The sequence below is a fragment of the Granulicella mallensis MP5ACTX8 genome (assembly GCF_000178955.2).
GTDB lineage: Bacteria > Acidobacteriota > Terriglobia > Terriglobales > Acidobacteriaceae > Granulicella > Granulicella mallensis.
On record NC_016631.1, the window covers coordinates 1,380,712 to 1,492,071 of the forward strand.

Genomic DNA, 111,360 nt, shown 5'->3' on the forward strand with positions numbered 1-111,360 from the left:
TTGGCTTCGGCCAGCACCAGGCGGTTCTCGTAGCCCTCATCGATCGCCGCGCGGATGGCCTTGATTGCGGCGTGTGTCTCGGGCAGATTTTCGCAGTTGGTGCCATCGCGTTCCACCAGGTAGGGAATCGCATCCATGCGCATGGCGTCGACTCCCATGTCGAGCCAGAAGCGCATGGCTTTCAGCACCTCTTCCATCACGGCTGGATTGTCGAAGTTCAGGTCGGGCTGATGCGAGAAGAAGCGATGCCAGTAGTACTGCTGGGCCTCTTCGTCCCAGGTCCAGTTCGACTTCTCGGTGTCGGTGAAGATGATGCGGGCGTCCTTGTAGATCTGGTCGCTATCGCTCCACACGTAATAGTCGCGTTCGGGGCTGCCCTTGGGGGCGTGGCGTGCGCGCTGGAACCAGGGATGCTGGTCGCTGGTGTGGTTGATGACCAGCTCGATCATTACCTGCATGTTGCGCGCGTGCGCCGCGTCGAGAAACTGCTGAAAGTCCGCTATCGTCCCGTAAGAGGGATTGACGCTGGTGTAGTCGGCGATGTCGTAGCCGTCGTCACGCAGCGGCGAGGGGAAGAACGGCAGAATCCACAGGCAGGTGACGCCAAGGTCCTGCAGGTAATCGAGCTTGGAGATCAAGCCCTGGAAGTCGCCGATGCCGTCGTCGTTGGAGTCCGCGAAGGCGCGTACGTGCAACTCATAGATGATCGCGTCTTTGTACCAAAGTGGGTCGGTGGCGCTACAGGATTTCTTCACTCGTGAAATGCCTCTCTCGTGCGGGGCTTCTGAGGTGGTTGGATGCAGATTTGATGGTTCGCGGTGGTTATCGTAGTTGCCTGTTTTTCGTCGTCATCCGTAGAGGAAGGATGACGACGAAAAACAGACAACTATAAAGACTGCTGCGAGGCTTAGGGCTTCTACGGTCTCACAATCCGGAACACATGCGCCGGCATCACGCTGGGATTGAGCGCGACGTAGTTCCATTGGTCGTGCCATTGATAACGCGCGCCGGTAAGCAGGTCTTCGACCTCAAAGTTGCCCTGCCAGGGTAGGCCGAGCTTGTCGAGCGCGAGGTCGATGATCCCGGCCTGCTCATTGAGCGGATCGAGATTGACCGCTACGAGGATCGTGTCCGAAAAATCCGGGGTCGACTTCGAGTAGCAGAGCAGATTTGGATTGGGGCACGAGTGGAAGTGCAGGCTCTCGTTGCGCTGCAGCGCAGGGCTCGCGTCCCGAATCTTGTTGAGTTGCGTGATGAGTGGGGCAATGGACAGCGGCGATGAGCGATCCCACTCGCGAATCTGGTACTTTTCGCTGTCGAGATACTCTTCCGATCCGGTCTTTCCGGGTGACGGCTTCGCGGGACGGCCCTCGCACAGCTCATAGGCCGGGCCGTAGATGCCGTAGTTGGCAGACAGTGTGGCTGCCAGGATCACGCGCTGCATGAACATGGGCCGTCCGCCGGTCTGGAGCTGTTCGTGCAGAATGTCGGGCGTATTCGGCCAGACGTTGGGGCGGAAGAAGTCCGAGACGGGTGGCTTCGTCAGCTCTTCAAAGTAGCTTTGCAGCCCAGGTTTATCGGTGCGCCAGGTGAAATAGGTGTAGCTCTGGGTAAAGCCGCTCTTAGCCAGCGAGTACATGACGTGCGGACGCGTAAAGGCTTCGGCGAGGAAGAGGGCGTCGGGCGCGACGGCCTGGACCTCCGCGATGCACCACTCCCAGAAGGGCAGAGCCTTGGTGTGGGGGTTATCGACGCGGAAGACGCGCACGCCGCGATCGACCCAGAACTTGAAGACGCCAAAGAGAGCGTCCCAGAGGCCGCGCCAGTCGCTCGACTCGAAGTTCAGCGGGTAGATGTCCTGATATTTCTTCGGGGGATTTTCGGCGTATTGAATCGTGCCGTCCGGACGGTGAACGAACCAGGCAGGATGTTGTTTCACCCAGGGGTGATCGGGCGAGCACTGGAAGGCGATGTCCAGCGCCAGTTCCATGCTCTGCGCTTGCGCCGCCTTTACCAGGTCGTCGAAGTCGGCCAGTGTGCCCAGCTTCGGATGAATCTCGGTGTGGCCACCCTCTGCCGCGCCGATCGCCCAGGGACTGCCCTCCTCGCCGGGCTCGGCAGTTACGGAGTTGTTCTTCCCCTTGCGGTACGCGACACCGATGGGGTGGATCGGAGGCATGTAGACCACGTCGAAACCCATCGCGGCGATCTCCGGAAGCCGGGCCTCGACGTCTTTCAAGGTGCCGTGCCGGCCTGCAACCGGCGAGGCGGAGCGCGGAAACAACTCATACCAGCTCGAAAAGCGAGCGCGTTCGCGATCCACCCACAGAGGCAACTCCACTGGGTACTTCGTGGCGAATGAGAGGTCGGGATACTTCGCCGCAAGCGCTTCCAGCTCGGCAGTGATGGGCGACTCGTAGAACGGCAGGTTCGCCTCGGCGAGCGCGCGCAGTTGTCCCGCAGCAAGCTTTAGTGCCTTTGCGTCGGCTCCCTTGGCCCGCGAAGAGGCTGCATCCAGATGGTTGGCTCCGATGCGGAGCGCCAGTGGAATGTCCTGCGGAGCCGTTTGCTGCGTTGGCTCTTTAGGGTCTGGTTGAGCTGCCAGCCGTTTGCCGAGATCATGTACCCATGTGTCGAAGTGGTCGACCCAGGCTTCGACAGTGAAGTTCCAGGGGCCGAGCTTGTCGACGGAAAAGGTTGCCGTCCACAGATCGTTTGAAAGCTCGCTGAAGGGAACGGAACTCCATTTGCGCTGCGAGGAGTGCCGATACAGCAGGCGGGCTGCAACATGATCGTGGCCATCGCCAAAGATCGCTGCCGTGACCTCGACGAGGTCTCCGACGACGCGTTTTGCGGGATAGCGGCCTGCATCGACCTGGGGTTGAATCTCTTCGATGACAATGCGGCGGCGGCCTTCACTTGGTTTCATGCTGTACGTCTCTCCTGCGTCAATCTTTATGTAAATTCAATCGTTTGCAGACAACGCGAAACGCTTGTCCGGCTACGACGCATCCAACGGTGGAAGATGTCTTTCCAGCGTCTCCACCTTACACCGTTCTTTCTCTAGGGTAAGGGATGCGCCGGGGTAAGAGCTGGTTGTGCCGTGGATAGTGATAGGGCGGAGCCAGCACGGAGGAACTTGTGTCGAAGTGGTTCGGGAAAGAAGAAAAGCAAGCTCCGCTTCATGCGGCCCGCATTGAAGACTACGCTCTCATCGGAGATTGTGAGACGGCGGCACTGGTCAGCCGTGAGGGCTCGATCGACTGGTTGTGCTGGCCGTCCTTTTCGTCCGGAGCTTGTTTTGCGGCTCTGCTGGGAACGGCTGATAACGGCTATTGGAGAGTGCGGCCTGAAGCTGAAATTCAGTCGACTAGCCGGCGCTATCTTCCCGGCACGATGATCGTCGAGACGACTTTTGCCACGAAAGAGGGTGAGGTTACTCTTACCGACTTCATGCCGCCGCGCGGCAAGCACTCCGACGTGATCCGCATCGTGACTGGTGTTCGCGGCAAAGTGAAGATGCGTATGGAACTCGCGATACGTTTCGACTATGGTCTTACTGTTCCCTGGGTCACGAAAAAAGATCAGGACCTGCGCGCCGTCGCCGGGCCGCACATGGTGGTACTGCGCAGCATATGCACGCGTGGCGTGGCTATCGAGTTAGAGGGCGAAGGCCTGAAGACCGTCAGCGAGTTCACGCTCCGGGAAGGGGATCGTGCTTGCTTCGTGCTGACGTACGCGAACTCGACGGAAGAGGCGCCAACGCCGGTAACTCCAGAAGACGCTCTTGCCGACACGCAAGACTATTGGTGTGAGTGGACGGCGCGCTCGAAGTACGAGGGCGAGTATGGCGATGCTGTGGCGCGAAGCCTGATGACGCTGAAGGCGATGACCTATCGTCCGACGGGAGGTATCGTTGCCGCGGTGACCTCGGGGTTGCCGGAGAAGATCGGCGGTGAGCGCAATTGGGACTATCGCTACTGCTGGTTACGAGACACGTCTTTTACTTTGTTGGTGCTGATGAGCGCTGGTTATACGGAAGAGGCGGTGCAGTGGCGGTTATGGCTGCTGCGTGCCATCGCCGGAGCCCCGGGCCAGGTGCAGAGTCTCTATGGCATCGGCGGCGAACGGCTCCTGGTCGAATGGAATGCGACCTGGCTGCGCGGCTATGAGGATTCCTCGCCGGTACGTTTTGGTAACGCCGCGGCCGGACAGTTCCAGTTGGATGTCTTTGGAGAGGTCGTGACGGCGTTGTACCGTGTGCCCGACGCCGATGAAGATATTCGGGTTCCGGCCTCCGCGCTGCAGGCTTCCCTCGTCGATCACTTATGCCACGTCTGGGAGGAGCCGGACGAGGGTATCTGGGAGACACGTGGAGGACGCAAACACTTCGTTCACAGCAAGGTCATGGCGTGGGTAGCGCTCGATCGCGCGCTTAAGAACCATGAGCGCTTCGATGGGCGGGGTGACGTCAAACGCTGGCGCAAGAACCGCGACATGCTGCACAAGGAGATCTGCGAGAAAGGCTTCGATAAGAAACAAAATGCCTTTACGCAGAGCTATGGGTCGAAAGAGCTGGATGCTTCGTGCCTGCGCTTAGGTCTTGTCGGATTTCTGCCGATGGATGATCCACGCATTATCGGCACTGTAGATGCGATCCAGAAGTCTCTGATGAAAGACGGTTTGGTGCTGCGTTATATTCCTGCGGAGGCTCCCGATGGATTGAAGGGAGATGAGGGTACTTTTCTGGCGTGTAGCTTTTGGCTGGTAAGTTGCCTGCACCTTATGGGCCGTAAGGATGAAGCCAAGGAGATATTTCAGCGGCTGCTGGCACTGCGTAACGACGTAGGTTTATTGAGCGAGGAGTACGATCCGGTCAATAAACGGATGCTGGGCAACTTTCCCCAGGCGCTCTCGCATATTGCGCTGGTGCATACCGCCTTTACGCTGTCAGATCACTGGAAACCCACTCCTTATACCCCTTGAGGTCACTCAGAAGTAGTTGATTATCGCCCCAATGCAACCTCATACCTCGTGAAGTGACTCTATCGATACTATAGGTGGCTCACGAGTGTGGGGCATTCCTGCGGGCTCAAGCGGTTTCATCCTATGTGCAGAGCAAAAGTGTAGGAGACTCATGGGTTTCCTCATGGGAAATCACATGGCGCAAGGTTGCGGGATGACCGCAATCGTGAAACCGCCCTAACGTACATAACCACAGATGGGACAAAACCTAACCTATGGCGAAGACTCCGGGGTCGACATATCGGCTGCAGCTGCATAAAAACTTTACGTTCGACGATGCTGCGTCGATCGCCGATTATCTGAAGACTCTTGGCGTTACTCACGTCTACACGTCGCCCTATCTGCAGGCCGCACCGGGAAGTATGCACGGTTACGATGTGGTCGACCATCGCAAGGTGAATGAGGAACTCGGCGGCGCGGCGGCACACGAGCGTTTCTGTGCGCGATTGAGGGAACTGGGGCTGGGGCAGGTGCTGGACATTGTGCCGAACCACATGAGCCTCGGCGAACAGAATCGCTACTGGTGGGATGTGCTGGAGAACGGCACCAGCAGCCGCTATGCCAGCTTCTTCGACATCGACTGGAACTCGGCGGAAGAGCGTCTGCGCGACAAGGTTCTGGTGCCGATTCTTGCGGACCAGTATGGCCATGTCGTCACAGAGGGCGGCATCAAAGTTGTGCGGAGAGGAAGCGCCTTCACGGTGGAAGCCGCTGGGCAGGCGCTTCCGGTTGCTCCCGAGAGCCTGTTTGCCATCCTGAACAAAGCTGCGGAGTATGCCAAGAGCGACACGCTGAACTTTCTTGCTGCCAGTTATGGACGGCTGCCGTATCCGGACCTATCGGATCGGCGTACTACGCTGGCGCGTCATCGCGATAAGAACGTGCTGCATCGCCTGCTCGACCGGCTCTGCGGGGAAGAGATCGATATCTGCGAAGCTATCGATCGAACGGTGAAGGAGTTGAACGCGAACCCGGACGCGCTCGACGCGTTCCTGACGCAACAGCACTACCGCCTCGCTTACTGGAAGACGGCGGATCAGCAACTTGGCTATCGCCGCTTCTTCGATGTCAACACCCTGATCGGCTTGCGCGTTGAGCGAGAGTACGTCTTCGACGAGACGCACGCGTTGATTGTGAAGTGGCTGAAGCAGGGGATGCTCGACGGCGTTCGCATCGACCACCCCGATGGCTTGCGCGATCCGCTGCAATACTGCCAGCGCCTGCGCGACCGTGCGCCGGACGCATGGATCGTCGGCGAAAAGATTCTTGAGCCTGGAGAGTTTCTGCGCGATACGTGGCCGATACAGGGAACCAGCGGCTACGACTTTCTGAATGCCGCCATGAACGTGCTGGTAAAGCCCGAAGGCCTGCGCGAGCTGGGCAGGTACTACGAAAAATTTACAGGTGAGTCCACGGACTTTCCGGTCATCGTGCACGACAAGAAGATCGCCGTTGCGCAGGAGGCCCTGGGTAGCGATGTGAACCGCCTGACGAACATCCTTGTCGACATCTGCGAGAGCCATCGTGAGCAGCGCGACTTTACACGAGCCGAGATTCGCCGCTCGATTCGTGAGGTAGCGGCCTGCTTCTCGGTCTACCGGACCTATGTGATGCCCGACCGCGAGGAGATCACAGATGAGGATCGCCAGATTATCGACCGCGCGACCCAGTGCGCCAAGGACAATCGTCCGGACATCGACGGTGCGCTCTTCGATTTCATGCGCGACGTCCTGCAACTGAAAGTGCGGGGCGCCAACGAGAGCGAGTTTGTCTATCGCTTTCAGCAGTTCACCAGCCCGGTGATGGCAAAGGGCGTGGAGGACACAGCTTTTTACTGCTTCAATCGGCTGATCGCGCTGAATGAAGTGGGCTCCGACCCTTCGCACGATGGCATCAGCCTCGCGCAGTTTCACGAGTACAACTCGACGATGCAGCACACCCATCCGGAGACGATGACCTCGCTGGGAACGCATGACACCAAGCGTAGCGACGATGTGCGCGCCCGCCTGATCGTGCTTGCCGAGGTGCAGAAGGCTTTTGCTCAGACGGTCAGGCGATGGTCCAGGCGCAATGCGCACTATCGTACCGGTGAGTTTCCCGATCGCGGTACGCAATGGTTTCTGTATCAGACCATGATTGGAGCGTGGCCTATCAGCGCGGAACGTCTGCGGGAGTACATGCAGAAGGCCATGCGCGAAGCCAAGGTGCGCACGAGTTGGGTTGCGAATAACGAGGCGTACGAGAATGCGGTCAATCAATTTATCGATTCGATTCTCGGCGATGAAGAATTCGTTGCTGAGCTTGAGGAGTTCGTCTCTAACATCCTTCTCGCAGGACGAATTAATTCGCTGTCGCAGACCTTGTTGAAGTACACCGCGCCCGGCGTGCCCGACCTTTATCAGGGCGGCGAGCTGTGGGACCTGTCGCTGGTCGATCCGGATAATCGGCGGCCAGTGGCGTATGAGCTGAGACGCAAGCTGCTGGCGGAGATGGAAGGTCTTGACGCCGCCGGCGTCATGGCGAGAATGGATGAAGGTCTGCCGAAGTTGTGGGTGATTCGTCGCGCACTGCGGTTGCGGGAACGGCATCCGGATTGGTTTGGCCGCGAAGCAGACTATGTGCCTCTGTTGGCGAACGGAACAAAGAGCGGTCATGTGATCGCGTATCGCCGTGGGGTCTATGTACTGACCGTGATGCCTCGTTTCTGGATGACGCTGCGCGGTGACTGGGGTGACACCTCGATCGTGCTGCCCGATGGCAACTGGAAGAATGTAATGACCAACCAGACCATGCCTGGGGGAACGATAAGGCTTTCTGAGTTGTTGCGAGAGTTTCCCGTTGCTCTGTTGACCCGTGAGGGGTGAAGTTTCTTTAGGAGAAAAGAATCAATGCATGAGTTTGCAGTGTGGGCGCCGAAGGCGAAACGCATGACCTTGAAGCTGGGTGAGCAACTGCTCCCCATGGAAGGCCCGAACGATCATGGCTGGTGGTGTACGGTTTGCATGGAAGCGCGGTGTGGCGATGACTATGCGTATCTGATCGACGATGATCCGACTCCCTATCCCGATCCCCGGAGCCTGTGGCAGCCGTATGGAGTTCATGGAGTTTCGCGACTGTACGACCATCGCCTCTTTCCGTGGACCGACCAGCGCTGGCAGGGGCCGCCCCTGTTCGGAGCGGTTCTCTACGAACTGCACATCGGGACCTTCACGAAAGAAGGAACATTCGACTCCGCGATCGAGAAGCTCGATCACCTGGTAGAGCTTGGGATTACGCACGTGGAGATCATGCCGGTGGCGGAGTCTCCCGGCAATCACGGCTGGGGCTATGATGGCGTCGCACTGTCCGCTGTGACGAACAAGTACGGTGGCCCGGACGGCTTGAAGCGCTTCGTCGACGCGTGCCATAACAAGGGCCTCGCCGTCATTCTCGATGTCGTCTACAACCACTTTGGCCCGACAGGGAACTACACGCATAAGTTCGGACCGTACCTGACCGAAAAGCACAAGACGCCCTGGGGCGATGGCGTGAACTTCGAAGATACGGGCAGTGACGAAGTGCGCCGCTTCTTCTGCGACAACGCCATCATGTGGCTGCTCGAATACCACATCGACGGCTTGCGCCTGGACGCAGTGCACGAGCTTACAGACAGGTCCGCCATTCACTTCATGGAGCAGCTCTCAGCCGAAGTGGAGACGGTCGGCGCGATGCTCGGGCGCAAGCTGGTGCTCATCGCCGAAAGCGACCTGAACGATCCGAAGGTCGTGCGCCCACGCGAAGCAGGCGGATACGGTATGGATGCGCAGTGGTCGGATGACTTTCATCACGCACTCTTTACTCTGCTGCACTCCGAGAGTGGGGGCTACTACGACGACTTCGGAAGCTTCTCCTACCTGGGGAAGGCTCTGAAGGAGATGTTCGTGTTTGACGGCAACTACTCCATCTATCGAGCCCGCTCGCACGGCAGGCCGATCGATGGGCTCTCGGCACACCACTTCATCGGCTTCATCCAGAACCACGACCAGGTCGGCAATCGAGCGACAGGAGAACGCCTGGAGCATATTGTTGGTCTTGATGCTGCAAAGGTTGCGCTGGGAATGGTGTTGACCGCACCCTTTATCCCAATGCTGTTTATGGGAGAAGAGTTCGCCGCATCGACACCGTTCCTCTACTTTGCCGATCACGAAGACGAGCAGATGGCGAAGCTGGTCTTCGAGGGCCGTAAGAATGAGTTTTCTGCATTCGGTTTCAATGAGGCGGAACAGATCCCCGACCCGGAGAAGCCGGAGACCTTTGAAGCGTCGAAGCTGAACTGGGACGAAGTCCATGAAGGCAGGCACGCGGAGATGCTGGACTGGACGAAGAAGCTTCTCCATCTGCGCCGGCACTCGCTTTCGCTCAACGATGGCGATCTGAGCCACGTGCTGATTGACTGCCACGAAGAGGAGAGATGGCTCACGATGCAGCGCGGCAAGATGCTCGTGGTGCTGAACCTGGGAGAGAAGCTGACGCGGGTGAAGACGCCTGGACAATATGTCCTGGCGCTGGCGTCGAAGCCGGAGGTTGCGGTCGCACCGGGTGAGGTGGGGATGCCTCCTATGAGCTTTGCGGTATTCTCCGCCGAGGGCAGGGAGCGGGTGTCGTAGCATCGATTTATGCCATCTATAAAGGATGTACAGTCGCCCCCCATCAAGACCATCAGTAGCCGAGAGGTGTACCGCAACCCATGGACGCGTGTGCGTGAGGATGTAATCGAGCGCGAGAACGGCACGCGTGGGATCTACGGTGTTATGGACAAGGACCCGGCCTGCATCGTCATTCCGCTGGAGCAAACCCCGGAGGGCGATTTTCTTTGGCTGGTGCGGCAGTATCGCTACACGGTGGGAGACACGTTCTTCGAACTGCCGCAGGGCGGCTGGGAGACCGCCGAAGTCGATCCCGAGGAACTGGCTCGCGGTGAGTTGCGTGAGGAGACAGGACTGCTGGTCGATCGCATGACGCACCTGACGGATCTATGGATTGCCTATGGCGCGATGCGGCAGATCCACCATGTCTACCTGGCCGAAGGGCTGACGCATGGCGAGACGGAACGCGATCCCGAAGAGCAGGACATGACCGTGCATCGAGTCCCGGTGAGTGAGTTTGAAGCGATGCTGCTGGATGGCCGCGTGATGGATAACTGTACGGCTTCGGCCTGGGGTGTGTATCGGGTCTGGCGTGATCGCAGAGATGTGGTTCGCGAGGCGTAACCCATTTGCCTTCTTAGCTCACCACAAAATTGTCATCTCGACCGAAGGCGGCCTTTTGCGCCGCAGTGGTGAGACCTGCAGCCAAAACGATCTACCCTATGTGATTTCGGAAACGGCTCTAATCTGAATCCTAGCCCTAAACCTTGTTGCGCCGAAAGCAATCTGCGCTGTGATCGTTGACGATGCCTGTCGCCTGCATCCAGGCATAGACGATGACCGGCCCGACAAACTTGAAGCCACGTTTCTTGAGCGTCGCGGAGATCTCTTCGGAGAGCGGCGTCTTCGCCGGAATAGGACCCTTACTGCGGATGGGTTTGTTGCCAGCCAGTCCCCATACGAAGGTGGAGAAGTCTTCACCAGCCTTCTCCATGTCGACGAAGATACGAGCGCCGTTAATCGTTGCTTCGATCTTGGCGCGTGAGCGGACGATACCCTCGTTCTTTAGCAGGCGTGCAATGTCGCGCTCTGTGAACTTCGCGACAATGGCTGGATCGAAGTCTGCAAAGGCCTCGCGGAAAGCCTCACGCTTACGCAGGATGGTGATCCAGGAGAGCCCGGCCTGGAAGCCCTCCAGCATCAGCATCTCCCAGAGCGCACGGCTGTCATGCACTGGCACGCCCCACTCTTCATCGTGGTAGGTCTGGTATAACGGGTCATTCCCAGACCACGCGCAGCGTTGGAGATCGTGTTTTGCCATCTCAGTTCACCATCTTCTGGCGGCGGGACATGAAGTCCATCAACAGATAATTGCCCAGGTTTTGCGGTGTGGTGAAGTAGGCCTTGCCGCGGCACATGGCGCTGACCTTCTGCACGAACTGGACGAGGGCGAAGTCCTGCGCCAGCATGAAGGTGTTGATCATGATGCCCGCTCGCTTGCAGCGGCTGACCTCTTGCAGCGTCTCTTCGATCACGATGGGATCGAGCCCAAACGCGTTCTTGTAGATGCGGCCGTCAGCGAGTGTCAGCGCGGAGGGTTTGCCGTCGGTGATCATCACGATCTGCTTCATGTCCTTGTTCGACCGTTGCAGGATGCGATGCGCAACGCGCAGACCCTCGCGAGTGTTGGTGTAGTGCGGGCCAACCTTGACGCGTGGCAGTTGCGAGATCGGAATCTCCTCGGCGGAGTCATGGAAGAGCACCAGCGAGAGCGTATCGCCCGGATACTGCGTGCGGATGAGATGACTGAGCGCCATCGCGACACGCTTCGCCGGGGTGAAGCGGTCTTCGCCGTAGAGGATCATCGAGTGCGAGCAGTCGAGCAGAACGACGGTCGCGCAGGAGCTCTGGTAGTCGGCCTGCTGCACGTGGAGATCGCTGTACTCCAGGTTGAGCACGCCATTTCCTGTGGGCGCTCCTTCGCGGGCGAAGACGGAGTTGAGCGTGGCGGTGATGTCGAGATTGAGGGAGTCGCCAAACTCATACTGCTTCGAAGACCCATTGGTCTCCACTCCGGCGGCTTCGTAGCTCGTGTCATGGCGGCCGAGCGACGACTTGCCCAGGGGCCCAAGCAGATCGCGCAGCGCCTTGTAGCCGAGGAAGTCCATGCCCTTGTCGGTGACTTCAAAGCGCGAGGACTCCCCGTCTCCCTCTTCGCCCTGTCCCTGGCCTTCGGCGGGCTCCTCGGCGTTGAGGAAGTTCTCGTCCTTCATACGCTGGACGATCTTATCGATCAGCGCCTCGACCTGATCTTCCGGCAGGCTGTCGAACTGCTCCTGCGCATCCTCGTCGAGCAGGTCGCCGGACTCTAGCGCCTGGCGGATGGCCTCGCGCAGGTCGTCCATGGTCTGCTCGCCGTCCATGTTCTGAAAGGGCGAGAAGGGGTCCTGAAAGCCGGAGTTGAGCAAGAAGTCGGAGAGCGCCTGCATCAGGTCGTCGAGCCCGAAGCTCGTGGAGAGGTCGCCGGTGAACTTGGTATAGCGGGTGAGCTTCATAGTAGGCCTGCGTTCTACATTAGACGCTCGGCGATGGTGGAGGATGCGGGGAGTAGTTGTCAGTTCTCAGTTCCGCCGAACCTGCCAAAGGAGAACTGACAACTACCTTATGAACTACGACTTTGTTCCCGAAAGCACCGCGAAGCGGTTGTCCTTGAACCAGCAATCGGCATCGGTAAACCCTGCCTCGCGCATCCAGTGGAGCTGGTCTTCGACGGAGGCGCAGCGATCATCCTGCTGGCGGTAGAGCGAATCCGCGATCTGCTGGGGAGTGGCTCCGGCTTCGCGTACCTGCTGGAGCCAGATCACCTTGTAATGAGCATCGAGGGCGGGCGTGGGGCCTGCTACCTGCTCGGCGTTGACGAAGGTGCCACCGGGCCGGAGCGCGGCGTAGATCTTCTTGAAGAGCGACTTCTTGGCCTCGTTGTCGAGATGATGGATCGAGAGCGCCGAGACGATAGAGTCCTGGTTCTGAGGCAGAGCCGCGGTAGCGTAGTCGGCGACCTCAAAGCTCACATTGGAATCGGTGCCGAGGCGAGTGCGAGCCCGTTCGAGCATCGGCTCGGAGACGTCCATCAGGTGAATGTGGGCCTTGGGATACCAGGTACGCACAAAGGTCGAGAGCAGCCCCGTACCTGCGCCGAGGTCGAGCACACGTTCTGCGCCGCCGACGATCAGGTCGGTGGTGCGGCGATAGAAGGCGTCATAGCAGGGGATCAGCTTGGCGCGATCGGCATCGTAGGTGGCGGCGGTGATATCGAAGATTTCCTGGGTAGGGTTAGACATGGTTGTTTCCAAGGATAAGCGTTTGAGCGAATTATGTCGCTGGCTGGAGTGACGGGTGGGTAGTACGGTTCACTTTAGAACCCGCTTTGGTGCTGTGACTGCCTCTGTCTTTGTTCTTGCTTTTGCCTTTCTGGTTGTCATTCCGAGCGCAGCGAGCGAATGACAACCAGAAAGGCAAAAGCAAAGACAATAAGAATCAGCCCCGGACACCGCTAAGCACGGCAAAGCTGCTGGCCTTGTACCAGCAGTCAACATCCGCGAACCCCGCCTCGCGCAGCCATGCAAGCTGCGGCTCGACGGGCGTGCGTCGATCTTCCTGCTGGCGATAAAGTGAGTCGGCGACCTGCTGCTCGGTCGCCCCCAGGGCACGGACGTCGCTCAGCCAGCGCTGCTGGTAGAGAGTTTCGAGCTCAGGGGTGGGACCGGCGATGTGATCGGCATTGATGAACAGCCCGCCAGGACGGAGCGCCGCGAAGATCAAGGGAAGGATGACCCGTTTCTGTTCGTCTTCGAGATGGTGGATGGAGAGCGCAGAGATCACGGCGTCGCAGGGCGTTGGCAGCGGCACGGTGGTGTAATCGGCGAGCGTATAGGTGAGAGAGGGGCCGTCGCCAAGCCGCTGACGGGCGAGATCGAGCATGGGCTGGGAGAAGTCGATCAGGTGAAGGTGAGCCTTGGGAAAGGCTGCACGGATCATCGAGGAGAAGAGTCCCGAACCCGCTCCAAGTTCCACGATGCACGTAGCCTCCGAGGGAATCTGCTCCAGTGCGGCGGCATAGAAGGCTTCATGGCCGGGGATGAGCCGCATGCGATCACGGTCGTAGGTGGCGGCGGTGGCATCGAAGACGGCGCGAGTGTTGTTCGTTCTCATGCCTAGAACATAAGTGGATGTGATGGATTATGCAATGAAAATAAGAAAATCTAATAGATGTCAAAGCTGGCGATTGGAACTGTTCTCAGGGGTGTAGACGCTGAGCTGCTTGCATGTACCACCCAAACCCTGTCATCTCGACCGAAGACGGCGCTCTTTGCCGTCGTAGTGGAGAGACCTGCAGCCTGCTTGCGCTAGCACCGATGCCCGCACAAGCAAACTGCAGGTCTCTCCACTACGCATGACGATAAAGCAATTATGCTTCGGTCGAGATGACAGTGCTTGGGTGATACGCCTCTTGCGGAGCTGTTCTAGTTGAATCCCCGTCGTGTGCGATTGTGGGCGTCTTCCCGCTCCTGCTCACGCTTGCGTTCTGCGAAGTTCGCTGCCTCTTCGTTGCGCTTGCGCTTTTCACCGGCGCTGAACTTGCGGGCTTCGCTGCGCGAGATGCGCTTATGCGCGGTCATGCCTTCGAGCAGGAACTCCGCCGCTGAGACGGCTACCTCAGGCTGGGACTTCGAGGTGATCTTGAACGGCGTCAGCTTCTCGAAGAGGCCCTGGATCTGTTGGAGTTCCGCCAGAACCGTTGCGGCAGGCTGCTTGTCATTCAACTCCACGGCACCGCCAAGGTTGAACCACTGCTCGATCTGCTGCGTGTTGGTATCGGCAAAGTAGCTGTCGAAGATGTTGGCGACAGAGCTGCGGATCAACTCGCGGATGACGTTGTCCGAACCGCGCATCTCGCCTTCGTACTCCAGCTCAATCTTGCCCGTGATGCCCGGCAGAGCGGCGAAGATATCGCCGACCCGAGGGACGACGAGCGATTCGCCGTGAATCAAAGCCCGGCGTTCGGCGTTCGAGACCACAAGCTCCATCGTGCTGATCGGCAGGCGCTGCGACACGCCCGAGCGTTTGTCGACCTTCTTATCCTCACGCGCGACAAAAGCGATCTGCTCGACGATCTGACGGATGTAGTGCGGAATCTCGATGCGCTGGATGGCGTCGTTGGAGGGAGCATAGGTGCGCGCCGTCCAGGCCTCCTGCTCCGTGATGCTGATGGCTTCGTCGAGCGACTCAGGGTAGTGCGTGCGAATCTCGCTGCCGATGCGGTCTTTGAGCGGGGTGACAATCTTGCCGCGCGCCGTGTAGTCCTCGGGGTTGGCCGAGAAGACGATGGCGACATCGAGTTCCAGGCGTACCGGATAGCCCTTAATTTGTACGTCGCCTTCCTGCATGATGTTGAAGAGGGCGACCTGGATCTTCCCGGCGAGGTCCGGGACCTCGTTGATGGCGAAGATTCCGCGATTGGCCCGGGGCAGCAGACCGTAGTGCATGGTCAGCTCGCTGCCGAGCTCGTGGCCGCTACGCGCGGCTTTGATCGGATCGACGTCGCCGATGAGGTCGGCCACGGTCACGTCCGGAGTTGCGAGCTTTTCGACGTAGCGCTCGATCGGAGTCATCCACGCGATGGGGGTATCGTCGCCGAGCGAGGCGACGAGGTCGCGCGAGAACTTCGAGAGCGGGGCGTAGGGGTTGTCGCGCAGCTCGGAGCCAGCGACGTAGGGGCTGAAGGGATCGAGCAGCGTCGTCAGCGAGCGCAGGATGCGCGACTTCGCCTGGCCGCGCAGGCCCAGCAGGATGAAATTATGCCGCGAGAGCAGCGCATTGACCACCTGCGGAACGACCGTGTCGTCATAGCCGACGATGCCGGGGAAGAGCGATTCCCCTTCCTTCGGTCCCCCAGGGGCGATCTCGCGCAGGCGGGCAATCAGGTTGTCGCGAAGCTCGTCCTTGACGCTGCGGGAGACGCGATCGGCGGTGTAAGCAGAGGTGCGGAGTTGACCCAGGGTGCGCGGAAGTGCAGTCGACGGCATATGTAGAAGTATAGATGTCTTACAGGGAGGGAGGATTCGCGGCGTTGATTATCAATTCTCAATTGCGCGAAGCGCGTTCGTTGACGCTGAACCGTCATGGTTTGCGCTTCGCGCTATGGGGCCGCATTGATTCTTCGGCACTCTAACGCGACTTAGCTCAAATCATCCAGCATTGCCTGCATCTCGCTGGCAGCATGGGCATTATTGGTGCGCTCGCAGGCGGCTAGACCGGCGGCAAGGCGCTCGCGGGCCTCGTCCGTGCGGCCTGCCTTCAACAGCTCCTGGGCGGACATCTGGTAGGCGGGCACGTAGTCCGGGGTGTGCTGCAGGATGGTGGAGAACTCGGTGAGTGCTGCCTCCTGCTTGCCCTCGGAGGAGTAGGCCATGGCCAGGCCGTAGCGGGCAAAGGCGTCGGTGGGGTTCTGCTTCAGGATTTCGGTGAGCATCGCGATCTTGTCCATCTGCTTAGGATGCGGGGAACGCTGGCGAAATGCAAAAGGGGTGCCGGAGAGCAATGATTTGACGGGCAATTTAGAATGGAGAGATGAGTGAAGGCATGTTAGTGCGGCCCGTGAGTGAGTCGCAATCGGAGCGCAGCGAGATTATTTTCCCGGGAGACGCCAATGCGCTCGGCAATCTCTTCGGAGGCAGGCTGATGCAGTTTATCGACCTCGTCGGAGCAATGGCGGCCAGCCGCCACGCACGGGCCATCACGGTAACGGCGTCCATGGATCACCTGGACTTCGTCGCGCCGGTAAAGGTCGGAGATCTGCTGATCCTGAAGTCCAGCGTGAATCGCGCGTACAAGACTTCGATGGAGGTAGGCGTGAAGGCGATGGTCGAAGATGTGCGCGCACAGCGTCTGCGGCATGTATCGTCGGCCTATCTCACCTTTGTCGCGGTAGATAGCACGGGGCAGCGCATCGAAGTCCCCCAGGTTCTGCCGGAGACCGAGAATCAGAAGCGGCGATTTGAAGATGCAGCCCGCCGCCGCGAGATGCGCTCCGAGGAGACCCTGCGCAAGCGTGCGATGCGTGCCGCCATGGCGCCGGAGTGGCATTCGTAGGGCAGTAAGTTTTTAGCAGGAAGAAATAGTTAACAGGAAGAGCAAGGACGAATTCGATGGGACATAGTGGACAGGGAATGCCGCAGGGGCCTCAGCCGTTGCCGGGTGTACAGCATGTGGTGGCGGTGGGATCGGGTAAGGGCGGCGTCGGCAAGACGACGGTGAGCGTCAACCTTTCGGTGAGCCTCGCGAAGCTGGGCTACCGGGTGGGGTTGATTGACGCCGACATCTACGGGCCGAACGTTCCCACGATGCTGGGCATCACGCGGCAGCCGAACATCATCGGTGAAAACCGCATTGAGCCGCTGCAGGCGCATGGCGTTAAGTTCATCTCCATCGGCCTGATCTCTCCCGGCGACAAGCCGATGGTGATGCGCGGGCCGATGCTGCACCAGATCATCCGGCAGTTTCTGCAGCAGGTGGAGTGGGGCGAACTGGACTTCCTCATCGTCGACCTGCCGCCGGGTACGGGCGACGTCGTCATCTCGCTGGTGCAGACAGTGCCGTTGACCGGTGCGGTCGTCGTCTCGACCGGGTCGAGCGTGGCGTTGCAGGATGCACGCAAGGCACTTGAGATGTTCCACCAGGTCAACGTCGAGGTACTGGGGCTGGTAGAGAACATGAGCCAGATGACGCTGCCGAGCGGTGAGGTCATCGACGTATTCGGCGCGGGTGGAACGGAGCAGACGGCGAAGCAGTTCAACCTGCCGTTCCTGGGCTCTATCGACCTCGATCCTCGCGTACGCGAGGGCGGCGATCGCGGTCTGCCGGCGGCGCTGGGTACCGAAGAGTCTCTGCGGGCGCGGGAGTTTGCGGCCATTGCCTTGAAGATCGCCGAGAAGGCTAAAGAAGTCGCAGCACGCAGCGAAGATGTGTTGGAGATTAATTAGAAACAGGAAACAGCGAAGGAAGCGAAACCTGAGCTGGAGGCTATGATGGCGGGCATGAACCAGATGACAATACGGCAGCGGCAGATTCTGACCGCGATCGTCGAGAACTATATCTCGACGGGTGAGCCGGTGAGCTCTGGCACCATTGCGCGTTCACAGGCCTTTGAAAACGGTGCGATGAGCGCTGCGACGATTCGCAACGAGATGGCTGACCTGGCGGATGCCGGCATGTTGGAGCAGCCGCATACCTCGGCTGGCCGCATTCCTTCGGCCGAGGCCTTCCGCATGTACGTCGCCCAGTTGCACGGAGGCTTTGCCGGGCGACTGCCGGGGCTTTCTCTCGCCGAGGTGCAGTCGCAGATCGACTCCAGCTTTGCCGGGGTCGCCGGGGCGCAGGCTCTGCTGGCGCGAACCTCGCATGTGCTGGCGACTCTTTCCAGTGGTGTCGGTCTGGCCATCGGCGCTATCGCGAACGCCGATCTGCTGGAGCACGTACACTTCAGCCGGCTGGCTGCGCGGAGGGTGCTTGCGGTGCTGGTCACGCGCAGCGGCATGGTGCGCGACCGGGTGCTGTCCATCGACCGTGATCTTTCGCTGCGCGAGCTTGAGACTGCCGCAAACTTTTTGAACGAACACTACCGAGGCTGGAACATCGAGCGCGTGCGTGCGGAGTTGGCGCAGCGGTTGGAACGCGAACGCAGCGACTACAGGGAGCTTGCTCAGCAGCTATGGGCAGGTACCGTGCCGGAGGCCGCACACGCCGAACAGGCGGTTTATGTCGAGGGCGTAGCCAACCTCGTCGGGCTCCCGGAAGACCGCGCCCAGTTGCGCGAGATGCTGGCGGCGCTTGAGACCAAGCAACGCCTGGTGGAGCTGCTGAACGCCTACATCGATTCGCGGCAGGAGTCGGTCCGCGTCGTATTCGACCTGGAAGAGCAGGCCCCGGAGATGGCAGGGCTGGTGTTGATCGCCGCACCGGCGCGAGTCGGCGGCGAAAGCGTTGGAACGGTAGGCGTGATCGGGCCCAAGAGAATGCACTATGAGAATGCGATGAGCGCAGTCAGCTACATCGCGCAGGTGTTTGACCGCATCAGCAGCGATGTGACGGGTGGGATGCTTGGACCGCCCCCGCTATGACCCTGAAGCGGAACCGGATAGACGAAGTTCGAGATGCATTCGCGCGATGGTCGCGAATGGGAAACAATGAAGACGGAGCAAAGATGAGCACACAGGACATGACACAGGAAGAGATGATGGACGCCACGCAGCCCGAACCAGAGAACGGAACCGAAGTGATCGAGGCCGATGCACAGCAGGCAGAGATGGAACAGCTTCGCGGCGAGCGCGACCAGTTGAAGGACCGCCTCGCGCGTCTGCAGGCTGAGTTCGACAACGCCCGCAAGCGCGAGATCAAGGAGCGTCAGGACGCTCGCGACTACGCCGTGCAGGGCGCGGTCGAGCCGTTCCTCGGCGTGATGGACAACTTCCAGCTCGCACTGAAGGCCGATGGCTCCGCCGAGCAACTGCGTACCGGGGTGGAGTTGATCCTGAAGCAGATGGAAGAGGCCCTGAAGGGCTTGCAGGTGCAGCCGGTAGAGACCGTGGGAGCGCAGTTCGACCCGCGAATCCACGAGGCTCTGGGCAGCATCGAAACAGTGGAGCATCCTGACCACCAGGTGTTGGAAGAGATTCGCCGCGGCTATAAGCTGCGTGACAAGCTGCTTCGTCCGGCGCTGGTGCGGATCGCAGTGAACACCGCACAGAAGAGCGAGTAGAGAAAATCAGCGCGACCCTTTAATCGCGAATAAGGAATCAGGTAATGGCGACAGCAACGATGAAGATGGATTACTACGAAGTTCTAAGCGTGGAACGCACGGCCACCGATGCCGAGCTCAAGGTCGCGTATCGCAAGCTCGCCATGCAGTTTCATCCGGACCGCAACCCGAACAATCCGGAGGCTGAGGAGCGCTTCAAGCAGTGCAGCGAGGCCTACCAGGTCCTGAGTGACCCGGACAAGCGTGCGGCCTATGACCGTTACGGTCATGCCGGTGTCAGCGGCGCCGGGCCGGGTGGCTTCAACGGCGGCGGCAACCCCTTCCAGGGGCAGGGCGACCTGGGAGACATCTTCGGCGACCTGTTCGGCGAGATGTTCAACATGGGTGGCAGCGGCAATCGCCGGGCATCGCGCGCCCAGCGTGGCCGCGACCTGAAGTTCGACATGCGTCTGGAGTTTGAGGAGGCTGTCTTCGGCGTCGAGCGCGAGATCACGATCCGTCGCGCCGAGGTGTGCGAGGTCTGCTCGGGTTCAGGCTCGGAGGGCGGCAAGCAGCCGGAGACCTGCCAGCAGTGCGGTGGGCGCGGACAGATTCGCACGCAGCAGGGCTTCTTCTCGGTCGCGAGAACCTGCCCGGTGTGCAGCGGAACGGGCAGCATCGTTCGCAACCCCTGCAAGACCTGCAAGGGCGATGCCCGTCTGCAGCGTGAGCACAAGATCCTCGTCAAGGTTCCGGCGGGTGTCGAGCAGGACACGCGCATTCGCTACAGCGGTGAGGGCGACGCGGGACGCTTCGGCGGCCCGGCGGGCGACCTCTACGTGGTGCTCGAGGTCAAGGCTCACAAGTTCTTCGAGCGTGATGGCGACGACCTGCACTGCGTGATCCCGGTAAGCTTCCCCCAGGCGGCGCTCGGCACCGAGATCGAATTGACGACGCTCGAGGGCAAGGAGACGCTGAAGGTTCCCGAAGGCACGCAGAGCGGCAAGGAGTTCAAGCTGAAGGGTAAGGGTGTTCCCCACCTGAACTCGCACGGCAAGGGCGACCTGATCGTCGAGGTAAGGGTGCAGACGCCGAGCAAGCTCAACAAGCAGCAGAAGGAACTGATGAAGCAGCTTGCCGAGACGATGACGGTGGAGAACACCCCGGCTTCGCGCGGACTGTTTGGCAAGGTGAAGGACATCTTCAGCTAGAGCAAGGTGTAGGAAGTGATCGAACGGCGGTGAGGCTATAAGCTTCACCGCCGTTTTCGTTGCTACATGTCTTCGTTGTGGCATGCCTGAGTTGCCAGACTATCGATTACTACAGGCTTTGAAAGGTACGGCCTTTAGGCCGTACGTAGAGGGCAGCCAGAAGTGCGGCTTTAGCCGCGGAGGGAATGTTTGCCGAGCGTACATTCCCTCCGTGGCTAAAGCCACCTGAGCTATGAAGAGTGATGGCGGGACTGAAGTCCCGCCCTTCAAAGCGAGACAACAGATCCCCTATGGGGATGACAGAAAGAAAAACAACAGCGCCGGTCCATCAGGCTCCTAAAGCAAAGCCGAACAGATAGCCAGCCCCGCTATGGCCGCAGTCTCGGCACGAAGAATACGCGGTCCGAGTGTGACATGCTTCCATCCATGCTCAGTAAAGAGCTGCATCTCCTCGGGTGTCCAGCCACCCTCGGGACCAACAGCCAAAGCAACGGACTGACTCGCTTGCTGCAACGCAGCAGCGATCGTGTTCTCCTGCTCCGTCTCGGCGAGCAGCAACTTCGTCTCCGCGCTCACCGACTGCAATGCGGCCTTCAACGTTTGCGGATCATCGACTGTAGGCACATCGCTTCGCCGCGACTGCTGCGCGGCCTCGCGCACGATGCGTCGCCAACGTTCGACACGTTTTGCCGCAGCCTGGGAGAGATGTTTCTCCGTGCGTCGAGCGAGCACCGGCGTGATGCGCTCCGCGCCGAGCTCGGTGGCCTTCTCGATGCCCCACTCCATGTGATCGAACTTGAAGACAGCGAGCAGCAGATGCACCGGCAGTGCGGCATCGGCTTCGAGTTCCTCGTGCAGCGTGAAGACGACTTCGCTATCGGAGACGCTCGTGATCTCGGCGCGATGCAGGAAGCCGTTGGCGACGACGTCAAAGATTTGTCCGGGCTCCGCGCGCAGCACTCGCGCGAGATGAGCGGCCTGGTCGCCGGTGAGCGAAGCGGTTGTGTCGGTGAAGGTGTCGGCGATCCAGCGGCGGCGCGTCATGCTCGTAGGATACTGCGGGAGCGCCTATGTACGACAGGGCACATAGAGGCGTGCACGCGAATGACCCTATAAACATTGGGTGTTAAACACCTCGGGGAACGCTCTGTATCGCGTTCCCCGAGTGTGTTGCCTTTAGTTTGATGCTTTGCCTGGTTGCGTTTGCCTGCGCTCCCATATCGACAAAAATCATCGATGCTGCATTCACGATGTGAAGCAACTAACGAAGGTATAGATTTTGTGCGGCGCATAGTCAAGAAAAAAAGTGATATATCGCAAAGGAATTTTCTAAGCGAGGTCGCGACACGAATCATCTTTGCGGATTTTTGATGGCCTCAACGGGCTTCATCGCACCTGATGGAGGTGTCGGAGGAAGAGAAAGAGTCCCACCATGAAGTCTTGTACGCTATGCGCGACGATGACGGCGCGCAGATTGCCGAAGCGCAACGCGAGAGTCGCGAACACCAATCCAAGCAGACCGATGAAGACAGCGCCTCCTATTCCTTCATAGAGGTGAAGGCTCCCGAAGAGGATAGATGTGCTTGCGACAGAGAAGATCGCGGCGAATCTCGGCGATGTTCCGGTTCCGCGGAAGAAGGCGATGGACTGGCGCAGCAGGTATCCGCGAAAGATGTGCTCTTCACAGAATCCTGCCGTGAAACTGACACCCGCCCACAACAAAAGTTCAAAGCCTGTTGTAGGCGCCGTGGCCTCGACGGTCTTGTTCTTCAGATGGAGGTGGGATAGGGCCGAGGTGTCCGAGACATGCCGCAAAGCCAGAACGTATACGAAACCCATGACGACGAAGTAGAACATCGCCGAGCACGCCACATAGATCGTGACGCCCCGTACGCCTTCAACGAGCCATGAGCGGCGGTTGTGCAGCAGAGTGTTCCAGAAGAAGAGTCGACGGCGATACAAGCCGGCGACGACGCAACCGAGCAACATCCAGATCATGAGCATCTGTGAGCAGTAACGCACCGGGTGGTCCATCGTGGTAATTTCGCGATGCCCCAAGTGCGACAACAGGGCCAGGCCTGTGAGCAGCGCGCTGATGGCCAGCGTATGGAACCAGGGTGCAAGGAGCTGTGGGACGTCCTCGGTCCTCGAGGTTTCCGCGAGGGGAAGCAAAGGATCGGGCAAAGTCTCTGTCATGGGACGTATACTACGGCGTTCGCCGTCTTCTTGCGCGCAAGTGCGGGCTGCTGCGAGCGAGGAGACTGAAGGAGATTCAGAATGCGTGATGTCGTAATCGTAAGTGCGGTGCGGACGCCGGTCGGAAAGTTCCAGGGCGGGCTGTCGGAGATGTCTGCGGTAGAGCTGGGCGCTATCGCTGTGCGAGCGGCCGTGGAACGCGCCAGCATCGCTCCGGACAGCGTGGACGAGTGCCTCATGGGCTGTGTGCTGCCTGCAGGGCTCGGACAGAACCCGGCACGGCAGGCGGCTCTGCGTGGCGGACTTGCGGACACTGTAAGTGCCCTGACCCTCAACATGGTGTGCGGATCGGGCCTGAAGGCCGTTGCGCTCGCGGCACAGGCCATCGCACAGGGGGACGCGGAGATCGTTGTGGCGGGCGGCATGGAGTCGATGTCGAACGCGCCGTACCTGCTTCCGGGTGCGCGCAAGGGGCTGCGCATGGGAGACGGCGCCGTGGTGGACTCGATGATTCGCGACGGACTGTGGTGCGCGTGTGAGGACTTCCATATGGGCATAACCGGCGAACTCGTCGCAGAGAAGCATTCGATCACGCGCGAGCAGCAGGACGAGTATGCTCTGGCCTCACACCACAAGGCGGCCGCAGCGTGGCGCGAAGGCCGCTTCGACGCCGAGGTCGTGCCGGTCGAGGTGAAGGGCAGGAAGGGGTCCGTGATGGTGACGCGCGACGAGAGCATCCGCGAGGACGCTTCGCTGGAGGCGCTCGCGGCCTTGAAGCCGGCCTTCAAGAAGGACGGCACCGTGACAGCGGGGAACGCTCCCGGGGTGAACGACGCAGCAGCGGCGGTGGTGGTGATGTCGGCGGAGAAGGCGCGCGAGCTCGGACTCAAGCCGATGGCGACCATCCGGGCGCAGGCTACCAGCGGCGTTGCGCCGAAGTGGGTGATGCTGGCTCCGGTGACGGGAATCAAAAAAGTGCTGGAGCGCGCGAAGTGGTCGATGGATCAGGTCGATCTGTTCGAGTTGAACGAGGCCTTCAGCGTGCAGGCGCTAGGCGTGACGAAAGAGTTGGGGCTAGGCCTGGACCGCGTAAATGTAAACGGCGGTGCCGTGGCGATCGGGCATCCCATTGGAGCCAGCGGCGCACGCGTGCTCGTAACGTTGCTGCACGAGATGCAGCGCCGGGATGCGAAGAAGGGTGTGGCGGCGTTGTGCCTGGGGGGAGGGAACTCGGTGGCGCTGGCGGTGGAGCGGTAAGTGGATGTTATGGCCACCGCTGCGAAGCGTGACGGATGCGGATGATGCGGACAGCATCGCTGGTGACTTTATAGACAGCGATGTGAGGCCATGGGTGGAACAGAAGCTCACGGGTTCCCGGTAGTTCGCCTATCTTGCCGACATTCGGCATTGCGGCAAGCTGCATCACTTCTTTGTAGATTCTGTTGGCTACTCGGGTTGCAGCGTCCGGGCTTCCCGCTGAATGAAGTCGACCACGCCATCGAGATCCGACGCGGCGCGCGGCGTCCAGATAATCTTCATGCAGCTTTTTTTATTCGCTTGTGAAGTCGTTCGAAGACCTCTTCGTGCGTAAGCCAGCCATCTCGCTCGGCCGAAGCTTCACCTTCTTGCACCTCTGCCGCCAGGGCTTCCAGATGATTGAGATAGCCATCGACAGCTTCCTGCGCTAGCTCATCAGGCGTGCGATGAGAATCAGCAGCGAGCTGCTGCAGTCTCTGCTCTTGCGCGGGAGTGAGATGAAGGGTCATGAGTTCAGGCTAGAAGAGTGCAAAGTACGCAGTCAAGTATGAAAGAGGCGTCCCTTAACATTCGATGATATTCAGCGCCAGCCCGGCGAGGCTCGTCTCCTTGTAACGCGACTGCATGTCCATGCCAGTGCGATACATGGTCTCGATCACCTGATCAAGCGAGATCTTATGGCTCCCCTGATCGTTCATCGCGAGGCGTGCAGCGTTGACGGCCTTCACCGCGCCCATCCCATTCCGCTCGATGCACGGAATCTGCACGAGGCCTCCGATGGGATCGCACGTCATGCCGAGGTTATGCTCCATCGCGATCTCGGCCGCATGTTCGATCGCGCTGTTGTCGCCGCCCAGCGCGGCGACGAGACCACCTGCAGCCATGGAGCAGGCCACACCGACCTCTCCCTGGCAACCGACCTCGGCGCCGGAGATGCTGGCATTCTCCTTGTACAGAATGCCGATGGCGGCGGCGGTGAGGAAGTAACGCAGCAAGCCGGCTTCTTTGTCTGCTTCAGACAGATCATGCGACGCATGGTGCAGGTAGAAGTGCGCGATGGCCGGGATGACTCCCGCAGCGCCGTTGGTCGGTGCGGTGACGACGCGGCCACCGGCGGCGTTTTCTTCGTTCACGGCCATGGCGACGAGCGTGACGGAGTCCATCGGCGCGAGCGGATCGCGTGTGCGGCCCTCTTCGTCGAGTCTGGCCAGGCGCCGAGCGAGTCCCGCGGCGCGGCGGCGGACGTTGAGGCCTCCCGGCAGCGTGCCCTCCGTGGCAACGCCACGGTCGATGCAGGAGCGCATCGTCTCCCAGAGCGTAAGGATGGATTGCTTCACCGCGGACTCGCCATCGTGAACCGCGCTGGCATCCCGAGGTTGTGGGCGCACGATAGTCTCCTCGTCGAGGAGTGCGACCTCGTTGGCCAGAACGATCTCGGCGATGGAGAGGTGCTGTTCGTTGGCGAGGGCGAGCAATCTCTCCGCACTTGAAAAGGGGTAGGGAACTTCGCGCTTCTTCGCGCTGCCCGGATTCGCAAACTCTGCCGCCGAGACGATGAAGCCGCCGCCGATAGAGTAATAGACCTCGCTCGTCAGCGTATCTCCGTGGATATCGCGTGCGGTAAAACGAAGACCATTTGGATGAGTCGGCGTCTCTGGATCGGGATACATCCGGTCGCGATGGAAGAGCAGATGTTCAGCCTCCCGAAAGGCGATCGGATGACGGCCAAGGAGCTGCAACTGCTGCGAAGAGCGAACGGCGGCAATCAGCGAGTCGATCTTCGCGGGGTCGATGCTGTCGGGCGCTTCGCCGAGCAGCCCGAGAAGGACAGCGCGATCCGTGCCGTGGCCAATCCCGGTGAGCGCGAGCGAGCCATAGAGCTCAACGGTGATCGATGCTGTCTTCTCGATCAGACCATCGGAGTCGAGAGTGCGAACGAAGCGCAGGGCGGCGCGCATCGGGCCGACGGTGTGAGAGCTTGAAGGGCCGATACCGATTTTGAAGAGCTCAAAGAGACTGGTGTTCATAGACATCCTGCGCCAGTTGGCACGATGCCTATTGTAGGCGGCTCCTGGGGGCCTTGGTTGTGGACACACGCTTCTTCGCCGTCTGTTTGGAGAGAACATGGTGAAAGGCTGTCGAAAGCGCACCTGCGAGAACGGCTTCAGGGGCGTCGAGGCGTACGAGTGTCATACCCATGCGGCCCCATCCACCAGGTGCAGGCGTGAAGAGCTCGGGTGCATCCGCGAGAACACCTGCCTGTTGTTCAGGCGTGAGCTTGAGCGTGCCAAGGCCTTTTTCGCCATAGGCAAGCGTCGCGAAGATGCGGTCGTGGATGCGGAAGTCCGGAGCGCCCATATGGGAGCTCTCGATGGCTTCAGGGAGGGCAAGCGCGAGCTTGCGAAAGAGGTCTGGACTCGGCGTAGTCTCGAAGGTCTTCTTCATGCTTTCGCCTCTTTGCTCTCTGAATGCAGCGACAATTCTATGCGATCGGGCCGATCATCGAATGCCCGAACATCGAAGGTACGGGCGTTTATACCCGGGTGATATCTTGAAAGTAGATTTTACCCGGGTATAATTTGGATGGTTATCTCAGAAAGGTATCTCATGTCCGCATCGCCATCGCTCCAGGTCACAGCTTTTGAAGGCAACCGTTGTATCGCATCGGGCCCGCTGGCAAGCGTTGCGGAGAAGATCAAGGAAGTGCTTGCTCGCGGAGAAGCAGCTTCAGTGTTGGTCTTCGACGATCAAACGGGCTCCCAGGTAGACCTGAACCTTCGTACGTTGTCAGAGGCAGCACAAGGGATGCCAACGCCTCTGATCGCCCCTGAACCCCTCGAGTCTCGAAATGCCGGGCGGCCGAGACTGGGTGTCGTCGCGCGAGAGGTAACTTTGCTGCCTCGGCAGTGGGAGTGGCTGGGGCAGCAACAGGGAGGGGCCTCCGCGACGCTGCGAAAACTGGTCGACCAGGCACGCCGTGAGAATGCGGGCGAAGAAAAAATCCGAGCGGCACGCGAAGCTCTTTACCGTTTCATGACGGCCATGGCGGGGAATGCTCCTGGGTACGAGGAGGCATTGAGGGCACTATTCGCCGGTGATGTCCATCGTTTCTCAATTCTGACTTCCGATTGGGCGACAGATGTACGCAAGCACGTCGGGAAGCTGGCCCCGGCCGCTTTCGGTTATGCCCCCTCACCGCTTGACGTTGTCATTCCACTCACGAAGCGCGAAGCCGTTCTTCGCGCATTTGGCACCGCTGAGGTCCAATCGATCGAGCGGATTACGAATGGGGCGTCAGGCGCAGGTGTATTTAAAGTCAAAGCCAACCAGGTCGATTACCTGTTGCGAATCGAAGGGCCACCGGATGGCTTGCGCGATCCTGCACGGCAATACGCCTGCCTGAAGATCGCCGCCGAAGCCGGTGTGGCGCCGCGTTTGGTGTATGCCGATGCGGAGTCCGGAGTGGCCGTCACAGACTTTATCGCGCCGGACTCCGCCTCAGTCGAAAGATCGAAGGCCGACTCCTTGCGAAGGATCGTAACGGCTGTTCGGAGCTTGCACGATGCACCGCTGTTTCCTGAGCTGGTCGATTATTTGGACGGTGTCGACACGCTGATCCGCAGCTGTATGGAGACCGGCATTCTGCCGAAGAGAGCTATTGAGACGCATCGGAAGTTTTATGGCGAACTGGCCGCTGCCTATCCCAGGAAGAATCTTGATCTGGTCTCCAGCCATAACGATCTCAATCCCGGCAATGTCTTGTTCCAAAAGGAGCGAGTCTGGCTCGTGGACTGGGAGTCGGCGTTTGCCGCAGACCGGTATGTGGACCTGGCGGCCATTGCCAATTTCTTTACGACGGAGGAGAACGAGAAAGAGCTTGTGCTGGAAAGCTATTTCGGCGCTGCGTTGAACGATCTCCATCGAGCCCGCTTCTTTCTAATGCAACAGGCGAACCGCATGTTTTACGCCATGGTCGTGCTGAACTTCGTCGCTGCCGCGGAGCCGGCGATAAAGCTGACAGCGGCCGGCATGAAGGGAATAAGGTGGAGCGAGGTTCGCGGGGAGATGGCCCGGATCAACACGACCGAAACCAAGGTGCGCTTCGCCGGTGCTTTGTTGAATGAGGCATTGCTGGCCTTCCAGAGCCCCAGGTTTAGCCAGGCAGTTGCGCAGGTAAAGGGCAGCAGTAAACGACGCGGAGCTTAGAGCTTTTTCACTCTTGGAGTAAAAAGGCTCTAAGCTCCAGCGTTGGAATCAAAGGGTTCTACTGCTTTGTTTCCGTAGCAGATGCCTGGGCTGTCGCTCTGACGCCTGTGCTGCGAAGATACGCCGCTGCGGCGGTCAGGCGTACAGGAGCTTTTGAGTCTTGAAAGACATCGAGCAAGGAGCTGGCGGTAGCCTTGTCGTGATAGTCGCCGAGAGCTTTTGCCGCTGCGGCACGGACGGCGGGGTCCTTGTCGCCGAGAGCCTTCACGAACAGATCGCGGAGAGATCCTGACCGTGTCTTGGAGAGCTCTGTGATGGCGATGACGTGAGCGGATTCGCCGCCATTCTTGCGGACATACTCATAGGCCGTGATGCCGATGCCAAAGGGGCCAAGCAGCATGGAGGCTCCCTGGAGCGCGCCGATCTTGGCGATGGCGGAGGGGTTATGTAGATCCTTGCTCATGGTGTGCATGGTGCCGTTGATGAGGCCGGAGTTGGCCTTGCGGTCTCCGTCGACGACGTCCATCAGGATGTCCTCTCCAGAGTGATCGTTGGCCTTGGAGAGCGTAAGAGCCGCGGCGAAGGCGACCTGCGGCTCCTTGTCGTTGAGTTTGTCGCGCAGATTGCTCATCAGGGCGCGATTCTTGGTCTGGCCGGCGGCGAGAACGGCGGCGGTGCGGACATCGAGATCGGGATCGTTCATGGCGTCGGCGATCAGATGCCCGGCCCGAGCATTCGTGCCCATAGTCCCAAGGGCAGCAAGGGCCTGGGTGCGGAGGTCGGAGTGTTTTTCATCCTTGATGCCATTGAGAGCGGTGTCGAGCATGCTCCAGGCGGTCTCTGTGTTGTTCAGGTGCGGGGTCGTCGCAGCGGGGCTGGAGTCCGTGGAGTTGCTGGTGTCGGCCGGTTTCGCGGGAGCTTCCTGGGCGCGGATGGACAGCGGAGCGAGTGCAAGAGTGGATAGCCCAACCATAAGGATGCTGGATCGGAGCGAGGAAAGAAAAGGGTTCATAGTGTTCTCCATAACGTGGGCATGCCATTTGCCTTTCGGGGTAGAGTGTAATGCTACACTTGCGGAAAATTACCGGCGACATCAGGCAGGTTCATGCTCTTCAAAACTCGTAGCGCGGCGGTCTATGGAATCGACGCACATATTATCGATGTCGAGGTCGACTTCTCCGGCGTGAAGCTGGACCAGGAAAACTTCAGTACTGTGGGACTGCCGGACGCCGCTGTGCGGGAGAGCCGCGATCGCGTCCGTTCTGCGATCAAGAACTCCGGCTTCGACCTGCCTCCGACGCGCATTACCATCAACCTCGCCCCGGCCGACCTGAAGAAGGAAGGCTCCGGCTTCGATCTGCCGATTGCCGTCGGTATTCTCGGCGCCTACGGTGGACTGGCGATCAAGGATGTCAGCGACTTTGTGATGGTCGGCGAACTGGGACTGGACGGCTCGCTGCGAGCGGTGCAGGGAATGCTGCCGATTGCCGTTGCCGCGCGCGCCGCGGGAATTCGCAACCTGGTGATCCCGGCGGCGAATGCTCGCGAAGCCGCCGTGGTGCAGGGCGTGAATGTATATCCGGTGAACAGTCTGCTCGAGGTGCGCGAGTTGCTGAACTCCGCCGAACTGGGTGGCATCACCGCGACGCCCCTGGCTGTTGATACGCAGGCTCTGCTGGGCGACGTGCAGGAGTACCAGGCGGACTTTCGCGATGTGCGCGGACAGCATGTGGCCAAGCGGGCTCTCGAAGTAGCAGCCGCCGGTGGACACAACATTCTGATGATCGGACCGCCGGGCAGCGGAAAGACGATGCTGGCCAAGCGTTTGCCGTCGATCCTTACGCCACTGCGCTTTGAAGAGGCCCTGGAGACCACCAAGATCCACTCGGTGGCTGGGGTTCTGAACAAGGATGAAGGGCTCGTGACGCACCGGCCGTTTCGTTCTCCGCACCATACCATTTCAGATGCAGGATTGATCGGCGGAGGAATGATTCCGCGCCCTGGCGAGGTCTCGCTGGCGCACAACGGTCTTCTGTTTCTGGACGAGCTGCCGGAGTTTCCGCGCAATGTGCTGGAGGTGCTGCGGCAGCCGCTTGAGGATGGCACGGTCACTATCTCCAGGGCGGCGATGAGCCTCAGCTTTCCGGCCCGGTTCATGCTCGCTGCTGCGATGAATCCCTGTCCCTGTGGCTATTACAACGACAAGAGCCGCGACTGCATGTGTACGCCGCCGATGATCCAGCGCTACGTCGCGAAGGTGAGCGGGCCGCTGCTGGACCGCATTGATATCCATATCGAGGTTCCGGCAGTGCAGTACAAAGAGCTGCGCAGCGGCACGGCTGCGGAGGGTTCGGCGGAGATTCGCGCACGGGTGCTGGCGGCTCGAGACCGGCAGCATGCGCGGTTCCTGGAGAGTGGTGCGAGGACAAAGGGTTCATCCAAATCAGCCAGCCGGGCCGTGTTCTCCAATGCGCAGATGTCGACCCAGCAGATTCGCGTGCACTGCGAACTGGCAAGCGAGGCCGAGAGGTTACTGGAACGAGCGATGCAGCAACAGGGCCTGAGCGCCCGTGCTCACGATCGCATTCTGAAGGTAGCGCGAACCATCGCCGACCTGGACGCGGCGAACGGGATTGAGGTCAGGCACATCGCAGAGGCGATCCAGTATCGGACGCTGGACCGAAGCTACTGGGCCTAATTTCAGAGCCTTTGGCCCTGAAATGCGCTCGGCGTCACCACACTAAATACGACTATCCTCACGCACTACAAACCGATCGAAGAGCGTCAACGGAAGAATCTCAAAGCGATCGAGCGCGAGCGTGATGCCCAGTACGGTGTCGACCTCCACGATGGTCCCGTAGAGATCGATTCTGCAGCCACGGCGCAGAGAACGAGTCTCGGGATACTGATCGATATCGATGGGCGTGTAAATCAGTCGATCCATGCGAGAGAAGCGGTGCCAACCGCGTTGGTTGAAGCTGAATTGCTTGAGCGATCCGCGATTGATATCCAGGATGTCGAAGAAACGTGTCTTCCAGTACACGTTCAGCCCCAGATAATTGGAGGCGATCACTTCATCGCGCTGGAGCGAAGGAAGGCGCTTAAGCGCACGATGGATCTGGGCCTGGGTGGGAGTCTGCGAGTCGGTCCCGTTCATAGGTCGTAGCATACAAGGCGAATTCCGGCTCCGGTATCCCTTTTTACGGAAGTGCAGGGACAAGGATTACAAAAAAAAGTATTGACCTCGGGCTTTGCACGCGATAAGGTGCAGAAGTACCGTAGTTTCCGGACATGAGCTGTATTCCGGAGCGGTCCAACTATCTTGCAGGGCGGTCAGACCGCTATCCACCAGCAAACCAACCTCATGCCGTTCTCGCCGTAGCGAGTGAATCACGCCGTTTTTTGTGCGGCAACCTCCAATCGAATGCATTTGCAAACTATTGGAAGAAAAGCGCTTTAGCGCGACATTTACGTTGTTCGAGGCAAATAGAGATGCGACGCCGGAGCTTCCGGGTGCGTCTAATCCGTAACGGTCTGCAGGCCACTTTTCCGCCGGCGGATACTCAACACAGGCAGTTCGGCCAGAGCGCATCGCAAGTTTGAAGACGCTCATGCCTCGCAGAACGAAGGAGATAACATTATGCGCTCAGATCTTATTTTTGGAGCACTCACCCACGTCAACAACCGCTACAAGCTGTGCCAGCTGGCTTCCAAGGCTACCCGCAAGCTGCACAAGCCCAACACGCGTTTGCAGGACACGACCAACGAGGTTTTGGACCGCTTCAAGGACACCGTTCCGATGAATGTGGCTGCCGAAGCCGAGCTGGAAAATGCAGTCATGGGTCGCGCAGCTTAAGCTGCGCGGCAGTACTTCCTAGTTTTCAACAGACTCTCTGGTAAGCTCTCTTTCAAGACCCCGCAGACTTGAATTTTGCAGTTGTACCCGGTAGGCTGACTCTCAATACCCCCGCATTACCGTTTGACACCTCTCTCGCGGTGCCTGCTTTCGGCGAGTTTTCCTGCAAGCAGGACCTTCAACTTCCCTTCCGCAACACCCCAAATCCCCCAAAATACGATCGAACTTCAGGAATTCATGACTATCTCCGAATTAAAAGAAAAGAGCATTGCAGAACTCGGCAAGCTCGCCCGCGGCCTTGAGATTCCAGGCACCAGCGGCCTGCGCAAGCAGGACCTTATCTTCAAGATTCTTCAGGCCCAGAGCGAAAAAGAAGGCCACATCTTCGCTGAAGGCGTGCTGGAGATTCTGCCCGACGGATACGGCTTCCTCCGCTCGCCCGACTATAACTACCTGCCGGGTCCGGACGACATCTACGTTTCCCCGAGCCAGATCCGCAAGTTCGACCTCAAGACCGGCGACACGATCAGCGGCAACGTCCGCAGCCCGCACGAGGGCGAAAAGTACTTCGCCCTGGTCAAGATTGAGGCGATCAACTTCGAGTCGCCCGAAGAGACCCGCAACAAGATTCTGTTCGACAACCTGACGCCGCTCTATCCCGATGAACGCATCAAGATGGAGACCGTTCGCGAAGCCATCTCGGGCCGCGTCATGGACCTGCTCTGCCCCATCGGCAAGGGCCAGCGTGGCCTGATCGTCGCTCCGCCGCGCACCGGTAAGACCGTGCTGATGCAGTCGATCGCGAACTCGATTACGGCCAACCACCCGGAGGTGGTGCTGATCGTTCTGCTGATCGACGAGCGTCCGGAAGAAGTAACCGACATGCAGCGCTCGGTGAAGGGCGAGGTCATCTCGTCGACCTTCGACGAGCCCGCCGCACGCCACGTACAGGTGGCCGAGATGGTGATCGAGAAGGCCAAGCGTCTGGTCGAGCACAAGCGCGACGTAGTGATCCTGCTGGATTCGATTACGCGTCTGGCGCGTGCCTACAACACGATCGTTCCGCCGAGCGGCAAGGTGCTCTCGGGCGGTGTCGATTCGAACGCGCTGCAACGCCCAAAGCGGTTCTTCGGCGCGGCCCGCAACATCGAAGAGGGCGGCTCGCTGACGATCATCGCCTCGGCTCTGATCGATACCGGCTCACGTATGGACGAAGTCATCTTCGAAGAGTTCAAGGGCACGGGCAACATGGAAGTGATCCTGGACCGCAAGCTGGTCGACAAGCGCGTGTTCCCGGCCATCGATATCCAGCGCTCGGGCACCCGTAAGGAAGAGCTGCTGATCCCGAAGGACGACCTGCAGCGCACCTGGATTCTGCGCAAGGTTCTCAACCCGCTGTCGCCTGTCGAAGCGATGGAACTGCTCTCCGACAAGCTCGGCAAGACAAGAAACAACCAGGAGTTCCTGCACAACATGAGCTCGCTGTAACGGCGTGCTGGTGCATAACGTACTGGTGAAATAAGAGAGGCGCGGCCCATGGGCCGCGCCTCTCTTATTTATTGGCCGTCGTAAAGCCAAGGGCGTATCTTCCAACGGCTCTTGGAGCGATATCGAACGCAGCAAAGAGTTTGTTGGGGCATGGAACGGAAGGGTATGGCTTCAGTCATGCCATAAACACCGGGCGAAAGAGTCCTATCACTCTGCCGAAGGCCGGAGTGAGGCCCGCAGGGCTCAACGACTGAATTGCCTTCTTCGGTTGTGGCAAACCCAACTCCCCTGCCATCGATACTTCCTGAACACCCTCGACAGCATCGAGGAAAGCAATTTAGGTTGCTCCGGCTACGCTTTCGCTCCGGCCCTTCGACTACGCTCAGGGCAGAGAGGAAGAAGGCTGGTATCCCGCTCGTATGGCCCGGCTGAAGCCGGGCCATACCGGGACTTGCCAGGGGACACTCTTTGCGCGGCTCGTCAAATCGCAACTCGCTGCGCGCTAATACCCGTTAGACAGAATAAAGTCCAACGTCAACCAATCCATGGCGGCATGTGCGGTTCGCTGCGCGGCGTACTTCGAGAGCACATCTGTCTCAAGGTTGACCGGCGAGCCCGGAGCCAGACTGTGCAGGTTCGTCGCCTGGTAGGTATGGGGGATGACGGCAATCTCGATGTGTAGCCCATCGATCTTGGCAACAGTGAGGCTGATGCCGTCGATGGTGATCGAACCCTGAGGCACAATAAAGGGCGCGAGCGTAGAGGGAATCTCGATCGTCATGCGCCAGTCTGAGGTGTCTTGATCGGGGTGTAGCGGAACCAGCGAGACGAGCTTTCCTGTGCCGTCCACATGTCCCTGCACGACGTGGCCGCCCAGGGGCGAACCGGCAGGCGTGGGCAACTCGAGATTGATCGGCGTTCCGGGCTGCAGGCTCGTAAGTGTGGTGCGACGAATGGTCTCTTCGGCGAGATCGGCGGCGAAGCGGGTTTCGTCGTCCGCGAGCAGAGCCGTGAGGCAGACTCCGTTGACGGCTATGCTGTCGCCGACCTTCCAGCGACCGGCAAGCTGTGGTGCGACGAGGGTGATGCGCGTAGCTCCCTCGGTCGGCTGGAGCGAAAGGACTTTGCCTGTGGTTTCAATGAGACCGGTAAACATAGCTCTAAGTTAACAGGAAACAGGAAGCTTATGGGCGTAGAGCGGTTTTGTGCAGGCGTAAAGTTCATTCCGAACTCACCCTCAAAGCCTGTCATTTCGACCGACTAACGGGAGTGGAGAAATGACAGGCTTTGAGGGTGAGTTCGGAATAAGTACAAGTTCTAGATGCCGGCCCACGGATCGTGCAGATACCCGGTGATGCGAACATCCTCAGCAGTCCCGTGGGGTAGGCTGGTACGTTTCATGCGCTGCAGTTGTTCCTGCACGACATAAGGCGAGGCGATGCCCTCGGCGAAGGGGATGGCGTCGAGGCCCAGCTCACACTCGGCATAGTAGAGGGTCAGTTTGTCGACCAATCCCTCATGCAGCAGGCTGCCATTAAGCGACGAGCCGCCTTCAATCAGCACGCTGATGATATTGCGTTGCGCCAGCGTGTCCAATGCAGCGCGTAGATTGAGATGGCCCCCGCTACCCGAAAGACGAAGCACTTCCACTCCGCAATCGGAGAGAGCCGCTTCACGATCGGCAGGCGCGGTCCTAGAGCAGAGCAGAAGCAGGTCGCTGCCTGCGGATCGCACAAGCTGCGAGTTCAGCGGCGTCCGCAGATCGCTGTCGAGTACCACGCGCAACAGAGAACGCCGCCGGGGAAGGCCGCTGCGGTCGGTAAGGGAAGGATCGTCGGCAAGCACAGTGCCGATTCCTGTAAGGATGGCGTCAACCTCGTGGCGTAGCCGATGGACGTCCGCGCGTGCCGCTTCACCGGTAAGCCAATGGGGCTGGTTTGCTGTACGGACAGAGGGCGCGGGAGCGAGCTTGCCGTCGACCGACACGGCGGCCTTCAGAGTGACGAACGGACGGCGATGCTGAATCCAATGGGCAAAGGCATCGTTGAGGCGTCGTGTCCTCTGCGCCAGTGCGGAAGCAGGATCGGCCACTACGACTTCGATCCCCGCCGCCTGAAGCTTGGCGAGACCGCCTCCGCTGACCAGGGGATTCGGGTCCACAGTGGCAACTACACAGCGAGCGATCCCCGCTGCGATGAGCGCGTCGGCACAGGGGCCAGTGCGACCCTGGTGCGAGCAGGGTTCAAGAGTGACGTAAGCGGTTGCGCCCTGTGGGGTATGTCCCAGGGAGGCGGCCTGCTTCAGAGCGGCGATCTCAGCGTGATCGCGCTCGTCGTAGTGGTGCGCGCCTTCGCCGAGGACTACGCCATCGCGAACCAGCACGCAACCGACCGTCGGATTGGGCGAGGCGAGGCCAACGGCCTCCTGCGCGAGATCCAGTGCGCGTTGCAGGTGACGTTCATCGTGCGGGAGTAGCGACATACAACCTCAATCGAGCAGGGAATCGACGAATGCGGCAGGATCGAAGGGCAGAATGTCTTCCATCTTCTCTCCAACGCCGGCGTAGAGCACCGGCAGGCCGAGCTCACGGGCGATGGCGACGACGATGCCGCCCTTGGCCGTGCCGTCGAGCTTAGTGAGCACGATGCCGGTGACGCGCGCGGCCTCGGTGAAGAGCCGGGCCTGCTGCAGCCCGTTCTGTCCCGTCGTCGCGTCCATGACGAGCAGCGTCTGGTGTGGCGCGCCGGGAATGAGCTTCTCGGCGGTACGGCGCATCTTGTCGAGTTCCTTCATTAGGTCGCTCTTGGTGTGCAGTCTGCCCGCCGTGTCGACGATGAGGATCTCCGTTGCACGGGCCTTCGCAGCGGTGCAGGCGTCGAAGAGCGCGGCGGAAGGGTCGCCGCCCTGGCGCGTCTTGATGAGCTGCACGCCGGAGCGGCCGGCCCAGACCTCAAGCTGCTCGATCGCCGCGGCGCGAAAGGTGTCGGCGGCGCAGAGCAGGACGCTGCGGCCCTGGCTGCGGTAGAGTGCGGCGAGCTTGCCGGTGGTCGTCGTCTTGCCCGTGCCGTTGACGCCGACCATCATGATGACCTCCGGCGGCGTGGAGGGATGCGCGATGGGGTGGGCGACGCTGTCGAGGATGCGGCGCAGCTCGGCCTTCAGCAGGGACTTGAGCTCGGCGCCGTCATTGATGCCCTGGCGCAGGGCGCGCTCGCGGAGATGCGTGATGATCTCGCCGGTGGTGACCGAGCCGATGTCGGAGGCGAGCAGTACGAGTTCGAGGTCGTCGAGGTTGTTCTCGTCGATCTCGCGGGTGAGAGCGACGACGCTGCCGATGGACTCGCTGAGGGCCTCGCGGGTGCGCGAGACCGCCTGCTTCATGCGGTCGAAAAATCCGCGGGGTTTGGACGATTCGGGCTGCGAGGGTTCGGGCGCGGCTGGGTTGGGTTCCGGGGTTTCTTTGTCGCGCTTGCCGAAGAAGGAGAAGGCCATTTCCCTTTAGTTTAGAGCAGTTTCGGCTTTACTCGTTATCCCGGGAAAGGAGGAGGGTGGTTTCCTTGGTGAAAACCACACATACGGCTTTCGCTCCTGTAAATGCCAAGCCGAAGCTGCTGTAGCGGACGACGCGGTGTAGGCTAAAAGCGACAGGAGGAATCCATGGCGACGGCGACAATCTATCCTGCTCCTGAGACCCAAGACAAGTATGTGCCGGTGGAAGTTTATCTGACTTCCATGTATCACCCTGACTGCGACTACGTTGACGGCAAGTTATTGGAGAGAAACGTGGGGGAGCTACCGCACGGCAAGTTGCAATCCTTTTTCGGCTGGTATTTTCGCAATCACAATGACGAATGGCAGATCGAAGTAAGTACGGAGCAGCGTGTCCAGGTATCGGAGACGCGCTATCGGATTCCCGATGTCAGCATCATTTCGCGGGACGCCCCCGAGGAACTCATCCTTCTAACCCCGCCTGTCCTGTGCATCGAAATTCTCTCGCGAGAGGACCGCATGAGCGAGATGCAGGACCGCGTCGAGGATTACATCGCTATGGGAGTACGTGCTGTATGGGTGGTAGATCCGTGGCGCAGAAAAGCGTTTTCCGTTACGACGGACGGACTGCTTCATCCAGAGCCTGTGACGCTCCAGGTGCCCGGAAGCGAGATTCGAGTGCCAGTTGCAGAGATCTTTCGCGAACTGGATCGCAAAAAAAATTAAGCTCTGGCCAATCTTTACTCCGTCCGGCCCGGCCGTGCCATCAACTCACGAATCGCATCCTTCGGGCTCTTGTCCTTATGCAGGATCGCCGCCATCTGCTCGGTGATCGGCATCTCCACGCCATAGCGGGCCGCCAGGCCGAGCGCAGCAGTAGTGCTGCGAACGCCTTCGGCAACCTTGCCGTTCAGCCCGGCGATGATATCCGGCAGTTTGCGTCCCTTGCCCAGCTCCACGCCGACCGTGCGATTGCGTGAAAGGCTGCCGGTGCAGGTCAGCACCAGGTCGCCAACCCCCGAGAGTCCGGCCATCGTATCCCGGCGTCCCCCGCAGGCTACGGCGAGCCGCGTAATCTCCGCGATGCCGCGTGTGATGAGTGCCGCAGCAGAGTTCGAGCCCAGCTCCAGGCCGGTGACGATGCCCGCAGCCAGCGCGATGACGTTCTTCAGCGCTCCCCCGAGTTCGGTTCCGGTTACGTCCTCATTGCGATACACACGCAGCGAGGCCGACGTGAAGTCATCCTGCAGAGACTTGCCGAGCAGAGGGTCGTCGGTGGCGATGGTGATCGCGGTCGGCATGCCCGCGGCGACCTCCTGAGCGAACGAGGGGCCTCCTAGGGTGCCGATGGGATTGTCGCCGTGCTCCTTCATAACCTGCGACATGCGCAGAAAGGTCTTCTCCTCGATCCCTTTGCTGGCCGAGAGCAGTACCTGGTGCGGCTGTAGCGCGGGGGCGATCTCCGTCATGACGGCGCGCAGATGTTGCGACGGGGTGACACAGAGGATGATGTCCGCGCCCTCGATGGCCTTAACGAGCTTAGAGGTGATGTGAATCCCCATCGGCACGATGAAGCCGGGCAGGTAGCGCAGGTTCTCGCCGGTCTCGGTAAGCTCCGCCGCGTGCGCGGGCGAGTGTGCCCAGAGGCAGAGCTCATGCCCGCCTCGCCGGGCCAGAGAGACTGCCAATGCTGTTCCCCACGACCCCGCACCGATCACAGCTATCCGGCTCATGCCTGTACCCCTTCAGTCTTGTCCTTTTTGCTTCCAAACTTGTTTTCTTTGCCCTGCAGCAGCCTCGAGATGTTGGCGTGATGCTTGACGATGACCAGCAAAGAGATGAAGACCATACTGCCGATAGCAACCGGCGAGTGATCCGGAGAAAACTTCACGAACAGGAGCGGCAGCACGACTGCGCCAAGGATTGACGCCAGGGAAACGTATCGTGTCAGCGCGAAGATGACGATGAAGATGCCGAGTGCGGCCAAAGCTGAGGGCCACGAAAGCGCGAGGTAGATGCCCAGCGCGCTGGCAACTCCCTTGCCGCCGCGGAAGCCCAGCCACACCGGAAACACATGGCCCAGGATGGCTGCGACGGCGGCCAGGGGCGCGAGGTCGAGGCTGCTGGAAGGCGCGAAGTGTTTCGCGATCAGGACGGCGGCAATGCCTTTCGAGCAGTCCAGTAGCAGAGTGAGAATGCCGAGACCCTTGGCTCCGGAGCGCGCCACGTTGGTGGCGCCGATGTTCCCGCTGCCGGTGGCGCGGATATCCTCCTTGCGGAAGATGAGCACAAGGAGGTAGCCGAAGGGGATAGACCCGAGCAGATAGGCAATCGCGAGGATGAGAATGGAGGTCTTCATAAGAACCGGGCTGACTTGTCGAGTGTAGCAAGGAGGCTTCTGGAAACAGCTTTGTTACTGGAAGCTGCGACGCAGCATCTCCAGGGCGTGCTCCGAGGCCCACAGGCGCACGCGATCGCGGTCCCCAGCGATTTCGAGCCGTTTGACCTGGGTGTCGTCCTGGTCGGCCAGCCCGATATAGACCAGCCCGGCCGGTTTACCGGCGTCCGGTCCGGTCGTTATCGGCGGTCCGGCGATACCCGTGATGCTGAGCCCCAGCGAGCTTCCAGTGCGCCTGCGGATGCCCTCGGCGAGCGCCCGCGCGACCTCCTCGCTGACCGCGCCCTTCTCTGCGATCAACTCCGCCGGCACATCCGCAAAGACCGTCTTCATCGCGTTGGTGTACACGACCACGCCGCCTGCAAAGTTCCGGGAGCTATTAGGGATTCTTGTGAGGCGTTCCGCGAAGAGTCCGCCGGTGCAGCTCTCCGCCGCGCTCAGGGTCAGGCCGCGCAGCCCGAGCATTAGCAGCACGACCTCCTCGAGCGACTCTCCGTGAGAGGAGAAGATATCGTCGCCCATCTCCTGCTCGACGAGCTCGGCGACCGCGTCGACCCGCGCCTGGGCCTCCTCCATCGTTGGCTTGGAGCAGAGGAAGTGCAGTTGGATCTCTCCGGAGCCCGCCAGGATCGTCGTCTCGACGTCGCTGAACTGCTGGTAGATCGGTGCGGTGCGCGCATCGACCTGGCTTTCAGGGATCAGCGCCATGCGCAGCAGCCGCTTGGCGAGCGAACGCCGAGGCAGGGAGAGGGCAAGCCTAGGAACACACTCGTCGTCGAAGAGCGGCATAAGCTCCTTCGGCGGTCCGGGAAGCAGGATCACGATCTTGCGATGGCCCTCAAACGAGAGGTCGAGCCACTGCCCGGGAGCGCTGCCGTTCTTGTTGGTCAGCAGCTCGGCTCCGTCGAGCACGTCCGCCTGGCGCTGGTTGTTGGGCGGCATCGCCATGCGGCGGGCGATAAAGCGCCGCTGCAGCTCGACCAGCACGGAGGGCTCGCGGTGCAACTCAAGGCCAAGTGCCTCGGCGGCGCATTCGCGCGTCAGGTCGTCCTCCGTCGGCCCCAGGCCGCCCGAAAGGAGGACGATATCGGCACGGCGCAGTGCGATGCGTATGGCATCGACCAGATGCTGCCGGTTGTCGCCGACGATGGTCTTGAAGGCGACCGAGACCCCAAGGTCGTTGAGACCTTGCGTGAGATACAGCGAATTCGTGTCCTGACGATGGGGAGTCAGCATCTCGGAACCGACGGCGATAATTTCAGCGATCATGGGTGGCTTGTTTGATGCTAGAGCAAGTCTCCTGTTGCTGGGAAATTGCAACGGGCGTGCATGACCGTTTTTCTGGGGAAAAACGGTCATGAATGTCGTGGTTTCGCTTTACACCTACAGGAGATTTGCTCTATCGCGAACGGAATCGATTGAATGACCGAGGAGGTGGTGGAGGAGTTTCAGCCGAGAGCAGGGCCTCAGGATTGAAGGCCTTCTCCTTGCGCCGGGCCCTTCCCAGGTCGAGCTCATAACGCCTCATCGCCATGCCGATGTTTCCCTTGACCAGCGCGGCGAGTTCCGCAAGCAGATCGCGGCCCCTGAGTGCCTCCTCGGCGGTACGTTCTTTGAGCAGAGCCATCTCGGATTGTCCAAGAGCTTCAATCTCGGCGGCGACGATCTCGAGGTCCTCCTTTGCCCGCTCGATCTGCATGAGCGTGCGTGCGAGGGCGGAAACCATATCCTCGGAGCTCCATGAATCGGTAGAAGGGTCGTAGCCGTTAAGCATGCGCTGCAGGACGGCTGCGTCATCGCGGCGATAGGCTTCGTTCGCCTGGGCCATCAGGTGGGTGCGATGGCGCTCGTCGTGGTCGTTGATAGCGAAGTCCGGGTGGATGAGCTTGGCGACCTCGCGGAAGAGGATCTTGAGATCCAGCGAGGGTTCAGGGGCTTGCACTTCGGGGACTGCGACTTCGGGCTTCTGCGCGGCCTCGCGAGCATAGCGCTCGCGCTCCTCGGGGGTCTCCTGGGAGACCTTCAACTCGGCGATGCGCTCCTCCCACTCATCCAGTTGACGATAAAGCACACCGACCTGGCGAATGTAGCGAGCCTCAAAGCTGAGGATCTGGTGGCGCAGATGTTCCAGCTCCAGCTCGCGTTCAGCCAGCAACTTGCGGATGGAGGCGAGCTCGTGACGCTGGCGGCCGAGTTCGACCTCCTCAGGCGTGGGCTCGCGGAAGATTGCTGTGGACATCGGTGAAATAAAACTCCGTCGATTCAATTATCTATGAACGTCCGGGGAACATGCCCGTAACGGATGACACCGTGCGGGGCAATACAGATAGAGAAAACAAAGCCAGAGCGCAGCACTAGGTTGTGTCTGACGAATCGAAGACCCCAGCCTTGGAGCGAAACCAGGCTCGCTGCACGCATAGCTTTTGTTTTGCGTTTCCCCACAGAGCCGTCATCCTGAGCGAAGCGTCCCAGCCTTTGGGGACGCGTCCGTTCGACTACGCTCAGGACCGAAGGACCCCGAGGGTTAACCTCTTGCCTAAACCTTTTGCACCTTTTCAACCCCAAGCGCTTGAGCCTGGACTCTCGTGCTGGAAAAGGTCCCAACAGTAAGGGTGAGATCAAGTCCCTCGGGGTCCTTCGACTGCGCACCTCGCAAAAAAACGCGAGGCGCTTCGCTCAGGATGACGCTCCTGTGGGGGAGTAAAATATGTGATTCGTTGCTATCCACGATTCGTCAAACACTACCTGGTCCAGTCCTGCGCGAGGCTCCTTTGAGAATCCCAAGATAGGCCGCGCACGCTGCGGCTCCAAGCAACGCACTCTTCCATGCGATCTCCTGGAACCACGCTGTCGTGGGCATCTGAGCCGGGGGCGCATGCCGATAGAAATGATGGGCTTCGACGAAAGCAACGATTGAAGCGATCGCCGCCCCAGTCAGGGCAAAAACGACCGGCTGCCAGGCGCGAAGATTGTCAGAGATCACAACAAAGGGCAGCAGCAGAAGCCAGCAGGGCAGGATCACCAGCAGCGATCCAAGGGCCAGCAGGAGAAAGTACCGATCCATGTGGCCGTTATCTACAAAGAAGGCGGCCACGGCAGCAGCGGCAAAAGCGATGAGTGCAAACAGCAGAATCCGCTTCCCACGGCTCATGCAAGCGGTCTCCCTTGGATACCCAGGTCGACATGGAAGATCGTCGTGTTGGTCGCCAGGGCGGCACAGCCGTCCTCAAGGAAGGCGAGGCCGACGAGATCGTTGCCCGAAACGATAAGTTCAGCTTGGCGGTCGTGGTTAATCTTTACGATCCCACGGCGTCCGTGCAGAGAGGCCGCGACATAAAGATTTCCGTCCACATCGAAGGCCATGCCCTGTGGACGTCCCAGGCCACGATAGAAGACAGTGGCATTGCCCTGGGGGTCGATGGCGTGGATCGACTGGTTGGACGACGTGGTGGGCGCGGTCACGAGCAGCACCCCGTCATCGCGGAACGCCAGGTGATAGGCGGCGACGGAGGGTTCGAGGGTCGCAAACACAAAGATCTCCCGCTCGCGATTGATCTTGAAGATGGTGCCTGAGCGATCGCCGACAAAGAGGCTGCCTTCGCGATCGAAAGCAATGCCCGTAGCGATACCCATGCCCTCGGCGAAGGTGGAGATCGCACCGTGCGGCGAGATGCGATAGACAGTCCCCTCGGCGCGTGAGCTGGCGTAGAGATGGCCGTCGCCGTCGAAGGCCAGCGCCGAGACGTTCATCAGATCGCGCACGAAGGGCCGCACCTGGAGGTCGCGGTCGATACGGAAGATCGACACAGGCACGCGTTCGCCGCGTGGCCCGGAGACCATCGCAAAGAGATTGCCGTCTGCGTCGACCGCGGGGTTTGAGACGAGGTGCAGGTTCTCGGCCATCGGGATAGCGATGTTCGCGTGGAGGATGTTGCTGGTCAGTCCATCGCGATGGAAGACGAGATCGCTGGCGATGGCACCCTCGGGCACGCGCACAAGAGCCCGTGTGTCGCGGCTGAGGTCGAGCGTAGCCGCAGCTTCGCCAAAGAACGCCTGGGGGATCTGCGGCTCGGGCGTGGCGGGGCGCAGCAGGCGGCTGCCGAAGACCTCGAAGCTGCCGCCTGGGATGGCTGCCTTGGGGGTCAGGTGGTCGAGATGCGGAGCGTCGGGCCGGGTTGGATTCAACAGGTTCATCTATCGGTAAGCGTAGACGCGGCGAAGGGCGAAGGCAAACATCTAGAAGAAGCGGCCCACAATCAGCGCTATGATCAGCGCGAACACTCCTGCCACAACATCGTCGAGCATGATCCCCGTGCCCTCCGGTAGCGCTTCAAATTTGCGGATGGGCCAGGGCTTGAAGATGTCGAACAGCCGGAAGAGAACCAGCGAAAGCACCGCATGTTGCCAGTTGGGCCGAACGGCGATAAGCGCGATCAACTGCCCCGCGACCTCGTCGACAACGACGAACCCAGGATCTTCACGGCCAGCTTCGCGCGCGACGATCGTCGACGCAGGAATGCCGATCAGGGTGACGGCCACGGCGGCAATCACAGTCCCAATAGCAAGAGCGCTGAACGTAGCCTGGAACGCGTGGGCGGCACCGTACCAAAGCAGTACCGCCGCGATAGACCCGTAGGTTCCCGGCCCAGGCTTGAGCAACCCTGCACCGAAGAAGGTACCGAGAGCCCAGGCCCATTTTGTTTTGGGTCCGCGAAGTTCAGAGATGGAGACGCTTGGCTGATGAGCCATTAGTTCTTCCACTTCGATTCATCGGTCGGGTGTTGCTGCTGCTGGGCGTGTTCGAGATCTTCCAACAGATCCGGGTCGAGGATCGGCGAGCTGATCTTGTAGTCACCCGAAGCCCATTTGCCGAGATCGATGGTACGGCAGCGCTCGGAGCAGAAGGGGACCTCAGGCGTGTCGAGGGGAACGTCCTTACGGCAGATGGGGCAGCGGAGTGTTTTGGTCTCAGGCATGGCAAACTTAAGTTTAGATGATGAAGCGGACGAGGCAGCCTTCTGCACGATCCAGGGTCAACTGCCCTGAATCACCGCATCGGCATTTTTTTGCGGCTCACCTGAATCTGTCGATGCCGCAGCACGGCACTACTCGATGATTCTCGCAACCACATCGTAATCATGCGACTCGGTAATCTCGGCCCGATAGAAGGTCCCCGGCACCAACACTTCATGCGGCCCGAAGTCGTTGATCAATACCTTGCCGTCGATCTCGGGGGCCTGGTCCAGCGAGCGACCCTGCCAGAGAAGCTCGGTCTCTTCGCTCTCGCCTTCGACCAGAAGGTCGATCTCGCGTCCTACCCAAGCGCGCCGGGCCTTGGTGCTGATCTTGTTCTGCAGCTTCATCAGCTTGCGGCGGCGAGCTTCAATCGTGCGCTTCGGCACCTTCTCGTCGAGCGAGAACGCACCTGCGCCTTCCTCGTCGGAGTACGAGAAGACACCGAGCCAGTCGATCTTGGCCTCCTGCACAAACGCCAGAAGCTCCTCGAAATCGGCTTCCGTCTCGCCGGGGAAGCCGACGATGAAGCTGGTCCGCAGCACAAGGCCGGGGACGATCGAACGAGCCTTGTCGATGATCTGCAGGAAGCGGTGGGAGGTGCCGCCGCGCTTCATACGACGTAGTACGTTCGCGCTGGCGTGTTGCAGCGGCACGTCGAGATACTTCGCGACGGTGTCATGCTTCGCGATCGACTCCAGAAGCCGCGTCGTGACCTTGTTCGGGTATGCGTAGAGGAAGCGCAGCCACTTGAGGCCCGGCAGCGGTGCCAGCGCGTCGAGCAGGTCGGCCAGTTCCGGGCGCTTGCCGGTGACGGCATCCTTGGGCAGGTCTTCGCCGTAGCAGGTCGTGTCCTGGCCGATGAGCGTGATCTCGCGAACACCCTGCGCGATGAGCGACTTCGTCTCTGCCACGATGCTGGCGAGGGGGCGCGAACGGAACTTGCCACGCAACTGCGGGATGATGCAGAAGCTGCACGGATGGTCGCAGCCTTCGGCGATCTTGATGTACGCCGAGGCGCGTGGCGTGGTGAGAATGCGCGGCGTCTCGTCCGAGTAGAGGTAGTTCGGCAGGGCAGCGGTCGCGCCGTCCCAGGCCTCGCGCGAGAAGCGGCCGGCCTGTTCGCGGGCATCACCTTCCGGGCGGCTCGACTGCGCGTCGGACGAGATGTTTCGCGTGGCTTCGTGAGCGATTTGTGGCCCGTCGGACTCGGGGCGTGAGTGCTGGTTGACCGACGACGCATGCCGCTCGATCTGCGCGGTCGTCAAGATCGCGAACGGAGAGTTGTTCTCAGCGGGTGTGGGGCGCGAGAGGCCCGCGGCCTCCATGATCGCTTCCAGCTCACCGGTGCCGACGACAGCGTCGACCTCCGGGATGTTCTTGCGGATCTCATCGCGATAGCGCTCAACCAGGCAGCCGGCGACGATGAGCTTCTGGGCGCGGCCGCCGTTGGCGATCTTGTGTTGCACCATCTCGAGGATGGTGTCGACCGACTCCTGCTTGGCGGAGTCGATGAAGCTGCAGGTGTTGACGACAAGGATCTCGGCGTCTTCGGCCCTGGGGGTGAGCTCCGCTCCGCCACGATGCAGCAGGCCCATCATGACCTCGGAGTCGACGAGGTTCTTGGGGCAGCCGAGCGAGACAAATCCGACCTTGGGGCGGCGGGTCTCGGTTTCAGTGGCTGGGTTTTCGAGGGTGGGGGAGAGGCTCACAACTAACCATTTTAGCAGGTTTTACGAGGGTTTTGGATATAGACAGCACGCACGCCAAGCCAATGGCGGGAATGTGAAATGGAGGGGGAATGCCAGAGACTGGCACAAAACCAGCACCAAAGGTGGGGTGGGCAGACAATATCAACCCGAATCCACCGGAAGGTCTGCTTAATTAGCAGGCTATTTCTTTACCGGAGCCGGCATCTTTCGCGATCCTGCCCAGGCCTTAAGCGCCTTGAGCGCCGGACGAAGAGCCGTCCCATCTTTCGTTAACATGTATTCCACCTTGGGTGGCACCTCCGGATATACCTTGCGGTGAACCACACCATCTTTTTCCAGATCACGCAATTGCTGAATCAACATCTTCTGAGATATCCCGGACACTGCGCGGAGTAATTCCGAGAACCGTAGTACCGGTGCACTGAAGAGATGGAAGAGAATGAGGATCTTCCATCGCCCTTCCAGCACTTTGAGCGCTTCTTCCAGTTCCACTGTGGAACATGTTGGCGTGAATATTTGTTTTTTCATGGTTACTTATAGGTTAGTATTGCACTTTTTTGTATGTTCTTGCGTGTTATAAACCGAAAAGGTAGCCTTTGTTCAAGGCGGTAAATCAGCTTCGCGGCAGGAAGAAGCCGGCCTTAATCTAAAGGAAGTAAAGAGGTTTTATGGCTGTGATAGCAGTAGTCACCGGAGCGAGTCGAGGTGCGGGAAAGGGCATAGCCATTGCGTTAGGTGAGGCGGGGGCAACCGTATATGTCACCGGACGCAGCATTGCGGACGGCGACTCTCTTTATGGCGGTACAGTAACCGAAACCGCTGACCTGATTACTCGGGCTGGGGGCAAGGGCGTTGCCATCGCCCTTGATCACACTGATGACAAAGCAGTCGCGGCGCTATTCGCCCGCGTAAGGGCGGAGCATGGCCGCCTCGACATCCTGGTCAACAATGCCGCCAATGCGGTCGAAAGCACAACGATGCGCGGCGGCTTCTGGGAAAAGCCGCTGGAGGCGGTCGATCTCATTACCGTCGGCTTGCGTTCGCATTTTGTGTCCGCTTATTATGCTGCCCCTCTCTTGATCGCTAACGGTCGCGGCCTTATTGTCCACACTGGCCATTATGGTGCTGTCGCCTATTACCACGGCCCCGCCTATGGTGCGCAGAAGGCTGGTGCGGACAAGATGGCAGCCGATTTTGCGAAGGAGTTGCGACCACATAACATCGCGGCAGTCTCAATCTGGATGGGCGGCCTCGATACCGAACGCGCGCGCGCCTATCTTGCCAACATGCCCGATGAATTGCGACCGAAGACGAAACGGGAATCGCCGCAATTCACTGGAAAGGTGATCGCCGCACTTTATGAGTCCAACCTGAGAATGGAATTATCGGGGCGTGCCTTGATCGGCGCGGAACTGGGTGCGAAGCTCGGCGTGAGTGACATCGACGGCAGCGCACCGAAGTCCTACCGGTATGAATTAGGCGGACCGCCGGAGTTACACTCGACCCTCACATCCTGATGCTCATCTTCATACCTGCAGACAAATCCAGGTGGCCGTAAAGTCGGCATCTCGGACAAGTGGTTCCTGTTCCCAAAACAGCCTCGCGGTGATTGTGACTTTGTGAAACTCGTTTCCAACACAGGCCATGGAATTGCACGGCCTCGAATGTTGGCATATTTCAAGGTGCAAGAGATGAGAGACCAAATCCAAGGCCTTTGGACCTCATGGGGGTTGTAATGGACGTCCTTGGTCCAAAGTGCAACGACCGTCCAACTACACTCATCCGCACGAACTTGCGATTACATAATGTGCGGCGGAATCGGCGGCAAAGGCACGGGTTTCGGCGCAACGTGGCTGGTGACGATCACCCCGTTGGTCTCAAAATGACTGGTGCGATGGTCGGTGGAGTGCCCTAACATCACGGCCTTGCGAAGCATCGCAAGGTGGCGGCGCGAGTTGTCCTCAAAGTGCCTGCTGATCGCGCTGTCGTAATCCACCACGAGCATGTAGGTGGCGGCACACTTGGGGCAGTAGATCGGGTCTTCCAGGGTCCGATGGAACGACCCGGGAGGCAGAGGGCCTACCGGGTCGGTACCGGAACGAATCGCAGCAATAATCAAACTCACGTATCCAGAATAAGCGAACTACCAGATATGAACCCTATCCGCCGGGGCCAGGTACAGAGACTGGCCGGGTTTTACATCGAACGCGGCGTACCAGGCATCGAGGTTGCGAACGGTATCGGCGCGGAACTCACCAGGAGAGTGGGGGTCGGTGAGAACCTGCTGACGTAACGCCGCCTCGCGAGCCTTGCCTCCCTCGCTCTGCGCATAGCCGATGAAGAACTGCTGGTCCCCGGTGAGTCCACCGACAACAGGCGCAGGCTTGCCGTGCAGCGAGGTCTTCCAGGCATCGTAGGAGGCCGTGATCCCTGCGAGGTCGGCGATGTTCTCACCCAGCGTCTGATGCCCGTTCAGGTGCAGGTCAGGGAAGGGCGCATAGGTGTCGTACTGCTTGGCGAGCGCCTCGATAGAGGCGTCGAAGTGGGCGCGGTCGGCGTCGGTCCACCAGTTGCGGACCTTGCCCTGGGAGTCGAACGCCGCGCCTTCGCTGTCGAAGGTATGCGAGATCTCATGCCCGATGACGGTGCCGATGGCGCCGTAGTTCACGGCATCCGGTGCCTTGGGGTCGAAGAACGGCGGTCCAAAGATGGCCGCCGGGAAGTTGAGGCCATTGTCGAGTGGTAGATTGACGGCGTTGACGGTCTGCGGAGTCATCGTCCACTCCTTGCGGTCGGTGGGTTTGCCGATGCGCGCCAGAGAGTAGTGATAGTCGAAGAGTGAAGCGCGCCACAGGTTGCCGAAGAGGTCGCCGGGCTCGATGTTGAGGCCCTCGTATGAGCGCCAGTGGTCTGTATAGCCGATGCTGACCTGCAGCGTGCCGAGCTTGCGCAGGGCCTCTGCCTTGGTGCCGGGCGTCATCCAGGTGAGGTTTTCGAGACGCGCGTGGAAGGTGGTGAGAAGGTTGTGCACCATCTCTTCGACCTTGGCCTTGTCGGCGGGGGTGAAGTACCGTGCGGCATAGAGCTGGCCGACGGCGTCGCCGAGGACACCGTTGACGAGAGCCACGGCCCGCTGCTCGCGAGGGCGCTGCTGCTGTGCCCCGGTAAGGATCTTGCCGGCGAAGTTGAAGCGCTCATCGGCCAGCGAGGTGGAGATGGCGACGGAGTACTGCTCGATGAGATGGAAGGCGAGGTAGTCCTTCCAGGTATCGATCGGAGTCGCGGCAACGATCGCGGCCTCTGCGGTCACGGCAGTGGGCTGCCAGACGATGAAGTCGGGCTGCTGCGCAAGGTCTGCTGCGGTGAAATAGGCGTCCCAGTCGAGGCCCGGCGCGTTCTTTGCGAAGTCCGTCTTCTGCCAGACGTTGTTGGCCTTGGCGATGTTTTCGTCTTCGGCGAGCGAGAGGTGGTGCTCCGCAATGGAGTGCTCCAGCGCGAGGATGCCTTCGGCACGCTTGTCGGTATTGTCATAACCTGCGAGCTTCAGCATCGCGGAGATGTGCTGCACGTACTTCTCGCGGATGGTCTTCATGCGTTCGGAATCGGTCAGATAGTAAGCGCGGTCGGGTAGTTGCAGGCCACCCTGCATCAGGTAGGGCGTGTAGTGATCGGGGTCGTTGAAGCCGGGCGCGATCCAGATGCCGAAGAGGTTGGGCGTGTGGAAGTTGGTGTTGTTCAGCGCATCGGTGTCAGCACGGAGCGTATGGCCAAGCGCCGCAGCAAGCTCCTTCTGGTTGCCGATGGCTGCGATCTCTTTGAGGTGCGGCTTGAGCGCGGCCATGCCGTGGGCGTCGATGGCTTGCTCGTCCATATAGGAGGCGTAGAGATCGGCGATCTTGCGCTTCTCGGTGCCCGGCGCCGCATTGGCCTTGGCTGCCTCCTCGATGATTCCGGCAACGCGCTTGTTGACGACGTCGGCGAGTAGGGAGAAGCCGGACAGGCTGGTGCGGTCGGCGGGGATCTCGGTCTTGGCTATCCAGGTGCCGTTGGCGTAGCGATAAAAGTTATCGCCGGGCTGCACGGTCTTGTCCATGCTGGAGGCGTGGACGCCGTGAACATCTTGCGCGGAGAGGGTAAGCGCGACAGGTGAGAGCAAGAGGGCGGAGCAACCGAGAAGCAGCACTGATTTCATGGGGAGGATTTTACAGGGTGTGAGGGTAGATAGGCCCCTCCGGTGCCTGGACCTGTTGCCTAGGTGAAAGAGGACGCGAGGAGCGGCAACCAGAGCGTCTATGCTGAGAGGACATGACGCAGGCAATCAGCGAAGAGTACGAGAGACGGCGGGCAGCATCAGCGGGCGAGTATGCCCGCGAGACAGAAAAAGGCGCGAGGTTCACCCTTTTTGCCTTCGTTGCCCTGGTGTTCTGCGCGTATTTCCTATGGAGCGCCATTCGTACGAGCGGAAGTCTTTGGCTGGTGGCAGCGGCCGCAGGGTTTTGCTCGGTGGCAACGGTTCTTTCGCTGCGTACGAGAAGGTCTTCAGAACGCGCATCCCGCCTTTCGGCGTTGTATGAGGAGGGGATGGGACGTGTGAATGGGGAAGCGCCACAGTCTGGGTTTACCGGCGAGAGCTTCGCGGAGGCCGGGCATCTGTATGAGCGCGATCTCAATGTCCTGGGCAAGGATTCTCTGTTTGGCATGCTCGCGACCACGCGAACGATGGTGGGACAGCGAGCCCTGGCGCGAATGCTGTTGCGCCCGGCAGAGGCTCATACCGTAAGGCAGCGGCAGGCTGCGGTGCAGGAGCTTGCTCCACAGCTCGATCTGCGGGAACGGGTGGCGCTGCTGGGTCGCTGGGCCTTTGAGGAGTTGCCCGCCGAGAGCTTTGAAGTCTGGCTGGACGCAGAACGCAGCAACTTTCCGAGATGGGTGCGCAGCGTGCTCCTGTTGCTGACGTTTGCATGGGCTACGGCGATTGCGGCAGGCCTGATCGCGCACGTTGAGATTAGCTTTCTGGTACGAAATGTCGTGGCCCTGCTGGGACTGCAAAACGCGCTCTGTCTCTGGCTGCGGCCGAGGGTGCACCTTGAGCTTGAGGCGACGAAGAAACTGGGTAGCCAGATTGCCGTCCTTCGCGAGGGGCTGCGGCTGATGCGCAACTCGAACTTTGCGGCTGAGCGGCTGGTTGCGTTGCAGCGCGGCATCGAGGATGAGGATCGCGCCCTGGCGCAGTTGCAGCGCCATCTGGTGCTGGTGGAGCAACGCGCTACGGATTGGTTCTATGTTCCCAGTCTGCTGATCGGTGCCGGTACGCATGCGGCGCTCTCACTCGACCGTTGGAAGCAGCGTTTCGCGGAGCCGATGCGGAACTGGCTCGATGCCTGGGCCGAGTTCGAGGCCTTGTTGGCGCTGGCGACGTATACGGCCGAGCATGCGGAGAATGTCTATCCCGAGGTTGTGGACGAGGGGCAGACGAAGACCGCGCTCTTCGAGGCGGAGGCCATGACGCATCCGTTGCTGCTACGTAGCGAGGCAGTGGCCAACGATGTATCGCTGGGGAACGGAGTGCAGTTTCTGCTCATCTCCGGCTCGAACATGGCGGGCAAATCGACCCTGCTGCGAACCATCGGCGCGAACGCGGTGCTCGCGCTTGCGGGGGTTCCTGTGCCGGTAAAAAGGATGAAGCTATCCGTAGTTCACCTGGGTGCTTCACTAGCTCTTACGGACTCGCTGGCGGAAGGGAAGTCGAAGTTCCTGGCCGAGGTGGAACGCCTTCGCGATGTGCTCGCGCTGGCCAGGGCGAATCCTGCGTCGAGCCTGTTTCTGATCGACGAGATCTTCAGCGGAACGAACTCACTGGACCGCCGGGCGGCGGCTAAGGCTGTGCTGCGTGGGCTGGTTGCCACGGGAGCTGTGGGAGCGCTCTCCACGCACGATCTTGCGCTGGCGGAACTGGCAGAGAAGCCGGAGCTGCACGGAAGCAACGTGCACATGGCCAGTCCCGATGAAGCCGATCCTCTGGGCTTCGACTACCTGCTCAAGCCAGGGATCAATCGTACGACCAACGCGCTGGCGATCGTGCGATTACTCGGGCTGGACAGCTAAAATTCCCAGCGCAGTTAGAACTCCCAGCGCAGCAGGGTAGCGCCTACCGTGAAGCCCGCGCCGACGCTAGCCAACAGCACGAGGTCGCCCTTCTTGAGGCGGTTCTCTTCGAGGGCCGTATTCATCGCCAGGGGAATCGTTCCGGCGGTCGTATTGCCGAAGCGGTCGATGTTGATGATGACGCGATCTTCCGGTAGTTGGAGCCGCTCCGCTGTGGAGAGGATGATGCGCTTGTTGGCCTGGTGCGGAATGAAGCAGTCGAGGTCGGAACCTGTGATGCCGTTCCGTCCGAGAATTGTCTCAGCGGCTTCGGCCATCTTGCGCACGGCGAACTTGTAGACGGCCTGGCCGTCCTGATGGACGAAGTGCTGCTTCTTGTCGACGGTCTCGTGGCTGGCGGGCAGGAGGCTGCCGCCGGCGGGCATGTTGAGGCTGACAGCACCGGAGCCGTCGATCTCATGCCAGAAGTCGATGAGGCCGATCTCCCCTTCTTCGCAGGGCTCGATCAGGACGGCGCCCGCGCCGTCGCCGAAGATGACGCAGGTGGTGCGGTCGGTGTAGTCGATGATGGAGCTCATCACGTCGGCGCCGATGACCATGACTTTCTTATGTGCGCCGCTCTCGATGAGCTTGGCGCCTACCTGCAGAGCGTAAGGGAAGCCGGAGCAGGCGGCGGAGAGGTCGAAGCCCCAGGCGCCCTTGGCCCCGATCTTGTCCTGCACCAGGCAGGCGGCGGAGGGGAAGAGCATGTCCGGGGTTACCGTGGCGACGATGATGGTGTCGAGGTCGCTGGCTTCGATGCCACGCTTGGCCAGGCAGCGACGGGCTGCTTCGGCGGCAAGATCGCTGGTGCCGGTGCCCTTATCGACGATGTGGCGCTCACGGATGCCGGTGCGTTCGGTAATCCACTGATCGTTGGTGGCGACCATCCTTTCCAGGTCCGCATTGGTCAGCAGACGAGGTGGAACGTAGGTTCCTATGGCAGATATTTTGGCACGCACACTGTTCCGGGGTTTCAACGTCAGGGTCAAACTCAGATCCTCCGAGGCAATAAGCCCATAAGGAGCATCTTACCGTGCCTGGAGCACGCGATCATAAAAGTGGAGTAAAAGTCTGTGGAATCAGTAGTTTGCGGGAATGTGCCGAGAGGAAGAAAATGTACCGGGTTTCCCTACTGCGCCCGTATCGACCCGTTACCGTTGCTTCCTTCCGGACCTGGCGGGGTTGGCGGGAATACGTCGCGTAGGACCCGGCACAAGAGCTAGTTTACCACCGGATTCCACACTATGCGGCCTCTCGGGCTGTGGACGAACGGTCCCTTTTGAGAGGCTGCATCTCTCGCGATGTCTTGTAGAGCTTCCAGATGCCGAGAGCCGTAAAGATCAGGATGAACGACCAGAGGGCGATCAGGACGGTCGTTCCCCAGCGAGTGGAGAAACTCGACCAAAGATGCAGCACCTGGTGACCGTAGCGGATACCGAGCCAGGCGGCGATCGAGTGCCGTACCAGGCGGCTCAGGGTGAAGGCGGTCATGAACTTCCTGCGCGACATATGCACCGCGCCCGCTGCCAGCACGAAGGGCGAAAGCGGCATCGGCGGAGGAAGCAGGGCAGGGAGCGAGACCGCGATGAGGGCGTGCGACTCCACCCATCCGGTAGCTCGTTTCAAAATGGCGGCTGGAACATGCTTTTCCAGGAACTTCATGCCCCCGACCTGGCCGACTGCATGGGAGAAGAATCCTCCCGCCGCCGAGCCCAGGGTCGCGATGAACACCAGCAGAATCACATTGGTGTGCCCGGCGGCGAAGAGCACGATCATGATGTCCGTGACGCCGGGAATGGGCAGAGGCACGAAGGAACTGTCGACGGTAGAGACGAGAAAGAGTCCCAGCAGCCCCAGGTGCAGGAAGAAATGTACAAGGCGACGATCCGCAGCCAGGGCAAACCATGCGGCAAGAGCGTGGAGTGGGGGGCTCATCCTGCTGGGTAAGACGCGAAGTTGGTGAGAGAAGTCGCGAATAATTATGTTTTGGTCGTTTTTGCTGGCTTTAGCCCAGCAGGTTCAACCCCGGCAGCGGTGGCAATGCCCCAATCTCAGCAGCCAGTCTCCGAAAGAGCTCGATCGCTTTAAGGCAATTGGGATCGAGCGTGTAGTGGATATTGCGCGTGAGATACGTGTGGATCGTCTCGGAGGAAAGGGGCAGGCGCGGTGTCCACTCGCGGACGAGGTCTTCGACGTGCGCTGTGCCGTTGTCGCGGCTGGCGGTGAGGTCGGCGATCAACTGTTGCGCGCTGACTCCGGAGCGTTCCAGAGCCTCGGGCCGCAGAGCCCAGACTGCAGCAACCCAGGGCAGGCCGGTGTGCTCGCGCCAGAGCGTCGCAAGATCGAGCCACAGCAAAGGCTCGTCGAAGGCTGCATCGATCCGTGTCCGGTGTTCGCGGGCCAGCAGGGCAGGGTCGCCGATCAGCAGCGCGGCGTCTGCGACGGCAAGCATGGCGAGCGGGTCGGCAGGGTGTTCGACATAGCCGGGGCGCGTGTTGTGAAAGCGCTCAAAGAGGATATGCGTATAAGTCTGCGAGCTCCGCGAGGCGGCATCGGCGGCGACCGTGATTACGCTTTGCAAGGCTCCATGCAGCGCTAGCCGATCGGGATTTTTGACGAGCAGCAGGATGCTGCGTACCTCGTGCTGCGAGGCGATGGTGCAGCCGGGCACGATGGCCAACTCCGGTGTGAGAGCAGCGATGGGGATCAACCCCAGGTCGGCCTCATCGGTGAGCAGTTCATGCGCGCACTGTGCCGGAGAGGTATAGTGCACCGTGTAGTTTTTACGAAGCTGCGTTGCGGCGGGCTCGTGCTCAAAGCTATAGAGCAGAGGAGCAGGGTTCAGAAAAGCGATTGCAGAGACACGAAGAGGCACAGGACGATTCTAATTCCCTCGCATGTGATCAAGATGAGATAGGATGCGAGCAAACGCAGCGAAAAGGAAGTGGGATGTCGCAAGGGGTAAAGGAAGAGGCACGTCTGGCATGGTTGGCATTGGTGCTGACGCCGCGGATGGGACCAACGCGATGTGGTCGAACTGTACAGCGTCTGGGCGCAGTGGAGCGTGTATTTTCAGCATCGCTGACGGAACTGGAGAGCACCGGCATGCCCGCTGAAGCGGCGCAGTTCTGCTTCGACGGCCGCTCCCGGGCAGCAGCGCTGGACGAGGCTCAGCGTGTCGCCGAGGCCGGCGCAAGCTTTGTAACTCCTGCGGACGATCACTATCCGCAGCGGCTGCTGGAGATCTACGATCCTCCGCCGGTGCTTTGGGTGCGCGGGAATGCAGAGGTACTGAATCGTGCAGGAATTGCGGTGGTAGGCACACGGCATCCGACGCCCTATGGTTCAGGTATGGCCGAGATGCTGAGTCGCGATCTTGCGCGCCGCGGGGTGGTTATTCTCAGCGGCATGGCGCGTGGTGTCGACACCTGCGCGCATAAGGGCGCGCTCGACGCAGGCGGCATCACGATAGCCGTGTGGGGCACGGGTATCGATGTCATCTATCCGAAGGAGAACAAAAAGCTGGCCGAACAGATTGTGCAGCAGGGAGGTGCGCTGATCAGCGAGTTTCCGATGGGCACTTTTCCTGCGCCGCAGAACTTTCCGATCCGCAACCGAACGCTCAGCGGGATGAGCGTAGGAGTGCTCGTCGTGGAGGCTGCGGAGTATTCCGGCACACGCATCACCGCGCGCTGCGCTCTCGAACAGAGCCGGGACGTCTACGCGGTGCCAGGCAACGCGACGAACAAGAATGCCTGGGGACCGAACACGCTCATCAAGCAGGGTGCAAAGTTAACCGCAACGTGGGAGGATGTCTGGGAAGACCTGCCCTCGCAGGTGCGCGCGGAGCTGGAGGGACGATTGGAGGCGCAGACCGGGGCCGGGAACAGGGGCAATGAATCCTCGAACGGGGGGAGCGCATCTTTATTCCCCGGAGCCGCAACGCTATTCCCCGAAGCCGCTGCGATGCCGCCGATGAGCGAACAGGAGCGGCTGGTGATGCAGCATCTTCGCCAGGATGAGGCCTTGCAGCTCGACGAACTGATCGAGCGGCTGGAGCCGAAGATGGTTTCGGGTGAAGTGTTTACGGCCCTGTTTGAGCTCGAACTCGCAGGGCGTGTGAAGCAGATGCCGGGGAAGAATTACGTGCGCAGTTTTTAGAAATCAGACGCAAAATTTATTGCTCTGGTGGATACGTTAACACGTCCAACAGAACATCTGCGTGTAGGGTTGCGTATGAGTGATCCGGGGTAGCATCGTTTTGGCCGGTTTGACTTGGCCTTGGCAATACGTGTTAGTTTGCAATGGAATTGGAAACGGAGACGGGGCTTCGGCCGGTCGTCTCTGAATAGGTGTGCAGTATGGCAAAAAATCTAGTGATCGTAGAGTCGCCGGCGAAGGCGAAGACGATTGGGAAATATCTCGGCAGCGACTACGTGGTAGAGGCCTCGATCGGCCACATCATGGACCTGCCGAAGAACGACATCGGCGTGGAGCTGAAGCTGCGGACCTTTGAGCCGACGCTCATCGTTTCGCCCGGCAAGGAAAAGATCGTCGACCGCCTGAAGAAGCTGGCGGCCAAGAGTGATGCCGTATTCCTGGCGCCCGATCCTGACCGCGAAGGCGAGGCCATTGCCGCGCATCTGAAATTTCAGCTACTGCCGTCGATCAAAGACAAGAGCAAGATGCGTCGCGTGACCTTTAACGAGATCACGAAGAAGGCCGTGAAGGCGGCGTTTGAGCACACTCGCGAGGTAGACGAAAATCTGGTGGATGCACAGCAGACGCGGCGCGTACTCGATCGCCTGGTGGGCTACCAGATCTCTCCGCTGCTGTGGGACAAGGTTCGCCGCGGCCTGAGCGCAGGACGTGTGCAGACCGTCGCGCTGCGGCTCATCGTGGAGCGTGAGCGTGAGATCAACGCGTTCAACCCGGTGGAGTACTGGAACATCGATGCTGTACTCGCTCCCGAGAAGAATGGGCAGGAGTTCACGGCACGCATGGTGGGTGTGAAGGGCCTGCCGATTCGGGTGTCGAACGGAACGGATGCCGAAGGCAAGGAGCAGTTTCTCTCCAACGCGCTGCCCGATAAGGAAGCCGTCGATGAGGTGATGTCGCAGCTCGAGAAGGCGACGTGGCGCGTACGTTCCATCGAGAAGAAGGAGCGCCGGCAGAACCCGCGCGCTCCGTTTACGACCAGCCAGTTGCAACAGCAGGCAGCAGGCCGGCTGGGCTTCAACGTACGCCGTACGATGGGCGTGGCGCAGCGGCTGTATGAGGGCATCGAGCTTGGTTCGGAAGGTACGGTGGGTCTCATCACCTACATGAGAACCGACTCCACCCGCATCAGTCCGGATGCCGTCAAGGACATTCGCGACTGGGTGCAGAAGAAGTTCGGCGCAAACTACCTGCCGGCTAAAGAGAACGTCTACAAGAGCAAGAAAGATGCCCAGGATGCGCACGAGGCGATTCGCCCAACGAGCATCAGCTTCGTTCCGGATGAGGTGCGCAAGTATCTCTCCGACGAGCAGTACCGGCTCTACAAACTGATCTGGGAGCGTGCGGTCACCAGCCAGATGACGCCCGCGATCTTCGATCAGACCACGGTGGACATTGAAGCCAAGGCGGATGTGAGCTATGACTTCCGCACCACGGGAAGCATTCTCAAGTTCGACGGCTTCCTGAGGTTCGACGAAGAGGCGAAGAAGGCCCGTGCTGCACGGGACGCAAAGGCTTCTGCCGCTGCGATTGCGGAGGAGAAGAAGACCGCTGCCGCCAGCGCCGATGGCGATAGCGCGGCTGAGGCGTCGAAGGACGCGACCTCGGAGGAGAGCTCCTCTGAGCGTCGTCTGCCGGAGTTGAAGGACGGTCAAAACCTCGAGAAGATCAAACTGGATCCGCAGCAGAAGTTCACGCAGCCACCGCCACGCTTCAACGAAGCGAGCCTAGTGAAGACGCTCGAAGAGAAGGGCATTGGTCGGCCTTCGACTTACGCTTCGATCATCAACACGATCCAGGAGCGCGACTACGTCAAGAAGCTCGCGCAGAAGCTCGTCCCGACCGAGATCGGCATGGTTGTCACCGAACTGCTGGTGAAGAACTTCCCGTACATCTTCGAGACCGGCTATACGGCGCAGCTTGAAGGCGAACTGGACGCGGTGGAAGAGGGTTCGGAGAAGTGGACCGACCTGCTCAAGGGCTTCTACGGCCACTTCGAGAAGGAGTTGAAGGTCGCCGAGACGCAGATGGAAGACATCAAGCGGATGGAGCTGGAGACGCAGGAGATCTGCGACAAGTGCGGCAGTCCGCTGGTGCTCAAGTGGGGCAAGTTCGGCAGCTTCTACTCCTGCTCGGCCTTCACCAAGGCTAAACCCATCACGGTGGCACAGGGTCCGTTCAAGAAGGACCCCAAGGCTGCCGTCAAGAAGGTGCTCGACACATTCCAGTTCCCGATGCGCGTCAAGGCGATGAACGACGATGTCGCTGAGTTCTCCGAAGAGGTTGCGGACAAGTCAGCCCTGATGGAGTCGCTGCAGCGCGCCGCGGCGCTGGGCAAGAAGCAGAGCGTGAAGCTGGTAGTAGAGCCGGAGAGCTGCGACTTTACGAAGGAGAACTTCTCCGCCAAGCCCGACCTGAACTCTCCCGAGGCGGACGGCGAGCAGGAAGACGAGTTCTGCGATAACTGCGGACGCACGATGGTGTTGCGCAACGGACCCTGGGGACCGTTCATGGCGTGCCCCGGCTACAACGAAGACCCACCCTGCAAGACGATCCGTAAGCTCACGCAGAAGGTTCAGTCGAAGCCGCCGGTCGTACTGGAAGAGCCCTGCCCGAAGTGCGGCAAGCCCCTTCTGCAGCGCGACGGCCAGTATGGAGAGTTCGTCGCCTGCTCGGGTTATCCGAAGTGCAAGTACGTGAAGCAGGAGCTGCTGGACGTGCCCTGCCCCAAGTGCGGCGGCGAAGTGGCGGTGCGCAAGAACAAGCGTGGCGATCTCTTCTACGGCTGCACGCGGTATCCGAAGTGCGACTTCACCAGCAACCAGAGGCTGGTAAACGAGACCTGCCCGAAGTGCGACTCGGCCTACCTGGTGGAGTACGCGAACAGCGAGGGCACATTCCTGATCTGCCCGAACAACCGCGAGGCATTGCCCAAGCGCCGGCCTCGCAAGGGAGCCAAGGAAGAGGAGGCTCCCACGACGCCGGAGTGCAGCTTCGAGAAGAAGATTGGACCGCCCAAGCTGAAGGAAGCTCCTGCGGAGTTGACGAAGCCCGATCCGGAGAAGACGAAGACCCTGGTCGAGGCAATGGCCTGATTAAGGCTTTAATGCTTCTAAACCCGGCCTGAATTCTATGTAGTTTCGTAGGAGTTTTGGTCGATACTTCCATTTCCAATATATTTATGCTATAACCGTAAAGGGTACGCGGTTTGACCGCGGCACAGGAGTTCCCTATTTGCAGCGATGCAGGCGGGGCCTGCCTGCTGCATCTGATTGATACGATTGGAAGGCGGATATGGCTAAGGCAATTTGGAACGGACAAACTCTCGCGGAGAGCGAGAAGATCGAAACGGTTGAAGGCAGCATTTACTTTCCGGAAGAGACTGTAAATCGTGCCTTTCTGAAGCCCAGTTCGACGAGTTCGAACTGCCCTTGGAAGGGTCGCGCACGCTATTACACGGTGCTCGTAGATGGCCAGGAGAACCCCGATGCGGCCTGGTACTATCCCGATCCGAAGCCGGCGGCCAAGACCGTAAAACACCACGTCGCCTTCTGGCGTGGAGTAGAGATTGTTACCACCTAAAACGGGTGAGTTTCCTGTGTGTAAGTTGTGAAAATCGCTCCCTTTAGGGAGCGATTTTCTTTGCTGGTCCGAAGCGATTCAGGGCTTCTCTGGCGACTGTACGAGGTCTCCGCCGCCGATGATTTTTGAGCTGACATGGGTCTTCTCGAAGTCGCGGTTCTGGGCGTCGATGACGATCTCGCGACTGAAGAAGAACAGGACATGCAGCTTGAACTCGGTTCCAAAGCTGATCGGGAACCAGACGCCGTCCGGTTGCGGGGCATAGAGGATGGTGAAGCCCAGGCCGGGCACGCTGGTTCCGAGCAGCGTCCGCACGGCGAAGGGAATATTGCGTGCCATCACTGTCCGGACGAGCACCGGCTGGTAGGAGACGGCATCGATGTACGCGTCTCCCTTCCAGCCGAAATCGTCCTTGTCCTTGGGATGAAATTCGATATGGAAGCAATCGTGGCCGTTGCGTGGCGCGCGACCCAGCAGCTTGAACTGGTAGTCCTGTTGACTCTTTGTGGTCAGAGGAAAGAGGCCCGAACTGATGCCGTCTTTCGACTTGTCGTTAGCGATGAGGTTGGAGCGCATATTCTCGACGATGTCGCGGTCCGTGGTGTCATCTCCAGTGTCGATCGTGAGGCTTTCGTGATCGGCATCCACTGGCGGCTTGCCGTCCCCCTTTGGAGAAGGCAGGTGGGTGTAGGTCACATATTTGTGCTTAGCTAGCAGCCGGCCGTCGAGCTTGAGAAGCTCTTGTTGGGAGCCTTTGCCGGAAGGCGTCACCCGGGAGTCGGTGGTCTCTTCGCACATGAGGGTCTTGCCCCTGCGAGAGGTGACGTGAGCGTGCTGCACGTAGACGTAGTGAGCACGCTGGGTCTCGGATTGGTCTTGATTGACGGCGACACGAGCCATGATGGCTTCAGCGGTTAGGCCCTGCTCGGCTGGGGCTGCGGATTGCTGTGCGGTCAGAGGTGACAGGGAACAAGCAAGCACAGTGGTGAGAACAAGCTGCAGGGGGCGCATGGAGCTTGTACGCCTTGGGTAAGGCAAAGGTTCCGGCGAGTTCTACATCTTTGTCCCCGACCACTCCAGATACGAGTGGAAGTCATCGCTTCCAGGCGCAGCCAGCTGGAATTTGCCGCTCATCACAGCTTTGGGCCCGATGCCTTCAAGGTGATAGGTAAGACGAAATTTTGGTGCGGACGGAGGCCCCTGGGATAAAAATACAGCGGTATGCGGATCGGGTGTGGAGACGGTGTAGTAGATAACGTGGCCTTCGCTGTCGAGATAGAGAGCAAAGAGCGAGGTGTTATGTGACGCGCCAAGGCCATGCGGGTCGGCAAAGATAGTGAGCTGATCATGGTGGGTGCAGTCGAAGTTCTGCGGGCCTTTGCAGGAGTCAGCGGAGCTGGTTCGGGAGAGCACGTGACCGTCGAGGTCGCGGCGAAAGGCGTAGGTCCCGTTGGCATTGGCTCCAGCCGTACCAGCGGGGGCGTCGGTCTTTGCGGCCCAGGAGCCGAGAAGAAAGTCGAGCGAGGAGAGCGTGTCTGTCGCCGGCGTGGGAGCCGCGGGTTGTGCGGCTAAGGGGCGCAGGGTAGCTGCTGCTAGCAGAAGCACGGCAAGTAGATAGCGCATGCGGCCAGCATAGCAGCGAGTTCCTGGGTTCGACAGACTTTTAGCAGGGTATGTGGATGTTAGTGAGTCCGTTTATACAAACGATTTACAGGTCAGGTGTGAGCATCTGATAGCGGATGAAGAGCTTCGGAGCATGGGTCAGCCAGTTCAGCTCGACGGACTGGCCGGGATCGCGCCAGTTGATCGTACAGGCATCCGCACCGCAGCCAGCCTGCTTGCTGATGGGCGCAGCATACTTGTCCGTGAGCGCACGTGTGAGCTTGGCGGAGGCGAAGGCAAGTAGCGCATTTTCCCCAGCGATATTGGGGAAGCCCTGCCTCATAGCGGCGAGGTCGAGCGAGAGCGTGATGTCCATCAGGCCCCCGGCGCTAGTGAAGCGGAAGTCCGCACGCAGAGGCAGGGCATTCTTCATGCCTGGCAGAAGCAGTTGGTAGTCATTGACCGATTGCAGCGAGCCTTCCTGGCTGGTCTCGACGTCGAAGTTCTGCGCGGCGAGCGCGGCACGGACGTTGTCGCGGCTCTCGCCGAAGCTCAGACCTTTCCAGGTGGTTTGCGCGTGGGCTACGGAAGCAAGGCTAAGGCTGAGAAGAAGCAAAAGAGTCTTCACGTGGAACCTCAAAGAGGAATTAAAGGCAGGTGTCTTGCTGTGTGACGTTTGATCTTTGCCCAGGGTATCGAAAAGCTTGACGCAAAGGACACAAAGAAAAGAACCAGGTTTCGCCACGGAAGTTGCGGCGAAACCTGGTTCTTTTCTTACGGCGGGGTTTACGAGTGCTTATGCCTTGACGACGTTGCCGTCCTGAACCTTGACGGGATCGAGGAAGGGCATTGCCTTGCGGAGTTCGGCGCCGACCTTTTCGATCGGGTGTGCGGCTTCCTGCTTGCGGATGCGGGCGAACTCGTGGCGTCCGGTCTCGTTCTCCGCGATGAACTTCTTCGCGAACTCACCCGAGCGGATGTCGGCGAGCAGGCCTTCCATCGCCTTCTTGGTGTCGGCGGTGACGATGCGCGGGCCGGCGACGTAGTCACCCCACTCTGCGGTGTCGGAGATGCTGTGGCGCATGTACTCGAGGCCGCCACGGTACATCAGGTCGACGATGAGCTTGAGCTCGTGCAGCACCTCGAAGTAAGCGAGCTCGGGCTGGTAGCCGGCCTCGGTCAGGACTTCAAAGCCACACTTGACCAGCGCCGCGGTACCGCCGCAGAGCACAGCCTGTTCGCCGAAGAGGTCGGTTTCGGTCTCTTCAGTGAAGGTGGTCTCGAGCACACCGGCGCGGGTGCAGCCGATGCCCTTGGCATAGCTGAGAGCCAACGCGAGCGCGTTGCCGCTGGCATCCTGCTCGACAGCCACGAGGCCCGGGACGCCGCCGCCCTCGGTGAAGACCTCACGAACGCGATGGCCGGGAGCCTTGGGCGCGACGAGCGAGACATCGACGCCGGCGGGCGGTGTGATGGTGCGGAAGCGGATGTTGAAGCCGTGCGCGAACATCAGGGTTGCGTTGGGCTTCATGTTCGGCTCGATCTCCGCGTGATAGACCTTGGAGGCGGTCTGGTCGGGAACGAGGTTCATGATGACATCGGCCCAGGCGGAGACTTCAGCAACGGTGCCGACTTCGAGGCCGGCGAGCTTGGCCTTCTTGGCGTTGGGCGAGTCAGCACGCAGGCCGACACGGACGTCGACGCCGGAGTCCTTCAGGTTGAGGGCGTGAGCATGGCCCTGCGAGCCGTAGCCGATGATGGCGACTTTCTTTGCCTGGATAAGGGAGAGGTCTGCGTCTGCGTCGTGGTAGGTCTTTGCCATGGTGTCGTTTTCTTCTTTCTTCGAGTGTGAGGTTTAGTTTAGCGATTCGTCAGGGTGAATGTCGTGGGTTGAAAGGTGCGAGCGGTGGGGTGGTGCGAACGAAGAACGGGAGACAGCAGGTTCCTCGCTCCGCTCGGAATGACAACTAGAAAACAAAAGCTTAAGCCTCGTGCTCTCCGAACTCGGTGGGCAAAACCTCATCCTCGGGCAGGGCATCGGGGTCGAAGGTGTCGGTGGTATCGGGAATGCCTTTGGTCCCGAGAGCTTTCAGTACGCGTGAGGTGTGGTGGCCACGGCGCATAGCCATGCGTCCGGTGCGCGAGACTTCGAGGATGGTGTAGTTGCTTTCGCGCAGTACCTGGATGAGGCCTTCGATCTTGGAGGCCGAACCGGTCATCTCCAGCATGATGGATTCGGGGGCGAGATCGACGACGCGGGCGCGGAAGACCTGCGCGAGTTCAAAGACCTGCGAGCGCGAGTGCAGGCCGTGCGGAGACTCGGGACCGGCGGCGACCTTGATGAGGCAGAGTTCGCGCACGACAGCCTCGGAGCGGTTGACCTCGTCTACGTGGACGGTGGTCTCGAGCTTGTAGAGAGAGGCGCGGATGCGATGCGCCGCATGCTCGTGGGCCTCGCAGACGATGGTCATGCGCGAGGTGTCAGGCTGCTCGGATTCACCGACCGTCAGCGAGACGATATTGATGCTGAGCCGGCGGAAGAGCGAGGCGACGCGGGTGAGAACGCCGGGCTTGTCTTGAACGAGAGCTACGAAGGTGTGGAGCATAGGACCTCAGAGTGTAGAGAGTAGAGGGTAGAGTGTAGAAAAAGCCGATTATGAGGGCGCAATGTAAGGAGTATCGGGGTCCCACAGTTGCAGTTCGTGGTTCTCGTCGTGGAGAAGTGCTCCGGCGTCTCGTTCGTGGTTGGTAAAGCCGCCGTAGGTGTAATCACCTGCCCCGTGATAACTGCCGCCGCAGGGTGGCGACCCTTCGGCGTACTTCTCGCTTGCGCATTTTGAGCCCCGGTAGATGTGAAACCAGACTATGGGTTTGCGGGCGTCGATCAGTTTCTGGCTGATCTTCAACTTGTCGAATGTTCGAGCATGCGCGGCATCGCGAAGCTGCCAGATCAGGCTTTCGATCTCCTCGTCGGAGGCGTTGTCCTTGGTGACGAGGGTGAAGTTGCTGTCGTCGTGATGGAAGACTTTGAAGGCAGGGGGTGGAATGCTCGGGCGTGGAAGTGCTTGCACCTGCTGTGCCTGTTGAGGCTTGGACGTAGGGGTTGGGGGTGGTGTGGATTTGCAGCCGATCACAGGAATCGTTACAGCGAAAGCCAATGTGGCCAGAGCCATCGTTCGGCGCGCGACGAGGCGTGTGAGGGCGTTGCCTTTGTCTTTCGTCGTCATCCTGAAGCGTAGCTGAAGGACCCCCGCATTTTGTGGTGTCACCGGTGCATCCATGGCGCCACGAATGCGGGGGGCCTTCGCCGATGGCTCAGGATGATGACGAAAAACAAACAACGACAAAACCCGTTGCCACGTTTTGGAGCGCTTCCCCGTCACTTACTTGTCCTCCGCCGTCTCAAGCAGAGGATCGTGTTGGGGCCTGCGCACCATCTCGTGCAGCGCGGCACCGGGGGCGATCATCGGGTAGACGCCGTCTTCCTTCTCGACCTGGAAGTTGATGAGGAAGGCCTTGCCGCTGGTGCGGGCCTTGGTGACCGTCGGCGTTACATCGGTACGCTTGCTGACGTTTGCGGCTGCGATGCCGTGCGCGGCGGCGAGCATGACGAAGTCCGGCGAGAGGATCGGGGAGGCCGAGTAGTTCTTCTCGTAGAAGGTCTCCTGCCACTGGCGCACCATGCCGAGGAAGCCATTGTTGATGACCGCGATGTTGATCGCGAGGCCCTCCTGCACGATGGTGGAGAGCTCTGCGGCGGTCATCTGGAAGCCGCCGTCACCGGCGATGACCCAGACATCTTTGTCGGGGCAGGCAGCCTTTGCGCCGATGGCTGCGGGCAGCGCGAAACCCATCGTTCCGAGGCCGCCGGAGGTGACGAGCGAGCGCGGAGCCTCATGCTTGAAGTATTGAGCCTCCCACATCTGGTGCTGGCCTACGTCGGTGACGATGATTGTGTCTTCGAGGCGGCCTGCGGCCTGGGCTTCGCGCCAGATGTCGTGGATGACGTGTGCGGCGTAGAGGTGGCCGTTGTCGGGCAGGTTGATGATGTCGCGTACGGCGGCGCTGCCCTTGCTGGCGTTGATCTCACGCAGCCAACTCGTGTCGGTGTTCTTCGGCAGCAGTGGCAGCAGCAACTGCAACACTTCCTTGAGGTCGCCGATCAGAGCCACATCCACGCGAACGTTCTTGTTGATCTCCGAGGGATCGATCTCGATGTGGATCTTCTTGGCGGTAGGCGCATAGCTGGCGAGGTTGCCGGTGACTCGATCATCGAAGCGCATGCCGAAGGCCAGCAGCAGGTCAGCTTCCTGGATGGCGTTGTTCACCCACGACTCGCCGTGCATGCCCATCATGCCGAGCGAGAGAGGATGGGCTGCAGGGATCGCACCGAGGCCGAGGAGCGTGGAGGCGATGGGAATCTGCTGCGCCTCGGCGAAGGCGATGACCTCGCGCTCTGCGCCGGACTCGACGATACCGTGGCCCGCGAGGATGACGGGCTTCTTCGACTGCTTGATCAGTTCGATGGCCTCACGGATCGAGGAGGACTCAGCCCTGAGCATCGGGTGTGGGCGATAGGTTTCCGGCTTTGCCGCTTCGAACGAGAAGATTGCGGTGGCCTGCTGCGCGTCCTTGGTGATGTCGACGAGCACGGGGCCGGGGCGGCCGGAGGTCGCGATCTGGAAGGCCAGGCGGACGGCGGGAGCGATATCTTCCGCGCGCGTAACCAGGAAGTTATGTTTGGTGATCGGCAGGGTGATGCCGGTGATGTCGACCTCCTGGAAGGCGTCGCTGCCCAGGACCTTGCTGGAGACCTGGCCGGTGATTGCGACCATGGGGATGCTGTCGAGCATCGCCGTTGCCAGGCCGGTCACGAGGTTGGTCGCGCCGGGGCCTGAGGTGGCCATGCAGACACCGGGACGTCCTGAGGCACGGGCATAGCCATCGGCCATGTGTGCGGCGCCCTGCTCGTGGCGGACGAGGACGTGGTGGATGGTCGGGAATTTGCGGAGAGCGTCGTAGATGGGCAGGATGGCGCCGCCGGGATACCCGAAGACGGTTGTCGTGCCTTCACCCGCGAGCGTGGCCCAGAGGATCTCGGCTCCGGTAAGGGTGGGGTGCTGCTGTGATTTGTTTGCCATCGTTCTGCTCCTTTACTGCGGGTTACGTGTCGAAGTTCCTGATCTTGTTGCTTGGTAACTAAACAGTGATCGTGCGTTCTGGAGAACCGGATGGGCCGGCTCTCAGGATGACCTTCGCGCCTTTACAAAGCGGGTAGGAGTTGAGGACCGGGTTGATGAGCGAGAGCATCTTCTCGGAATCCGTGCCGTAGAGGAACAGGACTGTTTCCGTGGCGCGCGTCTCTGTGCCTTCGACGATGCCGTGAGCGCCGAGCGCTTTGGTCAGAAGGCCATCGAGGGTGACCGTGTCGCAACTCCTGTAGATCGATTCGTCCAGGTCTACAGTGTTGAGGTAGATAAAAATGGCGTGCTCCGGTGGGGGTGCTTGTTGCTTGCCGAAGATCTTGTCGATGAATGCCATTTTTACCTCGAGGGCGGAGGCCCGGTGTTTTTGCTGCTACTAACGAAGAGCGGGAGGAACCAGGTTCGCTCCCCTTCGGCTACGCTCAGGGTCGGAATGACAACTAGAAAAACAAGTGCAACGACTACGTGGTGACAGCTCCTTCACTCGCGCTGCTTACGGAGTTTGCATACTTTGCAAACACTCCGCGCTTGTAGCGGGGTGCGGGAGCTTTGAAGTTTTTGAGACGTGCAGCGATCTCTTCGTCCGGCACGTTGAGCGTGAGCTTGCGGCCCGGGATGTCGAAGGTGATGGTGTCGCCTTCGTGCACTGCGCCGATGGGGCCGCCGAGCTGGGCTTCGGGGGCGACGTGGCCGGCCATCAGGCCGCGGGTTGCGCCGGAGAAGCGGCCGTCGGTGAGCAGGGCCACGGTCTCTGAGAGTTCGGGGATGCCCTTGATGGCTGCGGTAACGGCGAGCATCTCGCGCATGCCGGGGCCGCCGCGCGGACCTTCGTAGCGGATCACGAGCACGTCGTTGGGATTGATCTTGCCTGCGTTGATCGCGGCGAAGCAGAGGTCTTCGCTGTCGAAGACGCGTGCGGGGCCGGTGTGGTGGATGCGCTCGTGGCCGGCGACCTTGACGACGCAGCCTTCAGGAGCGAGATTGCCCTTGAGGATGACGAGTCCGCCAGTGGACTTGAGCGCGTTATCCCACGTACGGATGATGACCTGGTTGGGAGTCTCGCTGGCTGTCGTGGCTTCTTCGCGAATCGTCTTGCCGGTGACGGTGGGCGTGTTGCCGTGCAGGAGATTCTTGTCGACCAGGCGCTGGGCGAGGACGCGCGAGCCACCGGCGGCCTGGTAGTCCTTGGCGACGTACTTGCCGCCGGGCTGGAGATCGCAGATGAAGGGCGTCTTCTCGCTGATGATGTCGAAGTCATCGACCGTGAGCGGAATGTCGAGCTCCTTGGCGATGGCGATGAGGTGCAGCACGGCGTTGGTCGAGCCGCCCGACGCGCAGACGGCGGCGATGGCATCTTCCAGCGATTCGCGGGTGATGATCTGCGAGGGCTTGAGACCGGCGCGGGCGAGGTCCATGACGATCCTGCCGGCTTCGCGCGAGGCCTCGTGCTTCTCCTTCGACATGGCGGGGACGCCGGTGATCTGGATGGGCGAGATGCCGAGGAATTCGCCGGCCATCGCCATGGTGTTGGCCGTGAACTGGCCGCCGCAGGCGCCGGGGCCGGGGCAGGCAGAGGCTTCGACGGCTTCGAGCTGCTCGTCGTTGATCTTTCCCGCAGCGTGTGAGCCGATGGCTTCAAAGACCTGCTGGATGGTGATGTCGATCTCGGTCTTGCCGGAGGCGTCGGGTGTCTTGCCGTCCGCACCGACGTGCAGGTGGCCGGGTGCGATGGAGCCGCCGTAGAGCATGAGGCCAGGGATGTCGAGGCGGGCGAGAGCCATCACAGCGCCTGGCATGTTCTTGTCGCAGCCGGCGATGCAGACCAGGCCGTCGAAGGAGTTGCCGCGGGCCACGAGCTCGATGGAGTCCGCGATCATGTCGCGCGAGATGAGCGAGGCCTTCATGCCCTCGGTGCCCATGGTGATGCCATCGGAGATGGTGACGGTATTGAACTCCATGGGGGTGCCGCCGGCTTCGCGGACGCCCTGCTTGACGGCTTCGGCGATATCACGAAGGTGGTAGTTGCAGGGGCCGATCTCGGTCCAGGTGTTGGCGATGCCGATGATGGGCTTGTGCAGGTCTTCCTTGCTGAAGCCGACGCCCCGGAGCATGGCGCGGGCTGCGGCGCGCGAGGGGCCTTCGGTGAGGACGATGCTGTTCTTCTTGCCGGTGCTGGACATTTTCTCTCCGTGGGTTGCGGTGGTGGTACGAGCGAAAAACGGGAGGAAGCAGGTTCCTCACTGCGCTCGGAAGGTCAACTAGAAAAGCAAAGGCAAGAGCAAAGGCCGTTGAGGTTATGCGGTGGTCAGGGCCTTTGGTGCTACCCAGAACTCTTCGTTGTGCTTTGCTTCGTAGCTGTCGAGCTCGTTCTCATGCAGCAGCGTGAGGCCGATGTCGTCGAGGCCGTTCAGCAGGCAATGCTTGCGGAATGGGTCCATGTCGAAGTGGGCGCTGAAGCCCTGTTCGTCGGTGACGGTTTGGGCTTCAAGGTTAATCGTGAGCTTGTGCTGCGGGTTATCGGTGCAGAGCTTCAACAGGGTTGCGACTTCGTCTTCGGTGAGGCGGCAGAGGATGATGCCGTTCTTGCCTGCGTTCGAGAAGAAGATGTCGGCGAAGCTGGGCGCGATGACAGCGCGGAAGCCGTACTGGTTGATCGCCCAGGCGGCGTGCTCGCGCGAGCTGCCGCAGCCGAAGTTCTTTTCGGCGATGAGGATCTCGGCGCCCTTGTACTCCGGCTTGTTCAGCACGAAGTCCTTGCGCTCGGAGACGTGATCGGGTGTCTCGAGGTCATAGCGCCAGTCGAAGAACAGGAAGTCGCCGTAGCCGGTGCGCTCGATGCGCTTGAGGAACTGCTTCGGGATGATCTGGTCCGTGTCGATGTTCGGAAAGGGCAGCGGAGCGGCGATGCTGGTGATGATGTTGATCGGTGTCATGTTCATTCCCTCAGGGGCTGAAGCCCCTTCTCTGCGAGTGTTCTAACGGACGGGCTGAAGCCCGTCCCCTTCAAGGCAAAACGATCAACCCCTGCTATGAAACCTTGCTATGAAACTTCCAGTTGCGGACATCGGTGAGGTGTCCGGTGATGGCGGCGGCGGCGGCCATTGCGGGCGAGAGCAGGTGCGTGCGGCCCCCGCGGCCCTGGCGGCCTTCGAAGTTACGGTTGCTGGTGCTGGCGCAGCGTTCGCCGGGCTGCAGGATGTCGGGGTTCATGCCGAGGCACATGGAGCAGCCGGGCTCGCGCCACTCGAAGCCTGCGCTCTTGAAGACCAGGTCGAGGCCTTCTTCTTCAGCCTGGTGCTTGACCGACTGCGAGCCGGGGACGACCATGGCGCGGACCGTGGTGGCGACGTGATAGCCGTCGACGATCTTGGCTGCAGCGCGAAGGTCTTCGATGCGCGCGTTGGTGCAGGAGCCGAGGAAGACCGCGTCGACGTTGATGTCTTCGATCTTTGTGCCGGGCTTCAGGTCCATGTATTCGAGCGCGCGAGAGAAGGACTTCTTGTCGGCTTCGCTGGGAGCGTCGTCGATGGAGGGAACCGTGCTGTCGATGGTGGTGACCATGCCGGGCGAGGTGCCCCAGGTGACGCTGGGCGCGAGCTTGGTAGCGTCGATGTGGAGCTCGCGGTCGAACGTTGCACCTTCATCGCTGATCAGTGAGGCCCAGTTCTGTACTGCGAGATCCCACGCTTCACCCTTGGGAACGAAGCGGCGACCTTTGAGGTAGTTGAAGGTCGTTTCGTCGGGAGCGATCATGCCTGCGCGTGCGCCGGCTTCGATGCTCATGTTGCAGATGGTCATGCGGCCTTCCATCGAGAGTGCGCGAATGGCTGAGCCGGCGTACTCCACGACGTAACCCGTTGCGCCATCGGTGCCGATGCGGCCGATGATGTCGAGGATGATGTCCTTCGCGGTAACTCCGTAAGGAAGCTCGCCCTCGACGTTGATGCGGAAGGTCTTCGGCTTGGACTGCGGCAGGGTCTGCGTGGCCATGACGTGTTCGACCTCGCTGGTGCCGATGCCGAAGGCCAGGGCTCCAAAGGCTCCGTGGGTGCTGGTGTGCGAGTCGCCGCAGACGATGGTCATGCCGGGCTTGGTCGCGCCGAGCTCGGGCCCGATCATGTGCACGATGCCTTGCTCAGCCGCCTGCACGTCGAAGAACTCAATGCCGAACTCGGCGCAGTTCTTGCGCAGCGCATTGACCTGCGCGTTGGAGATCTGGTCGGCGATCACGAGGCGGTCCTGCACCGAGGTCGTGGGCACGTTGTGGTCCACGGTCGCGATGTGGCGATCGGGGCGGCGCAGCTTGCGGCCCGCGAGGCGGAGGCCGTCGAAGGCCTGCGGCGAGGTGACCTCATGCACGAGCTGGAGGTCGATGTAGAGGATCGTCGGTTCGCCGGCCGGCTCGGCGACTACGTGCTGCTGCCAGACCTTCTCGAACATGGTGCGGGGGGCGACGACTTGCGGCGTATTGTTTGTCTCTGTACTCATGGCTAGTCTTTGTCTTCTGGGTGTGGCGTGATGGTGTCGGGTTGGGGTGCGAGGGTGTTGGCTCCGGCGAGTTGCGGGTCGAGAGCGAAGGGCGAACCATCCGGCTCGACCAGGAGCGCGTGCGTGATGTGAGGAACGAGGCGGTGCGCTTCGGCGAGGCGTGCATCCCAGTGAGCAAGACTTTCGGTCAGCTCGAGGGGAAGCGCGTTGGCGTCGAGTGTGCGGTTGGGGAAGAGCCACAGGCTGTAGTCGGCGGCGGCCTCATCGGTGGAGTGGCCTTCGGTCGTCCAGTTGACTGCGGCGAAGACCAGCAACGGATGCGCTGTGCCGAGGTCGATCCACAGCAGGCCGTGGGCAGGGCAGAACCTGGGCACGCAGCCGTCCATGCTGAGATAGCGATTATGTTCTGCCGTGACCGTGCCGTACTGCGAGAGAAAGAGCGGGATGACAGTGTCGAGAGGCTGATGCGTCTCCGGCGGTCCCCACATCGCCTGCGGCTGCTTGAAGGAGCGCTGCAGCAGGGCCTGGAAGCGCGCATCTACGCGGAGATCGTCGGCGCGGCCGTTGGGGCTGGGCTTGGCGAACTGCCAGAGCCATTGCAGGTCGTCGGTGGCGTTGGGGCTGCGATGGGCAGGTGGCTTGGGCGGGGGCGCGACGAGGTTGTCGAGGTTGGTGATCTGCGCATGCGTTGCCGCTGCTCCCGTGAGGAGGAATACAGCGGCGAGTTGGAGAAGTTTGCGCATGGTTTGTGGGGATTGACTTCAGTGGTGGCCCGGTGAAGCAGATTTCCTGCGGGAATGACAACTAGAGAGCAAAAGCTATACGGCGTGCAGTGATTGGTGGCGGTCGATGGATTCTGCCAGAGCCTGGTGTACCAGCTTGCCCATCTGCTGCGTCGTAACGTTTGCCGCGGTGTTGCCGCGAGAGATATCAGCGGTGCGATGGCCAGCTTCGAGTACCTTGGCGACCGCGACTTCGATGGCCTGGGCCTCCTGCTCGAGGCCACCGGAGTGGCGTAGCACCATCGCGGCGGTAAGGATCGCGCCGAGGGGGTTGGCCTTGCCGGTTCCGGCAATGTCCGGAGCGGAGCCGTGTACGGGCTCGTAGAGGTTGACCTTGCCGCCGATGGTCGCCGAGGGCAGCATGCCGAGCGAGCCGGTGATCACGCCGGACTCGTCCGAGAGGATGTCGCCGAAGAGATTTTCGGTGAGCACGACATCGAAGTTGCGTGGGATGTTCATCAGGTGCATCGCCATCGAGTCGACGAGTTGGTGCTCGACCGTGACGTCGGGATAGTCGGCCTTGAGCGAATCGACCGTGGCGCGCCAGAGCTGCGAACACTCGAGCACGTTGGCTTTGTCGACCGAGGTGAGCTTCTTGCGGCGCTTCTGTGCCAGCTCGAAGGCGACGCGTGCTACGCGGACGACTTCATCGCGGGTATAGCGCATGGTGTTGATGGCTTCACCGCCACCGTTGGCGCCTTCCTCTTTGTTCCACCAGCGCGGCTGGCCGAAGTAGAGGCCACCGAGCAGCTCGCGGACGAAGAGAATGTCCGCGCCCTTGGTCACTTCGGGACGCAGCGGAGAGTTCTCCGCCAACGCGGGATAGGCCACCGAGGGACGCAGGTTCGCGAAGCCGCCCAGCTCCTGCCGGATCTGCAGCAGTCCGGCCTCAGGACGCTTGTCGGGGGTCAGGTGGTTGAACTTGTTGTCGCCGACCGCGCCGAGGAGGACGGCGTCGCTTTCGAGGCAGGTGTCGATGGTGGTCTGCGGCAACGGCGTGCCGTTGGCAGTGATGGCCACGCCGCCGATGAGTGCTTCGGTGAACGTGAACTCGTGGTTGCCGAACTCGGCTACCGCTTTGAGAATTTGCGTGGCTTCGCGGGTGACTTCGGGGCCAATGCCGTCTCCGGCGAGAACTGCGATCTTCAGCTTCATTTTGTTCCTTCGGTAGCAGGGGAGGGGAAGCAGATTCCCTTCGGGAATGACAGAAAGAAAACTAAGGGCAAAAGCTCTATGGGGTTGGAGTTGCCAGCGGCTCGGCGCTATGCACGTTGAGCAGAGCAACGATGTCCTGGTCGTAGATAGATTTTTTGCGGTCCGCCAGCTCGGTGAAGCGGTGATAAACGCTGTCGAGTTCTTCGCGTGTGAGCGTGTGGCCGAGCTCCGTGAGGCGATGCTCCAGTGCGCGGCGGCCGGAGTGTTTGCCGAGCACGATCGTTGTGGCTGTCACGCCGACGGAGGCCGGCGTCATGATCTCGTAGGTGAGAGGGTTGGCCAGGACGCCGTGTTGATGAATGCCGCTTTCGTGGGCAAAGGCATTTTTGCCGACTACCGCCTTATTAGGAGCGACGGGGTGGTCTACGATTTCCGCAAGCAGCGCGCTGGTCGGGTAGAGCTGCGTATTCACGATGTTCGAGGTGTAGGGCAGAACATCGCGGCGTACCAGCAGGGCCGCAGCTACTTCTTCCAGGGCGGCGTTTCCGGCGCGTTCGCCGATACCATTGACAGCTACTTCGACCTGACGCGCTCCACCTTCGATGCCGGCCAGCGTATTGGCGACCGCAAGGCCAAGATCGTCGTGGCAGTGTGTGGAGAAGATGACGCCTTCCATGCCAGGCAGCTCTCTCAGCATGCGGAAGATGGCTGTGTATTCAGACGGTGTCACATAGCCGACGGTATCCGGAATATTGATGGTGGTGGCCCCGGCCTGCACGGCAACCTTGACCATCTCGCAGAGGAAAGCGGCTTCGGTGCGTGTCGCGTCCATGGGCGAGAACTCTACGTTGTCCACAAAGGAGCGGGCCCTGCGTACCGATTCGGCGGCGAGGTCGAGTGCCTGTGCCCTGGACATCCTCATCTGGTGCTCGAGATGGATGTCGGAGGAGGAGAGAAAGGTATGGATGCGGTTGTTTTGAGCGGGTTCCACGGCACGAGCGGCTGATTCGATATCTGCCTGCTTGGCTCTCGCCAGGGCGGCGATGCGCACACCCTTAACTTCTTTGGCGATGGTCCGCACGGAGTCAAAGTCGCCTGCGGACGCGATCGGAAAGCCGGCCTCGATGATGTCCACACCAAGGGCCGCAAGCTGATGCGCGAAACGCAGTTTTTCGCCTGGGTGCATGGTGCAGCCGGGCGACTGCTCGCCGTCGCGCAGGGTTGTGTCGAAGAAGACGATCTGATCGGTGTGCGCCATAAAGAAGAACCTTTCCGTCTCGACCTAGAGCATAACGTACACTTATGCTCTAAGTGGGATGTATGCGAATTTCTAATGCGAGTATAGGGGAATGCGGGCCTGAGAAAACGGTACTACTTTGCCTCCGATAAAAGCAAAGGCCGGGATGCACATCGGCAACAGCAAAGGATCGCGCTAAGAGCGCAGGGAAGGGCGGGAACGCGTGGACTTATTTCAGTTGGAGACGTTTCTGGCGGTAGCCGAGGAACGCAGCTTTTCGCGAGCAGCGGCGCGGCTGCATCGAACCCAGCCTGCGGTCAGCCAGGTCATTGCGAAGCTCGAAGCAGAGCTTGGCGAAACCTTGCTGGAGCGTTCTTCACGCGACGGCACGCTGACCGATGCGGGCGAAGTCCTTCGTGAATATGCCGAGAAAATGTTGAATCTAAGGGCTGATGCCACTTCGGCCCTGGTCGATCTGCGTTCTCTGCATACGGGGCGTCTGAACCTGGCAGCCAACGAGTACACCTGCCTTTACCTGCTGCCGCTGCTGGATGCCTTCCGGCGCGAGCATCCGCGGGTCAAGGTCGCGGTGCAGCGGACATTGGCCAGCCGCATCGCTGACGAGATCCTGCAGCACTCGGTGGAGCTGGGGGTCGTCAGCTTCAGGCCGGACGATCCGCAGGTGCGGTCGATGCTGGTGTACCGCGATGAACTGGTCTGCATCGTGAGCCCCGGCCATGCGCTGGCGAAGGAGGGCAAGGCTTCGATCCAGCGGCTGGGGCGAGAGGTCTTTGTGGCACACAATGTGCAGTCACCTCTGCGCCAGAAGGTGATTGGCGCGTTCAAGAGGCACAAGACACCTCTGCAGATGGAGGTCGAGCTGCCATCGCTGGAGGCGATCAAACGGTTTGTGCAGCGGGGCAATGGCGTGGCTCTCGTTCCGAAGCTGACCGTTGAGGTAGAGCTGGAGGCGGGAGCCCTGGTGGGGATCGCGGTGCCGGAGTTGCAGATGGAGCGCAAGCTGCGGCTGGTCTACCGGCGGCAGGCGGCCTTGAGCCATGCCGCACGAGCGTTTCTGCAGGTGGTTGAAAAACATGCGGAGGCCCATGGCGATCCGTTTTGTTTTATTGCGGAACGGGCGTAGGTGGGATGTGGTGGAGTGAGCTTCGCGCTGTGCCTGTGATGAAGGGTGCTTGTACGTGCGCTGATCCGCTGGCAAACCCCGAAAAGATAGTTCCGGAACGGGGAACCTTTCTCCCTGCGGCACGTCTTTAATCGGTAGCTGTGCGTGTTGCTTAGGCTGCGCGGAACAGCACATTGTTGCGAGATGAAAGTGAGTTTAGTCATGATGCGGAAGGCAATGGAAAAGAAGAGAATGCGCACGGCAGCCGTGCTGCTGTGCGGAGCGATGCTGGCCGTACTTCCAGCGATGGCGCAGCAGGATACGACGCCGCAACAGGGGCAGGGCGAACACCGTGGCGGCATGAACCCGGAGCGTCGCGCGGATCGTCTGCAGAAGGCGTTAGGCCTCACCGCCGACCAGACCACGCAGCTGAAGACGATCTTCACCGATGAGCAGGCCAAGGGAGAGGCTCTGCGGAACGATACGTCCGTGCCCCAGGATGAACGCCGCTCGAAGATGATGGAGCTGCGCAAGGACGAAGAGACGAAGGTTCATGCCGTTCTGACCGACGAGCAGAAGGCAAAGTACGATGCCATGCAGCAGGAGCGCATGCGTGGCCGCCAGAATGGCGGGGATGGCAATGCTCCCGCTCCTGCTTCCGCGCCCTCGATGTAGAAGTAGCGTTCGATGAAACAGGCTGTAGCACACGAGAGGGCCTCTACGGAGGCCCTCCCGTTTTGTGGGTAAAGGGGTGTGTGGATGGATTCCTTCCAGAAACGCTGAGGATGGACGGCGCAGCAGCACAGTCAGCGGGTACAATTAGTCATTAGCGCGCCGCGGGTTCGGTTATGAGCTCTCCGAAGATATTGGAGCAGCGAGGGCCTGGGGAGCGATTGCGAAGGGATTTCTGCAAGCATGAAGAAGATGATGTTGCTCGGCGCTCTGCTGGTATGCACCGCCGCCGTGGGTTACGCCCAGGAAAGCCGGCAAGACGTGAGTGCGAGCGCCTACGGAGTATTTGACTCTAAAGTACACGGCCCTGGCGGTGTGACGGAGCAGGGAACGAGTGCTATTGGCTTCCTTGGAAGCTACCGTTACTCGGTGACGCCACGCAGTGCTTTGGAGTTGAACTATTCCTTCCTGCAAAACTCGCATAGATACGGCAATCCTAGTTTCAATATCGGCACAGACAATGTGCCCATTTACGTTCACGCCAGGCAGCAGGAGATCTCTGGAGCCTACGTCTACTCACGCAATTACAAAAGGTACAATCCGTTTCTCGAGGTCGGTGTCGGTGGCATCCTCTTCTCGCCGATTCAGGATTTCGGTACCCAGGTGCAGAGCCTCAAGCGAAACACCAATATCGGAGCCCTCTTTGGCGGTGGATTGGCCTATGAGATCAGCCCCAGCTTCGACATCCGGGCGGAGTATCGCGGCTTCCTGCTCAAGGCTCCTGACTTTGGTGCTTCTGGCGGCATCTTCAAGACCAATCGCTACGAAGTACTCTCGATGCCGGCGATTGGTATTGCCTACCACTTCTAACGTCAGTTCATAAAAGCATAACCAGAGGCCCGGCGATTGCCGGGCCTCTGGCTTTTTGTGGAGGGGATATTTTGAGAATTGCCTTCCTCTATGCAGCCAAGACTGTTCAGGAACCACTAAGGCTGTATCCCAAGGTGGGGCGGCTTGTTTCGCCACAACCAAAGAAGGCAATTCGGTCGTTGCGGCTGCGCCTTCACTGCGGCCTTCAGCAGAGAGGAAAGAGCCTTTGGCTCGACATCTTCAGCACGGTTGAAACCGTGCCCTTCCGGGGTCTTGCCTCAACAAACTGTTTGTGCCCTTCGACTCCACGACAAGAATAGTTGGATGACACGCCCTGGAGAAGAAAGACAAACAGCAAAGCCCCGGAGATCCGGGGCTTTGCTGTTTGCATTGAATTGAAATTTAGCGACGAGGCTTGCCGGGAGGGAAGTGGTAGGCGACGCCAAAGTTGACCATGGTTGGCGTAAGGCCATTACCAAGAGGGTAGTGAGAGGAGAACCATCTCTGATACTCCCCTTCGACACGGATATTGATATGAGATTGCACCGCAAAATCAGCGCCAACTCCAAAATCAATCATGTTTGTGGCTATCGTGGGATAGGCGGGCTCGCCAGCCTCCAATTGGTTTTGGATAAGGGCTTGAGGTGAAGAAAACTGCCCACGTCCATAGAGCGCTTTACCGTAAGGCTTGAGGTTGCCGAAGCGCCAGAAGTATCGGCCACCCACCTCGTAGCTGCGTTGAAAAAAACGATTGGGTTGAGCATCGTCCGGATCGTTGAGCTGACGAAAATCGACTTCAACCCCTATGTGTCTAAGGAAGTCAAAGTCGCTATAAGCTCCGAATCCACGGATATAGGTGACTCCCAGATCAGGATTAGCAACGGAATAGGTAGCACCGACCTGCAAGTCGCCAAGGCGACTTGCAGCCGGTCTGGCCTGCCCCACGGCCAGTGAGGTGCCAGCGGTTAGAAGTGCGAGAGTGAGAACAAGATTCTTCAACGATGAGCTCCATCCATACCGCTACTAAGGAGCGGTCTAGTTCTGCGGTGGGGTGGCCGTGCCGGTAGTGGGCTCCGCTTGAGCTGGCTGTGCTGCCGGAGCATTGTCTACTGGGGCATTGTTTGCTGCTGGGGCCGGAGCGGCTGCCGGGGCTGCCACTGGAGCTGCTGCGGGCTGCCAGTAAGTGAGCCGCTGGTAGACCGGGGTGATCTCAAAGGGAATCTTGTCGCGCGAGCTCAACAGAGGCTCGTAGGTGGTGTGCATCTGGATGACCTGATCGGTCCAGGGATCGTAGCGGAGGTACTGGCCCAGAGGCATGGCACCCTGCTGCTTCAGGTCGTTGTTATCGAGCTTGGGGCCCTTGGAGACGATAGCCTGCATCCAGAAGGTGCCATCCGGCTTCAACAAGCCATCGCCGATCTGCGGCTTGTTGAGCTCCGGCAGACCCTTTTCACGAGCCTGGAGCTGCTGGAGATAGAGAGAGAAGTACCTCTGGCCGTCGGCGAGATCCTTGGCGTTCAACAGCTCCATGGCTTTCTTGGCTGCTTCAACGTTTTCGGCGTTGGTGTGGTGCATCGGCAGGCGCTGGAAGGCTCTCTCACTGGGGAAGAGCAGGCGGTCGCTGAAGGCGTACTTGGTGTCGACACGGTGACCGAGCAGGATGTGCGCTACCTGGAAGGCCAAAAGGGCATTCAGGTTGGCTCCCTGCTGGGCGCCATCGGTCGTTGGAATTGCCGTGGTGTCGATCAGGCTCTTGGAGATCAGGATTGTGTTCCCGATGGAGAGCGACTCCAGCGGTGTGGTCAGCAGGATACGAACCTTGAGGGGACGTGCCGTGGGGATCTGGTTATAAGCAAGGATATTGTTGGCCAGGTCTGAGAGCGTCTTGTCGAAGTCGCTGGGAGCATCGACGAGGCCAGCCGTGTAGAGGCGGTCGATGACGTTGTCCTCGGCCTGCTGGACCCACTCGCGCTGTGCCTGCAGGGGGCTGACGTCGGGAGCCTGTTGGCTGGTGTCGATCGCGCCTTCCACTTCCAGGCTGGTCTGGTCGGTGTCCTTATTCGGGATCTTCAGCGAGTAGCCCCAGATGTGGCTGACGGCCTTGAACTTCAGGACGTGAGCGGGACTCTTCGGGTCGGACTCTTCGATGTAGGAAGCCGTCGGCATCCAGAGACCGTCCTGGACGTTGCTGCGCCACGAGTCGAAGTGATAGAACTCGGCGCGGTCCTTATCCTCGCCGGCGAGATCGCCGTTATAGCGGACGATGTTCCCACCGTTACGCTCCACCCAGACGCGTCCGAAGAAGCGGCCTGCACTTCTCTTGATCGGCTCAACGTCGAATACGACGGTGGGAACCGTTCCGAGAAAGTCGTTACGGACGAAATAGAAGTTGTAGTGCTGGCGATCGAAGGCATCGCCGTTCGGTCCATTTGTGTCGATGACGACCATGCGAACGAAGCCGCCCTCGTCATAGCTGAGGTGCAGGCTCTTGGTCAGGCCGGCCAGGCCGCCGAGCGCCTGTTTGATTCCACCGAACTTTCCGGTTGAATCCTTCTTGCCGTCGGCATAGCCGACTTCGGTGATCTCTTTGCCGAAGTTGATGCGGGTCAAATAGTGCGCATCCATCTCGGGTACCTGGATCATGGCCGGATCGGGGCGCATGTTCTGGATGTAGGTCTCCACGAGGGGCTGACGCTCCCTGAGAGTCTTGATGACGGCCGCTTCGCGGAGGATGGCCTTGTCGATCAGGGCATTCTGGGCCGGCGTCGGCTTGCGGGTGACCGTCTGGTCGGTCTTCTTCTTCCCGAAGACGCCAGCCGAAGCTGGCAGGGCCGAGGCAGCCAGAAATGTGAGGGTCACAGCGGCAGTAAGTTTCGTCCGGAGATTCATTGTGTCTAAAGACTCCTTTGGTTCAATCGGATGCCCCCAAGAGGGTATTCCGTTCGGATGTTTCGGTAAAGCGTTCAGGATTCGGGAACAGCCCAGGGGGCGGATTTTAGCGAAAGTCTCGTCGTCCCTTAGGTTAACTCATCTGGAAGTTGATCTTGACGACACCTTCCCAGTCGACCGGATTTCCCGAGGCGTCCTTGGCAGGCGTGAAACGTGTGTTCTGAGCAGCTTGCAGGGCGGATTCATCGAGTCCGTGACCCAGACCGCTGGTCACGCCCAGAACCTGTACCGCTCCTGAAGCTGTAACGCGGATACGTACGGAGACCGTGCCTTCCAGGTGTATGGACTTGGCCTCGGCGGTATAGACCGGGGTGGGCTTATAGGTGACTTTCGGGGGGGAGGCAGCCGTTGCGGTACGAAGTTGGGAGGTAGTTGCGGCTGGTGGTGTTGCTGCCGTTTGCAACTGTACCTGCCGTGGCGAGTTCGCGTAATTCGTTGAATTCAAAGGTCCGTTGCTGCCCGGAGTGCCGAGCCTTACGCCTTTGACCTCGCGCGATCCGTTGTCCCGGCCATTGAGGTTGGTGCAGTTCGGGCAGCCGGAACCGAGGTTGACCGAGGTCGCACGGGGACCGCTGCCGGTGTTGGAGGCATTCATGCCCGGTGCGCCCTGATTCCCCAGGTTCACCTGGGATACCGCAGGACCCGTCGTCGGTTTCAAAGGATTATCGGGCTGACCCAGGCGGACAGGCGTGGGATGCACATCGTTATTGGGAATATGGGCCGGCGCGGCGGCGGCGAGATTCACCTTGACCGGCGCGGGCGGCGGTGTAATGGCCTTCGGCGGAGCCGGCTGCGTGACCACAGGCTTCGGTATCGGCACAGGGATCGGCTTTACCTCGGGAACCTTCTCCGGAGGAGGTGGAGGAACGATCTTGGGCGGATGCAGAACCTCCCTCGGCGTGGGGATCGGCTTCGGAGGAGGGGGCGGTGGCGGCTTGGGAACCGGTGCGGTCACGGGCGGCGGCGGGGGAAGCGTGAGTACCGCAATCTGCTTAGCCACGGTAGGATTGGTCTTCACTATGTAGCCGAGGATCACCACAACAACGGCAAGGACGACATTGATGATGATCGAGGTAATTGCCGCACTTTTGCTGCGCTTGCCATCGTCAAGAACGCCGAAGTGGCTAAAGCTGATGTTCTTCGGGTTCGGGTCGTTGCTGCGAAGCGGCTGGGCCATGTGTTCGTGGGTCCTTGATGCACTTGATGCATTGGCTGTAGTTCCGTAACGACGCAAAAGTGCGCGAACGATCAAACGGATGGAGTTATGAGAAAGATATCAGAATCCGTGGCTTTAACCCCTATCGGGGGGATGCCGCTTTAGATGCTGCTTTATGGACAAACCTCTTTGGTTTGATACCGTCACGAGGGTAAGTGTTGTTCCACCCCAGGCAACTACTTCTTCACGTAGGTGATAACCCTTGATATTAGACGGTTATAACGGGAATAGGGTGCGGGCAACCTACTCTCCTGTTCAGGCGATTTCTCTGTAACTGCGGGTGTATACAGGATCGAACGGCGTTTGGTGGATCCTTCCAGAGATGGGCTGCGGCACGATCTTTGCAAGGCCACTGCGGCGATGAAGCTGCTAGTGGCAGCACGCATCAAAACTGAAAGCCCAAAGTTCAAAATCCGAGGAGTCACAAACTATTTATGAACAGCATGATGCACAGCATGTTCCACCTGCCATTGCCGGTGATGGAGAAGATTCTTCGTCCTGTGATCGTTTACCTGTTCCTCATTGGTTTTCTTCGGCTCTTTGGCAAGCGCGAACTGGCGCAGCTGAACCCGTTTGACCTGGTGGTTCTGCTCAGCCTCTCGAACACGGTGCAGAATGCGATCATCGGTGACGATAACTCCGTGAGCGGGGGGATCATCGGCGCCTTTGCGCTGCTGGCTATCAACTGGCTGTTGATGTGGCTTTTGTACCGGTCTCCCAAATTGAATCAGCAACTGGAGGGCTCAAAGACGGTGCTGATCCAGGCTGGCGTCGTTTCAGAGGAGGCGATGAAAAAGGAGACCCTGACCTTCGAGGAGCTGATCTCGGTGCTGAATAAGAACGGGTTCAACAATCCCGCCGATGTCGAAGAGTGCGTCCTTGAACCGAACGGCACGTTTTTTGTGAAGGGTAAGACTCCGACGTCGGAAACAGTGCATAGCCGGGAACTGCTGAATGCGGTGGAGCGGCTGACAGAGGAGGTCATGGCGATGCGAGCAGAGATGCAAGCTCGGGGGTAAGCCTGCAGTGTCGAAATTCTAGAGCGGCCTGGGCGTGTTTGCAGTGGCCAACTTGGCGCGCGCTTTGATCAGGCGGGCCGGCGGCACAGCAAGTTCTGCATCGCGCACGGCCGCGCGGTAGCCTCCGAGAAAAATGGAGTACATCACCGCAAGAGCGCAACCGACGCCGAACACGAAACCGAGGAAGAATCCAATGGTGGAACTTATTAGAAAGCTCACAAATTGATGATGTCATGCCCTTGCTGCCCGACGCACGTTTGCCTGTGGATGAGTCGATGACGTACCTTTTGGCTCTGGGCCTATTTTCGTAAGGCAAGGAATCTATGCCCCGGAGTCGAGAGTCGTCTATGTCCGTTGAAAGCACGCCTGTGGGAAGCACGCTAAACGAAAACTTTGAGTCTCTTATGCGGGAAGACCGGGTCTTTCCGCCCCCTGCGGCCTTTGCCGCCCGGGCACGTATCGGCAGCGAAGCCGAGTATGAGCGGATGTACAAGCGCAGTATCGAAGCTCCGGAGGAGTTCTGGGCCGAGGCTGCTGCCGAACTGGAGTGGTTTACTCCGTGGACGAAGGTGCTCGAAGGCAGCGGGCCGCATGCGAAGTGGTTTACCGGCGGCAAGCTGAATCTCTCGCACAACTGCGTCGATCGCCATGCCAAGGCAGCACGCAAGGATAAGGTCGCCCTGCTGTGGGAGGGTGAGCCGGGAGAAGTGCGCAGGCTGACCTTTGCCGAACTGCATGTTGAAGTCCAGAAGTTTGCCAATGTGCTGAAGTCACTTGGCGTGAAGAAGGGCGATCGCGTTGCGGTGTACATGGGCATGAGCCCGGAGCTGGCGATTGCGCTGCTGGCCTGCGCGCGCATCGGTGCGGTGCATTCGGTGATCTTCGGAGGATTCGCAGCGCATGCGATCTCGGACCGGGTGAACGACTCGGATTGCCAGGTGATCGTGACGCAGGACCTCAGCTATCGTCGCGGCTCCGAAGTGAAGCTGAAGAAGATCGTCGACGAGGCGCTGGAGAAGTGCCCCGGCGTACGGAAGGTGATCGTGTATCAGCGCGCTCCTTCGGCGACAGTGGCGATGAAGGAAGGTCGCGATTTCTGGTGGCACGAGGCAATGGCCGCTGCCGCTGCGGATTGCTCGGCTGAGCCCATGGATGCTGAAGATCCGTTGTACATCCTGTACACCAGCGGAACGACCGGCAAGCCCAAAGGGTTGGTGCATACGACAGGCGGCTACTCGGTACAGACGTACCTGACGAGCAAGTACATCTTCGATCTCCAGGACGAGGACGTGTACTGGTGCACTGCCGACATTGGCTGGGTCACGGGGCACAGCTACGTGGTCTATGGTCCGCTGCAGAACGGCGCGACGGTGATGATGTATGAAGGCGCGCCGAACTGGCCGGAGAATGATAGGTTCTGGAAGATCGTCGACGATCACAAGGTCACGGTTTTCTACACCGCGCCAACGGCGATCCGTGCCTTTATCAAGTGGGGTAACGACTGGGTGCACAAGCACTCGCTGGCCAGTCTGCGACTGCTGGGAACGGTCGGTGAACCGATCAATCCCGAGGCGTGGATGTGGTATCACCGCGAGATTGGCAAGGAGCGCTGCCCGATCGTCGATACCTGGTGGCAGACGGAGACGGGTGCGATTCTGATTGCGCCGATCCCCGGCGCTGTCGCGACGAAGCCCGGCTCGGCTACGAGGCCGTTCTTCGGCGTTGTGCCGGAGATCGTGACCAAGGAAGGCGATCCGGTACCGGCAGGGCAGGGTGGACTGCTGGTCATCAAGAAGCCGTGGCCATCGCTTGCACGAACGATCTGGGGCGACGCGGAGCGGTATGAGCAGGCGTACTTCTCAGAGATCCCGGGGATCTACTTTACGGGCGACGGCGCACGCCGCGATGCCGACGGTTACTACTGGCTGATGGGCCGTGTGGACGACGTGATCAACGTCAGCGGGCACCGTTTGGGCACAATGGAGATCGAGTCCGCGCTGGTGGCACACTCGAAGGTGGCTGAGGCTGCTGTGGTTGGACGTCCTTGCGAGATGAAGGGGCAGGCAATTGCCGCGTTTGTGACGCTTGAAGAGGGCTACGAGCCGAGCGAAGAACTCAAGCAGGAGCTGCGGCAGTGGGTCGCGAAGGAGATCGGCGGGCTCGCCCGTCCGGACGACATGCGCTTTACGCAGATGCTGCCTAAGACACGTTCAGGCAAGATCATGCGGCGGTTGCTGCGCGAGCTTGCAACCACCGGCGAAGTGAAGGGCGATACGACTACGCTGGAGGACTTTGGCGTGCTGGCAAAGCTGAAGGAGAACGAGGAGTAACGGCCTGGTCGAACTGCCGTTCTCTTTTATCGAAGGAGGCTGTAAACGGTATATTCTGTGGCCATGGCTATCACCCTCACCCCGGAACTGGAAGCTATTGTGAGAGAAGATGCACGTCTCTTCGGTTTTGAAAACGCTGGGACGTATCTTGCGGAGCGTCTTACGGCGATGCACGAGCAAGAGCTTTTTTTTAGTGAGAACCGGCAAGAGATTAGTGCCATGATCGAGGAAGGCTGGGAGCAGGCTGAGCGGGGTGAACTGCTCTCACCTGAAGAGGCGAAGCTCAATCTCACCAAGTGGAAGCAAGAGTTCCTGACAAAGCGCTCTGCTGCATAAGTGCTTACCAGCTAACTCCTAAAGCGACTCGTGACATTTTCGATATCTGGCTTTGGATTGCCCTCGATAGCGTTGAATCTGCCGACCGGGTAGAGATCGCTATTTTGGAGAACTGCCAAATGTTGGCAGAGATGCCTAAAGCTGGACATCTCCGCATCGATCTAACGAAGAAAGCAGTCCTTGTTTGGCCGGCGTCACCTTATGACAAATATGTGATTGTGTATGATCCGCGTTCAAACCCATTGCGCATTTTGAGAGTAGTACATGCCTCGAGACGCAAAGTGTGGCGGCGAGGTATCTAACTCAAGGCGTTGGCAGCTTGCAGCAATCGCCTGCAACGGGAGCATCTTCCGCGCTGGCGTCGAGTGCGACCTTCCATTTCCCAGCGACCTTCTTCCAGAAGGTAATGTAGCGGCCGGAGAGGGTTACCGGCTGGCCCTTGGCGTCATGCGCATGAGCGTCGTAGTGGCCCCAGGTGAAGCCGGTGTCGCCGGAAGGGCCCATCTGAGCGCCTTCGGCGTACCAGGAGAGCTGGTAGGTCTTGGGGTCCCAGTTAGCCGCAGCCGCAATGGCCGTCAGTCCGAGGACGGCGGGTTTTCCATTGTTGAGTGTGACTCCGTCATCAGCAAACCATGAGGCGAAGGCCTTGCCGCCACCCTGGACTACAGAGTCTGAGAACTGGCCTTCCAGCTTGATCAACTCCAGCGTGCTGGGAGATATCGTCGGTGTCGTGACTGGGTTGATTTTGAACTGAGAGCTTAGTGGATCGCCGGGCGCGGGGGCAGTCGCTGCCGGCGTATTTTGCGCAAGCACGCCTGCGGGGAGGAGGAGAGCGGTGGCCAGAAAGAGACGGGTGATCATGGCTCGATGCATGGGGAAATTGTACTTGCGGAAGGGCTGAGAGTGGGCGCTTGCCGTAAGAACGAGAGTGCATCCTTTAGCTACCATTACAGCTAGCTACGATTACACCTGTCGCTGTTGTCGCCTGCTCTCATCCAGTAGAACCCTCATGCGAGGGTTCTACTGGATGGGTGGGTGAGCCCTAGTGATGTCCGCCTCCGCCTCCGCCACCACCACCACCACCACCTCCGCCGCCGTGGCTACCACCACCGCCGCCTCCCCCACCACCACCGCCACCGCCTCCACCTCCGTGGGAACCGCCCCCTCCGCCACCACCACCTCCGTGGTAGCCACTGCCGCCCGAGCGTCCCGCAGATCCGGATCCTCGGGAACCGCTGAAGCCTCCACCATTATGGAAGGATCCACCGCCCGATTGCGCCCTGTCTCCATGGTTGCCAAAGGGTTCATTCACCGTGGTTGTACGGCCTCCCTGCGTGACCTGGCGGGCCATCATGAAGCTTTGCGACTTATGGTCGAAGGTGATGGGTGTTCCAGGGTGCATCCCATGCGGGTCTCTGTTGCCGGAGAACGTATCTCTGGCTACGTGAGCTTCGACATGCGGTGATTCCGCCCGAGCGAGGGGAGGATAGTATGCCTTGCGGAACTCTTTGGGAGGTTCCTCCAATAGCTTGACCTGCGACCTGGGATCGTAGGCGACGCGCTCGATAGAGCCACCTTTTTTGCCGCCCGGTGCGAAGAGTCCGTGCTTCAGATTCAGTGGAGGCTTGCCCGCAACATCGTGCGGATGGATAGGAACATAGCCTGTCTTGTGTCCGCATTTGACCCAGTGCATCGGGGGGTGGTGGTGTCTCTTATCGCCTACTACCCACACGTACCGATTGTTCCGGTAGAGCCAACTGCCGGCGTGGCAGACGGTCCAGTCATAGTCATAATCGTCGTATGTCAGTTCGCTGTCGACGATTGTCGACTGGCCGGTATCGGGATCGTCCTGGATCAGATAGTGCAGCCTGTCGGGAGTGCAGGGAAAGGGGTCTTCGTCCTCCCAGTGCAGCAGAGGAACTGAACCGGTACCAGTGCCATAGGTTTGCAGGGGAGGCGGTCCGGCTTGTTGTGGATCCTGTGGGTCAGCTTGCTGCGGAGCGGGTTGATTGCTCGCTGCCGCCTGGTGGGCCCAGCCGTGAGTCGGCTCCCAGCATGTGCCATAGGGTTCGCAGGGGAAGAAGGTTCCCTTGGCATTCATATCCGCCAGCCCGGGGATCGGAGCGGCCAGCCCTGCATCTTTCATGACGGCAGTGACAGAGGCTGCTCGCGCGGCACGGCGAGTGGCTACCCAGTTATCCCATTCAGAGAAGTTGGAGATGTCCGACCCGTCTGGAACGAGAGGTTGGCTGCCGCGCGAGATGAACGTTTGTCCCTTCGTGCCTTGCACCATCTCTGTGGAACGTCCGAGATGAATATCCGCGTCCTCTTGCGGAGTGACGGACATGGCATCCATATAGCTGTTGATGCGCAGGTAGGCTGCATGGGGATAGCGGATGGTGATGCCGTTGGTAGGAGTACGAAGAAGGAACCATTCTCCCGCAACGATAGGCTTGACGTTCAACGTGGCTGTGCCCGTGAGCAGCGTCATCTCTGTACGAGGCACGCCGCCCGTGGTCTCTAAAAGATCGAGACTCAGCGCGGAGTTCTCGCCCAGATACACGGTGGAGGCATCTTCTAACTCGATCTCGGCACGCCCCTGACCTGTGACGAGGTTGAAGCCGTCCTCCAGCGGGAGGTTGACTGCAGCCTTCTCCCAGACGGCTCCAGTAGCATGTTCGGCATCTTTGCCGCGCGAGATGCGTACGTCGCCCTGAACGAGGCTCAGTCGCACGATCTGCGGATAGGTGGCTGGAGGAGTGGGTGGTGTGGGCGGCGCTTGAGCCTCAGCTTGTATGGGGTTGCCAAAGAGGGCGAATGCGCTGAAGAGGAGGAGAGTCGGCAGATATTTGCAGCGAGCGATGTTCATGAGAGCCCTCCGTGCGGGCTTGCACCATGTTCCCGAAAAAGTACGCCAGAGGATGGCGGACAAAATTCGTTCAGTCGCTGGAAGGCTATGGATAGCCAGCGACTAAACAATATACGTGTGATAACACCCCTTTGGCCCCGAATGTTTCGATTAATTCTTTAACTATTTGAACAGGTACTAACTACGTGCCTATTCCCACCGGTCACTGATATTCTTCGCGGAATGGCAAAAGGATTTTCAAAGAAGGATCTGGTCCTGCTCGGGCCAGGATTGGCGGCTCTGGCGCTCGGAGCGGTGTTGCAGCTTCCTCATGTACATGTGCCGCACGACGTTGCGCTGGGAATGCGTTGGCTCGGTGTAGTCTTGCTGGCGGCATTTGCTGTGCAACGGCGAAGTCTTACGCCCTGGATCTTTGTGGCGATGGTCGCCGGAGCTGAACTCGGCTTCGATGCTCCGCACTTCGCTGTGGGCCTGCGTGTGTTTTCCGATATCTTTCTACGGCTCATCAAGACCATCGTCGCTCCGTTGATCCTTGCGACGCTGGTGGTCGGCATTGCGGGACATGGCGACCTGAAGAGCGTTGGCCGCATGGGCATCAAGGCATTGGTGTACTTCGAAGTCGTTACCACACTGGCGCTGGGGATTGGGCTGCTGGCGATCAACATCACCCGGGCCGGTGTAGGGTTATCGATGTCAGCCGCAACGAAGGCAGTGCAGGTCGTGAGCGCACCGCCTCCCACGCACTGGGATGATTTTCTACTCCATGTTTTTCCTGAGAACATTGCCAAGAGCATTGCCGAAGGACAGATCCTGCAGGTTGCGGTGTTCGCTGTCTTCTTCGGCATTGCGCTGGCGACGTTGAGCGAAGCCAAGCGCGGGCCTGTGCTGCGGCTGTGCGAGAGCCTCAGCGAGGTGATGTTTCGCTTCACGAATGTAGTGATGTACTTTGCTCCGATCGGCGTGGGCGCGGCGATGGCGTATACCGTCGGCAACATGGGGCTGGGCGTACTGGTGAATCTCGGCAAACTATTGCTGACGCTCTACGGCGCGCTGGCTATGTTCGGTGTGCTGGTATTGCTTCCCGCCGCAATGCTCTTCAAGGTGCCGATTGCGAACTTCATCGCCGCAGTCGCCGAGCCGGCCACGATTGCGTTTGCGACCGCAACCAGCGAGGCCGCTTTGCCGCGTGCGATGGAGCAGATGGAGGCGCTCGGAGTTCCGCGACGCATCGTGGCATTTGTCATTCCGGCAGGTTATAGCTTCAACCTCGATGGCTCGACGTTATATCTCGCCGTGGCGAGTATCTTCGTCGCGCAGGCGGCGGGTATCTCCATGTCGATAGGTCAGCAACTACTGATGATGGTAACGCTGGTACTGACAAGCAAAGGTGTTGCGGGAGTTCCGCGAGCGACATTAGTCGTGTTGCTCGCGACGGCCTCGACGTTTCATCTGCCGGTCGAACCGATCTTTGTGATTCTTGGCATCGACGCATTGATGGATATGGCGCGAACGATGGTTAATGTCGTGGGTAACTGTCTAGCTAGTGTTGTGGTGGCGAAGTGGGAGGGTGTGTTCGGTACGGAGCTGCTGGATGAGGTAGTGCTGGAAGGAATAGAGGCGTAGAGATGTCGGCCACACGACATTTGTACTCACCCAAATTCACCTGCTTTTAAATCGCCGTTAATAAGCCGCCGTTAGCATGGCCTCGCATCTGTCTTATTCAGGACGGTCCCAGTCTCCCGGCCGTTCCTCAAGGGGGATTGATCCATGCCTGTTAATCGCAGAAACTTCTTACGTGGAATGGCCGGCGCAGCGTCTGCCGCGGCGCTGGCCGGCACCTTGAACGACTCCGCCAAGGCCCAGACCATTGGCTTGCCTTCGCCTGAAGCTTCGCAGATCGAACACATCATTGTCGTCATGATGGAGAATCGCAGCTTCGACCACCTGCTCGGATGGCTGCCCGGCGCTAACGGCAAACAGGCCGGTCTCTCCTTCGTCGACAGCTTCGGCGAGTCCCACCCCACCACGCAACTCACTACCTACGTCGGCTGCGCGCATCCTGACCCCGACCACTCCTACGCTGGAGGCCGGAGCGAGGTTAACGGCGGTCTGATGGACGGATGGCTCCAAACTACCACCAACGACACCTTCTCGATCGGCTACTACACCGAAGAGCAGCTGTCGTTCTTTGGCGCAATGGCCCGCAACTTCACCACGTGTGACAACTACTTCGCCTCCATCCTTGGGCCCACCTTCCCCAATCGCATCTTCCAGCTTGCAGGACAGACCGATCGCCTCTCGAACACGCTCGATATCTCCACGTTGCCGACGATCTTCGATACGCTTGCTGCTGCAGGCGTCAGTTCCAAATACTACTTCGGCAATGTTCCCTTTCTCGCACTCTGGGGAACCAAATATCTCCCTATCTCCGAGATCTTCGCGCAGTTTCTGCTTGACGCAGCCGCAGGCACTCTGCCCGCCGTCTCCTTCGTCGACCCCAGCTTCACCATTCTTGACGACGGCGAGGGCAACGACGACCATCCGCATGCCGACCTCCGCGCCGGGGAAGCTTTCATGGGTAAGATCTACCGCGCCGTCACCTCCGGACCGAAGTGGGGCAATACCGTCGTCATCTTCAACCGCGACGAGTGGGGTGGCTTTTACGACACGGTTCCTCCCACTCGCGTCAACGCTCCAAACAGTGTGGATACCGATCTGGTCGATGGCAAAGCGCTTCTCGGCTGCCGCGTTCCTGTAGTCGTCGTCTCGCCTTTTACCCAGGGCGCTCCCGCAACCCCGCGAATTGATTCGAACCTCTACGACCACACCTCTGTTCTGAAGCTGATCGAATGGCGCTACAATCTGCCACCGCTCACCAGCCGTGATGCGTCCAACGACATCGCTAACCTTGCCCTTGCGCTCAACTTCACCAGCTCTGGTAAAACTGTTGCTCCCGCTCTGCCGATCATCGTTCCACCCATCCCAACTCCCTGCGGACTCTTCGAGCTTGCCAGCGAGATCGACAATGAGAGCTACGACTTCTTCAAGCTCCTCATCTCCGACCTCGTCGACGACTGGCGGTCGGCCGGCAAATCTGTCCCCGCCGCTTCGTCGAGCTCTACGCTTCGGTCCCTGTAGGAAATTCATCGAATTCGCAAGATTAAGGGCACGGGTTTATCCCGTGCCCTTAACTTTTGTGTCTCAGCAAGCTGTTTGACGGGTGTGGCCCGCACGTACTCGGAATTATTTGGGTGCTCCATTCATGACAGCACTATCGTCATGAGTGGGGTGGCGAGGGAGAAGGAGTGCCAATGTATGGGCATCCGTCGCTGCCCACCCATGCGCAAAGACCGCGCATGAATGGGGCACCCGTCAAGGGTTATTCAGTGCCGCTTTATGATCCACTTCCCTAAGAAGTCTGCGAGGCGAGAAATGAAGTTTCAGCTGGTTTTACAATTTGCAGCGACGGAAATAAGTCAATTCGACGAGCTTGTGGCTTTGGAGGAGAAGCTGATTCAAAATCTCCCGTCGACCTCCTGGGTCGATGGTCACGATTTTGGGGCGGGTGAGTTCAACATCTTCATTTTGACAGATCAACCAAAGGAAGCTTTTGATGCTGCTCGAAAGCTGATAGAGGGCCCCTTTCAGGAACAGGTTCGAGCTGGTTATCGCGAACGGGGCAAAGACGGTTATGCCGTTTTGTGGCCGGAGTATCTTCAAGAGTTTCGAGTGGCGTAGAAGTGTAGATCACTTTCTTCCGGCAAAGAACGGGATGCAGAATCGGGGCTGGATTATTTCGAGGCTAAGTACTATGGATCGAGCATGGGCCGTTGGATGTCGCCGGATTGGGCGAGTAAACCGGAGGCTGTGCAGTACTCGGATCTTGTAATCCACAGTCGCTAAACCTATACGGATATGTAACAACGACCACGGATGGCCTCCGCGTACCCGGAATCATTTAGGTGCTCGATTTATGACAACACCATCGTCATGAATCGAGCACCCGGCCTTTTAGCGGCTCGCTGATTGAAGAGGGGACACCAAAGTCTCAACGAAAAAAAACTACCTGCAAATAGTCCCTCGTCAGAGGAGCTATTTGCAGGTAACTAAGTATTAAATCTTAGGTTCGGCGTAGTCCCCCAAATGCTCAATTACTACCAGCAGTTCGGATAAGGTTGTGCGGTTTGGGTTGCGGGGCTCGTATTCTGGTTCGCGCTGGTGTTTGTGTTGGTGTTTGGGCTTGTGCTCTTGGGGTCGGGGTTCCCGGCGCGAGGAGGCTGCGGGACCGTGGGTGTTGGGCATGGGGTGGGGGTTGGTGTGCCGGTCGAGGGGCGGTCCGGGCCGTGGCGGGGGGCCAGGGAGGGGATTACGCCGAGAGACCGCAGCCAGATGGTGGCGAGGATCGTCCAGTGCTCCTCGGGCTTTCCGGGAGGATGCACACCGAAGCCGTGGCCTCCGGTGGAGTAGAGGTGCATCTCTACAGGGACCTTCGCCTCCTTGAGCGCGCGGTAGTAGATCAGTGAGTTTTCTACGTGCACGCCGTCGTCTTCAGCCTGCAGGAGAAATGTCGGCGGAGTTTTGGCGACAGGCACCAGAGCGGGATCGATTTCAGTAAGGGCTGGTGGGGTTGCTACGTAGGCCGGATAGATGACGAGGCTGAAGTTGGGCCGTGCATCTATCTTCGTGTCGACATCCGCCGCGGCGGGCGTGCTTTCTACATGGGTGTCGTCCCAGTGGGCGCCGAGTGTAACGGCGAGATGCGCTCCGGCGGAGAAGCCCACTACTCCGATGCGGACGGGGTCGATGTGCCAGTCGGAGGCGTGGGCGCGGGTCAGGCGCATGGCCTGCTGGGCGTCTTCGAGATCGGCGGGGTTGTCAGGATAGCGGCCCTTCTCCGGGACGCGGTACTTCACCAGCAGGCAGGTCATGCCGATGGAGTTGAGCCAGTCGCAGGTATCGGTGCCTTCCCCATTCCAGGAGAGACGGGCATAGCCGCCGCCAGGAAAGACGAGCGCTGCCGCGCCTGTGTTCTTCACTCCCGAGGGTGGATAGACGGTGATCGTCGGGTTCGTGACGTTCGTGAGCCGCTCGGTGCGGCGCCCATCGATCAGGGCGTCTTTATCGGTGGTGACGTCGCGTTCAGGATCGGTGGTCTGAGCGGGTTCGGGCGTTGCGTGAGGCCATAAGGGAAGAACGGTCTGCTGGGCGAACGCTGAGGGAGCGGCTGCTAGACCACAGATCGTGAGGCTGCAGGCTGTGAGGCTATAGGCGAAGGCGCGCACGAAAATCTTCATGTGCAAAATAGTACGTCTTTGAGACGTGATGAGGAAACGGTTTCACACAATCTATCGAACGGCACGCTCATCCAGCCCTGCGGGCCGGGCCAGGATGAAGGCTCTTTCCAGCAGTTTGCGGGGAGTCTCACGCTCAGTACCTTTGGCTTGCAACTCGCCTGCGGCGTCCTGTGCGGCAAGGGCGGATCGCACCAGGACGTTCGCCAGAAGCGTGGCGTCTGCCTGTCGTCCGAGCCTTTGTTTCACTACGGGGATCAGTTCTGCCTGCGCCCGCAGATAAAAATCGTACTTCCGCGCGAAGAGCGCCGGCTCGCCATGGATCAGCTTGCGCAGGCTTGCCGCGCGCTGCTTGTTCACTCCGTAGGCGACGAACAAGGCGTGGCAGGTCTCGCGCAACGAGTCCCATATCGGCTCGTCCGCGGGGCGCGCTACAAACGTCTCGCGGAGATAGTCCGCCTGTTGGGCGAACCGTCCTGTAACGACATCATCTTTTGCCGAAAAATAATGGAAGAAGGTGCGGCGCGAGACGTCCGCCGCCGTCGTAATGTCTTCGATCCGAGTCTCCTGGTAACCGCGTTCGAGAAACAGGTCGATGGCTGTATCGATCAGACGTTTCTTTAATGCAGCGCGTTTGCGCTCCCGTAATCCTGGCAATTCTTCAGGCTTCATAGTGCAATTTTGCACTCTTTGACACCTCTCGGCAACGGTAAGAGCCTTGAAGAAGTGGCTAAAACCACGCGAAAGGAAACGAATCGATATGGCAAACCAACGAGTCTGGTTGATTACAGGTTCTTCCCGAGGGCTCGGTCGAGCTTTGGCCGAAGAGGTGCTGTCACACGGCGATCTGCTGGCCGCAACGGCGCGAGATACCCAGCAGCTTGCGCCACTCGTCGAGCAGTATGGCGACAAGGTGCTTCCCCTCGCACTCGATGTACAGGACGCGAAGCAGGTTGAGTCTGCTGTAGGGCTTGCGCACAAACACTTCGGCCGCATCGACAACCTCGTCAACAATGCGGGTTACGGACTTATCGGCGCCTTTGAAGAGATGAGCGAGGAACAGTTCAAGGGGCAGATCGACACTAATTTCTGGGGAGTCATCCATGTCACCCGCGCGGTGCTGCCCCTGATGCGGGTACAGGGTTCGGGCCGCATCTTCCAGGTGACCTCGATCGGTGGCCGTTCTGCCGGTCCGGGGCTGTCCGGATACCACGCCGCTAAATTTGCGGTCGAAGGCTTTAGCGAAGCGCTGGCGCAGGAGGTAGCTCCGCTCGGGATACAGGTCTGCCTGGTTGAACCGGGTGGCTTCCGCACAGACTGGGGCAGTGCTTCCATGGCCTATGCGCCGGAGATGGAGGCTTACAGCGAATCGGTTGGACGGCGTCGTGCGTTCATGCAAAGTGGATACGTCTTCCCTGGCGATCCGGAGAAGGCGGCCCAGGCGATGTTCGAACTCGCAGGACGAGAGCATCTACCGCTGCGGCAGCCTCTCGGCACGGATGCGACGGTCTTTCTGAAGCATGGGTATGAGCAGTCTCTCGCGGAGCTTGCGCAGACCAGCCCGCTGGCGGTGACCACGGATTTCGCGGATGCCGATACTGCGTCGACGCATGGAATTATTGAGAGGCTGAGGGTGTCGGCACAGAAGAAGTAGGTTGGGTGGCGGATGATGTGGTCCGCAAATTCATACAGGCTGAAGGTCCGGCCTGTCGCTTGTTGCGCGATAGACCAGGCCTTCAGCCTGGAAGCAGATTCCCTGCGGGAATGACAGAAAGAAAAGCAACAGCTGGTGCGACGTCAAAGCGGAGGTTGAAGCCTTAATTTTCAGCTAAGACGCGTGCAAAGACCGTGTCGATATTGCTGAGCTGGCGATTGACGTCGAAGGCCGCGGCGAGCTTTTCCGGAGAGAGATGCTTGTTGATCTCGGGGTCCGCCATGATCAACTCACGATAGTTCAGCTCATTCTGCCAGGCGTTCATCGCGTGTGACTGCACGAGGCGATAGGCCTCTTCACGAGTCATACCGGCGGCAGCAAGGTCGATGAGCAACTGGCCGCTGTAGATGAGTCCCCCGGTGGATTCCAGGTTCTTCAACATGCGTGCCGGATAGACGAGCAGCTTCTCGATCAGAGTGGCTGCCTTGTCCAGCAGGTAGTCGGCGATGATCGTTGTATCGGGCAGGATGACGCGCTCGGCAGAGGAGTGCGAGATATCGCGCTCGTGCCAAAGGGCTACGTTCTCCAGAGCTACCTGGGCGTTGCCGCGAACGACGCGCGCAAGGCCGCTGATGTTCTCGCAGGTGATGGGGTTGCGCTTGTGCGGCATCGCACTGGAGCCCTTTTGTCCAGCGGAGAAGAACTCCTCGGCCTCGCGCACCTCGGTGCGTTGCAGATGACGAATCTCGGTGGCGATCTTGTCGAGCGTGGAGCAGAGCACGGCCAGGGTGGTGATGTAGGCCGCATGGCGGTCGCGCTGCAGCACCTGCGTGGAGATCGAGGCATGCTTGAGACCCAGCGAGCGGACGATGTCTTCTTCGTGCTCGGGCTTGAGTTTGCCGAAGGCTCCGACCGCGCCGGAGATCTTGCCTACGCGAAGGTCTTCGGCAGCAGCGTCGAAGCGCTTGAGGTTGCGGCCCATCTCCGAGTACCAGAGCAGCAGCTTCATGCCGAAGGTCGTGGGCTCGGCATGGACGCCGTGTGTGCGGCCGATGGTGGGCGTGTGCTGGAACTCGATGGCCCGCTTGCGCAGGACCTCGCGCAGACGCAGGATGCCGGAACGAATGATCTCAGAGGCCTGGGTGAGGGCCAGCGCCTGTGCCGTGTCGACGACATCGGTAGAGGTGAGTCCGTAGTGCAGCCAGCGGGCTTCGGGGCCGACCGATTCCGCAACCGCCTGTGTGAAGGCCAGGACGTCATGCCGAGTCTCGGCTTCAATCTCGTGGATGCGCTCGACGGTGAAGCTGGAGCGCTCGTGCAGCGCCGTGGCGGCCTCGGCGGGCACCATGCCGGCGCGGACGAGGGTATCGGTTGCGGCCAGTTCAACGCGTAGCCAGTTACGGTACTTATTCTCTTCAGACCATATGCTGGCCATCTGCGGACGGGTATATCGGGCGATCAAGGCGACTCCTGAGGGTATCTTTAGCTCAAAGCTAGTGTACCGAGTCGGAAGAGCAGGACTGGCCATAAATATCGTGAGGCGATATAATCGGAGAGAAATGAACATGAAAAAAGAGAACGCAAGATCGAATGCGATTCCGCACCTAGCCGAACTGGCTGAGTTTCGGTACCAGTTGAGGGCATTTCTCAGCTTCAGCGAGGCGGCTTCGGAGGCCTGCGGAATTGCGGCTCAACAGTACCAGCTTATGCAGGTGATCGCAGCGACGCCTGAAGGCCGTCCGGCGACGATCAGCCATCTGGCTGAACGCATGATTCTGCGCCATAACAGTGCTGTAGAACTCGTAGACCGCGCGGAGAAGGCTGGGATAGTGCGGCGCAGGAACGACGAGCAGGACTTGCGGCGATCGCTGGTGGAGCTTACACCTGAGGGGCAGAAGATATTGCAACAGTTGGTAACGCAGCACGTGCAGTACCTCAAAACGCATGGCGAGGAGATCGTGCGGACGCTTCGCACGCTGCAGCCTGCTTCTCAAGCGGAGAAGCCTACGAACGCGGACGGGGGACGATGACGCAGCCCCTTGGCGGCAAATCGTATGCCAGCAAACTGCGGGATTACTCGGCGGACAGCCGGATCTTGTATGTGAGTGTGCTGGCTGCAGGCCTGGGCTCTGTAAGTGCCGTTGCCGCCTGGGCGCTGCTGGAGATGATCGCGCTCTTTACGAACCTGTTCTACTTCCATCGCTGGAGCTTCGTGGGACACGATCCCTGGCAGAGTGGCGTGCATTGGTGGTCGCCGCTGATGCCTGTGCTGGGTGGTCTGCTCGTCGGATTGATTGCACGGTATCTTTCTCCGCGGGTGCGTGGGCATGGTATGCCCGAGGCCATTGAGACGATCGTCTTCGGCGGGGGCAAGGTACAGCCTCGCGTGGCGATTTTGAAGCCGGTGGCGACGGCTATTGCGATAGGTTCCGGTGGACCGTTCGGAGCGGAAGGGCCGGTGATCATTACGGGTGGTGCGATCGGCTCGGTGTTGGGGCAACTGTTGCCGATGACCGGCTCTGAACGCACCGTGTTGATGGTCGCAGGAGCTTCGGCCGGTATGGCGGCGACGTTCAACTGCCCGATGTCGGCCACCTTGCTGGCAGTGGAGATTCTGCTGTTCGAGTGGAGGCCGCGGTCACTGGTTCCGGTGGCGATTGCCTGTGTTACGGCCAGTGCTGTTCGACGGCTGTTGCTGGGGCCTCAACCGCTTCTGCATATGGCGCCGACGGGCGCGCCGATCTATCACTCTGCCATTCTGTGTGCGCTGATCCTGGGGATCGTCGCGGCGTTTGTAGCTGCCGGGCTGAGTAAGGCCGTTCACTTCAGCGAGGCGATGTTCGCGAAGCTGCCGATTCATTGGATGTGGTGGCCAGCGATTGGCGGCCTGGGTATCGGGCTGGGTGGATTGGTATTTCCAAAGGCGCTGGGTGTGGGGTACAGCACGATCCAGGAGATGATTACGGGCGACACGGCGTGGAAGCTGTTGGCCGGCATCCTGGTGATCAAGAGCCTGATCTGGGTGTTTTCGCTGGGCTCGAATACCGCGGGCAGCATTCTGGCACCGCTGCTGATGATAGGCGGGGCTCTAGGAGCGGTGATGGGGCACTTGGCGCCTGTGATGTCGCAGGGAGCCTGGGTGTTGGTGGGCATGGCGTCGGTTCTGACGGGCGCGATCGGGTGTCCGCTGACCTCGGCGATGCTGGCGCTGGAGTTGACCCACAACGGCGGGCTGATGCTGCCGGTACTGCTTGCGAGCGTGGCGGCCTACGCGGTGAGCGTGCTGGTGATGCCTCGATCGATGTTGACGGAGAGTCTGAGCCAGCGAGGCCTGCATCTGAGCCGCGAGTTTGGCGTCGATCCGCTGGAGACGATGCTGGCCAGCCAGGCGATGCACACGAGCGTCTTTGCGCTAAGCGACGATGCTACCCGAAAGGATGCCTTCGACTGGCTGAGCAAGATGGAAGAGCGGGGTGGGGAAGCGTGGTCCCACTGGCAGAGGGTCTTTCCGCTGGTTGACGCGGAGGAGAGGCTAACGGGGCTGTTGACCCGTTCGCAGATGATGACCGCAGCCAAGCAGGCCGATCTGTCGCAACCGCTGGTGCTGAGCGGATCGACGACGCCGACGACGGTATCCCCGCGCAATACGCTGCGTGAGTGTGCCGTGATGATGGCGGAGACAAAGCTGACGGCGTTTCCCGTGGTCAACGGTGAGGGAAAGCTGGTCGGCATCATCACCATCGATGACCTGCTGAAGGGCCGTAGTGAGCAGGCACGTCGAGAGAGTGATCGAGAGCGTGTGTTGCGGCTGCGGTGGCCCTTTGGCGGACGTGCTGTAGGTCAGAGTGGCAAGTGATAAGTCGTAAGCGTACGGCTTATCTGCCGATCTTTACTACTTGTTGGCGTTCACACCGAAGAGTGCCGACATCTCGTCGTGGAGAAAGCCTTGACCTGGCTTGTAGGGCTGGATCCACTTGCCGTCGAGGACGAACTGGGGGATGCCTCGTTTACCGGTCTGGGCGATTACCTTGTCGGCGGCGCCTGGGGTGGTTTCGATATTGATCTCGGTGTAGGGAATCGAGTGAGTCGCAAGAAAGCGCTTGGCTTCGCGGCAGTCGCGGCACCAGTCAGCGGAATAAACGAGAAGCTCCATAGGGGTATTGTCGCCGATATGGGAGGATGATTGCACGCGGGCGCTTTATCCCGTTGAGTGGTAAAGGGAAACGAGGTGGAGGCTATGTCGATGTCCGAAGGAATTCAAACCTGTGCCAGCAGCCATTCTGTTGACGAAATCGTTGCGCGGCTGGAGACGCTGCTCAAAGAAAAGGGCGTCAAGCTTTTTTGCTGTGTGGACCATTCCGGCGAGGCCAAGGCTGCCGGCCTTGAGATGCCCGCGACGAAGCTGCTGATCTTTGGGAACCCCAAGGGTGGAACGCCTGTGATGCTGGCGGCACCGAGCGCTGCGCTTGACCTTCCGCTCAAGATCCTTGTCTCCGAGACTGGCGAGGGAAGGACACTGCTCTCCTGGAACGATCCTGTCTGGCTACAGCAGCGTCACGGCTTCCCGGATGATCTCGTGCCTAATCTGGCGGCTGCAGGAATATTCGCGAGAAAAGTCGCCGAATGAGCTTCGGCTATTACTGGGTCGCGCCAGGAATATGGAAGTCAACACCTGCGTCGTGATTCGCCTTCTCCGTTGCAGCAAGATCAAGCTGATCGACCGGGATGTCGCGGCGATGTCCATCGCTAACATAGAGGGTCGTTCGGGTCAAAGCGTAGTTGTGAATCTGCTCTGCAGGACGGCCGTCCTTGAAGATGAGGGTGACTGCCTCTTCGTTCTCAGGAGGTGGTGCGGGCAGCGATGGTTGCGGCTCGGCGGATGACTGTTCGGTATAAGGTGACGGAGTTCCCTGATCGATTCCCTGGGGAGCGTATCCGTTGATCGAGTCGTCAGGTGGGTTGGCTGAGGAATCGTAGTCACCGCTATAGGGGGAGTCGAGATAATCGGGATCTACCCAGCCGGAGACGTAGGGAATGCCTGCTCCGTAGTACGGCCTTCGATAGCGGAGGCCAGCAGAATAGCCCGGTCGGCGGTTATAGAAGTTAGGTCGGCTGTAGAAGTTAGGTCTTTGTGTATGAACGACCGGGCTGAGGCTGAGCGGCCTGCTGCCGTTTGAGATTGGGCCTCTGGGAGATCCATAATGACCTGCGGGAGAGGCAAAGCCGCCATGAAAGGCGGGTGCGCTTCGAAAGGCAGGAGCGCTTCTACCAACGCTGCTATGTCCTCCCGAGAACCCACCGCGAGCTCCGGAACGTTGGGCGCATAGAGGGAACGTAACCCCTGCAATAACCAGCGCGAGTGCGGCGAGGCGCTTCATATATCTATTGGACGCCTACAGGCGGAGAAAAGTCACGCTTTATTGTTCGTGATAGTTGCGCATGAGGCCGCCGTCGATGACATAGGTTGAGCCGGTGACGTAAGCTGCGTCGTCGGAGGCGAGGAAGGCGGCCAGGCCGGCGATCTCTTCGGGATTGGCGAGACGGCCCAGGGGGATGTTGGCGAGCAAGGCCTCGAGCTTGGGTTTGTTTGCCAGCAGAGAGGTATTGATCGGTGTATTTACTGCTCCGGGTGCGATGTTGTTTACGGTAATTCCCAGTGGGCCCAGTTCGACGGCGAGGTCCCTCATCAACATGCGCATGGCTCCTTTGGAGGCACAGTACGTCGAGAAGTGGGGAAAGACCATATCTTCATGCACGGAGGAGATGTTGATGACTCGGCCCGGCTTTTTGGCATCGCGTAGTTTGCGGACGAAGGCCTGTGTGAGGAAGAAGGCTCCCTTGAGGTTTACGTTGAGGACTGCATCGTAGTCGGCTTCGGTGACGTCCCAGAAGTCCGCACCCTTCTCGATGCCCGCATTGTTGACGAGGATGTCACAGGATCCCAGTTGCTGCCAGGCTTGTTCGACAAGGTTTGTGCAGTCGGAGAGTACGGAGACATCGGCGCGAACCAGGATGGCCTTGCCGCCTGCGGCAGTGATCTTGTCCGCGGTAGCCTGGGCCTGATCGATGTGGTCGCGATAGTCGACGACGCAGTTCGCGCCTTCTTTTGCAAGGCGTTCTGCGATGGCCTGACCGATGCCTGATCCCGATCCTGTAACGACGGCGACTCTTCCTTGCAGTGTGGGCACGTGTGCTCCTTGGGGTAACGGTCTGTGATGCAGGCAGGATAGCAGCGATGGGTGCTGGGTATTGCTAACGCGAAGGCAATTTCTTTGAGGCGCTCTTCTTCGCTGCTTTTTTCGGAGCTGATTTTTTCGCGGGAGTTTTTTCTTTGCTCTTGGCGATGATTTTGGAGAGGAGTTCCTTGGCTCGTTCCAGCGTGGCTACGCGCTCTTTGGAGAGGTTCTTTCCGGCGCGGTTGATGTAGAAGTTCAACATTCGCATGCCGGAGGCTGGGCCTTTCGGTGAGACGCGTTTGTCGGCGAGCGCTTTGGCGATCTTCGGGGCGCTTTGCAGGAAGAGTTCGTGGTCCGGGTGAGTGGAGTCGGTATCGACCTTGGCGGACCAGCGGCGAGAGGGTGGTGTGGTGGACTTCTTTGCCGGGGACTTTTTGGCTACGGACTTCTTCGCTGCTGACTTCTTTGCGGGAGCTTTACGAGTTGCCATCGGTGTTGGCCTCCGTGAACAAGTCAGATGCGGACTTGTTCGCAGAGGTTTGAGCTGCACGGCGGGCGCGGAAGAAGTTTGTGAGCATCGCGCTGCACTCTTCGGTGAGTATGCTTTCTACAACCTCCACGCGATGGTTGAGTGCGGGGTGGTTCATGACCGAGAGCACGGAGCCGCAGGCCCCGGCTTTGGGATCGCGTGCGGCGAAGACGAGGCGTGCGATGCGGGCGTGCAGGATGGCTCCGGCGCACATCGCGCAGGGTTCAAGCGTGCAGTAGAGAGTGCAGCCGCCCTCCGGGGTGAGGAGGCGGTAGTTGTCGAGCGCGAGGCCCGCGGCGCGGAGGGCGACGATTTCCGCGTGGGCGGTGGGGTCGTTGGTGCGCAGAACCTGGTTGTTGCCGCGGCTAACGATCTCACCGGTGGGTGAGACGATGATCGCGCCTACGGGAACCTCGCCGGCTGCTTCGGCCGCGCGGGCTTCGGCGATGGCGAGTCGCATGAAGGCTTCGTCGTCTGGGAGTGTAGCGGTGGACATCGACTCCCGTTGTACTACTTTGTGGAGTTCGACGCGACTGGAGACGCCATTTCCTTCAGGTAAGCGGGCGAGAGCGTGTTCTTCTGCTTCGCCCGAGGGAGGAGCGTGGGATAGAACTGCACGAAGGTGGTATCGACGGCTCCGTGATTCTCGTGGCAGCTATAGCAGTCGGCAGGTGGGGGAATGAGCTTTGCCAAAGGGGTGTTTCCGTCCTGGTCGTAGAAGGACCACTTGCCGTGGTCTTTGACATGGATTTCGAAGCCCCGGATCTCAGAGGTCTGGGTGTGGCCGCGCTTGTTGATGGACACGGGATTTTCGGAGCCGCGAATTTCGAGGACCATCGTCGTCTTGTCCGGCCAGGTGCCGGTGGTGAGGAAGCTGCGGTAGGCGGTTGGATTGACGAAGACGTTGTTGAAGACGGGATGGGCAGAGGGCTGAGAGGTCGCGGCGTCGTAGGACATGTCGATGCCCGAGGTGAGGAAGATCCACTCGCGATAGTGGATGGGCGCGATCAGGTCGCCGCTTGGGGTGTAGCTGGGGGCATCGGTGGTGGGGGCGGCAGGCTTTTGGGCCTCGCCGAGGAATGCGAGCAACAGCAAGCCCGCGATCGGGATGAAGCGCTTGAGCATGAATGACCTCGATGTCCCTTTTATACGCGGTCAAGCATTTCGAGGTTCCCGCGTGGAATCCTTGACCCTTCGCCGGCCGGGACCTGGAGCAGAATCCCTATCGTGCAGCCGCGATAGATCGCCCCTTCAGGGCTCTATCTTTTCTAGGGCTGTAACCCAGGGTTCCGGCGACACGGCGAGCAAAAAACGCTTGCCAGCCGCCTCCACCCTGGGCTGGGATATGTCGCCCCTTTGGGGCTTGTACTCGTGGCCAGCACTTTTTCTAGGGAAAAGTGCCCTTCAAATGATCGCCACTCGGTACATCTATAGGGATTCTGCTCTATTTATCTTCTGGGTGTTGGGAGAGTGAAAGCAGATTTCCGTCCGGATCGAGGAACCACGCGATCCGGGTTCCTCCCGGCGCTGTCCATATGCCAAGATCGCTCTGGGACATGGGAGGATACCGCTTGAAGGTCACTCCCTGGGCGTGCAGGGCTTGCACTTCTTCCTCGATATCTTTTACGCGCCAACCGAGGATGGTATGCGGAACAGGCGTAAACTCACCGCTTTTGGTGATTCGAATAAACGTTCCATTTGACTCTACGACCAGAGCGAACGGGTCGTCGCTTACAAAGCGCAGCCCCAGGACACCTTCGTAGAAGGCACGTGCCCGCACGGCATCGACGGTTGGGATAAAACCCATCACTTCGCTGTTAGAGATCATGATTCTTCCTCTCCTGTTCGCTTCTGTCGTTGGTCGACAAGGCGATCATAGTCCAGCCCTTTCAAGGTCTTTGAAGTGGACGGCAAATCGAAGAGATAGCTCGCCGGGAGTAGTATCGACTGTCAAAGGAGAGGAGCAGACATGCCAAAGGTTCGAGTTGCGGGATTTGGTGTTTCGTTGGATGGTTTCAGCGCGGGAACGGAGCAGAGCCTGGACGATCCGCTGGGCAAACGCGGTCCCGAGGTCTTTCAATGGTTCTTTCATACAAAGACGTTCCACGCGATGCACGGAAAAGAAGGCGGATCGACCGACATGGACGATACGTTCGCACGGGCAGCGATGGATAATTTTGGCGCGTTCATCCTTGGCCGCAATATGTTCGGTCCGGTGCGCGGCCCTTGGCCGGATGATTCCTGGAAGGGATGGTGGGGCGACGATCCGCCGTACCATGCGCCAACCTTCGTGCTGACGCACCATGAGCGCGAACCGCTGGTGATGCAGGGTGGGACGACTTTCTATTTCGTTACCGGAGGCATCGAAGAGGCGCTTCGACGCGCGAAACAAGCAGCTGGTGACAAGGACATCAAGATCGGAGGAGGAGTTTCCACCGTGCGGCAGTATTTGCAGGCTGGGTGGGTAGATTCCCTTCACCTTGCATTTTCGCCTGTCCTACTTGGTCAAGGTGAAGCGCTGTTTCCAGGGCTTGATCTCCGTGCGCTTGGGTTCTCTGTGACGGAGCGCAAGGTGACGGAGAAGGCTACGCATGTGGTGCTGGAAAAGGGATTCTAGGGCGGTGAGTCGTTAGTTCAGTAAAGAAGGATGGTTTGTTTAGCACAGCGCGAAGCGCGTTCCCTGACGCTTTAGCATCGGGGACAACAGCGAATCACATGTTTTGTCCCACAGAGACGTCATTCTGAGCGGAGCGCCTCGCGTGTTTTGCGAGGTGCGGAGTCGAAGGACCCCGAAGGACTTGATTTCACCCATGACGTTGGGACCTTTTCCAGCACGAGAGTCCAGGTTCGGGCGTTCGAGGTCGAAAAGGTGCAAGAGGTTTGGGCAAGAGGGCAACCCTCGGGGTCCTTCGACTTCGCGTCCCCAAAGGCTGGGACGCTCCGCTCAGGATGACGATTCTGTGGGGAAACGCAAAACAAAAGCTATGCGTGCAACGAGCTTGGATTCGCTCTATAACCAGGGTCTCCGATTCGTCAGACACTACCTAAAGCCCAATTCTCACCTGCCCTTATTCCGTAGCCTAAGGCTATTGCCTCCCTTGCCCTCCGTCCCGCGACGCTAAAGCGTCACGGTTTGCGCTTCGCGCTATGGGGTAATGCCGATCTGTACTGCATGAGAACCGAATCAGATCAACGAACCTGCGGTGTGGCTGTGGGGCCGAAGAAGTGTTCGATCTGTTGGGCCAGACCTTCGAGCGCGGGGCGGCGTGAGGTAAGGGCTGTCTCGTCGAGGTTGAAGCTTTTGCGCCAGATCTCTTCGAGGATTGGCAGCAGTTTTGCGGCCAGCAGGTCGGCGGTGGGGAAGTGCGCGATGGCGGCGAAGAGTTGTTCTTCTTCGGGTTCATACTCATCAGCCGGAGCCCCTTCGGCGAGATGGCCTTCGGGGTCTGCGGCGCGCATGAGGTCTTGAAGCGATTCGAGATCGGGTGGCGGGGGCCAGGGCTTCGACATGCTTATGCGGGCTCCTGCTGTGTCATGCAATGCAGCGCGCCCAGGCCCCAGATGAAGTCGGTGCAGTGGATGCCGGTGACGGTGCGGGTGGGGAAGCACTCGGCCAACGTATTGAGCGCGATGCGGTCGTTGGGATCGTTGAAGGTGGGAACCAGCACGAGGCCATTGGCGATGTAGAAGTTCGCGTAGCTCGCGGGCAGGCGCTGGCCTTCAAAGTGGACGGGCGCGGGCATCGGCAGCGTCTTGATGGTGAAGGGGCGGCCCTTGAGATTGCGTGCGGCGTGCAGGCGCTCGAGGTTTTCGGCGAGCGGCAGGTGGTTCTCGTCGGCGGTGTTGGTCTCGACGGCGGTGAGGATGGTGTTGGGCGCAACGAAGCGGGTGATGTCGTCGACGTGGCCGTGCGTGTCGTCGCCCGCGCAGCCGCGGTTGAGCCAGATAACCTTCTCGATGCCGAGATAGTCGTGGAAGGCTTGCTCCAGTTGCTCGCGCGAGACTCCGGGGTTGCGCTGCTGCACTTCGCTGAGCAGGCACTCTTCGGTGGTGAGCAGGATGCCTTCGCCGTTGGTGTCGATGCTGCCGCCCTCTAGGACGAGGCGCTTGCTCTTGCCGTCGGGAGGAGTGACAGCAGGCTCAAAGCTGGTCATGCCGTAGAGTTTGGTGACGTGCTTGGGGATGAGGTCGTCGTTGCGCCAGTTGTCGTACTTGGCCCAGGCGTTGAACTTCCAGTTGGTGAGCGCGACCTCACCTTCACTGGCTTGCTGACTTGCTGACTCGCTGACTCGCTTCACAAAGATGGGGCCGGAGTCGCGCAGCCATACGCGATCGGTGCGCCAGTGGTGGAAGTGCAGGCGCGCGAGGTTGGCTCCCTGGCGGCGCAGCATGCTGGTGGCGCGCTTCTCGGTGGGGAGGTCGTTGACGAGGATGTGCACGTCCTCGACCTGCGAGAGGTGGCGGACGATCTCGCTGTAGACCCAGGGGATGGGCTGGAACTTGCCGGGCCAGTCCTCGGGGTTATGGGGCCAGGCGATCCAGGTGGCGGCGTGCGGGGCCCACTCGGCGGGCATGCGGTAGTTGTTCTTTGTCACTAGCCCATTCTAAAGAAGCTTTTGGAGAGGGTGGGTTTTGCGGGCAAAATTTCGCTGAGCATTGATGTTTCGGGCGATAAAATGTTTATGCGAGGTGCTTTATGGACTGGAGAGGATGCGAGCTGGTGGAGATAATTCCAGGTAAAGTTTCCGGCTGTCCTCTGGTGAAAGGGACTCGGATTCCGGCGGATGTCATTGTGAGTAACTTTGATTCAGGTTCGCCGCTGGCGGAGATCCATGAAAACTATCCGTCACTGTCGTTAGCAACTATTGAAGCGTTGATTTCGTTTGCCCATCCACATCGGTTGCAGCTTGCCTCATGAAGGTTCTTCTGGATGAGGACCCGCCTCATAAGCTGCGACAGAATCTACCAGGGCACGACGTAAGCACCGTGAGTTATATGGGTTGGAGCGGGCTTAAAAATGGAGAGCTTCTGAGGACTGCGGAGGCAGCGGATTTTGAGGTCTTTCTTACAGGGGACCAGAAGCTCAGTTATCAGCAGAATCTGAAGGAACGTTTGATTGGCATTGTGACGCTTTCCGCGCAGGAATGGCCGATCATCAAGAGCCACTTGCCGGCAATTGCGGCAGCAGTTGATGCCGCTCTCCCTGGATCATTTCAATCTGTTGAGTGTGGATCATTTCGCAGGTAAGCATGCGGTAGCTGTCCTGCTGCCCGTACAAGTGGTAAAGGAGATTGAGCGTTGTAAGCGCGGTATATCGTGGAGTCGCGATATGTCGCCCCTTTGGGGCTCATAGCCGTGGCTCAAGTTGATTCTCTGCACTCCAGTCAGTGTTTCTCTTCGCTCGGTTCTGTGTTTCTTTAGGCGCTTAGTGGGCGGGCTAAGGACTCAGGGCAAGATCGAGTGTCATCAAGTTACTATTCATCCCGGGCATGGTCTAATAGCTGCGCGTGGCTTGAAGGTGCTTAACCCTTTGAGCCAGATGTGCGACGTTGACGTTTCGAGGTGAGCAGTCATGCGCAGTTCCGCGTCCCTTCTTCTCATTGCTATCGCGCTTGGATCGGTCAGAGTGCATGGTCAAACGACATCCAAACCATACGGTTGCGAAGCTCCTGAAGTAAGGGCGGCGCTCGACACCACGCTTTCCCAGGATGAACTCGTCAAGCTTACGATCACGCAGCGGGTTGCACGCAGACAGCAGGTGCTCGATGCGCTGCTTGCGAAGTATCCGCATGAGTATCTGCTCTATCGCGAGCAACTCTATGCGATAGCAGGCACAGGCGATTGGGAAGCGCCTCTCGCGGCTTTACGTGAGCGCTGGGTGAGCGATGCGAAGTCGCATCCCGATGATCCGATGGCTTTGATGCTGGCCGGGAAGGTGCTGGCAGATAAGGATCCTCTGGAGGCTATCCGGTTACTGAACGCAGCGCAGGTGAAAGCACCAAAGTTTCCATGGCCTTCGTTTGAACTCTCGAACATCTACTGGCGGGGAAAGTATGCCGATGACACAAAGCTGAAGGAGAACCTCGAGAGGTTCTACGCGTTGTGTCCCTCCTGGGTAGAGGCGACCTATTTCGGAAACCAGATCGAGGGGGTCAAGCTGCGCAAAGACCTGCCGCTGCTGGCAAAGACTAGCGTTGCGATGCGTGCGGAGCTGGCGAAGCAGACCGATCCGAAGCGGCTCGAAGACTACGAAATCCTGTGGCAGCGCGAGTTCCTCACGCGGCCTCCGAGCGAGCATGAGGCGGAGCGTGCACAGATTCGGCAGGACCTGGATCGGCTCCAGAAGCTTGTGCCGCATGGGGACGCGCACTGGAGACTCTTCCTGATCTCTGGCTATCAGTTAGCCGGGGCCTCGAATGAGGAGTTGGCGCGCATGCAGAGCCAGGCGGCGAAGGACTTTCCCCACGAGGCGCCGGCCGAGCGGCTGGCGAAGGAGCGTTGGGACAAAGAGCACCCGCTTCCGGATGGGCAGAAGGATGCGGACGCGTGGAAGGCCTACGAAGCCGCGAAGGTTGAAAAGGAGAAGACGGACTTTCAGGATTTTCCGGACGACCCCTTCCTGCAGCGCACGGAGTTTTTCTTCACGGTGCAGGATGATGAATACGTTTCGGAGGCCGATGGGCTGGCGGCGGTCGACCGGTATCAGAAGTCCATTGACGAGTACGGCGGATACGGCATCCTGTCGGCTGGGCCTGCCGACCTGGCGAAGTTCCTGCTGAAGCATGGCTGGCAGCCTGAGCGTGCGCTGGAGCTGCTGAAGAAGACCTCGACCTTCAAGGACGGAGGCCACACGAAGGAGACGTGGAGTAGCTCTCTGGATGCGGATACCGTTAAGCGTTTTCACCGCCAGATGGTATCGATGGATCTCGAGAATCTCGGTCTGATTCTCAAGGCGGCCATGCTGGCCGGGAAGCCGGAAGAGGCTATGCAGTTCCGTGCGGCGATCGAGGAGCCGCCGCCGGAGAACAAAAAAGACCTGGGGCAGTACTGGACCAATCGAGCGCGTTTTGCCACGCTCGACCATCACCCTGAAGATGCGCTGGTGTATTACCGGACTGCACTGGATAGTCGCACGCAGACACCAACGTACTCGCATGGCATCCTGCGCGACGATCTGACCGCAGAATTTCATACGCTGTGGACTAGGCAGGGAGGCACGGAGACAGCTTGGGCCTTGTGGAATCCTGCGGCGCCTGTAGCTGACGCGGACGCTACGCAGCGGGATGGAGCTTCGGCCGCGGGCAAACCCGCTGCCACACCGAAGGGAGTGGCGGCTACGCAGGAGGGTGAGTGGGAAAAGGTTGGGAAGGAGATGCCTTCCTTCGAGTTGTCGGATTTCTCGGGCAAGAAGTGGAGACAAGGGGATCTTGCGGGCAAGGTTGTGGTGGTCGTTTCATGGGCGACTTGGTGCGGACCGTGCCACCTGCAGGACGCTCTGCTGCAAAAGTTCTATGACAAGGTGAAGGACCGCAAAGACCTCACTATCGTGAGCTTCAACGTCGACGAGAATCCGGGGCAGGTACTGCCGTTCATGCAAAAGCAGGGATATACCTTCCCGGTTCTGGCCGCGTTCTCCTATGAGGAGGCCCAGAGTTATGTGCCACGCACATGGATCATCGATAAGCAGGGCCACTGGCGCTGGGTGAAAAACGGATACGACGAATCGAAGACCTACGCGGAGTTCGAGAAGGGCCTGCTCGGACAGATTGAGAAGGCGGAAGCGGGACAATAGGAGACGCATGATCGGCAAGCTGTGTATCGCCGCAACACTCTGCGCAGGTATGGCGACTGCGCAATCAAATCAAGTAGCCCCACCCGCCAAACCGCTGGCGTTTGAGGTTGTGTCCATCCGGCAGAATATAGCGGGTGGTAACGTCGAAAAGTTTGGGGCGACGCCGGATGGGTTTCGCATGGTGAACATGACGTTGGGCCGGGTGATTCTGACGGCGTATGTGCCGCAAACCGGGGCGGCGTTTTATTGGGAAGCCGTAGGGTCTCCGGACTGGATGGGCAGAGATCGATACGACATTGAGGCGAAGGTGGCGCAGGACGATCTTGCGGAGTGGCAGAAGCCCGCATCGCAGGAGAAGATGCTGCGCGCGATGCTGCAGTCGCTTCTCGCGGAGCGGTGCAAGCTGGTGGTCCATCGCGCACTGAAGGACTCGAAGGTGTATTACCTCGAAATCGGAAAAGGCGGACCGAAGTTTGGGCCGAAGTTCAAGGAGGCGAAGGAGGACGAGCCGGACCCGGCTGGGCAGCCGAAGCAGTTTCCGAGCGGGGGCCTCGTGGTTCCGGAGGGCGAGGAGTTGCACTTCTATCGTGCTCCGCTGACGCTTCTGGCGACGTTCCTGACGAACCGAAACATGGGCGGCCCAGAGATTCAGGACAGAACAGGGCTGACGGGCCGGTACGACATGGTGGTGGAGTGGGGAGCGTGGACGGGCGCGGCCGATAATACCGCCGATCTGGGGCCGTCGATGTTCTCTGCGGTGGCGCCGCTTGGGCTCAAGCTGGAGCTGGCGAAGGGGCAGACAGAAACTCTGATTCTCGACCACGTGGAGCGGCCTTCGGGGAACTAATGCTCGTGGTCTTTCGCAGAACGGTGTTCTCGGCAAACTGAAGAGACCTTTTGCGGAGAAGAGGATTTCAAGAGAAACGCGCCCGTCTCATTCGGCGATAGGCTGATCCCATGAGGTTCTATAAGACATCGCGTAGTTCTCGCATTCTTCAGACGCTCATCTTGACGCTGCTGGTAGCGTCAACTTCCATGGTTCTCGTCCACGACCATCGGTGGAGGTGGTCGTTTTGCTTTGTTCTGGTAATGGCTGCGGGGCAGGTGCATTCTCTATGGACTAACTATTGGGAGATCACTCCAGACGGGAAATTATTGGCTAGAACCTATGGCTTCAACCTTAGATACGAAACTTCAAGCGTCCTCTATGCTGGCCCGGTTCGGGAGATGGTCGGTTATCCCGTTTCAAAGAAAGATATTGAGTTGGAATTTAAGGGTTCGCAGAAGAAAAGATATGTTCGAGTCGCGGACCGTTCTGAGTTTCTTGAATGGTTGCGTAGTGTATCCCCTCAAGCCCAAGTTATAAGGCTCTGAAGTCAGACAGGTCGAGCTAATACGCCGACTCTCATGATTTGAGAAACGCTGAGCTTGCCGAAAAGGGAACTTTCTGGCAAGCTCGCCTTAATGGTGTGCGAAATCGATCGCTATGGCTGCCAGCCAGACGACTACCGCGAGCAGCCAGAAGCGGCCACCTTTCCATTGTCGGCGGGCGAGAATGATTGTCCAAGCAACATTGACGATGAAGAATACGACGACAATGGGAAGAATATTGATGAACCAGACAAACGGTTCTCCGGTCGTTGTGTAGATTCCCTGCGCACGTTCCTCTGAGATTGCCCAGCCACCGCGTGGAGCCAAGAAAACGTAAAGAGTTGCACCAATCACATTCGCGACGAACAATGCTATCGATTGAGTGCCAACGGACATTCTCATCGATTGCACTACTGATCCTGATTGATTCGGCTCCTGCATAGATACAACGTACCAAAGCGCCGTTCCCGTGAGCG

At 59.8% G+C, this 111,360-nt stretch carries 107 protein-coding genes and 1 other RNA gene (1 of these 108 only partly in view); 39 read left to right on the forward strand and 69 right to left on the reverse strand.

Features of this window, described 5'->3' with window-relative positions; genetic code table 11:
- On the reverse strand, window positions 1–755 hold the 5' portion of the coding sequence (gene treS, locus ACIX8_RS05805; protein WP_014264393.1) for a maltose alpha-D-glucosyltransferase. It extends 2,593 nt beyond the left edge of the window; 755 of the gene's 3,348 nt are visible here — the first part of the coding sequence; it begins with the start codon at window positions 753–755; the stop codon falls past the left edge of the window.
- Window positions 756–916: 161 nt separating this feature from the next.
- Window positions 917–2,929 (reverse strand): alpha-1,4-glucan--maltose-1-phosphate maltosyltransferase, encoded by a 2,013-nt coding sequence (locus ACIX8_RS05810; RefSeq protein ID WP_014264394.1) that lies wholly within the window; start codon window positions 2,927–2,929, stop codon window positions 917–919.
- A 212-nt stretch (window positions 2,930–3,141) separates the two neighbouring features.
- Here ACIX8_RS05810 and ACIX8_RS05815 point away from each other — a divergent pair, with 212 nt between their 5' ends.
- The 4 genes from ACIX8_RS05815 (at window position 3,142) to ACIX8_RS05830 (ending at window position 10,274) form a co-directional block, all read left to right on the forward strand.
- Entirely contained in the window at window positions 3,142–4,986 is a 1,845-nt protein-coding gene (locus tag ACIX8_RS05815; RefSeq protein WP_014264395.1) for a glycoside hydrolase family 15 protein, read from the forward strand.
- A gap of 254 nt (window positions 4,987–5,240) precedes the next feature.
- Entirely contained in the window at window positions 5,241–7,889 is a 2,649-nt protein-coding gene (gene treY / locus ACIX8_RS05820) for a malto-oligosyltrehalose synthase (protein WP_014264396.1), read from the forward strand.
- A 24-nt stretch (window positions 7,890–7,913) separates the two neighbouring features.
- A complete protein-coding gene (gene treZ / locus ACIX8_RS05825) occupies window positions 7,914–9,671 on the forward strand; it encodes a malto-oligosyltrehalose trehalohydrolase (protein WP_014264397.1) in 1,758 nt (585 codons plus the stop codon).
- Between the two features lie 9 nt (window positions 9,672–9,680).
- Window positions 9,681–10,274, forward strand: a complete 594-nt coding sequence (locus ACIX8_RS05830; RefSeq protein WP_014264398.1) for an NUDIX domain-containing protein — start codon at window positions 9,681–9,683, stop codon at window positions 10,272–10,274.
- Window positions 10,275–10,410: 136 nt separating this feature from the next.
- On the opposite strand, the gene ACIX8_RS05835 is transcribed toward ACIX8_RS05830, so the two are convergent.
- The 6 genes from ACIX8_RS05835 to ACIX8_RS05860 form a co-directional block, all read right to left on the reverse strand.
- Entirely contained in the window at window positions 10,411–10,971 is a 561-nt protein-coding gene (locus ACIX8_RS05835) for a DNA-3-methyladenine glycosylase I (protein ID WP_014264399.1), read from the reverse strand.
- A gap of 1 nt (window position 10,972) precedes the next feature.
- The gene (locus ACIX8_RS05840) at window positions 10,973–12,205 is read right to left on the reverse strand and encodes a vWA domain-containing protein (protein ID WP_014264400.1); all 1,233 of its coding nucleotides are present in this window, start codon (window positions 12,203–12,205) and stop codon (window positions 10,973–10,975) included.
- Window positions 12,206–12,319: 114 nt separating this feature from the next.
- On the reverse strand, window positions 12,320–12,991 hold the full coding sequence (locus ACIX8_RS05845; protein WP_014264401.1) for a class I SAM-dependent methyltransferase: 672 nt from the start codon (window positions 12,989–12,991) through the stop codon (window positions 12,320–12,322).
- Window positions 12,992–13,187: 196 nt separating this feature from the next.
- Complete coding sequence (locus ACIX8_RS05850) at window positions 13,188–13,862, reverse strand: class I SAM-dependent methyltransferase (RefSeq protein ID WP_014264402.1); 675 nt, start codon at window positions 13,860–13,862, stop codon at window positions 13,188–13,190.
- Window positions 13,863–14,173: 311 nt separating this feature from the next.
- Window positions 14,174–15,736: a sigma 54-interacting transcriptional regulator gene (locus tag ACIX8_RS05855; RefSeq protein ID WP_014264403.1), complete on the reverse strand. Its 1,563-nt coding sequence runs from the start codon at window positions 15,734–15,736 to the stop codon at window positions 14,174–14,176.
- 152 nt (window positions 15,737–15,888) lie between these two features.
- Window positions 15,889–16,182: a tetratricopeptide repeat protein gene (locus tag ACIX8_RS05860; protein ID WP_263053388.1), complete on the reverse strand. Its 294-nt coding sequence runs from the start codon at window positions 16,180–16,182 to the stop codon at window positions 15,889–15,891.
- Between the two features lie 98 nt (window positions 16,183–16,280).
- On the opposite strand from ACIX8_RS05860, the gene ACIX8_RS05865 reads away from it, so the two are divergent.
- From ACIX8_RS05865 to dnaJ, 5 genes are all read left to right on the forward strand, one after another.
- Window positions 16,281–16,802 (forward strand): acyl-CoA thioesterase, encoded by a 522-nt coding sequence (locus tag ACIX8_RS05865; RefSeq protein WP_044176253.1) that lies wholly within the window; start codon window positions 16,281–16,283, stop codon window positions 16,800–16,802.
- Between the two features lie 56 nt (window positions 16,803–16,858).
- Window positions 16,859–17,692, forward strand: coding sequence for an Mrp/NBP35 family ATP-binding protein (locus ACIX8_RS05870; protein WP_014264406.1), 834 nt, complete (start codon window positions 16,859–16,861; stop codon window positions 17,690–17,692).
- A gap of 45 nt (window positions 17,693–17,737) precedes the next feature.
- The gene (gene hrcA, locus ACIX8_RS05875) at window positions 17,738–18,829 is read left to right on the forward strand and encodes a heat-inducible transcriptional repressor HrcA (protein ID WP_014264407.1); all 1,092 of its coding nucleotides are present in this window, start codon (window positions 17,738–17,740) and stop codon (window positions 18,827–18,829) included.
- A gap of 83 nt (window positions 18,830–18,912) precedes the next feature.
- On the forward strand, window positions 18,913–19,467 hold the full coding sequence (locus ACIX8_RS05880) for a nucleotide exchange factor GrpE (protein ID WP_014264408.1): 555 nt from the start codon (window positions 18,913–18,915) through the stop codon (window positions 19,465–19,467).
- A gap of 44 nt (window positions 19,468–19,511) precedes the next feature.
- A complete protein-coding gene (gene dnaJ, locus ACIX8_RS05885; RefSeq protein ID WP_014264409.1) occupies window positions 19,512–20,657 on the forward strand; it encodes a molecular chaperone DnaJ in 1,146 nt (381 codons plus the stop codon).
- 336 nt (window positions 20,658–20,993) lie between these two features.
- Here the strand turns inward: dnaJ and ACIX8_RS05890 are convergent, their stop codons facing one another.
- Complete coding sequence (locus tag ACIX8_RS05890) at window positions 20,994–21,701, reverse strand: RsmE family RNA methyltransferase (protein ID WP_014264410.1); 708 nt, start codon at window positions 21,699–21,701, stop codon at window positions 20,994–20,996.
- A gap of 342 nt (window positions 21,702–22,043) precedes the next feature.
- On the reverse strand, window positions 22,044–22,853 hold the full coding sequence (locus ACIX8_RS24390) for a CPBP family intramembrane glutamic endopeptidase (protein WP_014264411.1): 810 nt from the start codon (window positions 22,851–22,853) through the stop codon (window positions 22,044–22,046).
- Between the two features lie 81 nt (window positions 22,854–22,934).
- On the opposite strand from ACIX8_RS24390, the gene ACIX8_RS05900 reads away from it, so the two are divergent.
- Window positions 22,935–24,110, forward strand: coding sequence for an acetyl-CoA C-acetyltransferase (locus ACIX8_RS05900; protein ID WP_014264412.1), 1,176 nt, complete (start codon window positions 22,935–22,937; stop codon window positions 24,108–24,110).
- A 7-nt stretch (window positions 24,111–24,117) separates the two neighbouring features.
- On the opposite strand, the gene ACIX8_RS26110 is transcribed toward ACIX8_RS05900, so the two are convergent.
- From ACIX8_RS26110 to ACIX8_RS05915, 5 genes are read right to left on the reverse strand one after another with little or no spacing between them, the layout of a single operon-like run.
- Window positions 24,118–24,279, reverse strand: a complete 162-nt coding sequence (locus tag ACIX8_RS26110) for a type II toxin-antitoxin system RelE/ParE family toxin (RefSeq protein WP_396248285.1) — start codon at window positions 24,277–24,279, stop codon at window positions 24,118–24,120.
- A gap of 20 nt (window positions 24,280–24,299) precedes the next feature.
- On the reverse strand, window positions 24,300–24,392 hold the full coding sequence (locus ACIX8_RS26115) for a type II toxin-antitoxin system RelE/ParE family toxin (protein WP_014264413.1): 93 nt from the start codon (window positions 24,390–24,392) through the stop codon (window positions 24,300–24,302).
- Window positions 24,389–24,619, reverse strand: coding sequence for a CopG family ribbon-helix-helix protein (locus ACIX8_RS05905; protein ID WP_014264414.1), 231 nt, complete (start codon window positions 24,617–24,619; stop codon window positions 24,389–24,391). The genes ACIX8_RS26115 and ACIX8_RS05905 overlap by 4 nt, the downstream gene beginning before the upstream one ends.
- Before the next feature lie 54 nt (window positions 24,620–24,673).
- Window positions 24,674–26,137: an L-serine ammonia-lyase gene (locus ACIX8_RS05910; protein WP_014264415.1), complete on the reverse strand. Its 1,464-nt coding sequence runs from the start codon at window positions 26,135–26,137 to the stop codon at window positions 24,674–24,676.
- 28 nt (window positions 26,138–26,165) lie between these two features.
- Entirely contained in the window at window positions 26,166–26,555 is a 390-nt protein-coding gene (locus ACIX8_RS05915) for an MmcQ/YjbR family DNA-binding protein (protein WP_014264416.1), read from the reverse strand.
- A 162-nt stretch (window positions 26,556–26,717) separates the two neighbouring features.
- Between ACIX8_RS05915 and ACIX8_RS25855 the strand changes: the two genes are divergently transcribed.
- Window positions 26,718–28,316, forward strand: coding sequence for a DUF2239 family protein (locus tag ACIX8_RS25855; RefSeq protein ID WP_014264417.1), 1,599 nt, complete (start codon window positions 26,718–26,720; stop codon window positions 28,314–28,316).
- A 58-nt stretch (window positions 28,317–28,374) separates the two neighbouring features.
- Here ACIX8_RS25855 and ACIX8_RS05930 read toward each other — a convergent pair whose 3' ends face one another.
- Entirely contained in the window at window positions 28,375–29,328 is a 954-nt protein-coding gene (locus tag ACIX8_RS05930; RefSeq protein ID WP_014264418.1) for a HEAT repeat domain-containing protein, read from the reverse strand.
- 93 nt (window positions 29,329–29,421) lie between these two features.
- Here ACIX8_RS05930 and ACIX8_RS05935 point away from each other — a divergent pair, with 93 nt between their 5' ends.
- A complete protein-coding gene (locus ACIX8_RS05935) occupies window positions 29,422–31,014 on the forward strand; it encodes a YifB family Mg chelatase-like AAA ATPase (RefSeq protein ID WP_014264419.1) in 1,593 nt (530 codons plus the stop codon).
- 42 nt (window positions 31,015–31,056) lie between these two features.
- On the opposite strand, the gene ACIX8_RS05940 is transcribed toward ACIX8_RS05935, so the two are convergent.
- Complete coding sequence (locus ACIX8_RS05940) at window positions 31,057–31,485, reverse strand: hypothetical protein (RefSeq protein ID WP_014264420.1); 429 nt, start codon at window positions 31,483–31,485, stop codon at window positions 31,057–31,059.
- A 471-nt stretch (window positions 31,486–31,956) separates the two neighbouring features.
- Between ACIX8_RS05940 and ACIX8_RS05945 the strand changes: the two genes are divergently transcribed.
- Together ACIX8_RS05945 and rho are read left to right on the forward strand one after the other, a co-directional pair.
- Window positions 31,957–32,172, forward strand: a complete 216-nt coding sequence (locus ACIX8_RS05945; protein ID WP_014264421.1) for a DNA-directed RNA polymerase subunit omega — start codon at window positions 31,957–31,959, stop codon at window positions 32,170–32,172.
- 237 nt (window positions 32,173–32,409) lie between these two features.
- Window positions 32,410–33,660 carry a transcription termination factor Rho gene (gene rho, locus ACIX8_RS05950; protein WP_014264422.1) on the forward strand — a complete coding sequence of 417 codons (1,251 nt, stop codon included), beginning with the start codon at window positions 32,410–32,412 and terminating at the stop codon, window positions 33,658–33,660.
- Window positions 33,661–34,162: 502 nt separating this feature from the next.
- Here rho and ACIX8_RS05955 read toward each other — a convergent pair.
- From ACIX8_RS05955 to ftsY, 3 genes are all read right to left on the reverse strand, one after another.
- Entirely contained in the window at window positions 34,163–34,816 is a 654-nt protein-coding gene (locus ACIX8_RS05955) for a riboflavin synthase (RefSeq protein ID WP_014264424.1), read from the reverse strand.
- Window positions 34,817–34,977: 161 nt separating this feature from the next.
- Window positions 34,978–36,141, reverse strand: coding sequence for a bifunctional diaminohydroxyphosphoribosylaminopyrimidine deaminase/5-amino-6-(5-phosphoribosylamino)uracil reductase RibD (gene ribD / locus ACIX8_RS05960; protein WP_014264425.1), 1,164 nt, complete (start codon window positions 36,139–36,141; stop codon window positions 34,978–34,980).
- A 6-nt stretch (window positions 36,142–36,147) separates the two neighbouring features.
- On the reverse strand, window positions 36,148–37,152 hold the full coding sequence (ftsY, locus tag ACIX8_RS05965; protein ID WP_014264426.1) for a signal recognition particle-docking protein FtsY: 1,005 nt from the start codon (window positions 37,150–37,152) through the stop codon (window positions 36,148–36,150).
- Window positions 37,153–37,317: 165 nt separating this feature from the next.
- On the opposite strand from ftsY, the gene ACIX8_RS05970 reads away from it, so the two are divergent.
- Window positions 37,318–37,875, forward strand: a complete 558-nt coding sequence (locus tag ACIX8_RS05970) for a Uma2 family endonuclease (RefSeq protein ID WP_014264427.1) — start codon at window positions 37,318–37,320, stop codon at window positions 37,873–37,875.
- A 14-nt stretch (window positions 37,876–37,889) separates the two neighbouring features.
- On the opposite strand, the gene ACIX8_RS05975 is transcribed toward ACIX8_RS05970, so the two are convergent.
- The 10 genes from ACIX8_RS05975 to ACIX8_RS06020 all read right to left on the reverse strand — a co-directional run bounded on the left by ACIX8_RS05975 (window position 37,890) and on the right by ACIX8_RS06020 (window position 46,800).
- Window positions 37,890–38,882, reverse strand: coding sequence for an NAD(P)H-dependent glycerol-3-phosphate dehydrogenase (locus tag ACIX8_RS05975; RefSeq protein ID WP_014264428.1), 993 nt, complete (start codon window positions 38,880–38,882; stop codon window positions 37,890–37,892).
- Window positions 38,879–39,508 carry a glycerol-3-phosphate 1-O-acyltransferase PlsY gene (plsY, locus tag ACIX8_RS05980; RefSeq protein ID WP_014264429.1) on the reverse strand — a complete coding sequence of 210 codons (630 nt, stop codon included), beginning with the start codon at window positions 39,506–39,508 and terminating at the stop codon, window positions 38,879–38,881. Before plsY ends, ACIX8_RS05975 begins: the two co-directional genes overlap by 4 nt.
- Window positions 39,509–39,562: 54 nt before the next feature.
- Window positions 39,563–40,816 carry a competence/damage-inducible protein A gene (locus ACIX8_RS05985; RefSeq protein WP_044176259.1) on the reverse strand — a complete coding sequence of 418 codons (1,254 nt, stop codon included), beginning with the start codon at window positions 40,814–40,816 and terminating at the stop codon, window positions 39,563–39,565.
- A gap of 130 nt (window positions 40,817–40,946) precedes the next feature.
- Entirely contained in the window at window positions 40,947–41,786 is an 840-nt protein-coding gene (locus tag ACIX8_RS05990) for a hypothetical protein (RefSeq protein WP_014264431.1), read from the reverse strand.
- Between the two features lie 495 nt (window positions 41,787–42,281).
- A complete protein-coding gene (locus tag ACIX8_RS05995; RefSeq protein WP_014264432.1) occupies window positions 42,282–42,698 on the reverse strand; it encodes a hypothetical protein in 417 nt (138 codons plus the stop codon).
- Complete coding sequence (locus ACIX8_RS06000; RefSeq protein WP_014264433.1) at window positions 42,695–43,741, reverse strand: SMP-30/gluconolactonase/LRE family protein; 1,047 nt, start codon at window positions 43,739–43,741, stop codon at window positions 42,695–42,697. The genes ACIX8_RS05995 and ACIX8_RS06000 overlap by 4 nt, the downstream gene beginning before the upstream one ends.
- Window positions 43,742–43,783: 42 nt before the next feature.
- Window positions 43,784–44,296 (reverse strand): phosphatidylglycerophosphatase A family protein, encoded by a 513-nt coding sequence (locus ACIX8_RS06005; protein ID WP_014264434.1) that lies wholly within the window; start codon window positions 44,294–44,296, stop codon window positions 43,784–43,786.
- Window positions 44,296–44,523, reverse strand: a complete 228-nt coding sequence (locus ACIX8_RS06010; protein ID WP_014264435.1) for a DNA gyrase inhibitor YacG — start codon at window positions 44,521–44,523, stop codon at window positions 44,296–44,298. Before ACIX8_RS06010 ends, ACIX8_RS06005 begins: the two co-directional genes overlap by 1 nt.
- A 129-nt stretch (window positions 44,524–44,652) precedes the next feature.
- On the reverse strand, window positions 44,653–46,272 hold the full coding sequence (rimO, locus tag ACIX8_RS06015; protein ID WP_014264436.1) for a 30S ribosomal protein S12 methylthiotransferase RimO: 1,620 nt from the start codon (window positions 46,270–46,272) through the stop codon (window positions 44,653–44,655).
- 180 nt (window positions 46,273–46,452) lie between these two features.
- Window positions 46,453–46,800, reverse strand: a complete 348-nt coding sequence (locus ACIX8_RS06020; RefSeq protein ID WP_014264437.1) for a winged helix-turn-helix transcriptional regulator — start codon at window positions 46,798–46,800, stop codon at window positions 46,453–46,455.
- Between the two features lie 140 nt (window positions 46,801–46,940).
- On the opposite strand from ACIX8_RS06020, the gene ACIX8_RS06025 reads away from it, so the two are divergent.
- Complete coding sequence (locus ACIX8_RS06025; protein ID WP_014264438.1) at window positions 46,941–47,789, forward strand: SDR family NAD(P)-dependent oxidoreductase; 849 nt, start codon at window positions 46,941–46,943, stop codon at window positions 47,787–47,789.
- 281 nt (window positions 47,790–48,070) lie between these two features.
- On the opposite strand, the gene ACIX8_RS06030 is transcribed toward ACIX8_RS06025, so the two are convergent.
- Window positions 48,071–48,397: a hypothetical protein gene (locus ACIX8_RS06030; RefSeq protein ID WP_150110503.1), complete on the reverse strand. Its 327-nt coding sequence runs from the start codon at window positions 48,395–48,397 to the stop codon at window positions 48,071–48,073.
- A gap of 18 nt (window positions 48,398–48,415) precedes the next feature.
- Complete coding sequence (locus ACIX8_RS06035) at window positions 48,416–50,464, reverse strand: M13 family metallopeptidase (RefSeq protein ID WP_014264441.1); 2,049 nt, start codon at window positions 50,462–50,464, stop codon at window positions 48,416–48,418.
- 113 nt (window positions 50,465–50,577) lie between these two features.
- Between ACIX8_RS06035 and ACIX8_RS06040 the strand changes: the two genes are divergently transcribed.
- The gene (locus tag ACIX8_RS06040; RefSeq protein ID WP_014264442.1) at window positions 50,578–52,377 is read left to right on the forward strand and encodes a MutS-related protein; all 1,800 of its coding nucleotides are present in this window, start codon (window positions 50,578–50,580) and stop codon (window positions 52,375–52,377) included.
- 14 nt (window positions 52,378–52,391) lie between these two features.
- Here ACIX8_RS06040 and ACIX8_RS06045 read toward each other — a convergent pair whose 3' ends face one another.
- The 4 genes from ACIX8_RS06045 to ACIX8_RS06055 all read right to left on the reverse strand — a co-directional run bounded on the left by ACIX8_RS06045 (window position 52,392) and on the right by ACIX8_RS06055 (window position 55,294).
- Window positions 52,392–53,408 (reverse strand): beta-ketoacyl-ACP synthase III, encoded by a 1,017-nt coding sequence (locus ACIX8_RS06045; RefSeq protein WP_014264443.1) that lies wholly within the window; start codon window positions 53,406–53,408, stop codon window positions 52,392–52,394.
- Window positions 53,409–53,533: 125 nt separating this feature from the next.
- An RNA gene (ffs, locus tag ACIX8_RS24250) (signal recognition particle sRNA small type) lies at window positions 53,534–53,632 on the reverse strand.
- 29 nt (window positions 53,633–53,661) lie between these two features.
- Window positions 53,662–54,354: an SNARE-associated domain-containing protein gene (locus ACIX8_RS06050; protein ID WP_014264444.1), complete on the reverse strand. Its 693-nt coding sequence runs from the start codon at window positions 54,352–54,354 to the stop codon at window positions 53,662–53,664.
- A 70-nt stretch (window positions 54,355–54,424) separates the two neighbouring features.
- Window positions 54,425–55,294 carry a menaquinone biosynthetic enzyme MqnA/MqnD family protein gene (locus ACIX8_RS06055; protein ID WP_014264445.1) on the reverse strand — a complete coding sequence of 290 codons (870 nt, stop codon included), beginning with the start codon at window positions 55,292–55,294 and terminating at the stop codon, window positions 54,425–54,427.
- A 74-nt stretch (window positions 55,295–55,368) separates the two neighbouring features.
- On the opposite strand from ACIX8_RS06055, the gene dprA reads away from it, so the two are divergent.
- The 3 genes from dprA to ACIX8_RS06070 all read left to right on the forward strand — a co-directional run bounded on the left by dprA (window position 55,369) and on the right by ACIX8_RS06070 (window position 60,219).
- Entirely contained in the window at window positions 55,369–56,580 is a 1,212-nt protein-coding gene (gene dprA / locus ACIX8_RS06060) for a DNA-processing protein DprA (protein WP_014264446.1), read from the forward strand.
- Window positions 56,581–56,780: 200 nt separating this feature from the next.
- Window positions 56,781–59,732 carry a type I DNA topoisomerase gene (gene topA, locus ACIX8_RS06065; protein WP_014264447.1) on the forward strand — a complete coding sequence of 984 codons (2,952 nt, stop codon included), beginning with the start codon at window positions 56,781–56,783 and terminating at the stop codon, window positions 59,730–59,732.
- A 199-nt stretch (window positions 59,733–59,931) separates the two neighbouring features.
- Window positions 59,932–60,219 (forward strand): DUF427 domain-containing protein, encoded by a 288-nt coding sequence (locus ACIX8_RS06070; protein WP_014264448.1) that lies wholly within the window; start codon window positions 59,932–59,934, stop codon window positions 60,217–60,219.
- A gap of 78 nt (window positions 60,220–60,297) precedes the next feature.
- On the opposite strand, the gene ACIX8_RS06075 is transcribed toward ACIX8_RS06070, so the two are convergent.
- The 14 genes from ACIX8_RS06075 to ACIX8_RS06140 all read right to left on the reverse strand — a co-directional run bounded on the left by ACIX8_RS06075 (window position 60,298) and on the right by ACIX8_RS06140 (window position 74,708).
- The gene (locus ACIX8_RS06075; RefSeq protein ID WP_014264449.1) at window positions 60,298–61,230 is read right to left on the reverse strand and encodes a LolA-like protein; all 933 of its coding nucleotides are present in this window, start codon (window positions 61,228–61,230) and stop codon (window positions 60,298–60,300) included.
- Between the two features lie 42 nt (window positions 61,231–61,272).
- The gene (locus tag ACIX8_RS06080; protein ID WP_014264450.1) at window positions 61,273–61,842 is read right to left on the reverse strand and encodes a hypothetical protein; all 570 of its coding nucleotides are present in this window, start codon (window positions 61,840–61,842) and stop codon (window positions 61,273–61,275) included.
- Window positions 61,843–61,927: 85 nt separating this feature from the next.
- Window positions 61,928–62,449, reverse strand: coding sequence for a hypothetical protein (locus tag ACIX8_RS06085; protein WP_014264451.1), 522 nt, complete (start codon window positions 62,447–62,449; stop codon window positions 61,928–61,930).
- A gap of 168 nt (window positions 62,450–62,617) precedes the next feature.
- Window positions 62,618–63,643, reverse strand: coding sequence for a ketol-acid reductoisomerase (ilvC, locus tag ACIX8_RS06090; protein ID WP_014264452.1), 1,026 nt, complete (start codon window positions 63,641–63,643; stop codon window positions 62,618–62,620).
- A gap of 160 nt (window positions 63,644–63,803) precedes the next feature.
- A complete protein-coding gene (ilvN, locus tag ACIX8_RS06095; RefSeq protein ID WP_014264453.1) occupies window positions 63,804–64,427 on the reverse strand; it encodes an acetolactate synthase small subunit in 624 nt (207 codons plus the stop codon).
- Window positions 64,428–64,475: 48 nt separating this feature from the next.
- Entirely contained in the window at window positions 64,476–65,168 is a 693-nt protein-coding gene (locus ACIX8_RS06100) for a hypothetical protein (RefSeq protein WP_150110504.1), read from the reverse strand.
- Between the two features lie 36 nt (window positions 65,169–65,204).
- Complete coding sequence (ilvB, locus tag ACIX8_RS06105; RefSeq protein ID WP_014264455.1) at window positions 65,205–66,962, reverse strand: biosynthetic-type acetolactate synthase large subunit; 1,758 nt, start codon at window positions 66,960–66,962, stop codon at window positions 65,205–65,207.
- Between the two features lie 58 nt (window positions 66,963–67,020).
- The gene (locus ACIX8_RS06110; RefSeq protein ID WP_014264456.1) at window positions 67,021–67,362 is read right to left on the reverse strand and encodes a hypothetical protein; all 342 of its coding nucleotides are present in this window, start codon (window positions 67,360–67,362) and stop codon (window positions 67,021–67,023) included.
- A gap of 124 nt (window positions 67,363–67,486) precedes the next feature.
- Window positions 67,487–69,205, reverse strand: a complete 1,719-nt coding sequence (ilvD, locus tag ACIX8_RS06115) for a dihydroxy-acid dehydratase (RefSeq protein WP_014264457.1) — start codon at window positions 69,203–69,205, stop codon at window positions 67,487–67,489.
- A gap of 114 nt (window positions 69,206–69,319) precedes the next feature.
- Window positions 69,320–69,958, reverse strand: coding sequence for a 3-isopropylmalate dehydratase small subunit (leuD, locus tag ACIX8_RS06120; protein WP_014264458.1), 639 nt, complete (start codon window positions 69,956–69,958; stop codon window positions 69,320–69,322).
- 94 nt (window positions 69,959–70,052) lie between these two features.
- Complete coding sequence (gene leuC, locus ACIX8_RS06125; protein WP_014264459.1) at window positions 70,053–71,513, reverse strand: 3-isopropylmalate dehydratase large subunit; 1,461 nt, start codon at window positions 71,511–71,513, stop codon at window positions 70,053–70,055.
- A gap of 2 nt (window positions 71,514–71,515) precedes the next feature.
- Window positions 71,516–72,256, reverse strand: a complete 741-nt coding sequence (locus tag ACIX8_RS06130; protein ID WP_014264460.1) for a hypothetical protein — start codon at window positions 72,254–72,256, stop codon at window positions 71,516–71,518.
- Window positions 72,257–72,331: 75 nt separating this feature from the next.
- The gene (leuB, locus tag ACIX8_RS06135; protein ID WP_014264461.1) at window positions 72,332–73,450 is read right to left on the reverse strand and encodes a 3-isopropylmalate dehydrogenase; all 1,119 of its coding nucleotides are present in this window, start codon (window positions 73,448–73,450) and stop codon (window positions 72,332–72,334) included.
- 76 nt (window positions 73,451–73,526) lie between these two features.
- On the reverse strand, window positions 73,527–74,708 hold the full coding sequence (locus tag ACIX8_RS06140) for a 2-isopropylmalate synthase (protein WP_014264462.1): 1,182 nt from the start codon (window positions 74,706–74,708) through the stop codon (window positions 73,527–73,529).
- A gap of 202 nt (window positions 74,709–74,910) precedes the next feature.
- Here ACIX8_RS06140 and ACIX8_RS06145 point away from each other — a divergent pair, with 202 nt between their 5' ends.
- The 3 genes from ACIX8_RS06145 (at window position 74,911) to ACIX8_RS06155 (ending at window position 77,352) form a co-directional block, all read left to right on the forward strand.
- The gene (locus tag ACIX8_RS06145) at window positions 74,911–75,831 is read left to right on the forward strand and encodes a LysR family transcriptional regulator (RefSeq protein WP_014264463.1); all 921 of its coding nucleotides are present in this window, start codon (window positions 74,911–74,913) and stop codon (window positions 75,829–75,831) included.
- Between the two features lie 216 nt (window positions 75,832–76,047).
- Window positions 76,048–76,485, forward strand: coding sequence for a hypothetical protein (locus tag ACIX8_RS06150; RefSeq protein ID WP_014264464.1), 438 nt, complete (start codon window positions 76,048–76,050; stop codon window positions 76,483–76,485).
- Between the two features lie 240 nt (window positions 76,486–76,725).
- Entirely contained in the window at window positions 76,726–77,352 is a 627-nt protein-coding gene (locus tag ACIX8_RS06155) for an outer membrane protein (protein ID WP_014264465.1), read from the forward strand.
- Between the two features lie 402 nt (window positions 77,353–77,754).
- Here the strand turns inward: ACIX8_RS06155 and ACIX8_RS06160 are convergent, their stop codons facing one another.
- From ACIX8_RS06160 to ACIX8_RS06170, 3 genes are all read right to left on the reverse strand, one after another.
- On the reverse strand, window positions 77,755–78,351 hold the full coding sequence (locus tag ACIX8_RS06160) for an outer membrane beta-barrel protein (RefSeq protein ID WP_014264466.1): 597 nt from the start codon (window positions 78,349–78,351) through the stop codon (window positions 77,755–77,757).
- Window positions 78,352–78,387: 36 nt separating this feature from the next.
- Window positions 78,388–80,241, reverse strand: a complete 1,854-nt coding sequence (locus ACIX8_RS06165; RefSeq protein WP_014264467.1) for a hypothetical protein — start codon at window positions 80,239–80,241, stop codon at window positions 78,388–78,390.
- A gap of 133 nt (window positions 80,242–80,374) precedes the next feature.
- On the reverse strand, window positions 80,375–81,478 hold the full coding sequence (locus ACIX8_RS06170) for an energy transducer TonB (protein ID WP_014264468.1): 1,104 nt from the start codon (window positions 81,476–81,478) through the stop codon (window positions 80,375–80,377).
- A 482-nt stretch (window positions 81,479–81,960) separates the two neighbouring features.
- On the opposite strand from ACIX8_RS06170, the gene ACIX8_RS06175 reads away from it, so the two are divergent.
- Window positions 81,961–82,536: a YetF domain-containing protein gene (locus ACIX8_RS06175; protein WP_044177952.1), complete on the forward strand. Its 576-nt coding sequence runs from the start codon at window positions 81,961–81,963 to the stop codon at window positions 82,534–82,536.
- 18 nt (window positions 82,537–82,554) lie between these two features.
- Here the strand turns inward: ACIX8_RS06175 and ACIX8_RS06180 are convergent, their stop codons facing one another.
- On the reverse strand, window positions 82,555–82,755 hold the full coding sequence (locus tag ACIX8_RS06180; protein WP_044176269.1) for a hypothetical protein: 201 nt from the start codon (window positions 82,753–82,755) through the stop codon (window positions 82,555–82,557).
- A gap of 128 nt (window positions 82,756–82,883) precedes the next feature.
- Between ACIX8_RS06180 and acs the strand changes: the two genes are divergently transcribed.
- From acs to ACIX8_RS26480, 3 genes are all read left to right on the forward strand, one after another.
- Window positions 82,884–84,866, forward strand: coding sequence for an acetate--CoA ligase (gene acs, locus ACIX8_RS06185; protein WP_014264470.1), 1,983 nt, complete (start codon window positions 82,884–82,886; stop codon window positions 84,864–84,866).
- A 63-nt stretch (window positions 84,867–84,929) separates the two neighbouring features.
- A complete protein-coding gene (locus ACIX8_RS06190) occupies window positions 84,930–85,202 on the forward strand; it encodes a hypothetical protein (RefSeq protein WP_014264471.1) in 273 nt (90 codons plus the stop codon).
- Complete coding sequence (locus ACIX8_RS26480; RefSeq protein ID WP_014264472.1) at window positions 85,163–85,504, forward strand: type II toxin-antitoxin system RelE/ParE family toxin; 342 nt, start codon at window positions 85,163–85,165, stop codon at window positions 85,502–85,504. Before ACIX8_RS06190 ends, ACIX8_RS26480 begins: the two co-directional genes overlap by 40 nt.
- Window position 85,505: 1 nt before the next feature.
- Here the strand turns inward: ACIX8_RS26480 and ACIX8_RS06195 are convergent, their stop codons facing one another.
- Together ACIX8_RS06195 and ACIX8_RS24395 are read right to left on the reverse strand one after the other, a co-directional pair.
- The gene (locus ACIX8_RS06195) at window positions 85,506–86,063 is read right to left on the reverse strand and encodes a YybH family protein (RefSeq protein ID WP_223295473.1); all 558 of its coding nucleotides are present in this window, start codon (window positions 86,061–86,063) and stop codon (window positions 85,506–85,508) included.
- Between the two features lie 181 nt (window positions 86,064–86,244).
- A complete protein-coding gene (locus ACIX8_RS24395; RefSeq protein WP_014264474.1) occupies window positions 86,245–88,071 on the reverse strand; it encodes a FecR domain-containing protein in 1,827 nt (608 codons plus the stop codon).
- A gap of 222 nt (window positions 88,072–88,293) precedes the next feature.
- Here ACIX8_RS24395 and ACIX8_RS06205 point away from each other — a divergent pair, with 222 nt between their 5' ends.
- From ACIX8_RS06205 to ACIX8_RS06215, 3 genes are all read left to right on the forward strand, one after another.
- Window positions 88,294–89,694, forward strand: a complete 1,401-nt coding sequence (locus ACIX8_RS06205; RefSeq protein ID WP_014264475.1) for a dicarboxylate/amino acid:cation symporter — start codon at window positions 88,294–88,296, stop codon at window positions 89,692–89,694.
- A gap of 144 nt (window positions 89,695–89,838) precedes the next feature.
- Window positions 89,839–91,209 carry an alkaline phosphatase family protein gene (locus tag ACIX8_RS06210; protein WP_014264476.1) on the forward strand — a complete coding sequence of 457 codons (1,371 nt, stop codon included), beginning with the start codon at window positions 89,839–89,841 and terminating at the stop codon, window positions 91,207–91,209.
- A 294-nt stretch (window positions 91,210–91,503) separates the two neighbouring features.
- Entirely contained in the window at window positions 91,504–91,809 is a 306-nt protein-coding gene (locus tag ACIX8_RS06215; protein ID WP_014264478.1) for a hypothetical protein, read from the forward strand.
- A gap of 416 nt (window positions 91,810–92,225) precedes the next feature.
- Here the strand turns inward: ACIX8_RS06215 and ACIX8_RS06220 are convergent, their stop codons facing one another.
- On the reverse strand, window positions 92,226–93,365 hold the full coding sequence (locus ACIX8_RS06220) for an alpha/beta hydrolase (protein WP_014264479.1): 1,140 nt from the start codon (window positions 93,363–93,365) through the stop codon (window positions 92,226–92,228).
- Between the two features lie 51 nt (window positions 93,366–93,416).
- Window positions 93,417–94,034 carry a TetR/AcrR family transcriptional regulator gene (locus ACIX8_RS24400; protein WP_052310571.1) on the reverse strand — a complete coding sequence of 206 codons (618 nt, stop codon included), beginning with the start codon at window positions 94,032–94,034 and terminating at the stop codon, window positions 93,417–93,419.
- Between the two features lie 88 nt (window positions 94,035–94,122).
- Here ACIX8_RS24400 and ACIX8_RS06230 point away from each other — a divergent pair, with 88 nt between their 5' ends.
- Window positions 94,123–95,016 carry an SDR family NAD(P)-dependent oxidoreductase gene (locus tag ACIX8_RS06230; protein WP_014264481.1) on the forward strand — a complete coding sequence of 298 codons (894 nt, stop codon included), beginning with the start codon at window positions 94,123–94,125 and terminating at the stop codon, window positions 95,014–95,016.
- A 163-nt stretch (window positions 95,017–95,179) separates the two neighbouring features.
- Here ACIX8_RS06230 and purB read toward each other — a convergent pair whose 3' ends face one another.
- Complete coding sequence (gene purB / locus ACIX8_RS06235) at window positions 95,180–96,478, reverse strand: adenylosuccinate lyase (protein ID WP_014264482.1); 1,299 nt, start codon at window positions 96,476–96,478, stop codon at window positions 95,180–95,182.
- A gap of 103 nt (window positions 96,479–96,581) precedes the next feature.
- On the opposite strand from purB, the gene ACIX8_RS06240 reads away from it, so the two are divergent.
- Both ACIX8_RS06240 and ACIX8_RS06245 read left to right on the forward strand, forming a co-directional pair.
- Complete coding sequence (locus ACIX8_RS06240; RefSeq protein WP_014264483.1) at window positions 96,582–97,046, forward strand: MarR family winged helix-turn-helix transcriptional regulator; 465 nt, start codon at window positions 96,582–96,584, stop codon at window positions 97,044–97,046.
- Window positions 97,043–98,872, forward strand: a complete 1,830-nt coding sequence (locus ACIX8_RS06245) for a chloride channel protein (RefSeq protein WP_014264484.1) — start codon at window positions 97,043–97,045, stop codon at window positions 98,870–98,872. The genes ACIX8_RS06240 and ACIX8_RS06245 overlap by 4 nt, the downstream gene beginning before the upstream one ends.
- A 36-nt stretch (window positions 98,873–98,908) precedes the next feature.
- Here ACIX8_RS06245 and ACIX8_RS06250 read toward each other — a convergent pair whose 3' ends face one another.
- Complete coding sequence (locus ACIX8_RS06250; protein WP_044176271.1) at window positions 98,909–99,169, reverse strand: glutaredoxin family protein; 261 nt, start codon at window positions 99,167–99,169, stop codon at window positions 98,909–98,911.
- Window positions 99,170–99,259: 90 nt separating this feature from the next.
- Here ACIX8_RS06250 and ACIX8_RS06255 point away from each other — a divergent pair, with 90 nt between their 5' ends.
- Entirely contained in the window at window positions 99,260–99,643 is a 384-nt protein-coding gene (locus ACIX8_RS06255; protein ID WP_044176273.1) for a DUF302 domain-containing protein, read from the forward strand.
- Window positions 99,644–99,653: 10 nt separating this feature from the next.
- Here the strand turns inward: ACIX8_RS06255 and ACIX8_RS06260 are convergent, their stop codons facing one another.
- The 6 genes from ACIX8_RS06260 to ACIX8_RS06285 all read right to left on the reverse strand — a co-directional run bounded on the left by ACIX8_RS06260 (window position 99,654) and on the right by ACIX8_RS06285 (window position 103,549).
- A complete protein-coding gene (locus ACIX8_RS06260; protein WP_014264487.1) occupies window positions 99,654–100,394 on the reverse strand; it encodes a hypothetical protein in 741 nt (246 codons plus the stop codon).
- A gap of 39 nt (window positions 100,395–100,433) precedes the next feature.
- Window positions 100,434–101,204, reverse strand: a complete 771-nt coding sequence (locus ACIX8_RS06265) for an SDR family NAD(P)-dependent oxidoreductase (protein ID WP_014264488.1) — start codon at window positions 101,202–101,204, stop codon at window positions 100,434–100,436.
- Between the two features lie 64 nt (window positions 101,205–101,268).
- Complete coding sequence (locus ACIX8_RS06270) at window positions 101,269–101,682, reverse strand: DUF3175 domain-containing protein (protein WP_014264489.1); 414 nt, start codon at window positions 101,680–101,682, stop codon at window positions 101,269–101,271.
- A complete protein-coding gene (gene tadA, locus ACIX8_RS06275; RefSeq protein ID WP_014264490.1) occupies window positions 101,669–102,217 on the reverse strand; it encodes a tRNA adenosine(34) deaminase TadA in 549 nt (182 codons plus the stop codon). Before tadA ends, ACIX8_RS06270 begins: the two co-directional genes overlap by 14 nt.
- A gap of 14 nt (window positions 102,218–102,231) precedes the next feature.
- Complete coding sequence (locus tag ACIX8_RS06280) at window positions 102,232–102,846, reverse strand: cytochrome P460 family protein (protein WP_014264491.1); 615 nt, start codon at window positions 102,844–102,846, stop codon at window positions 102,232–102,234.
- A 319-nt stretch (window positions 102,847–103,165) separates the two neighbouring features.
- On the reverse strand, window positions 103,166–103,549 hold the full coding sequence (locus ACIX8_RS06285) for a VOC family protein (RefSeq protein ID WP_014264492.1): 384 nt from the start codon (window positions 103,547–103,549) through the stop codon (window positions 103,166–103,168).
- Between the two features lie 141 nt (window positions 103,550–103,690).
- On the opposite strand from ACIX8_RS06285, the gene ACIX8_RS06290 reads away from it, so the two are divergent.
- Entirely contained in the window at window positions 103,691–104,338 is a 648-nt protein-coding gene (locus ACIX8_RS06290; protein WP_014264493.1) for a dihydrofolate reductase family protein, read from the forward strand.
- A 572-nt stretch (window positions 104,339–104,910) separates the two neighbouring features.
- Here ACIX8_RS06290 and ACIX8_RS06295 read toward each other — a convergent pair.
- Window positions 104,911–105,231, reverse strand: coding sequence for a hypothetical protein (locus ACIX8_RS06295; RefSeq protein ID WP_014264494.1), 321 nt, complete (start codon window positions 105,229–105,231; stop codon window positions 104,911–104,913).
- 2 nt (window positions 105,232–105,233) lie between these two features.
- Window positions 105,234–106,295 (reverse strand): agmatine deiminase family protein, encoded by a 1,062-nt coding sequence (locus ACIX8_RS06300; RefSeq protein WP_044177973.1) that lies wholly within the window; start codon window positions 106,293–106,295, stop codon window positions 105,234–105,236.
- A 122-nt stretch (window positions 106,296–106,417) separates the two neighbouring features.
- Between ACIX8_RS06300 and ACIX8_RS25095 the strand changes: the two genes are divergently transcribed.
- The 4 genes from ACIX8_RS25095 (at window position 106,418) to ACIX8_RS06315 (ending at window position 110,360) form a co-directional block, all read left to right on the forward strand.
- A complete protein-coding gene (locus ACIX8_RS25095) occupies window positions 106,418–106,639 on the forward strand; it encodes a DUF433 domain-containing protein (protein WP_014264496.1) in 222 nt (73 codons plus the stop codon).
- Window positions 106,636–106,968 (forward strand): DUF5615 family PIN-like protein, encoded by a 333-nt coding sequence (locus ACIX8_RS06305; RefSeq protein WP_014264497.1) that lies wholly within the window; start codon window positions 106,636–106,638, stop codon window positions 106,966–106,968. The genes ACIX8_RS25095 and ACIX8_RS06305 overlap by 4 nt, the downstream gene beginning before the upstream one ends.
- A 325-nt stretch (window positions 106,969–107,293) precedes the next feature.
- On the forward strand, window positions 107,294–109,513 hold the full coding sequence (locus tag ACIX8_RS24405; RefSeq protein WP_014264498.1) for a TlpA disulfide reductase family protein: 2,220 nt from the start codon (window positions 107,294–107,296) through the stop codon (window positions 109,511–109,513).
- A 7-nt stretch (window positions 109,514–109,520) separates the two neighbouring features.
- Window positions 109,521–110,360, forward strand: a complete 840-nt coding sequence (locus ACIX8_RS06315; RefSeq protein WP_014264499.1) for a TIGR03435 family protein — start codon at window positions 109,521–109,523, stop codon at window positions 110,358–110,360.
- 614 nt (window positions 110,361–110,974) lie between these two features.
- Here the strand turns inward: ACIX8_RS06315 and ACIX8_RS06325 are convergent.
- Entirely contained in the window at window positions 110,975–111,280 is a 306-nt protein-coding gene (locus tag ACIX8_RS06325) for a hypothetical protein (protein WP_223295474.1), read from the reverse strand.
- Between the last annotated feature and the right edge of the window lie 80 nt (window positions 111,281–111,360).

What these genes read in the sequence shown, in the direction of transcription:
- ACIX8_RS05810 (WP_014264394.1), bottom strand. Translation starts at nt 2,929, where the DNA reads ATGAAACCAAGTGAAGGCCGCCGCCGCATTGTCATCGAAGAGATTCAA.
- treY (WP_014264396.1), top strand. Translation starts at nt 5,241, where the DNA reads ATGGCGAAGACTCCGGGGTCGACATATCGGCTGCAGCTGCATAAAAAC.
- treZ (WP_014264397.1), top strand. Translation starts at nt 7,914, where the DNA reads ATGCATGAGTTTGCAGTGTGGGCGCCGAAGGCGAAACGCATGACCTTG.
- ACIX8_RS05830 (WP_014264398.1), top strand. Translation starts at nt 9,681, where the DNA reads ATGCCATCTATAAAGGATGTACAGTCGCCCCCCATCAAGACCATCAGT.
- ACIX8_RS05835 (WP_014264399.1), bottom strand. Translation starts at nt 10,971, where the DNA reads ATGGCAAAACACGATCTCCAACGCTGCGCGTGGTCTGGGAATGACCCG.
- ACIX8_RS05840 (WP_014264400.1), bottom strand. Translation starts at nt 12,205, where the DNA reads ATGAAGCTCACCCGCTATACCAAGTTCACCGGCGACCTCTCCACGAGC.
- ACIX8_RS05845 (WP_014264401.1), bottom strand. Translation starts at nt 12,991, where the DNA reads ATGTCTAACCCTACCCAGGAAATCTTCGATATCACCGCCGCCACCTAC.
- ACIX8_RS05850 (WP_014264402.1), bottom strand. Translation starts at nt 13,862, where the DNA reads ATGAGAACGAACAACACTCGCGCCGTCTTCGATGCCACCGCCGCCACC.
- ACIX8_RS05855 (WP_014264403.1), bottom strand. Translation starts at nt 15,736, where the DNA reads ATGCCGTCGACTGCACTTCCGCGCACCCTGGGTCAACTCCGCACCTCT.
- ACIX8_RS05860 (WP_263053388.1), bottom strand. Translation starts at nt 16,182, where the DNA reads ATGCTCACCGAAATCCTGAAGCAGAACCCCACCGACGCCTTTGCCCGC.
- ACIX8_RS05865 (WP_044176253.1), top strand. Translation starts at nt 16,281, where the DNA reads ATGAGTGAAGGCATGTTAGTGCGGCCCGTGAGTGAGTCGCAATCGGAG.
- ACIX8_RS05870 (WP_014264406.1), top strand. Translation starts at nt 16,859, where the DNA reads ATGGGACATAGTGGACAGGGAATGCCGCAGGGGCCTCAGCCGTTGCCG.
- hrcA (WP_014264407.1), top strand. Translation starts at nt 17,738, where the DNA reads ATGGCGGGCATGAACCAGATGACAATACGGCAGCGGCAGATTCTGACC.
- ACIX8_RS05880 (WP_014264408.1), top strand. Translation starts at nt 18,913, where the DNA reads ATGAGCACACAGGACATGACACAGGAAGAGATGATGGACGCCACGCAG.
- dnaJ (WP_014264409.1), top strand. Translation starts at nt 19,512, where the DNA reads ATGGCGACAGCAACGATGAAGATGGATTACTACGAAGTTCTAAGCGTG.
- ACIX8_RS05890 (WP_014264410.1), bottom strand. Translation starts at nt 21,701, where the DNA reads ATGACGCGCCGCCGCTGGATCGCCGACACCTTCACCGACACAACCGCT.
- ACIX8_RS24390 (WP_014264411.1), bottom strand. Translation starts at nt 22,853, where the DNA reads ATGACAGAGACTTTGCCCGATCCTTTGCTTCCCCTCGCGGAAACCTCG.
- ACIX8_RS05900 (WP_014264412.1), top strand. Translation starts at nt 22,935, where the DNA reads ATGCGTGATGTCGTAATCGTAAGTGCGGTGCGGACGCCGGTCGGAAAG.
- ACIX8_RS26115 (WP_014264413.1), bottom strand. Translation starts at nt 24,392, where the DNA reads ATGAAGATTATCTGGACGCCGCGCGCCGCGTCGGATCTCGATGGCGTG.
- ACIX8_RS05905 (WP_014264414.1), bottom strand. Translation starts at nt 24,619, where the DNA reads ATGACCCTTCATCTCACTCCCGCGCAAGAGCAGAGACTGCAGCAGCTC.
- ACIX8_RS05910 (WP_014264415.1), bottom strand. Translation starts at nt 26,137, where the DNA reads ATGAACACCAGTCTCTTTGAGCTCTTCAAAATCGGTATCGGCCCTTCA.
- ACIX8_RS05915 (WP_014264416.1), bottom strand. Translation starts at nt 26,555, where the DNA reads ATGAAGAAGACCTTCGAGACTACGCCGAGTCCAGACCTCTTTCGCAAG.
- ACIX8_RS25855 (WP_014264417.1), top strand. Translation starts at nt 26,718, where the DNA reads ATGTCCGCATCGCCATCGCTCCAGGTCACAGCTTTTGAAGGCAACCGT.
- ACIX8_RS05930 (WP_014264418.1), bottom strand. Translation starts at nt 29,328, where the DNA reads ATGAACCCTTTTCTTTCCTCGCTCCGATCCAGCATCCTTATGGTTGGG.
- ACIX8_RS05935 (WP_014264419.1), top strand. Translation starts at nt 29,422, where the DNA reads ATGCTCTTCAAAACTCGTAGCGCGGCGGTCTATGGAATCGACGCACAT.
- ACIX8_RS05940 (WP_014264420.1), bottom strand. Translation starts at nt 31,485, where the DNA reads ATGCTACGACCTATGAACGGGACCGACTCGCAGACTCCCACCCAGGCC.
- ACIX8_RS05945 (WP_014264421.1), top strand. Translation starts at nt 31,957, where the DNA reads ATGCGCTCAGATCTTATTTTTGGAGCACTCACCCACGTCAACAACCGC.
- rho (WP_014264422.1), top strand. Translation starts at nt 32,410, where the DNA reads ATGACTATCTCCGAATTAAAAGAAAAGAGCATTGCAGAACTCGGCAAG.
- ACIX8_RS05955 (WP_014264424.1), bottom strand. Translation starts at nt 34,816, where the DNA reads ATGTTTACCGGTCTCATTGAAACCACAGGCAAAGTCCTTTCGCTCCAG.
- ribD (WP_014264425.1), bottom strand. Translation starts at nt 36,141, where the DNA reads ATGTCGCTACTCCCGCACGATGAACGTCACCTGCAACGCGCACTGGAT.
- ftsY (WP_014264426.1), bottom strand. Translation starts at nt 37,152, where the DNA reads ATGGCCTTCTCCTTCTTCGGCAAGCGCGACAAAGAAACCCCGGAACCC.
- ACIX8_RS05970 (WP_014264427.1), top strand. Translation starts at nt 37,318, where the DNA reads ATGGCGACGGCGACAATCTATCCTGCTCCTGAGACCCAAGACAAGTAT.
- ACIX8_RS05975 (WP_014264428.1), bottom strand. Translation starts at nt 38,882, where the DNA reads ATGAGCCGGATAGCTGTGATCGGTGCGGGGTCGTGGGGAACAGCATTG.
- plsY (WP_014264429.1), bottom strand. Translation starts at nt 39,508, where the DNA reads ATGAAGACCTCCATTCTCATCCTCGCGATTGCCTATCTGCTCGGGTCT.
- ACIX8_RS05985 (WP_044176259.1), bottom strand. Translation starts at nt 40,816, where the DNA reads ATGATCGCTGAAATTATCGCCGTCGGTTCCGAGATGCTGACTCCCCAT.
- ACIX8_RS05990 (WP_014264431.1), bottom strand. Translation starts at nt 41,786, where the DNA reads ATGTCCACAGCAATCTTCCGCGAGCCCACGCCTGAGGAGGTCGAACTC.
- ACIX8_RS05995 (WP_014264432.1), bottom strand. Translation starts at nt 42,698, where the DNA reads ATGAGCCGTGGGAAGCGGATTCTGCTGTTTGCACTCATCGCTTTTGCC.
- ACIX8_RS06000 (WP_014264433.1), bottom strand. Translation starts at nt 43,741, where the DNA reads ATGAACCTGTTGAATCCAACCCGGCCCGACGCTCCGCATCTCGACCAC.
- ACIX8_RS06005 (WP_014264434.1), bottom strand. Translation starts at nt 44,296, where the DNA reads ATGGCTCATCAGCCAAGCGTCTCCATCTCTGAACTTCGCGGACCCAAA.
- ACIX8_RS06010 (WP_014264435.1), bottom strand. Translation starts at nt 44,523, where the DNA reads ATGCCTGAGACCAAAACACTCCGCTGCCCCATCTGCCGTAAGGACGTT.
- ACIX8_RS06020 (WP_014264437.1), bottom strand. Translation starts at nt 46,800, where the DNA reads ATGAAAAAACAAATATTCACGCCAACATGTTCCACAGTGGAACTGGAA.
- ACIX8_RS06025 (WP_014264438.1), top strand. Translation starts at nt 46,941, where the DNA reads ATGGCTGTGATAGCAGTAGTCACCGGAGCGAGTCGAGGTGCGGGAAAG.
- ACIX8_RS06035 (WP_014264441.1), bottom strand. Translation starts at nt 50,464, where the DNA reads ATGAAATCAGTGCTGCTTCTCGGTTGCTCCGCCCTCTTGCTCTCACCT.
- ACIX8_RS06040 (WP_014264442.1), top strand. Translation starts at nt 50,578, where the DNA reads ATGACGCAGGCAATCAGCGAAGAGTACGAGAGACGGCGGGCAGCATCA.
- ACIX8_RS06050 (WP_014264444.1), bottom strand. Translation starts at nt 54,354, where the DNA reads ATGAGCCCCCCACTCCACGCTCTTGCCGCATGGTTTGCCCTGGCTGCG.
- dprA (WP_014264446.1), top strand. Translation starts at nt 55,369, where the DNA reads ATGTCGCAAGGGGTAAAGGAAGAGGCACGTCTGGCATGGTTGGCATTG.
- topA (WP_014264447.1), top strand. Translation starts at nt 56,781, where the DNA reads ATGGCAAAAAATCTAGTGATCGTAGAGTCGCCGGCGAAGGCGAAGACG.
- ACIX8_RS06070 (WP_014264448.1), top strand. Translation starts at nt 59,932, where the DNA reads ATGGCTAAGGCAATTTGGAACGGACAAACTCTCGCGGAGAGCGAGAAG.
- ACIX8_RS06075 (WP_014264449.1), bottom strand. Translation starts at nt 61,230, where the DNA reads ATGCGCCCCCTGCAGCTTGTTCTCACCACTGTGCTTGCTTGTTCCCTG.
- ACIX8_RS06080 (WP_014264450.1), bottom strand. Translation starts at nt 61,842, where the DNA reads ATGCGCTATCTACTTGCCGTGCTTCTGCTAGCAGCAGCTACCCTGCGC.
- ilvC (WP_014264452.1), bottom strand. Translation starts at nt 63,643, where the DNA reads ATGGCAAAGACCTACCACGACGCAGACGCAGACCTCTCCCTTATCCAG.
- ilvN (WP_014264453.1), bottom strand. Translation starts at nt 64,427, where the DNA reads ATGCTCCACACCTTCGTAGCTCTCGTTCAAGACAAGCCCGGCGTTCTC.
- ilvB (WP_014264455.1), bottom strand. Translation starts at nt 66,962, where the DNA reads ATGGCAAACAAATCACAGCAGCACCCCACCCTTACCGGAGCCGAGATC.
- ACIX8_RS06110 (WP_014264456.1), bottom strand. Translation starts at nt 67,362, where the DNA reads ATGGCATTCATCGACAAGATCTTCGGCAAGCAACAAGCACCCCCACCG.
- ilvD (WP_014264457.1), bottom strand. Translation starts at nt 69,205, where the DNA reads ATGTCCAGCACCGGCAAGAAGAACAGCATCGTCCTCACCGAAGGCCCC.
- leuD (WP_014264458.1), bottom strand. Translation starts at nt 69,958, where the DNA reads ATGACACCGATCAACATCATCACCAGCATCGCCGCTCCGCTGCCCTTT.
- leuC (WP_014264459.1), bottom strand. Translation starts at nt 71,513, where the DNA reads ATGAGTACAGAGACAAACAATACGCCGCAAGTCGTCGCCCCCCGCACC.
- ACIX8_RS06130 (WP_014264460.1), bottom strand. Translation starts at nt 72,256, where the DNA reads ATGCGCAAACTTCTCCAACTCGCCGCTGTATTCCTCCTCACGGGAGCA.
- leuB (WP_014264461.1), bottom strand. Translation starts at nt 73,450, where the DNA reads ATGAAGCTGAAGATCGCAGTTCTCGCCGGAGACGGCATTGGCCCCGAA.
- ACIX8_RS06140 (WP_014264462.1), bottom strand. Translation starts at nt 74,708, where the DNA reads ATGGCGCACACCGATCAGATCGTCTTCTTCGACACAACCCTGCGCGAC.
- ACIX8_RS06150 (WP_014264464.1), top strand. Translation starts at nt 76,048, where the DNA reads ATGGAAAAGAAGAGAATGCGCACGGCAGCCGTGCTGCTGTGCGGAGCG.
- ACIX8_RS06155 (WP_014264465.1), top strand. Translation starts at nt 76,726, where the DNA reads ATGAAGAAGATGATGTTGCTCGGCGCTCTGCTGGTATGCACCGCCGCC.
- ACIX8_RS06165 (WP_014264467.1), bottom strand. Translation starts at nt 80,241, where the DNA reads ATGAATCTCCGGACGAAACTTACTGCCGCTGTGACCCTCACATTTCTG.
- ACIX8_RS06170 (WP_014264468.1), bottom strand. Translation starts at nt 81,478, where the DNA reads ATGGCCCAGCCGCTTCGCAGCAACGACCCGAACCCGAAGAACATCAGC.
- ACIX8_RS06175 (WP_044177952.1), top strand. Translation starts at nt 81,961, where the DNA reads ATGATGCACAGCATGTTCCACCTGCCATTGCCGGTGATGGAGAAGATT.
- acs (WP_014264470.1), top strand. Translation starts at nt 82,884, where the DNA reads ATGTCCGTTGAAAGCACGCCTGTGGGAAGCACGCTAAACGAAAACTTT.
- ACIX8_RS06190 (WP_014264471.1), top strand. Translation starts at nt 84,930, where the DNA reads ATGGCTATCACCCTCACCCCGGAACTGGAAGCTATTGTGAGAGAAGAT.
- ACIX8_RS06195 (WP_223295473.1), bottom strand. Translation starts at nt 86,063, where the DNA reads ATGATCACCCGTCTCTTTCTGGCCACCGCTCTCCTCCTCCCCGCAGGC.
- ACIX8_RS24395 (WP_014264474.1), bottom strand. Translation starts at nt 88,071, where the DNA reads ATGAACATCGCTCGCTGCAAATATCTGCCGACTCTCCTCCTCTTCAGC.
- ACIX8_RS06205 (WP_014264475.1), top strand. Translation starts at nt 88,294, where the DNA reads ATGGCAAAAGGATTTTCAAAGAAGGATCTGGTCCTGCTCGGGCCAGGA.
- ACIX8_RS06210 (WP_014264476.1), top strand. Translation starts at nt 89,839, where the DNA reads ATGCCTGTTAATCGCAGAAACTTCTTACGTGGAATGGCCGGCGCAGCG.
- ACIX8_RS06215 (WP_014264478.1), top strand. Translation starts at nt 91,504, where the DNA reads ATGAAGTTTCAGCTGGTTTTACAATTTGCAGCGACGGAAATAAGTCAA.
- ACIX8_RS06220 (WP_014264479.1), bottom strand. Translation starts at nt 93,365, where the DNA reads ATGAAGATTTTCGTGCGCGCCTTCGCCTATAGCCTCACAGCCTGCAGC.
- ACIX8_RS24400 (WP_052310571.1), bottom strand. Translation starts at nt 94,034, where the DNA reads ATGAAGCCTGAAGAATTGCCAGGATTACGGGAGCGCAAACGCGCTGCA.
- ACIX8_RS06230 (WP_014264481.1), top strand. Translation starts at nt 94,123, where the DNA reads ATGGCAAACCAACGAGTCTGGTTGATTACAGGTTCTTCCCGAGGGCTC.
- ACIX8_RS06240 (WP_014264483.1), top strand. Translation starts at nt 96,582, where the DNA reads ATGAAAAAAGAGAACGCAAGATCGAATGCGATTCCGCACCTAGCCGAA.
- ACIX8_RS06245 (WP_014264484.1), top strand. Translation starts at nt 97,043, where the DNA reads ATGACGCAGCCCCTTGGCGGCAAATCGTATGCCAGCAAACTGCGGGAT.
- ACIX8_RS06250 (WP_044176271.1), bottom strand. Translation starts at nt 99,169, where the DNA reads ATGGAGCTTCTCGTTTATTCCGCTGACTGGTGCCGCGACTGCCGCGAA.
- ACIX8_RS06255 (WP_044176273.1), top strand. Translation starts at nt 99,260, where the DNA reads ATGTCCGAAGGAATTCAAACCTGTGCCAGCAGCCATTCTGTTGACGAA.
- ACIX8_RS06260 (WP_014264487.1), bottom strand. Translation starts at nt 100,394, where the DNA reads ATGAAGCGCCTCGCCGCACTCGCGCTGGTTATTGCAGGGGTTACGTTC.
- ACIX8_RS06270 (WP_014264489.1), bottom strand. Translation starts at nt 101,682, where the DNA reads ATGGCAACTCGTAAAGCTCCCGCAAAGAAGTCAGCAGCGAAGAAGTCC.
- tadA (WP_014264490.1), bottom strand. Translation starts at nt 102,217, where the DNA reads ATGTCCACCGCTACACTCCCAGACGACGAAGCCTTCATGCGACTCGCC.
- ACIX8_RS06280 (WP_014264491.1), bottom strand. Translation starts at nt 102,846, where the DNA reads ATGCTCAAGCGCTTCATCCCGATCGCGGGCTTGCTGTTGCTCGCATTC.
- ACIX8_RS06285 (WP_014264492.1), bottom strand. Translation starts at nt 103,549, where the DNA reads ATGATCTCTAACAGCGAAGTGATGGGTTTTATCCCAACCGTCGATGCC.
- ACIX8_RS06290 (WP_014264493.1), top strand. Translation starts at nt 103,691, where the DNA reads ATGCCAAAGGTTCGAGTTGCGGGATTTGGTGTTTCGTTGGATGGTTTC.
- ACIX8_RS06295 (WP_014264494.1), bottom strand. Translation starts at nt 105,231, where the DNA reads ATGTCGAAGCCCTGGCCCCCGCCACCCGATCTCGAATCGCTTCAAGAC.
- ACIX8_RS06300 (WP_044177973.1), bottom strand. Translation starts at nt 106,295, where the DNA reads ATGCCCGCCGAGTGGGCCCCGCACGCCGCCACCTGGATCGCCTGGCCC.
- ACIX8_RS25095 (WP_014264496.1), top strand. Translation starts at nt 106,418, where the DNA reads ATGGACTGGAGAGGATGCGAGCTGGTGGAGATAATTCCAGGTAAAGTT.
- ACIX8_RS06305 (WP_014264497.1), top strand. Translation starts at nt 106,636, where the DNA reads ATGAAGGTTCTTCTGGATGAGGACCCGCCTCATAAGCTGCGACAGAAT.
- ACIX8_RS24405 (WP_014264498.1), top strand. Translation starts at nt 107,294, where the DNA reads ATGCGCAGTTCCGCGTCCCTTCTTCTCATTGCTATCGCGCTTGGATCG.
- ACIX8_RS06315 (WP_014264499.1), top strand. Translation starts at nt 109,521, where the DNA reads ATGATCGGCAAGCTGTGTATCGCCGCAACACTCTGCGCAGGTATGGCG.
- ACIX8_RS06325 (WP_223295474.1), bottom strand. Translation starts at nt 111,280, where the DNA reads ATGTCCGTTGGCACTCAATCGATAGCATTGTTCGTCGCGAATGTGATT.